This window comes from Mycobacterium sp. DBP42 (assembly GCF_005924235.1).
Classification (GTDB): domain Bacteria; phylum Actinomycetota; class Actinomycetes; order Mycobacteriales; family Mycobacteriaceae; genus Mycobacterium; species Mycobacterium syngnathidarum.
Genome location: NZ_VCMY01000002.1, coordinates 287,604 through 393,611 on the forward strand (window position 1 = coordinate 287,604; position 106,008 = coordinate 393,611).

Annotated in this window: 114 protein-coding genes and 4 pseudogenes (1 of these 118 cut by a window edge); 61 read left to right on the forward strand and 57 right to left on the reverse strand. The window is 65.0% G+C overall.

The features are described 5' to 3' along the window. The 3 genes from E0T84_RS03655 to E0T84_RS03665 all read left to right on the forward strand — a co-directional run. Positions 1-55, forward strand: the 3' portion of a protein-coding gene (locus E0T84_RS03655) for a multicopper oxidase family protein (protein ID WP_138743780.1). The gene continues 1,436 nt to the left of window position 1, outside the view; only the last 55 of its 1,491 coding nucleotides appear in the window; its start codon lies off the left edge, out of view; the stop codon is at positions 53-55. A 123-nt stretch (positions 56-178) separates the two neighbouring features. Beyond that, a complete protein-coding gene (locus tag E0T84_RS03660) occupies positions 179-568 on the forward strand; it encodes a BlaI/MecI/CopY family transcriptional regulator (RefSeq protein ID WP_070189445.1) in 390 nt (129 codons plus the stop codon). After that, positions 565-1,503 carry a M56 family metallopeptidase gene (locus tag E0T84_RS03665; RefSeq protein WP_138743781.1) on the forward strand — a complete coding sequence of 313 codons (939 nt, stop codon included), beginning with the start codon at positions 565-567 and terminating at the stop codon, positions 1,501-1,503. The genes E0T84_RS03660 and E0T84_RS03665 overlap by 4 nt, the downstream gene beginning before the upstream one ends. Positions 1,504-1,531: 28 nt before the next feature. Here E0T84_RS03665 and ripB read toward each other — a convergent pair whose 3' ends face one another. The 3 genes from ripB to E0T84_RS03680 form a co-directional block, all read right to left on the reverse strand. Continuing rightward, positions 1,532-2,266, reverse strand: a complete 735-nt coding sequence (gene ripB, locus E0T84_RS03670) for an NlpC/P60 family peptidoglycan endopeptidase RipB (protein ID WP_070189447.1) — start codon at positions 2,264-2,266, stop codon at positions 1,532-1,534. 173 nt (positions 2,267-2,439) lie between these two features. After that, positions 2,440-3,471 carry an NADP-dependent oxidoreductase gene (locus E0T84_RS03675; protein WP_138743782.1) on the reverse strand — a complete coding sequence of 344 codons (1,032 nt, stop codon included), beginning with the start codon at positions 3,469-3,471 and terminating at the stop codon, positions 2,440-2,442. 170 nt (positions 3,472-3,641) lie between these two features. Beyond that, positions 3,642-4,217: a TetR/AcrR family transcriptional regulator gene (locus E0T84_RS03680; protein ID WP_138743783.1), complete on the reverse strand. Its 576-nt coding sequence runs from the start codon at positions 4,215-4,217 to the stop codon at positions 3,642-3,644. Between the two features lie 45 nt (positions 4,218-4,262). Between E0T84_RS03680 and E0T84_RS03685 the strand changes: the two genes are divergently transcribed. Both E0T84_RS03685 and E0T84_RS03690 read left to right on the forward strand, forming a co-directional pair. Further along, the gene (locus E0T84_RS03685) at positions 4,263-5,117 is read left to right on the forward strand and encodes a phytanoyl-CoA dioxygenase family protein (protein ID WP_138743784.1); all 855 of its coding nucleotides are present in this window, start codon (positions 4,263-4,265) and stop codon (positions 5,115-5,117) included. 199 nt (positions 5,118-5,316) lie between these two features. Further along, positions 5,317-6,333, forward strand: coding sequence for a diiron oxygenase (locus E0T84_RS03690; protein WP_138743785.1), 1,017 nt, complete (start codon positions 5,317-5,319; stop codon positions 6,331-6,333). A gap of 659 nt (positions 6,334-6,992) precedes the next feature. Here E0T84_RS03690 and E0T84_RS03700 read toward each other — a convergent pair. The 4 genes from E0T84_RS03700 to E0T84_RS03715 form a co-directional block, all read right to left on the reverse strand. Continuing rightward, positions 6,993-8,840 carry a serine/threonine-protein kinase gene (locus E0T84_RS03700; RefSeq protein WP_138743786.1) on the reverse strand — a complete coding sequence of 616 codons (1,848 nt, stop codon included), beginning with the start codon at positions 8,838-8,840 and terminating at the stop codon, positions 6,993-6,995. A gap of 123 nt (positions 8,841-8,963) precedes the next feature. Further along, complete coding sequence (locus tag E0T84_RS03705; protein ID WP_138743787.1) at positions 8,964-9,248, reverse strand: DUF1905 domain-containing protein; 285 nt, start codon at positions 9,246-9,248, stop codon at positions 8,964-8,966. A gap of 59 nt (positions 9,249-9,307) precedes the next feature. Further along, positions 9,308-9,664: a VOC family protein gene (locus tag E0T84_RS03710; protein ID WP_249383562.1), complete on the reverse strand. Its 357-nt coding sequence runs from the start codon at positions 9,662-9,664 to the stop codon at positions 9,308-9,310. Positions 9,665-9,765: 101 nt separating this feature from the next. Further along, positions 9,766-10,257, reverse strand: a complete 492-nt coding sequence (locus E0T84_RS03715) for an SRPBCC family protein (RefSeq protein WP_138743789.1) — start codon at positions 10,255-10,257, stop codon at positions 9,766-9,768. 71 nt (positions 10,258-10,328) lie between these two features. Between E0T84_RS03715 and E0T84_RS03720 the strand changes: the two genes are divergently transcribed. The 4 genes from E0T84_RS03720 (at position 10,329) to E0T84_RS03735 (ending at position 15,778) form a co-directional block, all read left to right on the forward strand. Further along, a complete protein-coding gene (locus tag E0T84_RS03720) occupies positions 10,329-10,703 on the forward strand; it encodes a MerR family transcriptional regulator (protein ID WP_138743790.1) in 375 nt (124 codons plus the stop codon). Positions 10,704-11,182: 479 nt separating this feature from the next. Further along, the gene (locus E0T84_RS03725) at positions 11,183-11,548 is read left to right on the forward strand and encodes a hypothetical protein (RefSeq protein ID WP_138743791.1); all 366 of its coding nucleotides are present in this window, start codon (positions 11,183-11,185) and stop codon (positions 11,546-11,548) included. 241 nt (positions 11,549-11,789) lie between these two features. After that, positions 11,790-12,683, forward strand: a complete 894-nt coding sequence (locus E0T84_RS03730; RefSeq protein ID WP_249383569.1) for an SAM-dependent methyltransferase — start codon at positions 11,790-11,792, stop codon at positions 12,681-12,683. 191 nt (positions 12,684-12,874) lie between these two features. Then, positions 12,875-15,778: a UPF0182 family protein gene (locus E0T84_RS03735; RefSeq protein ID WP_138743792.1), complete on the forward strand. Its 2,904-nt coding sequence runs from the start codon at positions 12,875-12,877 to the stop codon at positions 15,776-15,778. 142 nt (positions 15,779-15,920) lie between these two features. On the opposite strand, the gene E0T84_RS03740 is transcribed toward E0T84_RS03735, so the two are convergent. Both E0T84_RS03740 and E0T84_RS03745 read right to left on the reverse strand, forming a co-directional pair. Continuing rightward, positions 15,921-16,781 (reverse strand): SAM-dependent methyltransferase, encoded by an 861-nt coding sequence (locus E0T84_RS03740; RefSeq protein ID WP_138743793.1) that lies wholly within the window; start codon positions 16,779-16,781, stop codon positions 15,921-15,923. Positions 16,782-16,884: 103 nt separating this feature from the next. Further along, on the reverse strand, positions 16,885-18,420 hold the full coding sequence (locus E0T84_RS03745) for a PPE family protein (RefSeq protein WP_138743794.1): 1,536 nt from the start codon (positions 18,418-18,420) through the stop codon (positions 16,885-16,887). A 229-nt stretch (positions 18,421-18,649) separates the two neighbouring features. Here E0T84_RS03745 and E0T84_RS03750 point away from each other — a divergent pair, with 229 nt between their 5' ends. The 5 genes and pseudogenes from E0T84_RS03750 to E0T84_RS03775 all read left to right on the forward strand — a co-directional run. After that, positions 18,650-19,318, forward strand: a complete 669-nt coding sequence (locus E0T84_RS03750) for a TetR/AcrR family transcriptional regulator (RefSeq protein WP_070189460.1) — start codon at positions 18,650-18,652, stop codon at positions 19,316-19,318. Then, positions 19,315-20,184: a class I SAM-dependent methyltransferase gene (locus E0T84_RS03755; RefSeq protein WP_138743795.1), complete on the forward strand. Its 870-nt coding sequence runs from the start codon at positions 19,315-19,317 to the stop codon at positions 20,182-20,184. Before E0T84_RS03750 ends, E0T84_RS03755 begins: the two co-directional genes overlap by 4 nt. Positions 20,185-21,375: 1,191 nt before the next feature. Next, entirely contained in the window at positions 21,376-22,479 is a 1,104-nt protein-coding gene (locus E0T84_RS03765; RefSeq protein ID WP_033725362.1) for a site-specific integrase, read from the forward strand. After that, positions 22,476-22,823, forward strand: coding sequence for a helix-turn-helix transcriptional regulator (locus E0T84_RS03770; RefSeq protein WP_033725363.1), 348 nt, complete (start codon positions 22,476-22,478; stop codon positions 22,821-22,823). The genes E0T84_RS03765 and E0T84_RS03770 overlap by 4 nt, the downstream gene beginning before the upstream one ends. A 76-nt stretch (positions 22,824-22,899) precedes the next feature. After that, positions 22,900-24,300: pseudogene (locus E0T84_RS03775) on the forward strand (hypothetical protein); the annotation flags it as partial. Positions 24,301-24,759: 459 nt separating this feature from the next. Here the strand turns inward: E0T84_RS03775 and E0T84_RS03785 are convergent. After that, entirely contained in the window at positions 24,760-25,119 is a 360-nt protein-coding gene (locus tag E0T84_RS03785) for an Rv2640c family ArsR-like transcriptional regulator (RefSeq protein WP_033725383.1), read from the reverse strand. 103 nt (positions 25,120-25,222) lie between these two features. Between E0T84_RS03785 and E0T84_RS03790 the strand changes: the two genes are divergently transcribed. The 6 genes and pseudogenes from E0T84_RS03790 to E0T84_RS03815 all read left to right on the forward strand — a co-directional run bounded on the left by E0T84_RS03790 (position 25,223) and on the right by E0T84_RS03815 (position 28,930). Further along, a complete protein-coding gene (locus E0T84_RS03790; RefSeq protein ID WP_033725364.1) occupies positions 25,223-25,711 on the forward strand; it encodes an ArsI/CadI family heavy metal resistance metalloenzyme in 489 nt (162 codons plus the stop codon). Between the two features lie 107 nt (positions 25,712-25,818). Continuing rightward, positions 25,819-26,184: a metalloregulator ArsR/SmtB family transcription factor gene (locus E0T84_RS03795; RefSeq protein ID WP_033725365.1), complete on the forward strand. Its 366-nt coding sequence runs from the start codon at positions 25,819-25,821 to the stop codon at positions 26,182-26,184. After that, positions 26,181-27,286: pseudogene (gene arsB, locus E0T84_RS03800) on the forward strand (ACR3 family arsenite efflux transporter); the annotation flags it as partial. The gene E0T84_RS03795 and the pseudogene arsB, both read left to right, overlap by 4 nt. 3 nt (positions 27,287-27,289) lie before the next feature. After that, positions 27,290-27,958 (forward strand): arsenate reductase ArsC, encoded by a 669-nt coding sequence (locus tag E0T84_RS03805; protein ID WP_033725367.1) that lies wholly within the window; start codon positions 27,290-27,292, stop codon positions 27,956-27,958. A 58-nt stretch (positions 27,959-28,016) separates the two neighbouring features. Continuing rightward, the gene (locus E0T84_RS03810; protein ID WP_088304394.1) at positions 28,017-28,490 is read left to right on the forward strand and encodes a GNAT family N-acetyltransferase; all 474 of its coding nucleotides are present in this window, start codon (positions 28,017-28,019) and stop codon (positions 28,488-28,490) included. An 86-nt stretch (positions 28,491-28,576) separates the two neighbouring features. After that, entirely contained in the window at positions 28,577-28,930 is a 354-nt protein-coding gene (locus E0T84_RS03815; protein WP_044524883.1) for a low molecular weight phosphatase family protein, read from the forward strand. A 61-nt stretch (positions 28,931-28,991) separates the two neighbouring features. Here E0T84_RS03815 and E0T84_RS03820 read toward each other — a convergent pair whose 3' ends face one another. From E0T84_RS03820 to E0T84_RS32060, 5 genes are all read right to left on the reverse strand, one after another. After that, entirely contained in the window at positions 28,992-30,032 is a 1,041-nt protein-coding gene (locus E0T84_RS03820) for a cation diffusion facilitator family transporter (protein WP_033725373.1), read from the reverse strand. Next, a complete protein-coding gene (locus E0T84_RS03825) occupies positions 30,029-30,448 on the reverse strand; it encodes a metalloregulator ArsR/SmtB family transcription factor (protein WP_033725375.1) in 420 nt (139 codons plus the stop codon). The genes E0T84_RS03820 and E0T84_RS03825 overlap by 4 nt, the downstream gene beginning before the upstream one ends. Before the next feature lie 674 nt (positions 30,449-31,122). Next, positions 31,123-31,458: a type II toxin-antitoxin system PemK/MazF family toxin gene (locus E0T84_RS03830; protein WP_070185406.1), complete on the reverse strand. Its 336-nt coding sequence runs from the start codon at positions 31,456-31,458 to the stop codon at positions 31,123-31,125. Continuing rightward, complete coding sequence (locus E0T84_RS03835; RefSeq protein WP_070945379.1) at positions 31,455-31,688, reverse strand: hypothetical protein; 234 nt, start codon at positions 31,686-31,688, stop codon at positions 31,455-31,457. Before E0T84_RS03835 ends, E0T84_RS03830 begins: the two co-directional genes overlap by 4 nt. Positions 31,689-31,996: 308 nt before the next feature. After that, on the reverse strand, positions 31,997-32,155 hold the full coding sequence (locus E0T84_RS32060; protein WP_249383563.1) for a hypothetical protein: 159 nt from the start codon (positions 32,153-32,155) through the stop codon (positions 31,997-31,999). Between the two features lie 243 nt (positions 32,156-32,398). Between E0T84_RS32060 and E0T84_RS03845 the strand changes: the two genes are divergently transcribed. Beyond that, positions 32,399-33,568, forward strand: a complete 1,170-nt coding sequence (locus E0T84_RS03845) for an IS3 family transposase (protein WP_138743796.1) — start codon at positions 32,399-32,401, stop codon at positions 33,566-33,568. Between the two features lie 419 nt (positions 33,569-33,987). Here E0T84_RS03845 and E0T84_RS03850 read toward each other — a convergent pair whose 3' ends face one another. The 4 genes from E0T84_RS03850 to E0T84_RS03865 all read right to left on the reverse strand — a co-directional run bounded on the left by E0T84_RS03850 (position 33,988) and on the right by E0T84_RS03865 (position 35,437). Continuing rightward, entirely contained in the window at positions 33,988-34,413 is a 426-nt protein-coding gene (locus tag E0T84_RS03850) for a PIN domain-containing protein (RefSeq protein WP_075909702.1), read from the reverse strand. Next, the gene (locus E0T84_RS03855; protein ID WP_070185409.1) at positions 34,404-34,610 is read right to left on the reverse strand and encodes a DUF2191 domain-containing protein; all 207 of its coding nucleotides are present in this window, start codon (positions 34,608-34,610) and stop codon (positions 34,404-34,406) included. The genes E0T84_RS03850 and E0T84_RS03855 overlap by 10 nt, the downstream gene beginning before the upstream one ends. 171 nt (positions 34,611-34,781) lie before the next feature. Then, entirely contained in the window at positions 34,782-35,180 is a 399-nt protein-coding gene (locus tag E0T84_RS03860; RefSeq protein ID WP_070185410.1) for a type II toxin-antitoxin system VapC family toxin, read from the reverse strand. Between the two features lie 20 nt (positions 35,181-35,200). Then, entirely contained in the window at positions 35,201-35,437 is a 237-nt protein-coding gene (locus tag E0T84_RS03865) for a type II toxin-antitoxin system Phd/YefM family antitoxin (protein WP_171054893.1), read from the reverse strand. 171 nt (positions 35,438-35,608) lie between these two features. Between E0T84_RS03865 and E0T84_RS03870 the strand changes: the two genes are divergently transcribed. Then, positions 35,609-36,160: a YaeQ family protein gene (locus E0T84_RS03870; RefSeq protein ID WP_138743797.1), complete on the forward strand. Its 552-nt coding sequence runs from the start codon at positions 35,609-35,611 to the stop codon at positions 36,158-36,160. Between the two features lie 255 nt (positions 36,161-36,415). Here E0T84_RS03870 and E0T84_RS03875 read toward each other — a convergent pair whose 3' ends face one another. The 3 genes from E0T84_RS03875 to E0T84_RS03885 all read right to left on the reverse strand — a co-directional run bounded on the left by E0T84_RS03875 (position 36,416) and on the right by E0T84_RS03885 (position 38,983). Next, entirely contained in the window at positions 36,416-36,712 is a 297-nt protein-coding gene (locus E0T84_RS03875) for a hypothetical protein (RefSeq protein WP_212757694.1), read from the reverse strand. 125 nt (positions 36,713-36,837) lie between these two features. Then, the gene (locus E0T84_RS03880) at positions 36,838-38,100 is read right to left on the reverse strand and encodes a TMEM143 family protein (RefSeq protein ID WP_138743798.1); all 1,263 of its coding nucleotides are present in this window, start codon (positions 38,098-38,100) and stop codon (positions 36,838-36,840) included. 220 nt (positions 38,101-38,320) lie between these two features. Further along, a complete protein-coding gene (locus E0T84_RS03885; protein WP_138743799.1) occupies positions 38,321-38,983 on the reverse strand; it encodes a YHS domain protein in 663 nt (220 codons plus the stop codon). Positions 38,984-39,036: 53 nt separating this feature from the next. Here E0T84_RS03885 and E0T84_RS03890 point away from each other — a divergent pair, with 53 nt between their 5' ends. The 4 genes and pseudogenes from E0T84_RS03890 to E0T84_RS03905 all read left to right on the forward strand — a co-directional run bounded on the left by E0T84_RS03890 (position 39,037) and on the right by E0T84_RS03905 (position 43,176). After that, positions 39,037-39,651, forward strand: a complete 615-nt coding sequence (locus E0T84_RS03890) for a TetR/AcrR family transcriptional regulator (RefSeq protein ID WP_138743800.1) — start codon at positions 39,037-39,039, stop codon at positions 39,649-39,651. A gap of 248 nt (positions 39,652-39,899) precedes the next feature. Then, positions 39,900-40,709, forward strand: a complete 810-nt coding sequence (locus E0T84_RS03895; RefSeq protein ID WP_070185415.1) for an LLM class F420-dependent oxidoreductase — start codon at positions 39,900-39,902, stop codon at positions 40,707-40,709. Positions 40,710-40,838: 129 nt separating this feature from the next. Further along, a pseudogene (locus E0T84_RS03900) lies at positions 40,839-41,405 on the forward strand (amidohydrolase family protein); the annotation flags it as partial. Between the two features lie 76 nt (positions 41,406-41,481). Further along, a complete protein-coding gene (locus tag E0T84_RS03905) occupies positions 41,482-43,176 on the forward strand; it encodes a GMC family oxidoreductase (RefSeq protein ID WP_138743801.1) in 1,695 nt (564 codons plus the stop codon). A gap of 89 nt (positions 43,177-43,265) precedes the next feature. On the opposite strand, the gene E0T84_RS03910 is transcribed toward E0T84_RS03905, so the two are convergent. The 3 genes from E0T84_RS03910 to E0T84_RS03920 form a co-directional block, all read right to left on the reverse strand. Next, a complete protein-coding gene (locus E0T84_RS03910) occupies positions 43,266-44,417 on the reverse strand; it encodes an MCE family protein (protein ID WP_138743863.1) in 1,152 nt (383 codons plus the stop codon). Positions 44,418-44,759: 342 nt separating this feature from the next. After that, on the reverse strand, positions 44,760-45,362 hold the full coding sequence (locus tag E0T84_RS03915) for an LGFP repeat-containing protein (RefSeq protein WP_138743802.1): 603 nt from the start codon (positions 45,360-45,362) through the stop codon (positions 44,760-44,762). A gap of 107 nt (positions 45,363-45,469) precedes the next feature. Further along, positions 45,470-45,898: a cellulose-binding domain-containing protein gene (locus E0T84_RS03920; RefSeq protein WP_249383565.1), complete on the reverse strand. Its 429-nt coding sequence runs from the start codon at positions 45,896-45,898 to the stop codon at positions 45,470-45,472. 143 nt (positions 45,899-46,041) lie between these two features. Here E0T84_RS03920 and E0T84_RS31775 point away from each other — a divergent pair, with 143 nt between their 5' ends. From E0T84_RS31775 to tnpB, 4 genes and pseudogenes are all read left to right on the forward strand, one after another. Continuing rightward, positions 46,042-46,197: a hypothetical protein gene (locus E0T84_RS31775; RefSeq protein WP_171054895.1), complete on the forward strand. Its 156-nt coding sequence runs from the start codon at positions 46,042-46,044 to the stop codon at positions 46,195-46,197. Then, entirely contained in the window at positions 46,197-46,571 is a 375-nt protein-coding gene (locus tag E0T84_RS03925; protein ID WP_138743804.1) for a hypothetical protein, read from the forward strand. Before E0T84_RS31775 ends, E0T84_RS03925 begins: the two co-directional genes overlap by 1 nt. A 164-nt stretch (positions 46,572-46,735) precedes the next feature. Continuing rightward, a pseudogene (locus E0T84_RS03930) lies at positions 46,736-47,329 on the forward strand (IS607 family transposase). After that, positions 47,322-48,785, forward strand: coding sequence for an IS607 family element RNA-guided endonuclease TnpB (gene tnpB, locus E0T84_RS03935; RefSeq protein ID WP_138743805.1), 1,464 nt, complete (start codon positions 47,322-47,324; stop codon positions 48,783-48,785). The pseudogene E0T84_RS03930 and the gene tnpB overlap by 8 nt, the downstream one beginning before the upstream one ends. Positions 48,786-48,879: 94 nt before the next feature. Here the strand turns inward: tnpB and E0T84_RS03940 are convergent, their stop codons facing one another. Further along, positions 48,880-49,560, reverse strand: a complete 681-nt coding sequence (locus E0T84_RS03940; RefSeq protein WP_138743806.1) for a hypothetical protein — start codon at positions 49,558-49,560, stop codon at positions 48,880-48,882. A gap of 473 nt (positions 49,561-50,033) precedes the next feature. Next, positions 50,034-50,567: a VOC family protein gene (locus E0T84_RS03945; RefSeq protein ID WP_371725691.1), complete on the reverse strand. Its 534-nt coding sequence runs from the start codon at positions 50,565-50,567 to the stop codon at positions 50,034-50,036. On the opposite strand from E0T84_RS03945, the gene E0T84_RS03950 reads away from it, so the two are divergent. The 5 genes from E0T84_RS03950 (at position 50,566) to E0T84_RS03970 (ending at position 53,784) form a co-directional block, all read left to right on the forward strand. Next, a complete protein-coding gene (locus E0T84_RS03950) occupies positions 50,566-51,477 on the forward strand; it encodes an MBL fold metallo-hydrolase (protein WP_070185612.1) in 912 nt (303 codons plus the stop codon). The genes E0T84_RS03945 and E0T84_RS03950 overlap by 2 nt on opposite strands. Positions 51,478-51,721: 244 nt before the next feature. Continuing rightward, positions 51,722-52,063 (forward strand): hypothetical protein, encoded by a 342-nt coding sequence (locus E0T84_RS03955; protein WP_138743807.1) that lies wholly within the window; start codon positions 51,722-51,724, stop codon positions 52,061-52,063. A gap of 69 nt (positions 52,064-52,132) precedes the next feature. Then, a complete protein-coding gene (locus E0T84_RS03960; protein ID WP_070185610.1) occupies positions 52,133-52,462 on the forward strand; it encodes a helix-turn-helix transcriptional regulator in 330 nt (109 codons plus the stop codon). Continuing rightward, a complete protein-coding gene (locus E0T84_RS03965; RefSeq protein WP_070185622.1) occupies positions 52,462-53,151 on the forward strand; it encodes a cation transporter in 690 nt (229 codons plus the stop codon). The genes E0T84_RS03960 and E0T84_RS03965 overlap by 1 nt, the downstream gene beginning before the upstream one ends. Positions 53,152-53,169: 18 nt before the next feature. Then, positions 53,170-53,784 (forward strand): isoprenylcysteine carboxylmethyltransferase family protein, encoded by a 615-nt coding sequence (locus E0T84_RS03970; RefSeq protein WP_138743808.1) that lies wholly within the window; start codon positions 53,170-53,172, stop codon positions 53,782-53,784. A 6-nt stretch (positions 53,785-53,790) separates the two neighbouring features. On the opposite strand, the gene E0T84_RS03975 is transcribed toward E0T84_RS03970, so the two are convergent. The 4 genes from E0T84_RS03975 to E0T84_RS03990 form a co-directional block, all read right to left on the reverse strand. Next, positions 53,791-54,186: a tautomerase family protein gene (locus tag E0T84_RS03975; protein ID WP_138743809.1), complete on the reverse strand. Its 396-nt coding sequence runs from the start codon at positions 54,184-54,186 to the stop codon at positions 53,791-53,793. A gap of 99 nt (positions 54,187-54,285) precedes the next feature. Continuing rightward, positions 54,286-55,500: a S1C family serine protease gene (locus E0T84_RS03980; RefSeq protein WP_249383570.1), complete on the reverse strand. Its 1,215-nt coding sequence runs from the start codon at positions 55,498-55,500 to the stop codon at positions 54,286-54,288. 454 nt (positions 55,501-55,954) lie between these two features. Then, complete coding sequence (locus E0T84_RS03985; protein ID WP_070185609.1) at positions 55,955-56,365, reverse strand: transglycosylase family protein; 411 nt, start codon at positions 56,363-56,365, stop codon at positions 55,955-55,957. Positions 56,366-56,765: 400 nt separating this feature from the next. After that, positions 56,766-58,121, reverse strand: coding sequence for an alpha/beta hydrolase-fold protein (locus tag E0T84_RS03990; protein ID WP_138743811.1), 1,356 nt, complete (start codon positions 58,119-58,121; stop codon positions 56,766-56,768). Positions 58,122-58,247: 126 nt separating this feature from the next. Here E0T84_RS03990 and E0T84_RS03995 point away from each other — a divergent pair, with 126 nt between their 5' ends. From E0T84_RS03995 to E0T84_RS04005, 3 genes are all read left to right on the forward strand, one after another. Further along, complete coding sequence (locus tag E0T84_RS03995) at positions 58,248-59,264, forward strand: TIGR03617 family F420-dependent LLM class oxidoreductase (RefSeq protein WP_138743812.1); 1,017 nt, start codon at positions 58,248-58,250, stop codon at positions 59,262-59,264. A gap of 67 nt (positions 59,265-59,331) precedes the next feature. Next, a complete protein-coding gene (locus E0T84_RS04000; protein ID WP_070185606.1) occupies positions 59,332-59,721 on the forward strand; it encodes a hypothetical protein in 390 nt (129 codons plus the stop codon). A gap of 37 nt (positions 59,722-59,758) precedes the next feature. Further along, positions 59,759-60,337 (forward strand): zeta toxin family protein, encoded by a 579-nt coding sequence (locus E0T84_RS04005; protein ID WP_138743813.1) that lies wholly within the window; start codon positions 59,759-59,761, stop codon positions 60,335-60,337. A 19-nt stretch (positions 60,338-60,356) separates the two neighbouring features. Here the strand turns inward: E0T84_RS04005 and katG are convergent, their stop codons facing one another. Further along, positions 60,357-62,612: a catalase/peroxidase HPI gene (gene katG, locus E0T84_RS04010; RefSeq protein ID WP_138743814.1), complete on the reverse strand. Its 2,256-nt coding sequence runs from the start codon at positions 62,610-62,612 to the stop codon at positions 60,357-60,359. Between the two features lie 36 nt (positions 62,613-62,648). Beyond that, positions 62,649-63,080: a Fur family transcriptional regulator gene (locus E0T84_RS04015; protein WP_138743815.1), complete on the reverse strand. Its 432-nt coding sequence runs from the start codon at positions 63,078-63,080 to the stop codon at positions 62,649-62,651. Positions 63,081-63,209: 129 nt separating this feature from the next. On the opposite strand from E0T84_RS04015, the gene E0T84_RS04020 reads away from it, so the two are divergent. The 4 genes from E0T84_RS04020 (at position 63,210) to E0T84_RS04035 (ending at position 66,380) form a co-directional block, all read left to right on the forward strand. Beyond that, on the forward strand, positions 63,210-63,848 hold the full coding sequence (locus E0T84_RS04020; protein ID WP_171054897.1) for an FKBP-type peptidyl-prolyl cis-trans isomerase: 639 nt from the start codon (positions 63,210-63,212) through the stop codon (positions 63,846-63,848). Between the two features lie 49 nt (positions 63,849-63,897). Beyond that, a complete protein-coding gene (locus tag E0T84_RS04025; protein WP_138743816.1) occupies positions 63,898-64,503 on the forward strand; it encodes a trans-aconitate 2-methyltransferase in 606 nt (201 codons plus the stop codon). 70 nt (positions 64,504-64,573) lie between these two features. After that, positions 64,574-64,990 carry a hypothetical protein gene (locus tag E0T84_RS04030; protein ID WP_138743817.1) on the forward strand — a complete coding sequence of 139 codons (417 nt, stop codon included), beginning with the start codon at positions 64,574-64,576 and terminating at the stop codon, positions 64,988-64,990. Positions 64,991-65,018: 28 nt separating this feature from the next. Then, complete coding sequence (locus E0T84_RS04035) at positions 65,019-66,380, forward strand: TIGR01777 family oxidoreductase (RefSeq protein ID WP_138743818.1); 1,362 nt, start codon at positions 65,019-65,021, stop codon at positions 66,378-66,380. On the opposite strand, the gene E0T84_RS04040 is transcribed toward E0T84_RS04035, so the two are convergent. The 4 genes from E0T84_RS04040 to E0T84_RS04055 form a co-directional block, all read right to left on the reverse strand. Then, positions 66,370-66,927: a hypothetical protein gene (locus E0T84_RS04040; RefSeq protein ID WP_171054898.1), complete on the reverse strand. Its 558-nt coding sequence runs from the start codon at positions 66,925-66,927 to the stop codon at positions 66,370-66,372. The genes E0T84_RS04035 and E0T84_RS04040 overlap by 11 nt on opposite strands. A 98-nt stretch (positions 66,928-67,025) precedes the next feature. Continuing rightward, entirely contained in the window at positions 67,026-68,378 is a 1,353-nt protein-coding gene (locus tag E0T84_RS04045) for an NAD(P)/FAD-dependent oxidoreductase (RefSeq protein WP_138743866.1), read from the reverse strand. Between the two features lie 25 nt (positions 68,379-68,403). Beyond that, a complete protein-coding gene (locus E0T84_RS04050) occupies positions 68,404-69,558 on the reverse strand; it encodes an RNA polymerase sigma factor (protein WP_138743819.1) in 1,155 nt (384 codons plus the stop codon). Between the two features lie 14 nt (positions 69,559-69,572). Beyond that, a complete protein-coding gene (locus E0T84_RS04055; RefSeq protein WP_075909703.1) occupies positions 69,573-69,980 on the reverse strand; it encodes a YciI family protein in 408 nt (135 codons plus the stop codon). 233 nt (positions 69,981-70,213) lie between these two features. Between E0T84_RS04055 and E0T84_RS04060 the strand changes: the two genes are divergently transcribed. After that, positions 70,214-70,450: a hypothetical protein gene (locus E0T84_RS04060; protein ID WP_070188068.1), complete on the forward strand. Its 237-nt coding sequence runs from the start codon at positions 70,214-70,216 to the stop codon at positions 70,448-70,450. Between the two features lie 25 nt (positions 70,451-70,475). Here the strand turns inward: E0T84_RS04060 and E0T84_RS04065 are convergent, their stop codons facing one another. From E0T84_RS04065 to E0T84_RS04095, 7 genes are all read right to left on the reverse strand, one after another. Next, positions 70,476-72,056 carry a threonine/serine exporter ThrE family protein gene (locus E0T84_RS04065; RefSeq protein WP_070945359.1) on the reverse strand — a complete coding sequence of 527 codons (1,581 nt, stop codon included), beginning with the start codon at positions 72,054-72,056 and terminating at the stop codon, positions 70,476-70,478. 186 nt (positions 72,057-72,242) lie between these two features. Next, positions 72,243-73,166 carry a PHB depolymerase family esterase gene (locus E0T84_RS04070; protein WP_371725690.1) on the reverse strand — a complete coding sequence of 308 codons (924 nt, stop codon included), beginning with the start codon at positions 73,164-73,166 and terminating at the stop codon, positions 72,243-72,245. 176 nt (positions 73,167-73,342) lie between these two features. Continuing rightward, positions 73,343-74,356: an alcohol dehydrogenase catalytic domain-containing protein gene (locus E0T84_RS04075; protein WP_138743820.1), complete on the reverse strand. Its 1,014-nt coding sequence runs from the start codon at positions 74,354-74,356 to the stop codon at positions 73,343-73,345. Between the two features lie 113 nt (positions 74,357-74,469). Then, positions 74,470-74,925 (reverse strand): cyanase, encoded by a 456-nt coding sequence (gene cynS, locus E0T84_RS04080; RefSeq protein ID WP_070188065.1) that lies wholly within the window; start codon positions 74,923-74,925, stop codon positions 74,470-74,472. A 26-nt stretch (positions 74,926-74,951) separates the two neighbouring features. Beyond that, a complete protein-coding gene (locus tag E0T84_RS04085; RefSeq protein ID WP_138743821.1) occupies positions 74,952-76,817 on the reverse strand; it encodes a fatty acyl-AMP ligase in 1,866 nt (621 codons plus the stop codon). Positions 76,818-76,826: 9 nt separating this feature from the next. Further along, positions 76,827-77,270 (reverse strand): SRPBCC domain-containing protein, encoded by a 444-nt coding sequence (locus E0T84_RS04090; protein ID WP_075909707.1) that lies wholly within the window; start codon positions 77,268-77,270, stop codon positions 76,827-76,829. Further along, the gene (locus tag E0T84_RS04095) at positions 77,267-77,599 is read right to left on the reverse strand and encodes a helix-turn-helix transcriptional regulator (protein ID WP_070945355.1); all 333 of its coding nucleotides are present in this window, start codon (positions 77,597-77,599) and stop codon (positions 77,267-77,269) included. Before E0T84_RS04095 ends, E0T84_RS04090 begins: the two co-directional genes overlap by 4 nt. Positions 77,600-77,701: 102 nt before the next feature. Between E0T84_RS04095 and E0T84_RS04100 the strand changes: the two genes are divergently transcribed. After that, positions 77,702-78,472 (forward strand): DUF899 domain-containing protein, encoded by a 771-nt coding sequence (locus E0T84_RS04100; RefSeq protein ID WP_138743868.1) that lies wholly within the window; start codon positions 77,702-77,704, stop codon positions 78,470-78,472. A 44-nt stretch (positions 78,473-78,516) separates the two neighbouring features. Continuing rightward, a complete protein-coding gene (locus tag E0T84_RS04105) occupies positions 78,517-80,091 on the forward strand; it encodes a class I adenylate-forming enzyme family protein (RefSeq protein ID WP_138743822.1) in 1,575 nt (524 codons plus the stop codon). Here E0T84_RS04105 and E0T84_RS04110 read toward each other — a convergent pair whose 3' ends face one another. Both E0T84_RS04110 and E0T84_RS04115 read right to left on the reverse strand, forming a co-directional pair. After that, a complete protein-coding gene (locus E0T84_RS04110; RefSeq protein ID WP_138743823.1) occupies positions 80,092-81,306 on the reverse strand; it encodes a cytochrome P450 in 1,215 nt (404 codons plus the stop codon). A gap of 34 nt (positions 81,307-81,340) precedes the next feature. After that, entirely contained in the window at positions 81,341-81,715 is a 375-nt protein-coding gene (locus E0T84_RS04115; protein WP_171054900.1) for an NYN domain-containing protein, read from the reverse strand. Between the two features lie 97 nt (positions 81,716-81,812). On the opposite strand from E0T84_RS04115, the gene E0T84_RS04120 reads away from it, so the two are divergent. Genes E0T84_RS04120 through E0T84_RS04135 form a run of 4 tightly spaced genes read left to right on the forward strand, consistent with a single transcriptional unit; the run spans position 81,813 to position 85,625 of the window. Next, positions 81,813-83,090: a GTP cyclohydrolase II gene (locus E0T84_RS04120; RefSeq protein ID WP_138743825.1), complete on the forward strand. Its 1,278-nt coding sequence runs from the start codon at positions 81,813-81,815 to the stop codon at positions 83,088-83,090. Further along, positions 83,087-84,304 carry a URC4/urg3 family protein gene (locus E0T84_RS04125; RefSeq protein ID WP_138743826.1) on the forward strand — a complete coding sequence of 406 codons (1,218 nt, stop codon included), beginning with the start codon at positions 83,087-83,089 and terminating at the stop codon, positions 84,302-84,304. Before E0T84_RS04120 ends, E0T84_RS04125 begins: the two co-directional genes overlap by 4 nt. 8 nt (positions 84,305-84,312) lie before the next feature. Further along, complete coding sequence (gene upp, locus E0T84_RS04130) at positions 84,313-84,942, forward strand: uracil phosphoribosyltransferase (protein ID WP_138743827.1); 630 nt, start codon at positions 84,313-84,315, stop codon at positions 84,940-84,942. After that, on the forward strand, positions 84,939-85,625 hold the full coding sequence (locus tag E0T84_RS04135) for a CPBP family intramembrane glutamic endopeptidase (RefSeq protein ID WP_138743828.1): 687 nt from the start codon (positions 84,939-84,941) through the stop codon (positions 85,623-85,625). Before upp ends, E0T84_RS04135 begins: the two co-directional genes overlap by 4 nt. Before the next feature lie 4 nt (positions 85,626-85,629). On the opposite strand, the gene E0T84_RS04140 is transcribed toward E0T84_RS04135, so the two are convergent. The 3 genes from E0T84_RS04140 to ripD form a co-directional block, all read right to left on the reverse strand. Further along, on the reverse strand, positions 85,630-86,412 hold the full coding sequence (locus tag E0T84_RS04140) for a hypothetical protein (protein ID WP_070188055.1): 783 nt from the start codon (positions 86,410-86,412) through the stop codon (positions 85,630-85,632). A 55-nt stretch (positions 86,413-86,467) separates the two neighbouring features. Beyond that, on the reverse strand, positions 86,468-87,526 hold the full coding sequence (locus E0T84_RS04145; RefSeq protein WP_070188054.1) for a M48 family metallopeptidase: 1,059 nt from the start codon (positions 87,524-87,526) through the stop codon (positions 86,468-86,470). 79 nt (positions 87,527-87,605) lie between these two features. Then, positions 87,606-88,229 carry an NlpC/P60 family peptidoglycan-binding protein RipD gene (gene ripD, locus E0T84_RS04150; protein ID WP_138743829.1) on the reverse strand — a complete coding sequence of 208 codons (624 nt, stop codon included), beginning with the start codon at positions 88,227-88,229 and terminating at the stop codon, positions 87,606-87,608. Between the two features lie 240 nt (positions 88,230-88,469). Between ripD and tenA the strand changes: the two genes are divergently transcribed. Next, complete coding sequence (gene tenA, locus E0T84_RS04155; RefSeq protein ID WP_070945396.1) at positions 88,470-89,153, forward strand: thiaminase II; 684 nt, start codon at positions 88,470-88,472, stop codon at positions 89,151-89,153. A 55-nt stretch (positions 89,154-89,208) separates the two neighbouring features. On the opposite strand, the gene tpx is transcribed toward tenA, so the two are convergent. Beyond that, on the reverse strand, positions 89,209-89,703 hold the full coding sequence (tpx, locus tag E0T84_RS04160) for a thiol peroxidase (protein ID WP_070945351.1): 495 nt from the start codon (positions 89,701-89,703) through the stop codon (positions 89,209-89,211). A gap of 61 nt (positions 89,704-89,764) precedes the next feature. On the opposite strand from tpx, the gene E0T84_RS04165 reads away from it, so the two are divergent. Next, on the forward strand, positions 89,765-90,658 hold the full coding sequence (locus tag E0T84_RS04165) for an aminoglycoside phosphotransferase family protein (RefSeq protein WP_138743869.1): 894 nt from the start codon (positions 89,765-89,767) through the stop codon (positions 90,656-90,658). A 5-nt stretch (positions 90,659-90,663) separates the two neighbouring features. Here the strand turns inward: E0T84_RS04165 and E0T84_RS04170 are convergent, their stop codons facing one another. Beyond that, positions 90,664-90,987: a hypothetical protein gene (locus E0T84_RS04170; RefSeq protein ID WP_070188051.1), complete on the reverse strand. Its 324-nt coding sequence runs from the start codon at positions 90,985-90,987 to the stop codon at positions 90,664-90,666. Between the two features lie 162 nt (positions 90,988-91,149). Further along, entirely contained in the window at positions 91,150-92,115 is a 966-nt protein-coding gene (locus E0T84_RS04175) for an o-succinylbenzoate synthase (protein WP_138743830.1), read from the reverse strand. Positions 92,116-92,243: 128 nt separating this feature from the next. Here E0T84_RS04175 and E0T84_RS04180 point away from each other — a divergent pair, with 128 nt between their 5' ends. Beyond that, positions 92,244-92,492 carry a hypothetical protein gene (locus E0T84_RS04180; protein WP_138743831.1) on the forward strand — a complete coding sequence of 83 codons (249 nt, stop codon included), beginning with the start codon at positions 92,244-92,246 and terminating at the stop codon, positions 92,490-92,492. 18 nt (positions 92,493-92,510) lie between these two features. Then, a complete protein-coding gene (locus tag E0T84_RS04185; protein ID WP_138743832.1) occupies positions 92,511-93,173 on the forward strand; it encodes an MOSC domain-containing protein in 663 nt (220 codons plus the stop codon). 26 nt (positions 93,174-93,199) lie between these two features. Here the strand turns inward: E0T84_RS04185 and E0T84_RS04190 are convergent, their stop codons facing one another. Continuing rightward, positions 93,200-93,853, reverse strand: a complete 654-nt coding sequence (locus E0T84_RS04190) for an HD domain-containing protein (protein ID WP_138743833.1) — start codon at positions 93,851-93,853, stop codon at positions 93,200-93,202. Positions 93,854-93,979: 126 nt separating this feature from the next. On the opposite strand from E0T84_RS04190, the gene E0T84_RS04195 reads away from it, so the two are divergent. Further along, positions 93,980-94,939: a GlxA family transcriptional regulator gene (locus E0T84_RS04195; protein ID WP_138743834.1), complete on the forward strand. Its 960-nt coding sequence runs from the start codon at positions 93,980-93,982 to the stop codon at positions 94,937-94,939. Between the two features lie 10 nt (positions 94,940-94,949). Here E0T84_RS04195 and E0T84_RS04200 read toward each other — a convergent pair whose 3' ends face one another. After that, on the reverse strand, positions 94,950-95,639 hold the full coding sequence (locus E0T84_RS04200; RefSeq protein WP_070188076.1) for a GDSL lipase: 690 nt from the start codon (positions 95,637-95,639) through the stop codon (positions 94,950-94,952). Positions 95,640-95,794: 155 nt separating this feature from the next. Then, the gene (locus tag E0T84_RS04205; protein WP_138743870.1) at positions 95,795-97,003 is read right to left on the reverse strand and encodes an acyltransferase; all 1,209 of its coding nucleotides are present in this window, start codon (positions 97,001-97,003) and stop codon (positions 95,795-95,797) included. A gap of 345 nt (positions 97,004-97,348) precedes the next feature. On the opposite strand from E0T84_RS04205, the gene E0T84_RS04210 reads away from it, so the two are divergent. Beyond that, positions 97,349-97,663, forward strand: a complete 315-nt coding sequence (locus E0T84_RS04210; protein ID WP_138743835.1) for a hypothetical protein — start codon at positions 97,349-97,351, stop codon at positions 97,661-97,663. 18 nt (positions 97,664-97,681) lie between these two features. Here the strand turns inward: E0T84_RS04210 and E0T84_RS31780 are convergent, their stop codons facing one another. Further along, positions 97,682-98,245 carry a hypothetical protein gene (locus tag E0T84_RS31780; protein WP_171054901.1) on the reverse strand — a complete coding sequence of 188 codons (564 nt, stop codon included), beginning with the start codon at positions 98,243-98,245 and terminating at the stop codon, positions 97,682-97,684. Between the two features lie 100 nt (positions 98,246-98,345). Between E0T84_RS31780 and E0T84_RS04220 the strand changes: the two genes are divergently transcribed. From E0T84_RS04220 to E0T84_RS04240, 5 genes are all read left to right on the forward strand, one after another. Further along, positions 98,346-99,506, forward strand: coding sequence for an alkaline phosphatase family protein (locus E0T84_RS04220; protein WP_138743836.1), 1,161 nt, complete (start codon positions 98,346-98,348; stop codon positions 99,504-99,506). 47 nt (positions 99,507-99,553) lie between these two features. Further along, entirely contained in the window at positions 99,554-99,880 is a 327-nt protein-coding gene (locus E0T84_RS04225) for a DUF732 domain-containing protein (RefSeq protein WP_070185519.1), read from the forward strand. A gap of 44 nt (positions 99,881-99,924) precedes the next feature. Continuing rightward, positions 99,925-100,413, forward strand: coding sequence for a DUF5078 domain-containing protein (locus E0T84_RS04230; protein WP_171054902.1), 489 nt, complete (start codon positions 99,925-99,927; stop codon positions 100,411-100,413). Positions 100,414-100,833: 420 nt separating this feature from the next. Further along, entirely contained in the window at positions 100,834-101,307 is a 474-nt protein-coding gene (locus E0T84_RS04235; RefSeq protein WP_138743837.1) for an MmpS family protein, read from the forward strand. Continuing rightward, positions 101,304-104,201 (forward strand): RND family transporter, encoded by a 2,898-nt coding sequence (locus tag E0T84_RS04240; RefSeq protein WP_138743838.1) that lies wholly within the window; start codon positions 101,304-101,306, stop codon positions 104,199-104,201. Before E0T84_RS04235 ends, E0T84_RS04240 begins: the two co-directional genes overlap by 4 nt. Here the strand turns inward: E0T84_RS04240 and E0T84_RS04245 are convergent. Continuing rightward, entirely contained in the window at positions 104,198-104,971 is a 774-nt protein-coding gene (locus E0T84_RS04245) for a metalloregulator ArsR/SmtB family transcription factor (protein ID WP_138743839.1), read from the reverse strand. The genes E0T84_RS04240 and E0T84_RS04245 overlap by 4 nt on opposite strands. Before the next feature lie 551 nt (positions 104,972-105,522). Between E0T84_RS04245 and E0T84_RS04250 the strand changes: the two genes are divergently transcribed. After that, positions 105,523-106,008 (forward strand): NlpC/P60 family protein (locus E0T84_RS04250; RefSeq protein ID WP_138743840.1); only part of this gene is annotated, 486 nt, incomplete at its 3' end.

Consider the following 106,008-nt stretch of genomic DNA (forward strand, 5'->3'; position numbering starts at 1 on the left):
CAACACTTATCACCAAGAGGGCGGAATGATGACGAGACTCGACTACAGCAGCTGACCATGCTCCCGAATTGGGGGAGTACTACGTACTGGACTATGTAGTAGGTACCGATGCCGCGTCGAGGCACCCCAGGCGCTTGGTCGAGAGGTACGCTCGCCTCACCGATCGTGGAGGGGTGTAGTGCGCGTACGAGGATTCGGCGAACTCGAAGCTGAGATCATGGATCGCATCTGGAACCGTGGCGATGCAGCGGTCACCGTGCGCGACGTGTTCGACGAGCTCGCCGAGGAGCGCCGGATCGCCTACACCACAGTCATGTCGACGATGGACAACTTGCACACCAAGGGCTGGCTGCAACGCGACCGCGACGGGCGTGCCTATCGGTACTGGCCGACGCTGAACCGCGAGCAGCACACCGCGCAGTTGATGCGCGAGGCACTCGACGGCGGCGGTCGTTCGGATCTGGTGCTCAGCTACTTCATCGAGCAGATCGATCCAGAGGATTCCGATCGGTTGCGTGCCGCGCTACGCACCTTGGCCCGACGCTCGACAAGGGCGAAGAAGCGGTGAATCTCGCCGCGGGCCTGCTGATCTACAGCGTGGTGATGTTAGTGGTGGCGCCGCGGCTCCTCAACAGGCTCACCCGCGGGGGCTCGGCCCCGAGGTTCGGCGTGGCGGCTTGGTTGACCGCGATCATCAGTGTCTTGGCCACCTGGATCGTGATTCCGGTGTCGGCGATCGGTGACGTGGTGTTCCACTCTGGTCAGCGCAGGTCGCTGTTCGCGTCGTGCGTGGAGTTGCTCTGCGACATAGCGGCCGGGCGCGCCGGCTTCGCGGCGCAGGCTTCGGTCGTGATCGGTGCGGTCGTGTTGATCGCGGCGGCTGTCGGTCTCGGGTTGAAGGCGTTACGAGCCGTTCGACGCATGCGCGCCCATGCCCATAGCCACGCTCAGGCCGTCCGGCTCGTGGGGCGTCCGGGCGGCCGGCAAGATGTGTTCATCGTCGATTCCGATGAGCGCACCGCATACTGTGTGGCCGGAGCGCCGCCTGCGATCGTAGTGACCACCGGCGCCATCGCCGCACTCGGCAACCACGAGCTGCAAGCGGTCCTCGCCCACGAGCGGGCGCACCTGGACGGGCATCATCCGAAAATCGTTACGGTCTTGCGGGGCTTGGCCATGGTGTTCCCGCGGGTCAAGCTCATGACCCGCGGGGCGGCAGATGTCGCGCGGCTGCTGGAGATGTGCGCCGACGACACGGCGGCGCGCCAATTCGGAGAGCACACGCTGCTGACCGGACTGATGGCTCTCGCCGGCGCCACGCCTGCGCAGGCACTCGGCGCCGCCGACGTGGCGTTGCTGAACCGTGCTGAACGTCTTGCCGCGCCAGCCGCACCGTGGACCCGGTTCGGTGCGCGTGCAAGCCTTTTCGGGTCCATGTCCGCGATCGCCCTCGCCCCGATCGCACTGTTGGCGTCAGGGGCATCGGGCCTGCTGTGCCCTTGACGCCACGCTCCCGCTCGAACACACCGCATCAGTACTCGATGATGCGGGTGACGTAGGGCGTCATCCCTGATTTGCGGACCGGCGAAATCTTGACCGGAACACCCGTCTGCTGGGCCTCGATCATTTGACCGTTACCAAGGTAGAGCGCCTCGTGCTGTCCACCTCCGGGTCCCCAGAACAGGAGGTCGCCGCGCTTGGCTCGCGACGGCGGCAGCCGGCGTCCCGCGGTGTACTGGTCTCCCGAATAGCGGGGGAGCAGCACGCCTACGCCGGCGAATGCGTAACGAGTCAGGCCGGAACAATCGAAGCCGACGGTGCCGGCACCTGAATCCACGCCGCGGCTGGGCCCGGTCAGGCTTCCGCCTCCCCAGGAGTAGGGAACTCCGATCTGGGTGCCGGCCCGCCGGATCACGTATTCCACCGCCTGTCTGCCATAAACGCGGTTGCCGCGAAGTATGGGCGCTGCCGCACCACTGGCAGCTGGTGCAAGCCCCAGGCTGCCGAGGAACTTTCGCCCCAAGTCGAAGGTGGTTTGTGCGGCAAACGCGCTTGCCTGCAACGATGCGTTGGCGAGGGCGACTGGATCGCCGGGTGCACCTGCGCTGAGCAGATTGGGCAGGGTGGGATCCCACTGGCCGGCGCTGGGCTCGGCGTGCGCGACCGGTGCGCCGAGCGCAACGAGCGCTGCCGCCGCCAAAATGCCTGTGCGCAAGAGATTTCGACGGTCGCAGCCGATCTGGACACGGTGCGGAATGGATGACATCTCACATGTTCCTTCCCGCCCTACGCCCGTCATCACCGGCCAGGCACCGTAGCCGACGGTTTTACGTACTAACTACGTACTAACTACGTACGTACATACTCTACATCACAGAAGTCACGTGAGTCCCACTAGTCGCAGATTTCACCGCTGCAATTCCTTGCGTATAGCGGGCCTCAGGCTGCGCCGCCCGGCTGGTTGATCTTCACCAGCATCTTGCCGATGTTGGCTCCGGTGAACAGTCCGTTGAGGGCGTCGATGCTGGATTCCAGCCCCTCGTACACGGTTTCGCGGTGCACCAGCAATCCCTCCTTCTCCCAACCTTGTAGCGCGGCGAACGCCTCGTCGAACCGTGCCCACTCTTCGAGTGCGATGAATCCCTGCATCGTCGAGGAAGTGGCGAGCAGGTTCACATAATTGGACAGCCCGGGGTGATCGCCGTTCAGGTAGCTCGAGATGATGCCGCACAGCACCACGCGCGCCTTGTGGGCCAAGTTGGCCAACACGGCATTGAGAATGTCCCCGCCGACGTTGTCGAAATAGACGTTGATGCCACTCGGGCACGCTTGCTTCAGGGCGGCAGTCAGATTGCCGGCCTTGTAGTCGACGCAGGCATCAAAGCCGAAATCCTCGACCACGACACGGCATTTTTCGGCGCCGCCTGCAATGCCGACCACCCGGGCACCCGCGATCTTGGCGATCTGGCCGGCCACGGACCCGGTAGCGCCCGCGGCCGCCGACACCACGACAGTGTCGCCGGGTTGCGGATTTCCGACCCCCTTCATTCCGAAGTACGCCGTCGCGCCGGTCGGTCCGTAGATCGACATCACGGCCAGTGGATCTGTGTATCCGACCACCGGTGTACTGAACAGGTCGTCGCGGATGATCGCGTAGTCCTGCAGCCCGGTCAGGGTGGTTACCAGATCGCCGACGTTGTAAGCATCACAACGTGATTCGATGACCTCGCCGATACCTGCAACTCGTACCACCTCGCCCAGCTCAAGGGCCGGCAGATAGCCTGGCTCGCCGTCCAGCCACGTGCGAGCGGCAGCGTCGATGCCGACGTAAGTGGTGCGCAGCAGCGCCTCGCCTTTGGCCGGTAGCGGCGCCGGCGTGGTCACCATCTCGGTGTCGTCGGGGGAGAGCAGCCCATCGGGTCGACGGCGCAAGAGGATCTGGCGGTTCTGGCGAGGCGCGGCGTCAGTCAAGTCATTTCTCCCGTGGTCATCTCAAGTTTCACGTTGATTCTCAGAACCCCCACGATGAGCGTCAACCCCCGCATCGAGAATGTCCCGCCTGGTAGGAGGGTCCCCCTTGCTGAACGCGCACTCGACTATCCGACGCGGCGGGCGATCGCCCCTCACCCGGCCCAGGCGGCCTATGTGATGCCGAGGGCGGCAGCGGTGAAGCGCCACAGTGTCTGGGTGGCTTGGTCGGAACTCGGTGTCGGGGTGACCCGGAGCTGTTGTGCAATACCGTGTCGCAAGCCGCCGATGACGTAGGCGCCCGCGCTATCGGGATCCAGATCGGCGGGAAGTTCACCCATCTGCTGCCCATCGCGGATGTTGGTGGCGGCGTTGTCGATGAGGTTGTTGACGTAGGCGGCCTCGAGTTCGGTCAGTTGCGGGTCGCTGGCGGTGCGGTTGAGCAGGATCGGCGCCAGCGGATCAGCGAGGTGGTAGGCGACGAAGCGGTGGGTACGGTCGCGTTCGCGAGCGGCCCAGTCGCCCTGGGGCAGGTGACCATCGGCAATCGCGTGGCGCAGGCCGTCGTAGAAGCCGTCGTAGATCGCCGCCAGCAGACCACTTTTCGATCCGAAGTGGTGGTACAAGGCCCCGGTGCTGAGGCCGGTGCGACGAGTCAGCCCGCTGAGCTCGAAGGCGCCGTTTCCGCTGACGAGCTCGGCGCGCGCGGCATCGATCAGCTGTTGACGTCCAACCGGGGCGCGTGCCATAGTCCGAACCATAACAGAAGTCAGTTATGTTTCGATGAGGCGATCATGAGCACTGAAGTGACGTCGTTGACGGAGCTCACGGGTGACCTGGCCGGCACCTATCGGCGGACCCCCAGCAGTGGGGAAGGGGTTGATCCCGCGGTGGCCGAGGCGGACCTGGCGGCGGTGCTGCGCGACGGGTACGTGATCCTGCCTGATCTGCTGACCGCGGCCGAACTCGACGCGATCCGGGACTCTGTCGAGCCGCTGTTGGACCGCCTGGGCCGCAATGGGTTCGAGGGCCATGCCACCCAGCGGGTGTACAGCGTGCTGAACAAGACCCGCAGCTGTGATCGCATCGCCGATCATCCTCGCGTGCTGGCTCTGTTGGATCGGCTGTTCATGCCGAATTATCTGTTGTCGATGTTGCAGGTGATCAAGATTCTGCCGGGGGAGCAGGCGCAGATGCTGCACACAGACGACAGCTTCTATCCGCTACCCAGACCGCGAAAAGCGCTGGGTGCGGCCACGATCTGGGCGATCGACGATTTCACCGCCGACAACGGTGCCACCGACATCGTCGCGGGCAGTCACGCGTGGGGCGATCGACAGCCCGAGCCCACTGAGCGCGAACCAGTGATCATGAGCGCCGGCTCGTGCGTCTTCTTTCTCGGGACGCTGTGGCATGGCGGCGGCGCCAACCGATCTGCGAACTCACGTCTGGCCCTCACCGCGCAGTACTGCGAACCGTGGTTGCGCCCGCAGGAGGCATTCACCTTGTCGATGACCCGCGACACGGTCCGGGTGGTGTCGGAGGACATTCGGCGCATGCTGGGCTACAGCATTCATCCGCCGTTCATCGGTCAGGTTGACGGCATGCACCCGAAGAGGTTGCTCGAGCCGGGTGCGCAGCCGGTCTGATCTCGCCCGGAGCTCACTCGGCGGGGACGTGCTTCACGACGTTTTGATCGCGACCACACGGTTGCCGAACTGGTAGACAACGTGTCCGGCCCCAACCCTTGACAGGCATATGGGACAGAGCGTCTCATACCATTATTAAATGGGACTCTCGGTCCCGATAAATGGAGCCGGCGCTCAACTGTCGAGGAGAAGCGACGTCATGGCATCAACGAGGACGGTCCGTCGGTGGCGGGATGGAATGCAGGTCAGCGGCGACGCGGACTACTGCACGAGGCTGCAAACCCTCTCCGAGGGCTCAGTGCGCCGCAACTTCAGTCCGTACCTGGACATCCCGTGGGACTCGCCAGAATTCAAGGTGACCGAGAACGACCCGCGCTGGGTGCTGGCGGCGGACAGTGACCCCATTGGGATGAGCCCGTGGTATCAGGCCCAGCCGCTGGAGAAGCAGATCGCGATTGGCATGTGGCGTCAGGCGAATGTCGCCAAGGCCGGCCTGCAATTCGAGAACATGCTGATCCGAGGAATCCTGAACTACACATTCTGGGTGCCCAACGGGAGCCCGGAATACCGATACTGCATGCACGAGGCAGTGGAAGAGTGCAACCACACCCTCATGTTCCAGGAGCTGGTGAATCACGCGGGCGTGGATGTCCCGGGACTCGTGCGGTGGCTTCGATGGATGCACTGGTTGCCGCCGCTGTGCGCCAGCCCGATGCCTGTGTTCTTCTTCATGATGGTGCTGTGCGGCGAGGAGCCGATCGACCATATGCAGAAATCCATTCTGCGCGAGGGCAAACCGATCCACCCCGTGATGGAACGCGTGATGGCGATCCACGTCGCCGAGGAAGCCCGACACATCTCGTTCGCGCATGAGTTCCTGCGTCGGCGGATCCCGGAGATGAAGCGGCTCAATCGATTCGGTCTGTCGATCATCTACCCACTGAGTTTCCGGCTGGCAGCTTCTCTCATCGCCAAGCCTCCGCGCTCGTTCTGGCGCGAATTCGAGATCCCGCGATCAGTGAAGAAGGAGATCTACTGGCGGGCACCCGCATCCAGAGCGATGCTCAGTGAGATCTACGGCGACGTGCGGATGCTCGCCGCGGACTCCGGGCTGATGAACCCGATCGCCAGAATTCTGTGGCGGATTCTGCGCATCGACGGGCGGGCGTCGCGCTACCGCAGCGAACCGGCGCGCCAATCACTCAGCGTGGGGTGAGCACCCGCGACTGATCCCTAATCCCGTTGTAACGCAAGGCAATTCTGTGCACGTCGAATTGCCTTGCGTTACTTTTATCCTGCTCGACGGGTGGACGAGCCCGCCGGACTGCGCCTGGCACTTTCGGGCGCCATGCATCTGCATATGCCCGCGCCCGCACGGGAACACCCTTTGGCGATTGCGCCTGAAATCGATCTGAATTGGCTATGCATTCTCTATGGGGACCAAATATGCGTCGCGTATGAGTTCCTCGTCTTTTATTGAACCACAACTAAACTCGATACAAATCCCATGCGCAGAAATCGGGGATCATCAACTGAAAGTGGGAAAGGGGCGCACATTGTCGAGCGGCAGGATCGTAGGAAGCATCGTCGCGGCCGCGGCTGCGACCGTATTGGGACTGTGCTCATCTGCGCCGGCCACGGCAGCACCGACCGGCCAGACTTCAGCGCAAGCGACGATCAGCGACCTCGAGGCCCAGGGTTTCCGGGTGATCCTCAACAAAGTCGGGAACGCGCCCATGGATCAATGCACAGTGACTGCCGTGCGTCAGGGCACTGATGTCAAACATTCCTGGGTACAGCGCGGCCCGACGGGCAGAGTGAACAACCTCGTGCGGTACACAACCGCGTACGTCGATCTGATGTGCAACCGATGAATCAATCGCCCGCGGCCCGCAGGGTGATCTCCGAGATGTTCGTGCGGCTCTGCCCATCGAGGGTGCCCAGCTTCGAAATCCACACCAACACATTGGATGTTTCCGTCTGATTGTCGACGGTGATGGTGTTTTCTCCCGGCTGTAGCGCCACGTTCGGCGTCAGCTCGGTGGTGTCTGACAGGCTGCTCGGGTGGGCACTGTCGGCCGCACGAACCTGGACTTCTGTTCCGGTGCTGGGCACGTCGATCGTCACCTCGCTCAAAGCGGTCGGCGAGGACAGGTGAAGTATCAGGCCGACCCCTTCTTTGAAGGCCGGGAACGGCGCGGCATCCTGGTAGATGTCGGTGGGCCACGACGTGTCCGGGCTGCCGTCGACGGCCAGACCCGCCTGATCCGGATGGTCTGGCGAGCCGCCGGGGGAGAACACCGTCGCACTCGCGGGGGTCACGATCGGCCCCGGGGTGCGCTGCGCCGGCGTGCTCAAACCGCGGATGAGAATCACCGACATCGCAACGATCAGCGCGATCGCGGCCAGAAGCAAGCCGATACGCACCGGGCGGGATGTCAGAGCACGCCGCCGTTTACCTGACCTCACTTCGAACGAGTTGCGCCGGCGACGTCCTCGGGTCCCGGCCGAATGATTGACCACCGACTCGGCGAACAGCGTTCGGTCATCCCAGACTCCGCTGACCTCCACGACATCCCCGTCGGACAGTTCGCCCGTGATGGAGTTGCCACGTAGCTCGACCGGCACGACGGTGTGTGCTTCACCGGTCGACTCGTATCGCTCCACGCGAAAGGTCCAAACCTCCTCTTCGCCGTCAAGTCCGGACGGTCGCTTCTGCACGTCGCGGACGGTGCCCAGGATCGTGAGCATGGCCAACCGCATGGTCTCCGGTGAGCTGCTCCGCTCGCGGACGTCGGGGATCTCCAGTGGGGCGGTGTGCCCTCCCATATCAGGGGGCGTCGGCTCGGAATCCGGCACCGGCACCGGTTGTGGCGCGGTGGACACATCCGTGCTCCCGCCCAGCGCCCGCGCGAAGTCCAGGCACCGCGCATAGCGCTCACCGGGTTTCTTCGCCAGCGCCTTCGCCATCACGGCGTCGAGATGGGCGAGGTCGCCACGACGCTCGGACAGCCGGGGCGGTGATGTGTAGAGATGGTTGCCGGCCACGATGATGCGATTGGCGTCGTCGAAGAGGGGCGCGCCGGTCAACAGATGGAAGGCCGTTGCCGCGAGGGCGTACTGGTCGGCCCGGCCATCGAGTGTCTTCCCGGCGAGTTGCTCGGGCGCTACATACGCGACGGTGCCGATGGCCACGTCGGTCTCCGTGAGGCCACTCGCGTCGTCGGCTTGCCGGGCGATCCCGAAATCGGTGAGCAGTATGCGTCGCCGGGCACTTCCCGACGGGGTGGTGACCAGGATGTTCGCCGGTTTGACGTCGCGGTGCAGCAGGTTCCGTTCGTGCGCGACGTCGAGGGCCTCGGCGACTGCCGTCACAATCTCCACCACATCCGCCAAGGGCATGCCAGACGGATGCTGCTCGATCAAGTGCTTGGCGTCGGTGCCGTCGACATAGTCCATCGAGATCCACAGCCGGCCGTCGGACTCGCCACGGTCGTGCACCCCGACGATGTGCGGATGCCACAGCGATGCGGCCAACTCTGCCTCTCGGGTGAACCGGGCGCGGAACTCGTCATCGCGCGTGGTGCTCACCGAAAGGATCTTGAGCGCATCCAGACGGGGAAGGCGAGGATGCTGGGCCAGGTAGACCTCACCCATGCCACCGGCACCGAGGAGCCGCTGAATGGTGTACCCGGCAAAGACGTCACCGGCATTGAACGGCATGTTCGAAGCCTACAAAGCACGGCAACTCGAGCGCGAACAGGTGTTCGGCAGGACTGCGACGCCCTGAGCAGCACCAGGCGAGCTGCCGCGTCCGGAAGCGCCGCACGTCTGCGCGTATCGGGTTCAGTTCAGCCGCTCGGTGAGGTGGACCTCGACGTCGTCACCGTCCGTCTTGCCGATGGCCGTCCGGATGGCAGCGGCCACGGGGAGTTTGTGGGTTCCGTCGCCCAGGGCCATGAACGCTCCGATGAACGGGTGACCGTCAACCGTGCCGGCGACCTTCACCAACCCCCTCGTACCGAAAATCTGTGCTGAGCCAGGAAGCTGAACGCAGGTCCAGGTGTCTCCGGGGCGCGCCTTTCCCAGGCGAGCGGTGAATGTGATGTCCAAGGATCGAGAGTCCGCCATCGTGGTCCTCCGTGCTGTTCAGCGGAGCGTTGGGTCGGTTAAAGGGAATGGGTTGGGAATCAGTCCTCGAGGTAGACCAAGCCGTTGCCATCGGGGTCGGTGAAGGAAAACATCGCTGGTATTCCCTCCATCCGGACCAGCTCGTCGTTGTGCAGCGTCACACCGGCCTCACCGACCCGATCGTGGGCTTGTTGCGCATCAGAGGTGCCCAACCGGATCGCGATCGGGATCTGGCTGTCGTGCGGCAGGAGCACCAGGGAGACATCCGAGCCCGGCGGCACGACCTCGATCATGCGCGCACCCGGCCAGACCTCCACGTCGGTGCGGAGTTCGCATCCCAGCACCTCGGTGTAGAACTTCAACGCGGCGTCCTGGTCCGACACCGGAACCGACACACTCAAAACTCTCGTCGTCATCGTCATGTTTAGTAAGACTCTGCCGCGCAGCGAGACTCATCGCGGCGCTGCCACGGCTGTTGTCGTCCTTGCCGGTCTCAGAGTCAGTACACATGTGCTCGTCAGTCTGGCGCGGGCTGTTGGGACACCGTGACGTCACGGTTGGGGCATTCGAGTTGTCGCTTCAGATTTCGGAGCCCAGCCTGGGCACGTCGACGCATCACCCGTGCGGCAACAGGCAACACGGTGCAGGCGGCAAGACGGTTCTCATTGCGGCTCATCATGCGCCAGTGCACTTCGCAGCCGTTCTGTCCGGTTTGAACAAACTCCATCTCCATGCGCGGCAAGATCGGGCGCATGTCGCCGTGGGTGACGATCCGGTTCGGCGCCGTCGCTTCTATTACCTGAATCGTCACCGACCGCGTTCCGCGTAGGGGCACCGAGACTGTTTCGGTGTACTTCTTGCCACGGGTCGACACGGGCAGCTCGTCCTTTGCGGTGATCGTCGAAACGCCGGGGAACCAATGGAGAAAGTTCTCCAGATCGGCCGCATAGTCAAAGGCTTTCGCACGTGAGCACGCAACAGTGACAGCCACTTCGGCCAGTAGATACATGCATCCTCCTGATCAACGAAACGACCGAAGGCTAAGCTGTAGACCTAGGTCTACAGTCAAGTGAAATTGGCATGAAGATAAGCGAACTTGAGGCAAGTACCGGAGTTGGCCGCCACGCGCTGCGCTACTACGAGCGCCAGGGATTGCTCGGTGAGGTGCAACGGACCAGCGGCAATTACCGGGATTATCCAGAATCCCTGGTCAAACAGGTCAAGTTGCTCAGGAGCATGCAGGCGCTTGGATTCTCCTTGACCGAGATACGGCAGGTGCTCGACGGACTCCGCTCGAGCGATATCGACTGCCTCGACGGTGCCCGGTTGCTGGCAGAAAAGCGGCAGCGCATCGAGGAACATATCCGCGATCTTCGAGAGGTCAGCCGGACTCTGCGTCGAGAGCAAGAGCGTCTGGAACGAAGGGCGCAACGACACGGAAAACAGCTGGACTAGGTCGCTCGGAACCAGCTGACGGGGCTGGGCCCGGCTCGGGTGCAGCGGCCGCGGTCGGAGCCGGGGGTCGGCTAACTGCGGTGCGATAGCTGATTACGGCGCGTGGCCCGCGCGGTCGCGCTAGCATTCGGGTCACGGTGTGCCGGGAAGTCTGGTCGGCAGCACGAGGAGCGAATGGCTGCACGTGCTTTGGTGCTATGTCGAGCAGGTGAGGTTACGAACATGCCAGGCCATCGTGGTTGTCGAATGTGTGCCGAGCCCCCTAGCCACTGCGGCACGCCCGTTCCCAGCGTGCGACACCGCAAACAGGACCGAGGGGCGGCCACAACCCCTACCTCGCCCCGGCGCCCGGGGCTTTCCGTTCAACGCGTATCGATAGCGCCGCCGACGCCGCAACTACTCAATCGCTGTTCGGTGTGGTGGATCCCTGGGCGTACCGGCTTATGCGCGGTAGCCCGGGTCGATCTGGGACAGGCGCTGTGAAGGCGGCCAACGGCAGCGGCAGTCCGTACCGACTGTCGGCGGTCGAGTCGCTGCTGCGCGTGACCGGTACCGAGCGCTACACACCGCGTGTCCGGGATTTCGCTGTCGCGCTGGACAATCACGGCGCTTTCAGTCACTTGAGTCAGTCCGACGCGGGAATGGTCGCGGTGGCCCTGGCCGTCGCCATCAACGACGGTAAAGACCCCGCAGCATCGTTGCGGTACCGGATAAGAGCACTGTTGTCCGGCGAGGACGGGGTGCAATGGGACGATGCGCACGCGGTGTATCAGGCGTACGTGATAGCCGCGCAGTTGATCGTCCCGCCGACGAACCGGGACTGTCCGACGGTGCCAGATTCATAGCCGCCGCTCGTATGCAGGAAAGGCACCGCAGTCACATACCTTGTCCTGCAACTTGATCCGTTCGACTAGGAGCAGAGGCGGCAGTTGCGCACCGCGTATTACGAGCTCGGGCGTTTACTCTGGCCCGGGTACGCGGCGGGGTGGTGTGGCGGTGTGGGCCCTGCTAACGTCACAGGCGGTGTGCCGGGAAGCCTGGTCGGCAGAGATGATGATTCTGCGACGGCGAGGTGCACACGTGGGGATGGATGTCGAGGCGACCGCACTTGGCCCGACGATGCTCGTGGCGATCGATCAGTACAGTTCGGTGCCGTTGGTGCACGATCCTTACGCCGGCCGGATGCTGCCACTTGCGTGGCGGATTCCGTTGTGGCTGTGCCGGTTCAGCGCTGTGCGATGGGCGTTGGTCGCGGCCAGTGACCGGTCTGGCCCCGGCGCGTGGATCAGTCTGCTGTGTCGCAAGCGCTACATCGATGATGCCGTGCGACGGGCGGCCCAACACGGTCTGGACGCCATCGTGATCGTGGGGGCAGGATTGGATACCCGCGCCTACCGAGTGGCCGAGCTGGCCGGGGTGCCGGTGTGGGAGATCGACCTGCCGGCCAACATCGCAGCCAAAACTCGGGCCCTGCACCGCTGTTTCGGCCACATCCCGGCAAACGTCACGTTGGTGCCGATGGATCTGGCTGCCGATGATCTGCCGGAGCAATTGGCCAACAGCGGCTTCGATCCGACCATGCGGACGTTTTTCATCTGGGAGTCGGTGACGATGTATCTGGCCGAACCGGCGGTGCGCAAAACCTTGCAATCCCTTGCCCGGTGCGCCACCGAAAGTCGACTGGTGTTCACCTACTTCCTCCGCGACTTTGTCGACGGGCAGGCCATGTATGGCGCGCAGGCCGCCTATCAACGGTTCGTCACCAAGAAGGGGTTATGGGTCTACGGCATCGATCCTGCTGATGTCGCCGGCCTACTCGGTGAATACGGCTGGCAGCAGACAGAACACGTGGGACCCGATGAATATCGCGAGCGTGATCTGGCCCCGGCGGGCCGGTTGCAGCCGGTATCGGAGATTGAACGCGCGGTATGCGCCGAGCACACCAGTACATCGACGCCTTCTGACAGCGGCGCGATGTGACCTGGTGTGCTCGCCCAGTCCTCCCGGTAGGGTAACCGGGGTTCGCTACGGCCCCATGGCCTCATGGTGGCTGATTCGGCCTCACAGCGACGGTTGAGGCAGTAAACTTCGAACCATCGATCATGAGGCGGGACCACCGCTGATCGTTCACGGTGCTTGACCGTCACCCGCGGTGATCGTCGGAGCACATGATGTCCAAACCCGCTCAGGACCACCGGCCCATATTCTCGCGTCGGGCCCGCATTGCGATCATCGCCGCATCAGGCCTGGTGGTGGCGCTGTTGGTGGCCGGACCGTTGCTCGATGCCTATGTCGAATGGCTGTGGTTCGGCGAGTTGGGTTTTCGCGGGGTATGGGTGACCGTGTTGGCCACCCGGCTTGCACTGTTCGTGGCGGTGGCGGTATTGGTGGCCGGAGGCATCGGGGCGGCGATACGGCTGGCCTTTGCGGCGCGACCGCAATTGATCCCTGGATCTGCTGCCGACGATCCGCTTACCCCGGTGCGCATCCAGATCGGTCGCCGGCCGCGCCTGTTCGGCTGGGGCATCGCGGTTGCGATCGGACTGTTGTGCGGGATGGTCGCCGAGTCGAACTGGCGAACCCTGCAGCTGTTCCTGCACGGAGGCACCTTTGGGCTCACTGATCCCGAGTTCGGTCACGACATCGGCTTTTTCGTTTTCGACCTCCCGTTTTACCGGTGGGTGCTGAGCTGGCTGTTCACAGTGACGTTCTTCGCGCTGATCGCCAACGCGGCAACACACGCGATCTTCGGCGGAATCCAGGTGCGATCCACCCGGCTCGTGATCACCCGGCCGGCGACCGTTCAGCTGGCCGCGATCGTCGGGGTGTTCATCGTGCTCAAGGCCCTCGCGTACTGGTTGGATCGGTACTGGCTGCTCTCGGGCAGCCGCAAGGAGCCGACGTTCACCGGCGCCGGCTACACCGACATCCATGCCGCCATGCCGGCCAAACTCGTCTTGATGGCCATCGCAATACTATGTGCAGCAGCATTTTTCGCCGTCGTAGTACTGCGCGATCGGCGCATCCCGGCGATGGCGGCCGCCTTGTTGGTGCTGTCGTCGGTATTGGTGGGCGGGGCGTGGCCGATGCTGATGGAGCAATTCTCGGTGCGGCCCAACGCTGCCGAAGTGGAAGCGCCCTACATTGAACGCAATATCGCCGCCACGCGCCACGCGTATCGTCTTGACGGCGATTGGGTGCAGTACCAGGACTATCCGGGCATCGGCACCAGACATCCGCGTGAGGTCGCCGCCGATGCAACCACGATCGCCAACGTGCGCCTGCTCGATCCCAGCGTGCTTTCGCGCACCTTCACCCAGCAGCAACAACTCAAAAATTTCTACAGCTTTCCAGACCAGCTGGACCTCGACCGCTATCGCATCGACGGGAAACTACGTGACTACGTGGTCGGCCTGCGGGAGCTGTCACCGCAGAGCCTGACAGGCAACCAACAAGATTGGATCAACCGCCACACCGTCTATACCCATGGCAACGGGTTCGTCGCCGCACCGGCGAACCGCGTCAACGCCGCGGTGCGGGAAGCCGCCAATACCACCGACAGCAACAGCGGTTATCCGCTCTATGCCATCAGCGACATCGCCTCACAAGCGACCGGCCGCCAGCTCATCCCCGTCGAACAGCCACGCGTTTACTTCGGCGAGGTCATCGCCCAAGCTGAACCCGACTACGCCATCGTGGGTGGTCACACCGACGATCCGCCGCGCGAGTACGACACCGACGCCTCTCGCTACACCTACACGGGCGTCGGTGGGGTACCGATCGGGAACTGGTTTCACCGGGCCGCTTTTGCGGCACACTTCGCCCAGCATCGGATCCTGTTCTCCCGCGCGATCGGCCCCGAATCCAAAGCCATCTTTCACCGCGACCCCAAATTACGGGTGCAGCGCGTGGCGCCCTGGCTGACCGTCGACTCCAACCCTTATCCGGCAGTGGTCGCCGGACGCATCGTGTGGATCGTCGATGCCTACACCACCCTCGACAGCTATCCCTACGCCCAGCGGGGAGCCTTGTCAGCTCCCGAGCTCGATCAGCTGGGCCGACCGCGGCGGGCCGACACGGTGGCCTATGCCCGCAACTCGGTGAAGGCCACCGTCGATGCCTATGACGGCACCGTGACGCTGTATCAGGTCGATGCCGATGATCCGGTTCTGGCGGCGTGGATGCGGGTGTTCCCCGGGGTGGTCACCGCCGAAGATCAGGTCTCCGACGAGTTGCGCAGCCACTTCCGCTACCCCGAGGACCTGTTCGAGCTCCAGCGCGAAATGCTGGCCAAATACCATGTCGATGATCCCCGAGAATTCTTCACCACCAACGCTTTTTGGTCGGTACCGTCCGACCCGACCAACGACGCCAACCCGGCCCAGCCACCGTTCTATGTCCTCCTCGGTGACCCCAACACTTCCCAGCCGTCCTTCCGGTTGGCCAGTGCAATGGTGGGCTACAACCGCGAATTTCTGGCGGCCCACATTTCAGTGGACTCCGACCCGAGCAACTACGGCACGATCACAGTGCTGCAGTTACCGACCGACACCTTGACCCAAGGGCCCCAACAGATTCAAAACTCGATGATCTCCGATACCCGGGTGGCCTCTGAACGCACGTTGCTCGAGCGATCCAACCGCATCCAGTACGGCAACCTGCTGGCGTTGCCAATCGCCGATGGCGGCATTCTCTACGTCGAACCCCTCTACACCGAACGCATCCCAACCACCTCCAACAGTTCGACCTTCCCGCAACTGTCGCGAGTCCTGGTTAGCTTGCGTGAACCCCGCATCGATGGCGGCGTGCGGGTGGGCTATGCGCCCACCCTGGCTGAAGCGCTCGATCAGGTCTTCGGACCTGGCACCGGGACGTTGGCCACCAGCCCCGGTGGCGACGCCGCGACCCCGCCGCCACCGACTGCCAGCCCGCCCAAGGCTGCCCCCGACATGGCACCGGCGCCCGGCCCGCCGCCGGCGACGAACGCAGACGACATCGAGGCCATCATCGAGGATCTGCGCGGCGTTCTCGAACGATTGGAGGATGCCGCGGACAACGCCGGCGGCGGCGGCTGAAAATCGGTGATAGTGGGTCACGTATGCCTCTGACGAACCGAATTGGCCTACGACGACACCATTTTGGTCACCGGCCGGGTCAACGACAGCGATCGTCTGGTGAGCCTGACCTGATCACCACCGCACATCCATGTGGACGCGATCAACGACGCGCGTGGACGGCGCGTTCTATAGGGGAGGCGGCCAGGGTGCGTCCGGCAGGGACAAGATATCGCTGGCGGTACTCGACTTCACCCACGTGGTCGCGTTCAGTCCAGCCGTACTCGGCCAGAAACGGCGCCACCTCCTGGGGCGCCCACCCGAACTTCCAGAGGTCTTTGGTCACGAATTCACGGTATGCGTTTGGTGCGCCGTAGGTTTCGCGTCCGTCGAGGAAGTCTTTGCGAACATAGGTGAACGCCAGAGCACTGCCGGAGGCGGCTCCCGACAGATAGTCCATCGTCGTGCGCACCGCGGCTTCGGTCAGATACTGAGTGACGGCTTCCCAGATGTAGAAGACCGGTCGCGACTGGTCAAAACCCGCGTCCGACAACCGTGTCGACAATTCGTCGGCCTCGAAATCCATCGGCAACAGGGTCACGTGCGGCGGTACATCGCCGAAAGTGCGGCGCACCGCCGCGGTCTTGGCGGCGATGTTGGCCGGCAGATCGACCTCACACACCGCCATCTCGGTCAACTCGGGGATCCGGTAGGCACGGGTGTCATAGCCGGCGCCGAGGATGACCACGGATTCGATTCCGCTGCGCAGCCCCTCATGGAGGCAGTCGTCGATATAGCGTTTGCGGCACAGGAAGCTGGCCCAGCCGCCCGGGAATTTCTTATCGGTCGCGGCCATCAACGAGTGCCGTGCAACGGACCATCGCGCCGCGGCCGCTGCCAACCGTGCGCCGGCCGGGAGCAGGTAGCGTGCCCATGGATCGCGAATCAGTGGTGCGGGTTCGTATTGCTCGGCGGCGACGATGACCATCGGACCGATGGCTGTCTGAGTGGCGTCGCGGTTCATGTAGGTACTCCGGGGTCGCAGGGGCAACAACTCTGCCGACCAGGCTTCCCGGCACACCGACTGCCAACCTAGCAGTTCACTACCGCAAGATATACGTACAACTCTAACGATCGTTGGGTGGTTCCCAGGTGCCCGGCAGCATCGGTTCGGCTGGACCCGAGTCGAAGTCGTCGGCCAGGCTGGTCAGTCCCGCGGGTGCTGTGTCGGGTCCGTCGGCGGTACCGGTGAATCCCATGATGCCCGCGCCATATTCGGAGGCAACGACTCGCGGATCGGACTCGGGATGTGGATCCGGAGCCGGATCGTCGTAGTCCATGAAGGCATCGGCATAAGCATGTTGTTCCAGCTTCGCATCGCGCTTGCGCCGACGTCTGCGCCGATCGGCCAGCGACGCGGCGACCCCCGAGGCTGCGGCTGGTATCCCTACGGCCGGCGCCGAGGCGCTCGATTTGTCGCGGACCGTCGGCGTGAAGCCCTCACCCGGATGGCCTCCGGCAATTGCATACGGTGCCAACAACGCAGTTGGTGCCGCGGGTGGGCTGGGAGCCGTGGTAGGCGCACCGGCTCCCGGGGCCGCACCGGCACCGACAGCACTCACGCCACCGCCGGGTAGCCCCGCCAGCGCGAACGGGTTGGACTGCTCGGGACGCACGTTCGTGGTTTGTTGCGGGGCAGGGGAGGCAACAGCGGTGTCCTGACCGGGAGGAACCGCGTCCTGGGCGGCCAGCGACTCGCCGTAGTAGTAGACGCTGCCGATCACGATCCAGAGCAGCGGCTGAATCAGTAGCTGAGGATATGTCGTCAACGCCCCTGCCCATGAGAACGCCTGGTAGGCAACGGCAAACAGGAACGGGCCCCACGTCACCAGGGCTGCCGCCGGGTCGGTCATGAAGTCGGTGATCAATTGCTCGGCGTTGCCCAGGGGGTCGGTCAGGAAGTTGATGATCGGCTCGTAGATCTCGTTGACGGCGTCGGTGTACCACGTGAGGAGATCGGTGATGCTGTTGGAGTTCTCCAGAGCAGATCCGACATCGGCGGCCTGGGCTTGGGCCGCAACCTGCTGCGACGCGGCGGAGGCCTCGCCCGATTCTCCAACACCCGGTTTGAGCAGCAATGGTGCCGGCGTGGTGGTCGGGATCGCTCCCACGGCCGCACCGGACACTGCCTGATAGGTGCTCATGGCGGTGGCGGCCTGGATCCACATCCGTACGTAGTCTGCTTCGTTGAGCGCGATCGGAATGGTATTGACGCCGAAGAAGTTCGTCGCCAGGAGCACGCCGTGCAGCGTGTGGTTGAGGGCCAACTCGGGCAACGTCGGCATCATTGCTAACGCTTCCGTAAACGCTGCCGCCGCAGTCTGGTGCTCGACGGCCGCAGCCGCACTGTTGGCACCGGCCTGGATCAGCCAGGCGAGATACGGTCCGTGTGCGGCCACGTACCGATCGGCACTCGGACCTTCCCAAGATCCCGCTTGTACCTCACCCAGCACTGTGGCGAGTTCGGCTGCAGCAGAGGAATATTCGGTACTCAGCGATTGCCACGCGCCCGCAGCGGTCAACATCGACCCCGGACCGGGGCCATTGGATATCAGCGCTGAATGCACTTCAGGTGGCAATGCCATCCAAATCGGAGCCGTCATAGCGCCCTCCCTTGCGCTAGCTGAAACAGATGCACTCTGACCGCCCCGTGGCACGGAGGCTACAACGTTCGCTGGGAGCACGGGCAGTTACCGTGTCGCCGCACCGCAGTGGCGTCCCCGGCAACCACTGGCATTCACAGCAGCGCCGCACCGCGCCGGTGTCGTCATAGAACGCGTCAGCAGTTCGTTCCGCAGGCCATCAGAACAATAGTCATGTATTGTCACCAATATGGAGATATTGTCGGGCGGGTTCACCTCGGCAGACCTGAGCGCACGTGCACGGATTCGGCACGCAGCGTTGCTTGAGTTCGGTGCGCGAGGTTTCGCGGGAGCGACCCTCAAAGGAATCGCCGCGCGAGCGCAGGTGTCCGTTGGTCTGGTGCAACACCACTTCGGCACCAAGGAACATCTGCGGCAGGCGTGCAATGACGTCGTCATCGAGGTGTTGCGGCAACGGACGACACAGGGTGCGGCCAACGGAGATATCGCCAAACCCGGCTTCATCGCCGAGCTCTACGAAGCAAGCCCGCCGCTACTGCGCTATCTCGCCAGGGCGGCGATCGAGGGCGGGCCGACAGCCGCCGAGCTGCTCGACGAATTAGCCGGGGGAGCGGAGGAATTCCTAACCAGCAGATGGCCTGAGCGATTTGGGTCCGGATCCGAGCGGGCCCGCGACGCCGCCGCGGTGATGTGCGCCATGCACCTCGGCGTGGTGGTACTTCACGACCAGCTGGCTCGACAGATGGACGCCGACCTCGACGGTGCCGACGCCACTCGGATCGGGCTGGCCATGATCGACGTGTACTCGGCCGTAGGTGAATTCATCACCTCAGAGACCGGCAAGCAAATGACCGACTCGGTCACCCATTACCGCGATGAAAAGAAAGGCGCTCAATGACAGTCACCATCGACGACCTCACGCCGGTCGAGAAGACACTTCTGATCACACTCACCCCACGCGCTCTGGACGCCCGCGCGCCGCATCCATTGCTCGCTGATGACCTCGCCGCCAAGGTGCTCGACAGGATCGGACCCGCCGGCGCCATCAAGATCTCGAGCACCGTCAAGATCGCCGCGCCGGTTCGCAGCAAGATGCTGGACCAACTCGTCGTGCAGTTCATCGCCGCGCACCCAAACGCGGTGGTGGTGGAACTGGGCTGCGGCCTGGAAACCCGCATGCACCGCATCGCCCCGCCGCCGACTGTCGACTGGTATGACGTCGACCTCCCTGACGTTATCGCGTTGCGCCGCCGGCTGATTCCTGAATTGGACCGCGCCCATCTTGTCGCGGCCTCGCTGACCGAACCGCACTGGGCAGAAGGCATTCCGCGTGAGCGTCCCGTCATCGCCGTGGCCGACGGCGTACTCGGCTTTCTCACCAAAGCAGACAACACCCAGATCCTGGCCACCCTCACAAATCATTTCACCGGTGGCGGAGAACTCGTCTTCGTCGCCTACTCACGGATCGCCGCCAAGATGATGGGCGGGCTACCCGTACAGATCGGTGAGCTGCGCGAAGTCGGGATACCCAAGGGATATCAGGGTTTCGGCTTTGACGACCCACGTGAGCTCGAGCAACTCAACCCGCGCGTCACGTTCGTCGAGGAGCAACTCGGCGCCCAAGCCATGGAATCGTTCAACGATCCCCGGGCACGCGCCTGGCTCAACGATATTTCCCGGACCACACGCATGATCGGCAAGTGGTTCGCCCGCTGGCGGGCACAGGCGCGTCGTGGGGTATGGGTGTTGCGCTACCGGTTCTAGAGGATTCTGCGCCCGGGATTCGGGCCGACGGCTGGATTCGAAGCCATGCCTACGTGGGGTGACCCGGGCGGGATCTTTACGAGAACCATTGCCGCCCAAGTACTTTCATCACAGTGACGAATGGCGCTCGGTGCCGAAAATTTCCTCAAGGGAAGGGGATCGGGGGGATCGCCGATGGCAATTGGATCTCGGGGATCTCGGCGGGCATTTCAACCCGCGGTACGTCGGCCGGCAGTTTGGCTCTGGGCACCTCGCCAGGCAACTCCACATCGGGGACGGCACTCGGCAACGGCACAGGAGGGATATCGCTCGGTAACGGAAATGGTGGAACGTTAGGTGGAACAGGTAGCGTCGTCACCGCATCGTCAGATGCAACCGACCAATCGGGGTCCTGGCCACAGCCGCCGATCGTCGACAGGATCGCCGCGATCGCGAACGCCAGCGCTAGCCGTCGTCTCCGGTTCACCTGTCTGCGCATACCGCCGGCTCCTCGCGAACTATGCCTCTGACGTTATCACCGGGCGACATCTGACCGGGTCCCGTCAGTCGCTCACAGCCATGTGGCAGCTGAAATCGATTGGGTTACAGCTCTTTCCACGTCTAGCCCGTCCGCCCAAAACCGTCACTGTGACGAATAGGTATGCCGAGCCCTGAAGGCGGGGCTCAGGTCGGCACGGCTCGGCCGTTGCCGGTCAAGCGTCATGGAGTACCAGCGCAGCACAACGTGCACGAGACGTCGAACGGCTGCGACGGGGATCCATGACGGCACGCCCACGAACGAGACGCATCATGGCTGGGCGCGGGAGGATCCTTGCGGGGATGATTCCGCCGGGTGAGGCGACGAGGAAAACGGTGCGTCGCGCACGCGCAAGCCGCTTACAGCGCCTATCGCTAAACGCCGATAAGCTACATTATGTCAGGTAAAAGTCTCCGTTTTCATCAGATGAATCATTTCCGGCCCGATCGCCCCGATTGGCATGGGCGCCGTCATTCCGGGGATTCCAGGCGAAAGTCGTTGGCCCACTGAAGTTGTGGGTCAACACGACGGGCCTGCTACGCCGGTAGTTGCGCGGGGTCGCCTCGACGCGCTGATAAAAGCCTCCTGGAAGCGATGGCTCTACCTGCACCGATGTGGTAATGATTCATTAGATGATTCAATGATGCATCAGATGAGACAGCCTGGAGGCCGGTTTGCCTGTCGATAAGAGCGGTCGCGTGTACCTCGTCGGCTCGGTCCCCCTGCTGCATCCCGAGGTCCAAACCGTCGACGAGATGCTGGATGGGTGGCGCAACCAGCAACTATGTCGAAACCTCGATCACGACACGATCGCCGGTCGGATCGCACTCGTCCGCCGCTTCATCGCCGACACCAACGAGTTCCCTTGGTCGTGGACGCCGGCCATCGTCGAGGAGTTTTTCGGTGACCTCCGCAGCATCAAGGCTGTCAAGCAGTCCACCGTGCGGGGCTACCAGAACGGGCTGCGGTTGTTCTGCTCCTATATTGCCGATCCTGACTATGGCTGGGACCGGGTGTGCGAACAGCGCTTTGGTACGCACCCCGCGCAGGTGTTCTTTGCCTGGAACACCGCAACGCACGTCCAGGACAATGAGCAGTCCCCCGAGAAGCGGCCGTTCACCAAGCAGGAGCTGCAGATTTTCTTCGACCACGCCGATGATCAGGTCACGCTGATCGCCAACTCGAACAGGAAGGGGTGGCTGCCGGCCTACCGGGATTCGGTGATGTTCAAGGTCGCCTACTCCTATGGGCTGCGCTTCAACGAGCTGCGCCACCTGCAGACTGTCGACTTCTCCCGCAATCCCCATGCCGCGGAGTTCGGCCGTTACGGCGCGGTCCTGGTCCGCTACGGCAAGGCCAAGAAGGGTTCGCCGCCCAAGCGTCGCACCGTGCTGACAGTCTTCGATTGGACGCCGGAGATCATCGCCGACTGGCTGGCTCACGGCCAGCCCTACATCGACGACAGCATCGATCTGTTCCCTAGTGAGCGGGGCTCACTGGTCGCCGAGAACACCCTGCTGCGCCGGTTTCGGCGCTACTGCAAAGATCTCGGCCTGGCCGAGGGCCTGGATCTGCATTCGTTTCGCCGCTCCTACATCACCCACCTCATCGAGGACGGCTGGGACGCCAAGTTCGTCCAGGACCAGGCCGGCCACGAATTCGCCAGCACCACATCGCTGTACACCAGTGTTGGCAGCGACTTTCGGACCCGCACCCTGCGCCGCGTGCTCGACCAGACCATCAAGGATGCGCTCTCGCTGGGAGAGGAAACCTCATGAAACGCGAAGTCGACTACAGCTGGCGACTGGCCGAGCTCATGGCCGCTCATGGCATGCACAACAGCACCGACCTGATCCCCCGGCTCGCCGAGCGTGGGATACAGCTGTCCCGGCCCCAGGTGTACCGCGTCGTTCATCAACGGCCCGAACGTGTCTCACTGCAGCTGATGGCGGCGTTGTGCGACATCCTGGGCTGCGGCGTCGAAGACCTGGTCACAGTAACCGCCACCGACGTCCGCCGCCGCAAGACCGCCTCGGGCACGACCCCGCCCGCGCCGAACGTCGTCGAACTCAACAAATCGGTCCGACCACGGCGCGCCCGAGTCATCACCGATGACCATTGACCCAAAGCCCCGCTCGACACGACGTGGAAGGCCACCGGTCACTGATGGTGACCAAGAGTGCAGCAGGTGCCACCGCATGGCCAACAAACTGCGGGTGTATTGGCCCGGTGATCAGCTCTGCCACAGCTGCTTCTACGCCGCGATGCGCACGCATGGCATCTGCCCGCTCTGCGGCCACGATGGCGTCCTACCAGGACGCGCGAACCACACCGACCCACGGCCGGTCTGCCTGACCTGCTCCGGCATCCCCGGCAACTTCACCTGCCGGACCTGCAAACAGGAAGGCGAGATCTACCGCAACGGCGTTTGCGCCCGATGCGCACTGCGCGATGACCTCTGCCGGATCCTGTTGCACCACCCGGCAGACTCTGCCGCGATGGAGACCCTCATCGAAGTACTGTGCGGCGTGGACCGGCCCGAGAGCATCCTGACCTGGAAACGCAGCCAGAAGGTCCTGGAAATGCTCGGCGGGATCACCTCCGGCGCAATACCACTCACCCACGACGGCCTCACTGCAGCGGGCCGCGGCAAACACATCGGCCACCTACGATCGATCCTGGAGCACCATGGACTGCTCCCACCACGAGACGAACACCTGGCACGCTTCGAAGAATGGTTGAGCGCCAAACTGGGCGCCGTCGCTTCACCGGCAGTCCGCGCACCGATTGAGCAGTTCGCCACCTGGCACCACCTACGTCGGTTACGCAGTGAGTCCCAGCCCGGCCAATCATCCGACGGACCGAAGCGATCCGCGAAACAAGAGATCACCGAGACCATCAAATTCCTCACCTGGCTCGAGAACACCCATGGCCGCACCGCCGTGGACTGCACACAGCACGACGTCGACGAATATCTCGCATCGGGACCCACCACCCGCCACTTGATCAGAACATTCTTCGTCTGGGCCAAGAGCAGCAGGATCAATACCGGAGTGCAGATCGGATTCCGGCAGGCCAGAACAACCCCGACAATCACCCAAGAACAGCGACTGGCCTGGCTCAAGGAACTGCTCACCGGCAACGCCGAAAGCCTTCCCTATCGCGTGGCCGGCGTCCTCGTGCTGCTCTACGCACAACCACTCACCAAAATCGCTGCCCTGCAGAGCACCGTTATCTCCCAAGCCGACGGGCAAACGCTCATCGCGCTGGGCAAACAGCCCATCCCGGTGCCCGAACCGTTCGCCTCACAGCTCAACTACCACCTTCGCCATCGACCCAATCTGCGCACCACCGGCGGAGCCGTCGGCACCCCCTGGATGTTCCCCAGCAGCAGACCGGGCTGGCACCTGGACCCACAAACGATCATGCACCGGCTTCGATGGGTGGGCATCAACACGCTGGGCTCACGCAACACCGCGTTGAAGGAACTCGTCGCCCAGGTCCCCGCTCCCCTGGTCGCCGAGATGCTCGGATACAGCGACCAAGTCACCCAAAAACATGCTGCGGACGCCGGCAACACCTGGGCCGCCTACGCATCCACCGCACCCGAACGGAGCAGCGTGATTCCTCCGCGACAGCAGCCGCAGCCTGTTCCTCACTTTGCGCACGCTGACAACGGTGACCAACTGACCTTAGACCTCACCGATGACGACATCGACGATGGTGCTCCCCCAGCCAGTCCCGTTCAGGCTCTCCTCGATGCCCTTGATGGCGCAGCGGACACCGTCACGCAAGCACGGGCCGCTGTCACCGCAGCCGAAGAGGAACTCGCACAGGCTGTGCTACACGCCTATCGCTCCGGGTTCACTTGGACGAGAATTGCTGCGAGACTGGGTATCTCGCCGCAGGCTGCACACCAACGGTGGGCGGCACGGGCCCGCAACCCGGCCGAGCACGACAGGCCGGGCAACGCTCACGACACGCAGGATCCGTAACGAACTTGGCCCTCACGCAGGACCGCGGTGATCGCACTACATGTGGCCGCTCGGCGGGATCATCTACTGGCAGCAATTCGGGTCGAGCACCACACACAGTGCTTGCAGGGCTTCGGGTTTCACCCGGTGAAAGACGTTCATGCCACGCCGATCGGAGATCACCAGGCCAGCCTTGCGGAGCTGCCCGAGGTGATGGCTGACCGTGGATTCGGCCAGGTCGAGTACCGCGGCCAGCTCCCCGCTAGTCTCCTCCCCAGGGCGCGAACTGAACAGCAGCGACATGATCTTCACGCGCATCGGATCAGCCAGGGCCTTCAGGCGCATCGCCACCTCCAGGGCGTCGGCGTCGCTGAGCGGTCCGGCGGCCACCGGGGCGCAGCACACCGGGGCGGACATGTCGATCACGGGCAGCGCTTTGGGCATGACATCCATCCTGCCACAATTCTTGACATATATCGAAAAGGTGGCATGCTGAGCACTGACGCGTCAGTTCGATATATGTCTCATCAGTGGTTGGAGGCCCATCATGTCCCGTGTTCAGTTAGCGCTCAACGTCGATGATCTCGACGAGGCGATCACGTTCTACACCAAACTCTTTGGCGTTTCCCCCGCCAAGGTCAAGCCCGGTTACGCCAACTTCGCGGTCACCGAGCCGCCGCTGAAGCTGGTGCTGCTCGAAAACCCAGGCAAGGGCGGCACCATCAACCACCTCGGGGTCGAGGTCGAATCCAGCGAGACGGTGCACGCCGAGATCGCCCGCCTGACCGGCGAAGGGCTGTTCACCGATGAGGAGATCGGCACGACCTGTTGTTTTGCCACCCAGGACAAGGTCTGGGTGACCGGCCCGGCCGGAGAGAAATGGGAGGTCTACACGGTGCTGGCCGACTCCGAGACATTCGGCACCAATCCCCAGCTTCTCGCCGAGGGTGAGGCTGCCGAGGGTGGAGTCTGCTGCGGCGGAACTGCCGCCGCCGACGCGGAGCCCCAAGCGGCGAAGACGTCGGCCTGCTGCTGAGCGGGATCCGCGCCACGACACCAGGGGCCCACCATCACACGATGGTGGGCCCCTGGTCATTGGTGGCCTGGCTTGACGGCTAGTTCGATAAGTATCAATATTGATGTATGTCGAAATCATCTGATCCGGTCGACGACGCGTGCTGCCCACCCGGAGCACTACTGGGGGAACCCCTCTCGGCCGCAGAGGCCGCAGATATGGCAGTCAAACTCAAGGCCCTGGCCGATCCGGTTCGGCTGCAGTTGTTCTCGGCGATCGCCAGCCACGCCGGCGGCGAGGCCTGCGTCTGCGACATCTCGGCCGGGGTGGAGGTCTCCCAACCCACCGTGAGTCATCACCTCAAGGTGCTGCGCGACGCCGGCCTGCTCACCTCGCAGCGTCGGGCCTCGTGGGTGTATTACGCGGTGGTGCCCGACGCACTGGCCAGCCTGGCCGTGCTACTCGGCGCGACGTTGGCGGGGGTGCCGGCATGACCGACACCAGCACTGCGCCGCCGGTCGTCGGCAAGCTCTCCACCCTGGATCGGTTCCTGCCGGTCTGGATCGGCGCCGCCATGGTCGCCGGCCTGCTGCTGGGCCGCTGGATCCCCGGCTTGAACACCGCGCTGGAAAGCGTTCAGCTGGACGGTATTTCACTGCCCATCGCCCTGGGCCTGCTGATCATGATGTATCCCGTGCTGGCCAAAGTCCGCTACGACCGCCTCGACACCGTCACCGGAGACCGCAAACTTCTGCTCTCCTCGCTGGTGTTGAACTGGGTGCTCGGCCCGGCGTTGATGTTCGCGCTGGCCTGGATGCTGCTGCCCGACCTGCCCGAATACCGCACCGGACTGATCATCGTCGGGCTGGCCCGCTGCATCGCCATGGTCATCATCTGGAACGACCTGGCCTGCGGAGACCGCGAAGCCGCCGCAGTCCTGGTGGCACTCAACTCGATCTTCCAGGTCATCATGTTCGCGGTGTTGGGCTGGTTCTATCTGTCAGTGCTGCCTGGCTGGCTCGGCCTGGAACAGACCACCATTTCGACTTCACCGTGGCAGATCGCCAAATCCGTGCTCATCTTCCTCGGCATCCCACTGCTGGCCGGCTACCTCTCTCGCCGGATCGGAGAAAAGACGAAAGGCCGCGACTGGTACGAGGCCAAGTTCCTACCCCGGATCGGGCCCTGGGCGCTCTACGGGCTGCTGTTCACCATCGTGATTCTCTTTGCCCTGCAAGGCGATCAGATCACCAACCGACCCCTGGATGTGGTCCGCATCGCCCTGCCCCTGCTCGCCTACTTCGCGATCATGTGGGGCGGTGGCTACCTGCTCGGCACCATCTTGGATCTCGGCTACGAGCGCACCACCACCCTGGCGTTCACCGCCGCCGGCAACAACTTCGAACTTGCGATCGCCGTGGCGATCGCCACCTACGGCGCCACCTCCGGCCAAGCCCTGGCCGGCGTCGTGGGCCCGCTGATCGAAGTCCCGGTCCTGGTCGCCCTGGTCTATGTCTCGCTGGCGCTACGCAAACGATTCCACCACCACACCCCCCAACACCTGCCCACCGGCTCGACGACGAGAACGGAACCCACACCATGACTGACAGCCCCGTCACTCACCAACTGCGCGACGACCTCTCGATCGACCAACAGCTCGCCTTGAAGACCGCGGCGACCCGGCTGCACGGCGAGTTCGATGGCACATTCGGCACCGAGACCATCGAACGGTTCCTCTGCTCGTCCTACGACCAATTCGCCGGTCGCGCCACCATTCCCAACTTCCTGCCGCTGCTGGCCGAACGGTTCGCCCGCCAACGCCTGCACGCCCTGGCACGGGTCGAAGGCAAGATCAGCGACGGCAAGCCCACCGTGCTGTTCCTCTGCACACACAACGCCGGCCGCTCGCAGATGGCGCTCGGTTACTTCACCCATTACGCCGGCGACAACGCGATCGCCTGGTCGGGGGGTTCTGAACCCGGAAACGAGATCAACCCGGCCGCGATCGCTGCCATGGCCGAGGTCGGTATCGACATCACCAGTGAATACCCCAAACCCTGGACCGACGAAATCGTGGCTGCCGCCGACGTTGTCATCACCATGGGCTGCGGGGACGCCTGCCCGATCTTCCCCGGAAAACGCTACGAGAATTGGGAACTGCCCGACCCGGCCGGCCAAGGCCTCGACGCTGTGCGCCCAATCCGCGACCAAATCGACCAACGCATCCACCAACTGTTGGCCCAGCTGAACGTCGCAGTCACCCCGTGACCATCGCACCGCACGAGCATCCGTCGCGATGATCCGCAGTCAACATCAGGTGGCGCCAATGACCGCCGACCATGCCGATGCCGTCCTGGCGATCTACCAAGCCGGGATCAACACCGCAAACGCCACCTTCGACCTCAATGCTCCGGACTGGGCAACCTTCGACACCGAACACCTCCCGGATCACCGCTTCGTCGCCACCGACTCCGACGGACACGTCATGGGATGGGCTGCCGCTGCACCTGTCTCATCACGGTGCGTGCATGCCGGGGTGATAGAGCTCAGTGTGTATGTCGCCGAGCACGCTCGCGGCCAAGGTATCGGGACACTGCTGCTGCAGTCTCTGATCTCCTCCAGCGAGAACGCCGGAATCTGGACCCTGCAAAGCCAGGTGTTTCCCGAGAACACCGCCACTCTCGCCCTTCACCACCGGGCCGGATTCCGCGTCGTCGGCGTGCGCGAGCGCCACGGCCGACACCACGGCCACTGGCGTGACGTCATCCTCCTCGAGCGGCGCAGCCCGCACATCATCTGACCGCCCACAACGAAGGAGAACACCCGGTGACCAACTCACCCCCAACCGTCCTGTTCGTCTGCGTCAGCAACGCCGGAAAATCAGTGATGGCAGCAGGACTCATGCACCACATCGCAGGAACAGCCATTCACGTCGCCTCGGCGGGCACCCACGCCAAGACCGCCGTCAACGACCTCTCAGCGCAGGCATTGGCCGAAGTTGGCGTCGACATCAGCGGCCACCAGCCCGTCCAACTCACCGATCAGATGCTCGACGATGCGGACCTGGTGGTCATCGTCGGCACCCAAGCCGAACTCGGCAACCACCCTGGCACCACCATCCAGCGATGGGACACCGACGAACCCTCACTCCGCGGCATCGACGGAATCGAACGCATGCGAATTATCCGCGACGACATCAACACCCGCGTCCAGAACCTCGCCGCCAGTCTCAGCGACTAGCCATCCAGACAGAGCCGCAGTGACAACTCGCCTCCCGGTGTTTCGCGGGAAGGTGCTCGACTCAGGTGGTGGGGCTTGCGGGGTAGGCGTGGACCAGTGCGCTCGATAGTTTCGGAATGGCGTGGGTGAGGGCGTGTTCGGCGTCGTGGGCGATCTGATGGGCGTTGGTGAGGCTGGTGGACGGGTCGATGTCCAGTTCGGCGTCGGCGTGGATGCGGTGTCCGATCCAGCGCATTTTGACGCTGCGCACAGCGGTGACACCGGGTTCGGCGGCCAGCGTGGTCTCTGCGGCGGCGACGAGTGCGGGGTCGATGGCATCCAGTAGGCGTCGGAACACGTCGCGTGCGGCAGTGCGCAGTACCGCCAAGATCGCCACGGTGATGAGCACGCCGATGATGGGGTCGGCCAGCGGGAAGCCTAGGGCGACGCCGCCGGCGCCGAGCAGCACGGCCAGGGAGGTGAAGCCATCGGTACGGGCGTGCAGCCCGTCGGCGATCAGGGCGGCCGACCCGATTTGGCGTCCGACGCGGATGCGGTAGACCGCGACGAGTTCGTTGCCGATGAAGCCGACCAGCCCGGCCACGGCGACCCATCCGAGGTGTTGGATCGGAACCGGGTTGATCAGCCGGCGAACGGATTCGATGCCGGCGATGATGGCCGAGAGAGTGATCATCGCGACCACGAAGAGTCCGGCCAGGTCTTCGGCGCGGCCGTAGCCGTAGGTGTAGCGGCGGGTGGCGGCCTTGGTGCCCAGCGCGAAAGCGATCCACAGCGGGATGGCGGTCAGGGCGTCGGAGAAGTTGTGGATGGTGTCGGCCAGCAAGGCTACCGACCCGGAGATCACGACGATTACCAGCTGCGCGATGGAGGTCGCTGCGAGCGCGAGGAGGCTAATCTTGACTGCGCGGATGCCCGCGGCACTGGATTCCAGGGCCCCGTCGATGCTGTCGGAGGCGTCATGGCTGTGCGGGGCGAAGATCTCCTTGATCGCTGCGCGCAGGCCTTTGGGGTGATCGTGGCCGTGATCTAAGCCGTGGTCGTGACCGGCGTGTTCACCGTGGTCATGTCCGACAGCCGCGGCGGGTCGGGCCTTGTGCATCATGTGCGGCGTCCCTTCGATCGGATCGGCGTGGGGTCGACGGTGGCGGGATGCAGGGTGGCCAGGTCGGCGGCGTCGCGGTGATGGCCCGGCACATCTGGTCCGGCGTGTTCGGCGTTGAACACCGCGTCGGTGACAAGTTGACCGATGTGGTCGTTGTCGAGGCTGTAGAAGATCGTGGTGCCCTCGCGGCGGGTCCGCACCAGCCGCGCCATCCGCAGCTTCGCCAAATGCTGAGATACCGACGGCGCTGGTTTGCCGATATGGGTCGCCAGGTCGTTGACCGACATCTCGCGGCTCACCAGCGCCCACAGCACCTGAACTCGAGTGGCATCGGCCAACATCCGGAACACCTCGACCACCAGATCGACCTGGTCGTCGGGCAGCCGACGACTACAAGCCCCTTTATCTGCATTCATGCGCAGATAATAGTAGGAGTATGGAGCGAGTGTAAAACGTTGATCAGGTGGTGGCCCGGGCCACGCGGGCGTGGGCCAGGCGCGATCACTGCGCCCCGTCATTCAAGCGTCGCTGATTCAGGCTGATCACCCGGCGGTCACTCATCGCGACGGCTCCATCCAGATTGTCTGCAAAGCAGCGTGTTTCGGCGATGCGGCGGGCCTCCACGGCGACCCCTCGACCACCCACGCCATGAAATCATTTGCCCGCTTCAACCGATCGGCGTCGCGAGTGTTCCAGGGGTTTGAGGCCGAATCCGATTCATCGAGATAGCCGGTTTGCGCGCGATAACGCCGCAGTGGCGTTGGAGGACGAGCCGAGTTTGGCTAGTTCGACGGTTGGCCATGTCAGCGTTAATGGGCCCCGGCCGACACGACGGGGGCAGCTTGATGCCCCGCTTACCCCATCGACCCCTAGACCAACACTCAGCAAACTAGTTTCCGGGTAGGCGCCCAAAGGAGCGGCAGCCATCCAATACGACAAGCTGCTTAGGAAGCCTTATCGCCGACGGCCGCTTTCAGCACGACGAATACGGCGGAATCGAATATGGAGGGTTACCAGTCACGCCCTGCATATTGCATCAGGTGAACCAGTTCCAAACCGGCTGTCCTCCACTGCGCCAGGAAGCTTGGCATTACAGATCCAGGACGAAGCGCATTGCTTGGTCAATGGCTTGCATCTGTTCTGGACTAATCATTCCCTGGCGAGATGACAGTCGTTCGACAGAGACCACTCGCAGTTGGTCGCAGCGAGCGTAGGAAATATGGTCCAGCCCGCTGTTCTCTGGCTCAAGTTCGACGTGGCTTCGCAGGCCGTAACCAACGGTCGTGATCGGTACGACAACCACCAGACCGCCCGGTCCATTGTTGAGAATGTCGACCGACACCACCACCGCCGGGCGGCGAAAGGCTGGCTCGTGTCCGATTGGCTGGCCGAGATCGACCTGGTAGATCTCCCCTCGCCAGATCAAGCCAGTGCATCCCAGTCGTCGCGCTCGGCCAGGTATTGGTCCCACAGATCGGGGTCGTTGCGCAGGCGTTGGTAATCCCCGTTGAGCCCCCGCAAGAATTCCTGCCTTTCCAAGGCGTCGATCGCTGCGTGCACGACGTCGACGACGGCGGTTTGACGAGCCTTGGCTAGAGATTGCAGCCGCTCAGAATCGGGACGGCGGACTCGGACGGTTGTGGTTTCTGCTGCCATGGAACTAGTGTAGACGAATTGTAGACACAGGTCAGGGCAGCTCGTCCCACGTATTCGGCAACGGACGCTGGGCAACCTTCGAGTGCCGCCGGACCCCACTCTCCGCCTTGGCGCGACGACTCCCAGGATCTACGTCTAGGCGTCGGTGGCGATCCACCACTTGCACCGGCAAGCAATACGGCGGAATCGAATATGGCGGGTTACCAGTAGCTAGTACGCGCTATTGCGCTGCTTCCCAACGGCTTTCATCCGCGGTATCCAGCTTGAGACCACAATCGACGGTATGCCCCCGGAGATGGCGCCGCTAATCAGTGGTCGGGGTGTGTGACCGCACGTAGGTCCAGCTCGGGTATCCCAGAGAAGTCACCGGGGTTGCACGTGTACAACGGCACACCGTGCGCGACGGCGCTGGCAGCGATGAGCGCATCGTAGGCCCGCGCGACAGGCTTGCCGGCCGCAGTACGCAACGCGGCAGCGCCCCCCAAATGCCCGCGCGCTCTCAGCGTCGAACGGAAGGATCTCGAAATCCGGCGCGGCGCAACTTGCGCACGATTCCCTCCGCGGAATGCCGCTTACGACCAGCCATGCGTGTCATCGTCCCTTCTCTGCCCGACCTCGGGCCACAGGACTCTAAAACAGGCTTGATCTGTACCCGTGTTGTTGGTCCACGGTCATGCGAGTCGAGGGCAGAGTGATCATCAGGAGGTCACATGCCCCGTCAGTACTCATCATCGGTCCGCCGGCAAATCGTCGCGCGGCTGCGATCGGGTGAACCGGTGGCTGCCGTTGCGATCGAGACCGGGATCTGTGAAGCAACTCTGTTCCGATGGAAACGTCAGGCACTCATCGACGCCGGGGTCATCGCGGGCATCCCGAGTGTGGAGGCCGACGAACTAGCAGCCGCCCGCAAGCGCATCGCGGCGCTCGAGGCCGAGCTGGCCCTGACCCGCGACGCGTGCGAACTGTTCGACGAGCAGGCGGTGGTGCCCCCAGAACGCCGACGCGCGATCACTGAAGGGCTGATCGCGCGCGGGCACTCAGGCCGATCAGCCTGCCGGATAACGGGATTGACGCGTTCTCTATTGCAGTATCACCGGCACCGCCCTGTCCCGGACCGGGAGGTGCGTCGCCTCATTGTGGCCGACACGATCACCGAGATCCACCAACGGTCCCGCGGCACCTACGGGCGCCGACGGGTGCGCGCGGCGCTGCTGGCCGACTACGAGATGAACGTCAACCACAAGCTCGTCAACTCGATAATGGCCGAGCACGGCCTATTCGGGTTGCCGCGTCCCGGGCGGCGGAAACCCAACCTAATTGGTGTCGACACCCCGGTTGACCTGGTCAACCGACGATTCAGTGCTACCAAGCCAAACGAACTGTGGTGTACGTATATCACCGAACACCCCGCGCGTGATGGAAAGGTGTACTGCTGTGCGATTCTGGATTGCTTCTCGCGAATGATCGTGGCCCGCACGTTTTCTACCGCCCCCGACACCGCCCTGGTCAACAATGCGGTCAACATGGCCGCCGATAGCAGAAACCGTAGTAGCCCAACGATTCTGCATGCCGACCATGGTAGTCAGTTCACGTCCTGGAGCTTTGGTGAGAACATGCGGCGGTGGGGTCTGCTTGGCTCGTTCGGTACCGTGGGCGACTGCTTCGATTATGCCGCCATGGAGTCGTTCTGGGCACGGATGCAGGTCGAGCTGCTCAATACCCGCAAGTGGGCCACCACCATCGAATTGGCTGCCGCCATGGCCGATTACATCGACAACTTCTACAACGTCGAACGCCGGCACAGCTACCTCGGTAACATCAGCCCCACGGAGTACGAAACGCTCTGGACATCCACCTATTCGATCCCTCAACTCGCATGATCGTGGCTCGAAACGGCGGGCACGGATCAGCTGGTCTCAATCATGGGGATCACGCCACTCGCAGTCCCGGCGTCGGGGCTGGGCGCGGCTGCAGTTTCCATACCGAGAGACTACCTACGCTGTCGTCCGACAGGCCTCTCTCCAGTCAACGCCGGACCATCGATGTCCGCCCCCGGCCACCTCGGATTATCGGATTGGCAGTGCTCGCACGGATCGCGAATATAGACGTCTCTCGCAACCCGCCACACGCGCGATGCATGGGCGCTTGGGCTCGGCGCTGTCGTTGTCAACCGCGAGCAGCGTTCAACTCAAGCACCGTCGCCATGTACCGGTGAGACGCCGACCTACACGGGACAATATGCAGGAATCGAATATGCAGGGTTCCAACGGGTTTCGATCCCACCACACCCTGCCCTGACCTAACTGATAGTGCCCTGCTGCAACGCCCACCGATGTTGGAAGGGCAACACCTCGGCAGCGATCTCGAAATCAGCGTCGTAGTGCAGCAGTGTCACATCATGGGCGTTGGCAAGGGTGGCGATCAGTAGGTCGGCCATGCCGACGGCACGATGACGACCAGTGTCGGCCAGCGATCGCTGCGCATCCAATGCCGCGTGCCAGTGTTCATCGTTGGTCGGCAGGTACTCGTATGCGAGGCGGCGATCTGACCATATCTGCGCGTAGTCCGCGGCGGCCCGGGCGCTGTAGAGCGCCTCGGCATCAAGCTGAGCGGTGGTTGCGACCAATCCGGCCTCGATAAGCGGAGCAAGTCGGTCGGCGACCTCGGGGTTTGTCATCCGTGCCGCGGCACTGGTGTCGATGAGATACCGCGCTACTACCGCCACACATCACCTCGCTTGCCAGGGTCACTCATCTCCCTCATACCGCCAGACTTCAACCATGCGATCTGGCGAGCGCGTGCAGACGCCGCTGCAGCCTGCTGCAACGCGATGCGGACGGTATCTGATACGCCGGACGTCTTAAGTTCCTTCTGCGCGGCGGCCAAGAGGTCGTCATCGAGGTCAATCAAACGCTTGGTCATCTCGCCACCCTCACGTATATACGAAGTCTTGATTGAGTATATACGCGCGCGTCCTCAGTCGGCTACACCAGCCGTGAACGGAGAATATGCAGCATTCGAATATGGCAAGTTACCAGCAAACCACTGCATATTGTGTTGGAGCCCTGTGCTTTTCGGCATCGAACTTCTTCTCTATCGATGATGCGGGTGCGTGACTGATCGTAGCTCCAATCGCGGGATTCCTGCGAAGTCGGCGGGGTTGCACGTGTATAGCGGCACTGCATGTGCGATTGCGCTGGCCGCGATGAGCGCGTCGTACGCGCGCGCAGCCGACTTGCGCCCCGACGCGCGCAGCGCCGCGGCTACGGCTCCAAACGTCCGGGCGCAATCTCCATCGAACGGCAGGACGTCGAAGTCCGCCTCGGCCTGCTGTAGGTGCTGTTGCCGGGCGCTGCGCTCTGCATCGTCGTTGGCGACGTGTGGTCCTACGGACAGCTCGGCCAGCGTAATCGCGCTGATCAGCGATTCATCGGGAAGCTCGGCCGGGTCGGATATCTTGCCCAAGAGGATCACCGTGGAGGTATCCAGCATCCCCCGACTCCGAGTTTGCGTCACAGCGACGGGTCGATGAGGTCGTCGATGTCGCGCCGGAGGGCATCCGGGTTCACCGGTGGAAGATTTTTGCGGCGACGAATCAGTTCGGCGGGCCCTGCGCTGGATCGAGGCAGTGGTCGTAGTTCAGCAACGGGTGTGCCGTCCCGAGTGATGACGATGCGCTCGCCATGCTCGACACGGCGCAGAACGTCTCCTCCACTGTTGCGCAGTTCGCGCACCGTGACTGTATCCACGTTCGAAGTGTATCACCGGTGAGACGCCACCGCGGCGCACCTGAGCCGCACCGTTTTGCGGGAAAGAATATGCTGGCCAAAGTGCCTCGACGCCAAGGGCGTACAGCAGTCGCACACCATTTGAGGGCCTCCCAACTACTCCGGAGACACCGCCTGGGTAGACACTATGTCGTGGCCCTTTCTGCAACAGTGTTCAAAGTCGAACTTGGCGTCTCCGATGTCGATCACGGTTACTACGCCGATCACGCGCTGACCGTGGCGCGTCATCCCAGTGAGACCGATGAGCGGATGGTGGTGCGGTTGTTGGCGTTTGGGCTGCGCGCACACCGACTCAGCGACGTCGACGGCGAGTTGGCGTTCGGGGCGGGCCTGTCCACCCCTGGCGTACCGGACTTGAGGCTCGCCGACTACACCGGCCGGATCCTGGAATGGATCAACGTCGGCCAGCCCGACGAACGCGTCTTGGGCAAGGCGGCCGGCCAGTCCGACCAGGTGCTGCTGTTCCCGTTTGCCGCCGGCGTGGCCACCTGGTGGCGCACCGTCGGCCCCAAAGTCGCAGGGCTGGCGAACCTGTCGATAGTGCAGATACCGCACGCGCCGGTGCAGCAACTGGCGCAGACTGTCGAACGACGAGTCTCGGCGCAGGTGGTGGTGATCGAAGGTCAGGTGACGATGACCGTAGGCGGAGTCGACGTCACCTTCACGCCCGAGCCGTTGCAGTGAACGTGCGGGCCCGAGGTTCCGGCGACGGCGAACCAGTTCAGTCGGACTGACACTACGACGCGGCCGGTGTTCGTTGACCGTGTCGATCTCCAGCTCATGGCGCGGTCGGTGACGTCGCGAAGGCCGGACCGGGCCGCGTGGTACCAATCGATTTACGACGCCTGTGTTTTCGGTGCATTTGACGAAGTGGGTGCGACGTCCTCGGCGGCCGGTACCAACACGCATCGACCACCGCTCGTCCCCGGAAGGAACGAGTCAGGCTTGCGGTTGTTGCATCACCGCGATGGCCAACCGGCCCTGATCGTCCTGCTGGACGTCGAGCACCTTGTCATCGAGCAACGTGGCGGCCTCCGGTTCGAGGAAGAGCCTTGCACCCCCTTCGGTTCCGAGCACCTGGTCCCCTTCCTCCGGCCCAGGAGCGACCGAGACCGTGAGCTGCGCCCCTGAGTCATCCTGGGTCTGCACTGCGAAGCGCAGCCCGGTAGTACTCTGTCCGTCCGGCCCGTCCTGGGAAGTCATCGCCGCGATCGCCTCAGCCGCCGCGTCCGTCATGGCAAGCACTTCAGTTCCCTTCAATTGGCGTTGGCTACAGCCTCCACCGTAGGGGTGGCCAGCCGCGACCGCTAGGCAGGTTCATCTGCCAAGCGCGAGCCGGCTCCTCACGCGCCGGAAGACACCTAGCTCACTCCCCTTGCCGATGCACCATCGGACTCGAACACGGCGTCCCACGCGTCGCTCAATCGACGCTTGCCTTCATCAATGTCGACCGCTGCGAGCTTTCCGCCTCCGGCGTCTTCGACCAGGGAGAATTCCCGCAGTTTTCGCACACCGTCGTCTATTTCGAAATCGAACTCGGAATCGAACTCGTCGGCGAACCAGAACTCGATTCGTTCGTCTATTTCATGCAACGAAAGCGGTTGGTCGGCACTTCGCAGGAAGTGGTACGCGAGGACCGCTTCCTTTAATTCGGCTTCCTCGGCCGCATCGAGCAGATGGAAGAAAACGCCGGCGTCGTTGTCGAGGTTACGGTAGTAGAGATTTTCCGAAAGAGCTTTGATGAATTGGATCTTGCGGTTCTTGAACTTGTTGAACTGCCGGACGATGTATCCACCGAAAGCCGTCAAACCGGCGCCGATCGTCACCAGGGCCCCTTGATCGACTTCTACCGCGTCATCGCGAAGTCCCAGATAGAACGCGATCAATAGCAGTAGAACGCCTAGCGAGGCAACAAGCTTGGTCGCTATGACGATGACCCCGGAGACCGCGGCAGGTATACCGATGAGAAGCTTGTCGATCAGTCGCATGGCGACGCGGACATTCGGGAACAACATTTCGAGATCGCAGCGGGGCACGTTCTCGAACAGTTTGATGATCGTTGATCCTGGCGTGAAGGGAAGACCGTCAGTGTCACGCCGGTCAAAGTGGTCTTCATCCTTGAACCTGACGTAGACGAGGACTTTCGCGTAGCTGCGAAACGCAATGGTCTTGCGCCGCAACCCAAAGAGTTGCTTTTCCTCACGTTCGCGGTGCAGTTCTCCACGGCGAAAGAACATCGCGCTGTCGATGTCGTCCGTATCGATGTCCAGGCGGACCTTGATCATGCCTTCCTCGTCGAAGGCGCGCTTCAGCTCCTCATCACTCACTCGCGTGAAGTTGGCGCATTGAGCCAGCTCGGTGAGCTCGTGCTCGAGCTGCTCCTGCGCCGCTTGCCGCGCTGCCTTGTCGAAGTGCATGACGCGGCGCACATCTGGAGAGGGACTCAGCGTGTGGTACGTGTCCTTGATTGATTCGAGGCGCCGCCGAAACCGGTCGTGGAGCAGGCTCGACAAAACGTCGGTGAACTCACGGAAGGCTTGACGCTCGCGCTCGGGTATCCGCTGCGCGAGCAACTCCACGATCGCTGTCTTGCGAAATGGTATGAAATGTTCGTCTTCGCCCACCTTCCGATGAGACGCGGCAGAACCCGAATCTGCTTGCGGATGCTGGTTTCCGGTTACACGCACAGCTTGCGTCCTTCGCACGACTTCTTCCCCACCATATCCCTTAACGGATTTCGAGGTAGATGCCGGTTCGCGGCTTCCCTTGACCAGGGCGCAGTGTTGACCGCGGCAGCGTCGTCTACTGGGGCCGCAGTGGCGCCGGCATGCGACGTACGGGACCTCATGTCCGGGCGGCTTGCCTGCCTTGGCGGTCGAGAAAGGCTCGGCGGCAACCGGGACAGCAGAATGTGTACTCGGTGCCGTCGATGTCTGCGGTCACCGACGCCGGATTGTCGAGACGCACCATGGCTCCGCACATGGGGTCGACCGCCATCCCATCGGGCACTTCGGCGGTGCCGCGGACCGCATCGTTGATCATGTCGTTCAACGCCGAGTCGCCGACGACGCGTCCGAACGCGCCGTAACCTCCCTCCGGCACTCCGAGAACGTGCACTTCGGCGTGCGCCTGCTGGTACAACCGGTCCGGCGCCGGCGCAATGTCGGCGAACACCCGTGTGATGTGAGTAATCAGATGCTCGCTCAGCGCCTTTCGCCATGGGCCCGGGACATAGACCCGCGCCACATAGCGCGGGGGATCTGTTGGCTTGAGCGGACTCCCCCCGGCCACCCATGTGTCGACCTCGTGTACGACAACGTGGGTGATGCTTTCGAGGAACTCCAACACGCCCGGGTCGGCGCGTTCGGCGACCGGATCGCCGAATGATTCCGGGTCGTCGTAGAGCCCATGTGCCGTCAGGCCACACGCGAGTCGGTCAAGATCCTCACGGGTGTGCGAACCCTTTGGGACGAACACTTCGGTGAACATCATGTCGAGCCCTCCCATGAAATATGTGCAGTACACCTCCAGCGTAGGTGTACTTTGTATACTTTCAAGTGATGCCCCGCCCCCGGACACTGACCACGGACGCGATCTTCCGAGCTGCGCTCACTGTGCTCGATCGCGACGGCTTCTCCGGGATGTCAATGCGGGCCGTAGCCGCGGAGCTCCGTGTCAGCCCAATGGCGCTGTATCGGTATGTCGACAATCGTGAGCAGCTCGAGGAGTTGATTGTCGAACAGCTGCTGGACCCGATCGACTGCACGGTGCCGACCGGGAGGCCATGGATGCACCGGGTCGAGGTGTTGATGGACCGTCTCCGCACCGCCATCGGCGCGCACCCCGCCGCCATTCCCCTCCTCCTCTCCCACCGCCACAAATCACTCGCATCCCTGCGGTGGATCGAGTCGATGCTCACCGTGCTCAACGAAGCGGGACTCGCCGGGAAAGACAGAGCGATCGCACAACGAAGTCTCGTCAGCTACCTGCTCGGCAGCCTCAGCAGCCAGCACTCGAGCGCGCTGTCCGGACCAGGCACCGCGAGAATGGCCACGCTGTCCGACACCGAGTTTCCCCACGTCGTCGAAACCGCGCGCACGGCACAGTGCATCACGCCAGACGATGAATTCCACTTGGGGCTCGCCGCCCTGTTGCGTGGCCTCAAACCTGATTAGGGTTCGCGGTAGGAACCTTCGAAAGCTCTTGGCACGCAAGCAATTCCAGGCCCGATCTACCGACACTCGCTGGGCTCGAACCTGATCGTGGCAGCAGCCGCCATGGACGTGGGTGCCACCGGCCAGGTCGACGGCGGTAGCTGATCCGACCGGGCAGATGCCGACATCGCCCTAGCGACCCCTGGAATAAAATTCGTGCCCAGTCAACTTGGCTCGAGAGTCGTCATTCCCCCGACTCAGGAGCACCCATGACCCGTCCTGTTCGTGTCGCCGTGCAGATCCAGCCCGGCGGTACGCCCGACTACCGCACGTGGCGCGACGCCGTCCTGGCCGCCGACGACCTCGGTGTCGACGTGATCTTCGGTTACGACCACTTCCACCGCCCGGCGATGGAGGCGCTCGTCGACGGTAAGCCCGTCCTGTTCGACGAGCAGCCCGACGTGGCCAATTTCGAGGGCTGGACCGCGCTCGCGTCGTGGGGTGAGATCACCTCACACGCCGAGATCGGACTCCTCGTCACCGGCGTCGGGTACCGCAACCCGGACCTGCTCGCCGACATGGCGCGCACCGTCGACCACATCAGCGGCGGCCGGCTCATCCTCGGCCTCGGCGCCGGATGGTACGAAAAGGATTACACCACCTACGGTTACGACTTCGGCACCTTCGGCTCCCGCTTCGATCTGTTCGGCGAGAGCCTGATCCGCATCGAGAACCGGCTGGCTGCACTGATCCCCCCGCCCGTGCGCAAGCTGCCGATCCTCATCGGCGGCACAGGGCCCAAGCGTTCGCTGCCCGCCGTTGCCCGGCACGCCGACATCTGGCACGCGTTCCAAGAACTCGATGCGTTTCGCCGGTCCAGCGACCGCGTCGACGAGCTGGCTGCGACGTTCGGCCGCCACGGCGCGGACATCGAACGCTCGACGCTGTGGCAGAACGCCGACAGCGCCGATGCCTTCCGCGAAGCCGGCGTCACGTTGTTCCAGACCGAGCTCACCTCCGACAACGGATACGACCTCAGCTCTCTCAAGGAGGTGCTCACATGGCGAGACAACGGATGACGGCGGTCAAACACGTGTGCTTTACGGCTCCATCGGGCTGGGCGACCAAACGACTGCCGACGCGTTTGAATCGCTTGCCCGCTCCCGTCCGGACAGTCGATGAGATCGGACCGGGTCAGCACTGGCACCGCGACGGTCGAGACGTGTCCGCATTACTTGACGGTGCTCGCCGAGGAGATCCCGAACGGCGCGACCGCGTTCAAATGCTGTCCGCCGATCCGTGAGGCGTCGAATCGGGAACTGCTCTGGCAGGGCCTGCTCGACGGCACGATCGACTGCATCGTCTCGGACCACTCACCGTCGACGATCGACCTGAAGGACGTCGAGAACGGCGACTTCGGCGTTGCATGGGGCGGTGTCGCCTCGCTGCAGCTCGGCCTGTCATTGATCTGGACCGAGGCCAAGCGTCGCGGCGTGGAACTTTCGCAGGTGCTCGACTGGATGGCAGCCAAACCCGCCGAGCTCGCCGGGTTGAACACCAAGGGCAAGATCGCCCTCGGCTACGACGCCGATTTCGCGATTTTCGAGCCCGAATCTGCACAGGTCGTCGATGTGCACAAGCTGCATCACAAGAACCCGATCAGTCCGTACGACGGGCGTGCCCTCGCCGGTGTCGTGACCAGCACCTGGCTGCGTGGCAAGAAAGTCGACTTCCAGACTGCGCAAGGCCGGATGTTGCGCCGCGGCGGCGTGTAGCGCGGGCGCCGCGTGCCGGGTACGCATCGCGCACACTGGGACACGCATCCGACGCCATGGAGGAACGATTCCGGATATGAGTCCCAGCCTCGGCACCGCCGAATTCGACTTCATCATTGTGGGAGCAGGCAGTGCGGGCTGCCTGCTCGCCAATCGGTTGAGTGCCAACCCCGATCACCGTGTGCTCCTGATCGAAGCCGGCGGTAAAGACGACTGGTTCTGGATCAAGGTGCCGGTGGGCTATCTGTACACCATTGCCAACCCGCGCACCGACTGGTGTTTCACCACCGAAGCCGACCCAGGTCTGGCGGGCCGCAGCATTCTCTATGCGCGTGGCCGGGTGATCGGCGGCTGCTCGTCGATCAACGCGATGATCCACATGCGTGGACAGGCCAGCGATTACGACCTTTGGGCGCAGGCCACCGGCGACGAACGATGGCGTTGGGGCGGCTCGGACAGTCCCGGCGAGACGTTGGCGATCTACAAGGAGTTGGAAGACTACTTCGGCGGAGCCGATGATTGGCACGGCGTCGGTGGGGAGATCCGCGTGGAGCGGCCGCGAGTGCGCTGGAAGATCTTGGACGCCTGGCAGGCCGCCGCTGCCCAGGTGGGCATCGCCCCGATCGACGAATTCAACCGGGGAGACAACTCCGGCAGCGCCTACTTTCACGTCAACCAGCGACGGGGCCGGCGCTGGTCGATGGCCGATGCCTTCCTGCATCCCATCGCCCACCGCCCCAACCTCACCGTGTACACCCGGACCCAGGCAGTGCGGCTGCTGATGGACGACCAGGTCCGCGACGATCAGCGGCGCGGCGCGTGGACCACGGCCCAGCACCGCGTCACCGGCCTTCGGCTGATTAAGGACGGCCAGAGTATCGACGTCCGAGCCCGCCGGGAGGTGATCCTGAGCGCCGGAGCGATCGGATCGCCGCATCTCCTGCAGGTTTCGGGTCTCGGTCCGGCCGGCCTGCTCGCTCAACACCACGTACCCGTGGCCGTCGATCTGCCGGGAGTGGGCGAGAACCTCCAGGACCATCTGCAGCTGCGGACCGTCTACCGTGTCCAGGGCACCCGGACCGTCAACACGCTGTACCGGAACTGGATCACCCGTGGCGGCATGGGATTTCAGTACCTGACGCTGCGATCAGGACCGATGACCATGCCGCCCTCCACACTGGGGGCTTTCGCGAAAAGCGATCCGGCACTGGCCAGTCCCGATTTGGAATGGCATGTGCAGCCGTTGTCGTTGCCCAAGTTCGGCGAACCGCTACACCGTTTCGGAGCGATCACTCCGTCGGTCTGCAACCTTCGACCCAGCTCGCGCGGCCACGTGCGCATGGCAAGTGCCGATCCGCTGAACAACCCGAAGATCGCCTGCAACTATCTGTCGACTGACGCCGATCGTCGGCTGGCCGTGCGCGGCCTCCGGATGACCCGGCAGATCATGGCAGCGCCGGCGCTGGCCCCGTATAGGCCGCAAGAGTTGCTGCCCGGGCCGCAACTGGTGAACGACGAAGACCTGCAGCAGGCTGCCAGTGAACTCGGAACAACGATCTTCCACCCGGTAGGCACCTGCGCGATGGGATCCTTTGATGCACAGGGCATCCCGACGTCAGCAGCTACGGTACTCGACACCGATTGTCGCGTATACCGCGTCGCCGGCCTACGAGTGGTCGATGCCTCGGCGATGCCCACCATCACTTCCGGGAACACCAACGCACCGGTCATGCTGATCGCCGAACGCGCTGCCCGGGCGATCGTGGGCTGAATCGTCGAATACTGAATGGCCCAGGGCACCCGCCACTCGCGAACGCCCGCCATGGCCGGACCGAGCCAGAACTCAACTGGTTTCACGTCCTACGGGTTGATGGTGGGCTCACCGATCTGGCGACCCCACACATACTCGGACACCAGCGGCTGACCGAGTTCAAAATGGTTGTACGGGGCGATCGAGGCCCCGGTATCCATCACCAGATATGGGGCCGGCCACAGATCCCTGGTGACTGGCTGCCAGCAGCCGGGCCGGCCCTCGGGGCCGCCCTTGGCGTTCACCCGCGGCAGGTTGTCGGGATACACGTACGGATTGCCGGCGCCAATGAGAAAGTCCTGCAGCTCGATCGCGTAGCCGTTGCGGGTCTGCTGGGCGAACTTCGGGGCAGCCTCCGCATAGTTGCGGACAGAACACGCCAACGCCGGGCTGTTGCGGTCCAGCATCTCGCTGACCGGCAGGAGGTCTTGAGCGCCGCGCACCAGGTACGGCCCACCGCGCTCGAAGATGTCACCGCCGGTGTTACCGAATCCGACGGCCGCCACCAAGGCCTGATCGAGGTTGCCGCGCTGCTCGTTGAGCGTGCGCGCGGTGGTCACCGCGTTGGTCAGCCCGTCGAACAGATCTGGGGCAGCATCGGCATAAACCTCACCCAAATCGGCCAGACCCGCAGTGTCACGCCGGATCTGGGGCATCCGCTGGTTCAGATCCCCCAGGATCTCGTTGCCGTGCACGATCGACTGACCGAACTTGTCACCCAACCCGTCGAGGGCTTGCGCGGTGGCCGTCAACGTCTGGTTCAACTTGATCGGATCGATCTGCTCAGAGATCGCGGTGATCGTCTCGAACAAGGTGTTGAACTCCGTGGTCACCCCTTGGGCACGAATCGGCGTGCCCGGCGTCAACCGCTGCGACGACGGGTTGGGCGGCGACAGGAACGAGATGTACTTGTTGCCGAACACCGTGGTGGCCCGCAGCTCGGCGGTCACGTTCTCCGGGATCAGCTTCAGGTACTGAGGCTTGACGTCCAGGGTCAGCTTGGCCTCGAGGTCGTCATCGACATTGACCACGTCGATGGACGCCAACCGGCCGATCGGCACACCGTTGAAAGTGACCTTCGAACCCGGATCCATCGACAGACCAGCCCGCCCGGACAACACCGTCAGCTGCGTCTTGTCCTCGAAGGACCCACGGAACTGCATCCAGGTCAACGTCAATACCGCAACCAGGACGATGATCATCCCCGCGCACGCCGTCTTGTACGGCGGATCGTACCGCCAGTGCTTGAACCGCTGTCCGGACCGGGCCCGCGATGTCGCGGTGGATGAGGCCACGCACAAACCTCCGACTTGTTGACGCAGCCGGCCAGTTTGATGACCAAAGACGCAGCCAGCGGGTGAGCGAGCAGAACTCTCGCAAACAACCCGAGACGACCGCAACTGCAAGCCGCCTGATGCGGCAAACATCAAATTGCGATCGTCAGGAGACCGTCATCACAGTCAGCGACCCGAGGTAACGGGCGTAACGCGGCGAGCGACATCTCCCCGCCGCTGCTTCGCGCGGCTAAGGCCGAACACCCGCCGTCACAGTCCTGACGGCACGACCTTGCCGTCGATCGTCACCTCGACCTCATGGGTCTTCGTGTTGTAGGCGATTTGGCCGTGCTCGAACGTTTCCACGAGCAGGTCGCCGTCGGTGTTCTCATCACTGGTGGGCGCACCCAGCGGGCCTACCGAGCCGTTCTCGCCGGTGACCTCAGGCTGGCCGTCTGGGTTACGCGGGACGTTCCAGGCCTCCCTGATCTTGCCCCAGGTGATGTAGGCGGGTGTGCCCGCAGCGTCGTTCTTGGCGGTGATCACGCCGCCCTGGAACTGTTGAAATACCAAGCCACTGTCTCGGGTTCCGGCGTTGCGGTCACCGGTCAGCGGTTTGCCGAGCGCCTGCTTCTGGCTCTGGGTTGCCGAGGAGTACTTGGCCGCGATCGGACCGGTCAGCGTCACCTCGACGTCGCGCTCCCCCATCAGCTTCACCTCGCTGGGCGGAGCTTCAGTTGTAGAGGTGGCGATCAACCCGACTTGGGGCTGAGGCGACATGTCGACGTTCTGGCCATTGCTGCATCCCACAGTGAGCAGCGCGACGGCCGACAGGCCGGCGAGTGCTGTGCGGTGGTATGCGTTCGTCCTCATGAGCTCCCTCTCGCGGCGTCGCGTGGGGGGAGATTCGGCTGAACCCCGCCCGGCCGGACTATAACCGAACCACTTGAGTGGCGCAGGGGGTCGCGGCTTTTACGCCACTACGTACACGGATATTGCCCGTTGAGTAGGCAATTCGTTGGAGGCGAGTAGACGCCGGACAGCACGCCGCGCATCCCGCCGGTGGCTGAACCACCCGGCGCGATGATGCGATTCCAGTTCGCGGGCCCGAGAACATAGTGCGTGCCGTATCGGGTGAGTGTGCTACTCCATGTGTGCGATACGGATTCGCCTGGCGGCAGGTCGAATTCGAGCCGCCAGTCCGTCATCGGTACCGCGCTCGCGTTGACGATGGTGAAGCGGGCAATGAAACCGGTTTGCCATGTCGATGTCACCGACAGCCTGGCGGCGGCCGCAGCTGCATGAGCGACCGGGATGGTGGACCACCCGGACACGGCAAGCATCATCGCCGTCAGCGCTACGTGAAGCGCTGTGCTCCAGCGCTTCACGCGATTGTCGGGTCTGGCCACAGTTGCAAACAATAAAGCCGAGCCTTCGATGTCTGCCCGCGCATCGACGGTCGGCTGCGGTACCTTTGCCCAACTGAAACCATCGCGAGATTTTTACCTGGAATCGTGTCGCCCACCATCGATACCGCACAACACTGTTGGACATGACGATCGCGCAGGACGTCCAAGCTGAACGTGCGGCATTCGCGGACACGCTGATGGCGGTGGGTCCGTCGGCTAGCACCGGATGTGTTGTGGTGAGTGGACTGCGCTCGATCTTGCGGCCCACCTGGTGGGCGAAGAACGCAACGGTGGTGTGATGACTTTTGTCGCACGCTCCCTGGTTGCGCGCGGCGTCTCGGTGCCGGCCGAACCGAGACTGGTCGACACCGCAATGCGCCTCCAGCGACGCCACGGGTTTGCCGCATTGGTGAACACGTTGCGGCATCCCGTCCCGCAGCTACTGCTGCGGCCACGGGTGGCGCCACTCTCGTTGTTCGAGTACTGGACGCATCATGACAATTTGGTCCGAGTCGGCGAGCGGGGCCACGACGTGCCGGCGACTCTGGCTGAGGTCATACCGCTCGTACTGCGTTATCAGGTCAAGCAACTGCCCGCCGGTGTCCGGGTGACCATCGGTACCAACGACACCGCTAGCGATCGTCTGTCGGGCCAACGACGGGGCCGGAGGTAACACTGGCCGGATCTCTTCCGGACCTGCTCCGCTGGTTGTCAGGGCGTGTGACGGCAGACGAAATCACCACGACCGGTCCTGACCTCCCCGTGCAGGTACTCCGGGGGTTGCGAACTGTTCGGTGTGGTGTGAGTAAATGTGATCGACTGTCAGTTTCATTGAGTGTGAAGTTGTCTGAGTGGGCGCGCGAATGGTGTGCGTCCGCAGACGGCGTGCCGGTGGTTTCGTGAGGACCGGATGCCGGTGCCGGTTCGCCGCTTGGAGTCGGGGACGATCTGGGTCGATGCGCCAGAGTGTGGGCAATCCGGTCGCACGGTCGTCTATGCGCGGGTGTCCTCACATGTTCAACGGCAGGATCTGGACCGGCAGGTTGCACGGTTGGCGGACTGGGCTACCGCGCGAATGGGCACGTGGTCGGCGAGGTGGTGTGTGAGGTGGGGTCGGGCTTGAACGGCAAGCGGCCGAGGTTGCGAAGGATTTTGTCGGACCCGTCTGCTTCGGTGGTGGTCGTGGAGCATCGGGACCCGTTGGCTCGCTTGGGGGTGGAGCACCTCGAAGCGGCGTTGTCCGCCCAGGGGCGCAGGATCATCGTTGCCGATCAGGGCGAGACTGTCGATGATCTGGTGGGTGACATGATCGAGGTGCTGACCTTGATGTGTGTGCGCCTGTATGGCCGCCGCGGCGCCCGCAACCGGGCGATGCGGGCAGTGACCGCCCTCAAGCAGGCTGAGGCTGTCGAGGTGGGTGGCGGTGGCTAGGTTCGAGATTCCCCAGGGATGGACGGCGCAGGCATACCGGTTCGCCCTGGACCCCACGCAGGCGCAGGTGCGGGCGTTGGCCTCTCACGCGGGTGCGGCGCGGTTCGCGCATAATCACATACTCGCCTTGGTGAAAGCGGTGATGGATCAGCGGGCCGCTGAACGCAGCTACGGGGTGTCTGATGCTGAGTTGACGCCGGGGTTGGGATGGTCGTTGCCGGCGCTGCGCAAGGCCTGGAACCTGCGCAAGGCCTCATGCGCGCCGTGGTGGGCCGAGAACTCGAAGGAGGCCTACAACACCGGTCTGGATGGGTTGGCCCGCGGACTCGATGCCTGGTCGAAGTCCCGTAAAGGTGAGCGCACGGGTCCGGTGGTCGGGTTCCCGCGGTTCACGTCGGCCCGCAGCCCGAAGTCGGTGCGGTTCACCACCGGGGCCATTCGGGTCGAGCCCGACCGCCGCCATGTCACCCTGCCGCGACTGGGTGCGATCCGCACGCATGAATCGACCCGTAAGCTGGCCCGCCGGCTCGAGGCGGGGTCGGCGCGGATCTTGTCGGCCACCGTGCGCCAAGACTCTGCCGGGCGCTGGCACTGCGCCCTGCAGACCATTGTCGAAGCCAAGACGCGGCCGGCGCACGCACGGCGGTCGGCCCATGCGGTGGTGGGTGTCGATGTCGGGGTGAAAGCCGACAGTCTGCTGGTCATCGCCACGCCCGACGGGGTTGAAGTCGATCGTATCGGCGCGCCGAAGTCGCTGAGTGCGGCGCAATCCCGGCGGCGGGCCTTGCAGCGCCGAGCGGCCCGCCAGCACGGCCCGTATGACCCTGCTTCCAAGACCAAGCAGGTCCCTTCGAAGCGGTGGCGCAAAACCCAGGCCCGCATCGGCCGCACCCACGCCCATGCCGCGGCGGTGCGCCGCGACGTCCTGCACAAGGCCACCACCGCCCTGGCCCAACAACACCAGGTGATCGTGGTCGAAACCTTGAACGCGGCCGGCATGCGCACCAAGGGAGGCGCCCGCAAGCGGGGTTTGAATCGCGCGCTGGCTGATGCCGCTCTGGCCGAGATCAGGCGCATGCTCGGCTACAAAACTCGTTGGTACGGTAGCACTCTGGTGGCTGCTGACCGGTATTTTCCGTCGTCGAAGACCTGCACCGCCTGTGGGAGGCGAAAGTCAAACCTCACCCTGGCCGACCGAATCTTCGAATGCGACGCATGCGGTATCCGGATCGATCGTGATCTGGGTGCTGCGATCAACCTCGCCCGACTCGGCGTACCCACACCAGTTGTGGGTGAACAGGGTCCCGCCGGGAGTGGCCCGGCGGCAGGACGTGGAGCCACGCGTGAGACCGACCCCGCGAAAGCGGGCGAGGCAGCAGGCGATGAAACGTCAACCCCGCACCACCAGACGGTGCATCAGACGGGGACCGCCTCACCGCAAGGCGAGGCTGCCTAGTGAACAAGCGAACTCACATTCGCGCACCAAAAGGCAACGGTTCACCGGTCACGTGTGACCACTCGGGCCACGAAAGAGCTTGTCCCCCTGGGCATCAGGTCACTGGATGCAGCGGCGCGCCAGCGGCCCGGTACAAGTCTGATGCCGTACCCATCGCGGCTTTGACCGTGTTGTAGTAGTGCGTTCCGACCCCGCCGTGATACTTCAGCAGTTGCGGGTTCTGCGCGAGCGTGGCCGCCAGGACCGCGTCACCGCTGGTGATTCGGTACTTCTTGAACGCCTCGGTGAATCGGGCGATGAACCGGGCGATCGACTTGTTGGGATCCTGGCGTTCGGCCACGGTGCCGAAGCTGGCTTTCTCCTGGAACAGGCCGATGACCTCGTCAGCAGAGCCTCCCGGTCCCCCGTAGGCCTGCACACCGCCGGAAACGGCGGGGCGGAAGCCGGACTCGATTTTCGCAGTGGCGATGACGGTCTTGATCTGGTCGTCGCTCAACCTGGCAGCCCTGCCCTGGCTCACGATGGCCTTGACGATGTCCTGTGCGCTGGAGTCTTTGGTGACGACCACCGGTGCCGGGACGGTGGCGGCTGCGGCCGTGTGGGTGACGGTGCCGTCCGCCGGCGGTTGCTCAACCGCGATCTCGGGATGCTGATGCATCGGCGAGGTCAGCAAAGTGGCACCAGCGAGGCCAGAAGCGACGAGGACGGTGGAAACGATCTTCTTTGCGTGCTTGGGTCTTCCGAACGTCTCGATTGCCCGGTTGGCTCGCGGCATGGTCTGGCTCTCCTTGTGGGGGGGTCTGAACTTGTGGATTCGTGTGGCGGACACGAACACCCCCCGGCCAACCCGCTTCTCGGCGCGAAAAGCAGGATTGGACTGCAAGAGTTTGCTGCGCGCGTCACAGCTGCGACGACGCAGGAGCCGGCGCTACGCCGGCACGTCACAGTTGCGGCAACTGCCTCCCCGCTTTGCCACACTGTGACTTGTGTCACTCTGCCTGGTACTACGGCATAGTAGTAATTAGCCGTGCACTCTATGGCAGCATCGTCGATCTGGCAAAACGCCGGTGCGGCCGGGCTGGCTCGAGACCGGCCCTGGTCTGTGTTTCGATGCGTTGCACCTTTGCCAGACGGCCTGTTGCGCGGGTCTCCGTATCGACGGCTCAGGTGCCGCGGCGCCCGAGCGCATCCCTGAGATCCCAGCGCGCTGACGGCATCAAACGCCCAGTCGCGGTTGACAATTCGGCCTCAGATGGCGAGGTCCAATTCGGTCATTCGCACATGCACGGGGACCGATAGGCAGGTAGCAGCCGCACGCGGATCGCGCCCAACGCGACCAGCCTGGCGCACTCGGCCTCGAGTGCCTCCACGCGCTCCTGACCGATCAGTCCGGCACCCACCCACCCGCACATCGAGATGCAGCCTGTTCTTCACGACCTTGCCCTCGGGCACTCGTTGGAAGAACAGCCGCGGCCCGCTACCGGAAGGAGCCTCGCAAGCGAACATCGAACCCTGACGCTCCTGAGGCAGCGTCCGATCGAAATCCGCCCACGAGTCAAACCCCGGCGGTGGCGGCGGTATCACATACCCCAGCACCGCGCACCAGAAGCGAGCCAGCCGTTCGGGGTCTGCGCAGTCCAACGTGACTTGAAATTGTCTGACCGCGGCCATGATCCGACCATAGCCGCGGAGCGGATGAATCTGCGCCTCCGACGGCGTTCCCCGGGAAAGACAGGTCATTTCACCATGTCTTCCCGTACAGCCCTCAGGAGGAGAACGCATGAGCTTGGACAACCTTTCACGCCTTGGAAGTCCGGTCGACGAGTTGGTGCCGTCACGTTATGCGGTGCAGGTGGGCGACATCGAGGTGCTGGTGATCAGCGATGGCGTCCTGCCGATCACGGCCTCGACCCTGGCGACCAACGCTGAGCCGGCCGAGTTGGGGGGCTGGTTGGACCACAACTTCCTGCCGCCTGACGTGATCGACTGGCCGCTGAACGTGGTGGTGGTGCGCAGCGGCGAGAAGACGATCCTCGTCGACGCGGGGCTGGGCCTGGAGTTCCCGGACTTCCCGCGCGCCGGCAACACCGTCCAGCGCCTGGAGGCCGCCGGCGTCAATCTCGACGCTGTGACCGATGTGGTGCTCACCCACATGCACATGGACCACGTGGGCGGACTGATCAGCGAAGGGCTGAAGGAACGGCTGCGTCCGGACCTGCAGATCCACGCCGCGACCGCCGAGGCCGAGTTCTGGGAGTCGCCGGACTTCTCCCGCACCGTCATGCCCCAGCCGATACCCGATGTGTTGCGCAGGGTGGCCACGCAGTTCCTGGACGATTACCGGGGTCAATTGCGGACATTCGAGTCGGAGTACGAGGTGGCGCCTGGTGTGCTCATCTCGCGCACCGGTGGCCACACCCCCGGTCACAGCGTGGTCCGGCTCGAGTCCCGGGGCGACAAGCTGACGTTCGCCGGTGATGCCGTGTTCGCGCCGGGGTTCGATAACCCCGAGTGGCAGAACGGATTCGAACACGATCCCGAGGAGGCGGCCCGCGTTCGCATTCAGTTGCTGCGCGAGCTCGCCGCGACCGGAGAATCGTTGGTGGCTACCCACCTGCCGTTCCCTTCGGTCTGCCACGTGGCGACCGCCGGCGACGCATTCCGGTGTGTGCCGGCCCCCTGGGACTACTGATCGCGTGGGCGATGGGCCGGCGTTCTGTCGTTCTGCACTGAGAGCGCCGGCCTATTCGCGGCGGACGCCCTGTGCGCGTTCATTTTTGACGCGAACGACAAACCTGAACTGGATGTCGGATTTCTTCCAGCGAAGTCTCGGTTTCCCTCCGCACTGTGCGCGGAGCTGCGAGCATGGGCGATGGCGGTTCGGCAACGGCAAACGTCTAGCCGACTCGTTCGGTACCCAGGTGAAGGAGCGGCAGATGAACTGGATGATGACTTCCGAGGTACGGAGCGCACTGACGAGAACGGCCGTTGCGGCGATCGGCGGCTTGGCCGTGCTGGTCGCGGTCACCCCCGCGCATGCGGCCGCCGCTGTTGCAGCCTCGCCCCGCGTGCCGGTGGCCCTCGAACCCATCAGCCCGGATGATCCGGCGTGCGCGACCGAGGGGTGGAATCCGGCCTGTTGGGGCGGCATGTACGACCAGTCGCCCGACGATGGGATCCCTGGCGACAACGCGGCGGAGGGCGGCATACCGGCCCCTGCGATGGTGCCAAATGTCGACGGATCTCTCAGCCCTCCCGGCACCCCAGGGGCCATCTAGCCGCGAACCTACGAGTGCGCCAACGGTACATCCTTTTCTGAATACATATATGGATGTACTGTTGCCGATGTGGAGACACTCACCCAGGTGGCAGTGCTGGCCCGGTTCGGTCACGCGCTGTCGGATCAAACCCGTTCCAAGATCCTGCTGGCACTCAAGGATTCGCCGGGATATCCGGCAGACCTGGCCGAAGCGGCGGGGGTATCCCGCCAGAGCATGTCCAACCACCTCGCCTGCCTGCGCGGTTGCGGCCTGGTCGTCGCCGTTCCAGAAGGTCGGCGCACGCGCTATGAACTCGCCGACGGCAGGCTTGCCCACGCACTGAACGATCTACTGCAGGTGGTGCTCGCCGCCGAGTCCGAACATTGCCCGAACGCAGCTTCCGACGGGTGTTGCTGATGGCCTCGGACCTCGAGTACCCCGCTCCTGCCCTGACCCCGGCGCGACGCGCTCTGCTGCACGGGCGAATCCGGTGGTTTGTCGCGGCAACCATCGCCTACAACGTGATCGAGGCGATCGTCGCGATCGGCGAAGGCGCCAGGGTGTCCTCGACCGCGTTGATCGGCTTCGGCCTCGACTCCGTGATCGAAGTGTCTTCGGCCGCTGCGGTCGCCTGGCAATTCTCCGGTCCGGACCCAGAAGCCAGAGAAAAGACCGCGCTCCGGATCATCGCGGTGTCATTCTTCGCGCTGGCCGGCTACGTGACGGTCGAATCGATCCGATCACTCACCGGAGCGGCCGAGGCTCGACACTCGACAATCGGCATCGCGCTGACCGCGGCCAGCCTCATCGTCATGCCCGTGCTGTCGTGGGCCCAACGCCGAGCCGGCCGCGAACTCGGATCCCGCTCTGCTGTCGCCGACTCCAAGCAAACCCTGCTCTGCACCTACCTGTCCGCTGTGGTGCTCGCCGGCCTGGTGCTCAACAGTCTCTTCGGCTGGAGTTGGGCCGACCCGATCGCTGCACTCATCCTGGCCGGCGTTGCCGGCTACGAAGGACGCAAAGCGTGGCGTGGCCAAACCTGCTGCACCACAGCCCTTCCTGCTGCCGACGGCGGAGACGGCTGCTGCCCGAACCGCACCGAGTGATCACGCAAGGAGATGAACATGGCTGTGGCCGCACTGATTCTCTATCTGATCTTCGCCGTCTTGGGATTCGGCTGGCGTAGCTGGGTTCAGTACCGCCGTAGCGGTTCGACCGGGTTCCGCGGCATTCACGGACGGCCCGGCTCGCTGGAGTGGCTGGCCGGCGTCGGATTCATCGTGGCGGTCATCGTCGGAGTCTTCGCTCCAGCGGCGCAGTTTCTCGGAATCCTCATCCCGATCGCAGGCCTGCAGGCCGCGTGGATTCAGGCGCTCGGGACAGTGCTCGCCGTCGTAGGAGTAGCGGGCACCGTCTATGCCCAACTGGATATGGGCGAGTCTTGGCGAATCGGCGTTGACCCCAGTGAGACAACGACGTTGGTGCGCAACGGGGTATTCGGAACCGTGCGCAACCCGATCTTTACCGCCATGCTGGTCTTCGCCGGCGGCATTACCCTGATGACGCCCAACCCGATTGCGTTAGTCGGGTTCGTCGTATTGCTGGCGACGATCGAACTCCAGGTCAGGATCGTCGAGGAGCCTTACCTGCTCCGCACCCATGGTGAGTCGTACCGCGACTACTGTGCTGCCGTCGGGCGATTCGTCCCCGGCCTCGGGCGGTACGAGAGGTCCCGTTGACACCGATCAGACGTTGACCGCGAAGCCAAGGTCGACGTCGCACGCGGCCTGTCCGCCTCGTACGCCCCAGTTCTCGAGTGCGCTCTCACGCAAAACAATCGTGACGTGGTTTGCAGGGATGCCCAGCGCCTGCAGACGAGTGGTGATCTCCCGGTAGAGATTCCGCTTGGCCTCGACCGATCGACCGGCGAAGCAGTCGATCGCAACGAACGTGTACAGCTCGGGGTGAGCCAATCCGGGTGAATACGAGAAGCGATGCGGTTCATGGGATACCAATCGGACATGCTTGTCGCCGGGAGGTATCTGGAACGCGGACACCAGCGCATCGTGCACCGCATCGATGATCGCCACCTCATCGGATTCGTTGTACGGGCGCCTGACCTCGATGAGCGTGCTGGGCATCCGGGAATCGTCACACACGTGGCGGGCGGCCGTCATTCCAATTTTCAAGACGTGGGCCCCAGCCTCGAATGTGCGAGGCTGGGGCCCGGTAACTGGCTGCTACGCCTGCACCTGTCCGAGGGTGACGTCCACGGTGCGCGACGCGCCCGACGAGTCCTCAAAAGTCAGCGTCACGGTGTCCCCCGGCGCCTTGGAACGCACCGCGGCGACCAGGGCATCGGGACTGTCGATCACCTTGTCGTCGAGCTTGGTGATCACCGCACCCTCGTTCAGGCCGGCGACTGCCGCCGGACCACCCCTGACCACGCCGGCGACCGTTGCGCCATTGGTGTCGTTGCCGGAGAGCTGAACACCCAGCGAGGCGTGTTGGACGGTGCCGGTCGAAACCAGTTCGTCGGCAATACGTTTGGCCTGATCCACCGGAATGGCGAAGCCCAGACCGATCGATCCGGCCGGCCCGCTACCCGGCGAACTTTGGCCACCACCCAGCGAGGCGATTGCGGAGTTGACCCCGATCAGGTCTCCGTTCATGTCGACGAGCGCACCGCCGGAGTTGCCCGGGTTGATCGCCGCATCGGTCTGGATGGCGCTCATCACCGATTGCTGGCCGCTCTGGCCGCCGCCGGTGGTGACCGGGCGATCCAGGGCGCTGATGATGCCCGTCGTCACCGTCCCCTGCAGACCCAGCGGCGAGCCGATCGCGACGACGTTCTGGCCGACCTTCAAGTCCTTCGAAGAACCGATCGTGATCGGGGTGAGCCCAGAGACGTTCTGTGCCTTCACCACCGCAATGTCGTCGGCGGGGTCGGTGCCGATCACGGAGAACGGCACCGTACGTCCGTCGGACATCGTCACGGTCGCCTCAATCGCGCCGCCGGCCCGTCCGGATCTGTCGGCCGACGGTCCGTCGGGTGAGTACGGGTCGCCGCCGGGGAACAGGCCGCGCGGCAAGCCGGGGAACGGGCCATCGGGTGACATCTGGGTGGCAAGCGGCCCCTGATCGCCGGTGCCGCGCGCCGCGGAGGCCACAACGTGGTTGTTGGTGAGGATGAGGCCGTCCTCGGTCAGGACGATGCCGGAGCCTTCCTCACGCCCTTGCCCGGTTTCGATCTGCAGTTTGACCACGCTGGGCAGCACTTTGGCCGAGACCTGTTCGACCGATCCGGCCGGCGCCGAACCCTTCGGCTGCACCGGAACAGCCCCTGGGGCGGGCAACGGCTTGCCGATGCGGTCGGGCGCCGACGCCTGGGCCACCGGACTCGGCGGTCCGGCATGGTCCACCACAGCGATCGCTGCGACCGCACCCGTCGCCATGGCGACCGCGGCGGTGCCGGCGACGAGCACGCCGACGCGCGACTTCTTCTTCGGTTGCGACGCTTCCTGAGTGACGGGCGTATCGAACTTCTGGGTCATCTCGGGATGCAGCCCTTAGGGCGGATACGGCTGCTGATAACCCTTCCGGCTCCACGGGCTCGGATCCGGCTGACCTGTGGCCTGTTTCGCTTCCCACCCCTGGTTGCTATTCGATGATGACAATCCCGGCCACTGATTCATTGCGCTTGCTTCTTTCGTTGCGACACCGACATTTATGCGCCGTGCCGGCGCCTATGTAGATGCTGCAGTCCGGTACTGAGGGTTAGCTGAGAGTGAGCTCGGTGCGGCCCAAGACTTTGCCGGGCTGCGCGTGGCCGCGGTCACAGCGCGCAGCCGCGAACCCGAAAGCGCCACTGCGGCAGGAACGTCGCCAGCCGAGCGGCGAATGTGCGCATCAGCCCAATGGATTGAGCACCAAGGTGCACAGCCTTGGCAGGTTCCTCAGGGGGATCCAGACCATCACCTGGCGGCAGGTTCCGGTGGCCTGGCCGATCGGCCCACCACAGACCGGCCACGCTCCCAGGCCTTGAGTCTGCAATACGTTGCGGGCCACGCGAATCTGCTCTTCGCGACTCGCCGCAGCAGGCGATCCGGTTCCTCCGTGGGAGGCCCACGTGGCAGGAGTGAACTGCAGCCCTCCGTAGAAGCCGTTGCCGGTGTCAGCTGCCCAGTTCCCGCCCGATTCACATTGCGCCATCGCATCCCAGTTCGGCTCTGCGCCGGCGTTCGGAACAGTCAGGAGGGTCTGGGCCAAGGTGAATGCACCGATGAACCCGAACACGGTGACGACCCTGCGCACGCGCATGTCGATCCCTTCATGGCGGCGGGCACTGCCCGTGCCCGCCGGTAATGGCGGGGCGAAAGACTATTTGCAGCCCATCGTGATGCAGAGTTTACCAATGAGGTGAAAGTAAAATAGCCGTGCTAGAGAGTCTAATTATCCTCTTTGAGTTTATTTAATAGTTATGCGCTTTCTGTGGCCAGTGAGGTAGGCGAGATCCCGCGGCCGAATCGCCCATCGGCACAGGTCAGTACCCCACTTGTCGCATCTCGGTCCGGCCGGCGGCACACGGCACCGCTCTCATAAATTCAGGGCCTACCGCTGTGGCGATTTACAACTGCCGTGAATTCAGATTCTGAAGAGACGGTAGTGAAAGAAATGAATTCTGATGCAAATGTGACAGCTGTGAGAGATGTGGTTTTTGTTACAGAACGTTGCCCACCACTGCCGCCGGGCGCAAGCGAGCGATGATGCCGTCGAGGTCGCGCTGGAACATCTCGGGACGGAACACGTGTCCCCCGGGCACCTCGTGTGCCTCAAACGGGATCCCGGCCCGGCCGAGCAGGTCACGGAACTCGCGTTGGCCGGCGAGCACCTGCGTCTCGTTCACGCTGTCGAACCAGTTGAGCGGATCGGGACTGGTACCGGCGACAAGGAAGATCCGTTTGTTGCGGTAGCTGTCGATCCTCTCGACCGGATTGTCGGCACTGACCCTGGCCTGGTCCCAGAAGGGCGCGCCGTAGACCGTCCCGCCGCCCAGATCCAGAACGGCCGAGGTGATGTTCGCCCAGTGCACCACGAGGCCGAAATCGCGGCGCAGACTCGCCGGCCCGGAGTGGGCGCTGACCGATGCGAAATGGCCGTAGTACTTGGCGGTGTATTTCAGCGCACCAAAACCGCCCATCGAGAAACCGCCGACCGCACGGCCGTCGTACTCGGCGTACGTCCGGAAGTTCGCTTCGATCCACGGCAGCAGCTGGGCGATGTGGAACGTCTCCCAATTGCGCGGCCCGACAAAGGACGTGACCGGGTTGGAGTACCAACCAGCGTGCCCGCCGTCGGGCATCACCACGATGATCGGCTTGCCGGCCGTCCAGCTGCGGATTCCCAGAAAGTCGAACTGACGGAAGTCGTCGGCACCGCCGTGGAACATGTACAGCACCGGGTAGGTGCGGCCGCTGGTGTGATAGTCGTCGGGAAGCAGAACGTTGACGCCGGGGTTCCAGCCGACGGCGGCGGTCTGGAATCGGTAGTACCACAGGCGAGGATCACTCTCGTTGCGGTCGACGATCCGCAGACCGAAGCCGTCACTGCGACCGCTGAATATGACCAGCGTCTGCCCTGGTTTGAGGTGACCCGGATCGGGGATGTCGTTGACCGCGGCGATCGGCGGATAGAACAAGGCATCACCGTAGAAGCGTGATGCCAACGCCGACAACGTATCTCCCGGCGCAACCGTGTAACGCTTGAGTTCGGGGACGATGAGCCGTTGCCCGGGATTGAGGCCGGCGCCCTCGCCGATTCCGTTGGCGGCCGCGATCAAGCGGGCCAGATCGGGCTGTCCGTAGAAGCGGGACGCCACCGCCGACAACGTTTCCCCGGGGGCCGCAGTGAGACGCGCATAGTCTGGGAAGACCAGCTGCTGTCCGACGTTGACGACGTCCGAATCGGGAATTGCGCTGGCCGCAGCGATCAGCCGATACAGTTCGGCATCCCCGTAGAACCGCAACGCCAATGCCGACAGCGACTCCCCCGCCACGACCGTGTGAATCCTGACCATAGGTCCCCTCCTTCAGTTGCAACGAGCCCTGGTTGACAAGTCCGATTGCCCTGATCTTCTTCGAGTCTAGGCGTGAAACGGTTGACTTCTAAGGCATTTCGGACGTTCGACACGTACGCTGCCCACGTGTACGTCGATGCGATGACCGTTCCGCAACCGCTGGCAAAAGTCGGTGAGCTTGCCCGCAGCGCCCAGTCCGCCGGATTCTCCGGGCTCCTGCTCACCGAGACGGGCCGCACCGCGTATCTGAACGCGGCGGTGGCTTCTCAGGCCGCTCCCGGCCTGGAGCTCTCGACCGGTGTCGCCGTCGCGTTTCCACGCAGCCCGTTCATCACCGCGGCGTCAGCCTGGGAACTCCAGGAAGCAACCGGAGGCAGGTTCCGGCTCGGTATCGGCACCCAGGTCCGTACCCACATGGTCCGGCGCTACGGGATGCCCTTCGAACACCCCGGACCGCGCCTGCGCGACTACGTGCTGGCCGTGAAGGCGTGTTTCACGGCTTTCCGAACCGGAACCCTCGATCATCACGGCGACTTCTACAACCTCGACTTCATCACGCCCCAGTGGAGTCCCGGCCCGATCGATGCGCCCGATCCCAAAGTGGACATCGCGGCCGTGAATCCGTGGATGCTGCGCATGGCGGGCGAGGTGGCCGACGGGGTGCACATCCACCCGATCGGCGAGCCGGGCTACATCGCTCGCCACGTAATGCCCAATATTGCCGCTGGAGCGGCCAGGGCGGGCCGCGCCCCTGCCGACATCGCCAAGATCGTGCCGGTCATGACGATCGTCGGCGACACGGACGAAGAACGCGCCCACGAGCGCGAGTTGGTGCGGGCCAGCATGAGTTTCTACGGGAGTACGCCGAACTACGCGTTCATCTGGGACGAGGCCGGCTTCGACGGCACCACGGCCCGGCTGCGGGAGAAACAGAAAGCCGGTGACATCGCAGGCATGGCCGCACAGATCACCGACGACCACATCGCCGCGTTCGCCACCGAATCGACGTGGGACGGATTGGCTGAGGCGCTGATCGACAAATACGCCGGGATCGCCACCCGGCTGGTGCTCTACAACGCGCTGGGCGGCGCCGAACGCTTCGAACGCTACGGCGAGATCGCGAAACGGCTGTCGACGAGGTGAAGCGCACATTACCCGCGCTGTAGCATTCTGCTACGCTGGTTTCAGACTGCTACAACGGAGGTCTGTCATGACCGAAACCGCAGATCGGGTTACCCGGTTCGCCGCTGATCTCATGGATAGCGCGGCCGCCGAAGGCGCGCGTCAGAGCCGGTCAGCCAAACAGCAGCTCGACCATTGGGCTCGCGTGGGCCGGGCGGTGTCGAGCCAACACAGTGCGGCACGCCGCAAGGTGGAGTCCGCGTTGGCAGGCGATCTGCCCCTGCGCGATTTGACGACCGAGGAAGGCACGGTTTTCGACGCCGAGATCGCCGCCTCCATCGAGGAAAGCCTGGCGCGCGCTGACTATGGCAAAACGCTGGCCGGACGCGGGATCACCACGGTGGCGCTCGACGCAAACGGCGAGATCGTGCAGTACCGCCCCGACGGCAGCACTGCGGTGCTGGCACACAAAGCGTGATCGTGGCCGGCACTGACGTGGGCCGTATCACCGCGCGGTGAAACGCCTCGATCTCGTCGTCGGCTGCAACGGTGCCGGCAAGTCCACCTTCGTCGAGCTCACCCTCTCGCCTCTGCTGCCCGGCAGCCCGTTCGTCAACGCAGACGAAATCGCCAAGCGGCGTTGGCCCGAAGACCCGGCCCCGCACTCATATGAAGCGGCATTGGTCGCGGCCGAAACCCGAGCCAAACTCATCGAACTCGGTGAGTCGTTCATCGCCGAGACCGTGTTCTCCCACCCCTCCAAACTCGACCTCATCGACATGGCACACCGTGCCGGCTACACGGTGGTCCTGCACTGCATCCTCATCCCCGAAGAACTTGCCGTGCAGCGCGTGCGCCACCGGGTTTCAGCGGGCGGCCACGACGTACCCGAGGCCAAGATCCGGGAACGGTACCAACGACTTTGGGATCTGGTCGCCGTCGCCGCGATGCGTGCGGATGCCGCGACGTTCTACGACAACAGCACCATCCGAGGCCCCCGCATCGCCGCCCAGATAGCGGGCGGGTACGTCGTCGGGTCGCCCAACTGGCCGAAATGGGCAGCGGCGGTGCTCATTTCACATTGGACCGAGTAACCGCCGGTGGTCACTCGCCTCAATCCAGGTCGAACCGGTCGTTGTTCATCACCTTGACCCACGCCGCCGCGAAATCTTCCACGAACTTGGCCTTGTTGTCTTCCTGTGCGTAGACCTCGGCGATGGCACGCAGAACCGAATTCGAGCCGAACACAAGGTCGTTGGCGGTGGCCGTCCACCGCGTTGCCCCCGTCGCGCGATCCCGCCCCTCGTAGACGTTCTCAGCCGTCTCGGACGCCTTCCACTCGGTACTCATGTCCAACAGGTTGACGAAGAAGTCGTTGGACAATGTGCCGGGTCGCGCAGTGAACACACCGTGCTTGCCACCACCGTGGTTGGCGCCCAGTGCGCGCAGGCCGCCGATCAGGACGGTCAGCTCCGGTGCGGTCAGGTTCAGGAAGTACGTCTTGTCCACCAACAGCTGCTCGAGGGGCGCCTTCTCACCTGTACGCACATAGTTGCGGAATCCGTCGGCCCGTGGTTCCAGCACCGCGAACGAATCCACATCCGTGTTCTCCTGCGACGCATCGGTGCGGCCCGGCACGAAGTGCACCTTGATCTCGTATCCTCCGTCTTTGGCCGCCTTTTCGATCGCTGCCGAGCCGCCCAGAACGATGAGATCGGCCAACGAGACCTGCTTGCCGCCGGAGGCCGACGCGTTGAATTCCTGCTGGATCCGCTCCAGCACCGGCAACACCTTGTCGAGCTCGGACGGTTCGTTGACCTCCCAATCGCGTTGCGGCTGCAGGCGCAAGCGCCCACCGTTGGCACCGCCGCGTTTGTCGGTGCCACGGAAGCTTGCCGCCGCGGACCACGCCGTCTTGACCAACTGCTGCACCGACAAGCCGGAGTCGAGCAGTCGGCCTTTGAGCGTCGCGATGTCCTGCTCATCGATCAGCGGATGGTCGACATCGGGCACGGGGTCCTGCCACAGCTGAGGCTCGGGAATCCACGGGCCGAGATAGCGGCTGATCGGTCCCATGTCGCGATGCAACAGCTTGAACCAGGCTTTCGCGAATGCCTCGTTGAGTTCCTCGGGGTGCTCGAGCCAGCGCTGGGTGATCGGGCCGTAGATCGGATCCACCCGCATCGAGATGTCGGTGACGAGCATGGTGGGCTTGCGGGGCGGCCCGCCGAACGGGTCCGGGATGATGGCATCGGCGTCTTTGGCCTCGAATTGCCAAGCCGCGCCCGGGCTCTGGGTCAACTCCCACTCATGGCCGTAGAGGATCTCCAGATAGCTGTTGCTCCATTTCGTCGGCGTCGTGGTCCACACGACCTCCAGTCCGCTGGTGATGGTGTCTCCGGCCTTGCCCGAACCGAACGCACACTTCCAGCCCAGGCCCTGCTGCTCGATGGGTGCGGCCTCGGGTTCAGGTCCGACCAGATCGCCGGAACCGGCGCCGTGGGTCTTTCCGAGGGTGTGACCACCGACGATGAGCGCGGCGGTCTCTTCGTCATTCATCGCCATCCGGCCGAACGTCTCGCGGATATCGTGCGCCGCGGCCAGCGGATCCGGCTTGCCTTCGGGGCCTTCCGGATTCACATAGATCAAGCCCATCGTGGTGGCACCGAACGGGTTGGACAGCTTGCGGTCGCTTTCGTTGGTGCCGCCATAGCGCTGGTCGGTGCCCAGCCAGGTGTCCTCCTGACCCCACAGGATCTCCTCGGGCTCCCAGATGTCCTGGCGGCCGAACGCGAACCCAAAGGTTTTGAAACCCGCGGACTCCAGCGCGACGTTGCCGGCGAACACGATCAGGTCAGCCCAGGAGATCTTGTTGCCGTACTTCTGTTTGACCGGCCAGAGCAGCCGGCGCGCTTTGTCCAGGCTGACATTGTCCGGCCAGCTGTTGATCGGGGCGAACCGTTGCGCACCCTGGCCCCCGCCGCCGCGGCCGTCGAAGATCCGGTAGGTGCCGGCAGCGTGCCAGCTCATCCGGATGAACAGGCCGGCGTAGCTGCCGTAATCGGCAGGCCACCAGTCCTGCGAATCCGTCATCAACTCGAGCATGTCGGCGCGCAGCGCCTCGACATCGAGCTTCTGGAATTCCTTGGCATAGTCGAAACCCGCGCCCAGCGGGTTCCCCTCGGCGGGTTGCTTGTGCAGTCTGCTGACATCGACTTGGTCGGGCCACCAGTCGCGGTTGGTCAGCGGTGCGTGGGCCTTGGGTTTGGGCGACTCGATGACCGGGTTCTCGGACTCGCTGTGGCTGTGGGTTTCGGTGTCGGCCTCAGGAGGGCGGGCATCGGAGGTATCGGAGCTGTTCGGGGGCATTGCGTTGCCTTTCATCTGTCGGTGACGGGGCTGCCATCAGGAACTTCGAGATCGTGCACAGTCGCGGCACTGGCCCCAGTAGATGACCTCGGCTTCATCGATCGCGAAACCGTTGTCGTCGGATGCGGTCAGGCAAGGAGCGGCGCCGACCGCGCAATCGACATCGGCGATCACGCCGCATGACCGGCACACGACGTGGTGGTGGTTGTCGTCGACCCGCGTCTCGTAGCGGGCCACCGAGCCGGTCGGTTGGATCCGGCGTACCAGCCCGGCCGCGGTCAACGCGTTCAAGGCGTCGTACACGGTTTGGTGGGATACATCGGGCAGGTGAACGCGCACGGCCCGGATGACCAGATCGGTCTCGGCGTGCGGATGCTCCTTCACCGCATTGAGCACCGCCAGCCGGGGGCGGGTGATCCGGAGCCCGGCCGAACGCAACATGCCTGTGAAGTCGAGGCCTTCAGCCATCACCTCGAGTGTGGCGACAAACCTGGAAGGTATCAAGGTTTCGATATCGAAGCCCCGGCCGGCGAGATCACGATCGGCGCACGACACCGTCCTCGGGTGGTATCCGTCCGCGGCTGTAGCGTGACGTGCATGAATTCCTTTCGCGTGCCTTCCTCCGTTGCGCTCGTGGCCTGTGCCGCGTCGTTGACCATGGCCCTCGCCGCGTGCGGGTCCGACACGGAAACCTCCTCGGCCACGTCCTCGTCGAGCACACCGTCGGTCGCCGATGTCCTCACCCCCTCCATCGCCGAGACCGCAACCGAGGCCGCCACCTGCCCGACCGCGGCGCCGCAGGACGCGGGGGTCCCTGAATGGACGACGTCCGGGGCGACCGGCAGCATCGAGGTCACCGGCTCCACTGACACCGCGGCGCCTGCGGTCAAGGTGAACGGGCCGTTCAGCGTGGCCGAGACCCAGGTGCATACCCTCAAGGCCGGTGACGGACCCGTCGTCGCGCCGACGGCCAACGTCACGGTCTGCTACATGGGTGTCAACGGACGCGACGGATCGGTCTTCGACAGCAGCTACCAGCGTGGCGAGACGGTCGACTTCCCGCTCGACGGCGTCGTCCCCGGCTTCCAGAAGGCAATCTCGGGACAGAAGGTCGGCTCCACGGTGGGGGTCGCGGTGGCCTCGGCCGACGGTTATCCCCAGGGCCAGCCCGCCGCCGGAATCCAGCCCGGTGACACGTTGATCTTCGCGATCAAGATTCTCGACGCCCAGCAATAGACACACACCGTCCGCCCGGCGCCCGGTGTCCGCTTGCAACAATGCTCACATGGTCGAGCGCAGTATCTGGATGCAAAAGGTCGCAGCCGATCCCGGGCACTCGCACTGGTACATCGAACGCTTTCGTGCCATGGCGCGCGCCGGTGAGGATCTGGCCGGTGAAGCTCGACTGGTGGACGCGATGGCACCGCGCGGTGCCCGCATCCTGGACGCCGGCTGCGGGCCCGGGCGGGTGGGCGGATACCTGGCCGGCGTCGGCCACCATGTGGTCGGCGTCGACGTGGACCCCGCGCTGATCGAGGCAGCCGAGAACGACCACCCCGGTCCTCGCTGGCTCGTCGGCGACCTCGCTGAACTCGACCTACCGGCGCGGGGTATAGCCGACCCCTTCGACATCATCGTGTCGGCCGGCAACGTGATGACCTTCCTCGCCCCGAGCACCCGGGTCCAGGTGCTGACCCATCTGCGTGCTCACCTGGCCGACGGCGGCCGCGCGGTGATCGGATTCGGGGCCGGCCGCGAATACGGGTTCGGCCAGTTCCTCGATGACGCGGCAACGGCCGGATTCGCCCGGGATCTGTTGCTGTCCACATGGGATCTGCGGCCCTTCACCGAAGATTCGGACTTCCTCGTCGCGATTCTGCGGCCCGCCTAGCACGCGACTATTGCCACGGGCCTCCCCTAGATCTACTATCGCCTGTAGTACAACGATCCCGGGGGCTCGTATGACAGCACCGACAATCGTTCAGGCACAACGCTTTCTGCGCCTGACCGCATGGGCTTTTCTGGCCGGCTGGGGCTTGCATGTGATCGATCACCTACTACGCGGGATGTCGGCATCGCCGATGTTCGTCATGGTCGGCGGCATGATCCAGGGCGTGATCGTCATCATCGCGATCACCTTGACCCTGCGCGGACATCCCCGGGCGCCCGATCTCGCGATCTTCACCGGTGTCGGCAGTGCCGTCGTGTTCACCTACGCGCATCTGCTGCCGAATCTCTGGCCGGAATTCCAGGACAGCTATCTGAGCGGCCCCCGCATCAATGTCACCTGGTTCTCCTGGGTGACAGCCCTTTCCGAGATCGGCACCGGCCTGTTGTTCGCCTATGCGGGCATGCGGGCGAAGCGGGCAGCGACCTAGGTCCGGATTCTGCGGGTAACGTCGGCTGATGGGATTGGTGTACTCCAGCATCATCGACGCCCCGCAAGAAGACGTCTTCGCCTGGCACAGCCGCCCGGGTGCATTCGCCCGGCTCTCGCCGCCCTGGCAAGCCATGAAGCTCAGAGCCGAGGCCGCCTCGTTGCGTGACGGCCGTGCCGAACTCGCAATCCCCGGCGGGCTGCGGTGGGTGGCTCAGCACCAAGCCGACGCCTACGACCCGCCACGGCGCTTCGTCGACCAGATCGCCCGCGGCGGGCCGGCGTCGCTGCCCGCGGCACTGGCCGTGCGTTGGAAGCACATTCACGATTTCGAAGCGATCGACGCCACGCACACCCGGATGACCGACCGCGTCGAGACGCCGGTGCCCGGCCGTTTCCTACGCCCGATGTTCGCCTACCGTCACCGCCAGCTCGCCGCCGACCTGGCGGCCCACCAGCAGGCCCGCGCCCAGGGGCTGAGGCCGCTGACGATCGCGATCACCGGGGCCTCCGGGCTGGTCGGTTCGGCATTGACCGCGTTCCTCAGCACCGGGGGCCATCGGGTCATCCGGCTGGTACGGCACCCGGCAACCGAACCTGATGAACGGCAATGGAATCCGGCTGACCCCGACCCGGAACTGTTCGCCGGGGTGGATGCCTTCATCCACTTGGCCGGTGCGTCGATCGCGGGCCGGTTCACCGAAGGGCACCGCCGCGCAATTCGCGACAGCCGCATCGATCCGACCCGGCGCCTGGCCGAATTGGTCGCCGCCACCGATCCCGGACCGCGCGTGGTAGTCAGCGCGTCGGCCGTCGGCTTCTACGGATACGACCGCGGCGATGAGCTTCTCACCGAGACCAGCGACCGCGGCGACGGCTTCCTGGCCGACGTGGTGGCGGACTGGGAGAACGCGCTGGCCCCGGCTGAACGATCAGGCACACGAGTGGTGCGCATTCGCACCGGAATCGTCCAGTCCCCGAGCGGCGGAACGTTACGGCTGCTGCGGCCACTGTTCGCCGCCGGACTCGGCGGCCGCATCGGCGACGGGCAGCAGTGGTTGGCCTGGATCGGTATCGACGACCTCGTAGACATCTACCACCGGGCGTTGTGGGACACGCAGCTGTCCGGCCCGGTCAACGCAGTGGCTCCGGAACCGGTGCGCAACGCTGACTACACCGACACGCTAGGCCAGGTTCTGCACCGCCCGACGATTCTGCCGGTGCCCACTGTGGGGCCACGGCTGCTGCTGGGCGACCAGGGTGCCCGCGAACTGGCATGCGCCAGCCAGCGGGCGATGCCCGGGGTCTTGACCGCCGCCGATCACAGATTCCGCCATCCGCAGCTGGATCAGGCGCTGCGCCACGTCTTGGGACGCCCGGCTACGGCGTAGGAACTGCCGGCGGCGCGGCCGGCTGCTGCCCCGGCGAGTTGTACTCGTATCCCGGCGGAGGTGGGCCGTCGAGCGAGTAGAACCCGGGTGGCAGCGGAGGGCCGGCCGGCCCGCTCCCGGGTGCCGGCTCGGTGACCGGAGTCTCCGAGCCCGGAGCGTTGATCGATTTGTATCCGGGCGGCAATGGCGGTGCCGGACCCGCGCCGGGAGGCGGTGCGACACCATCAGGCGCTCCCCCGCCGCCCTGGAAACCGTACGGGTCATGAGCTTGGTGCCACAGATCGCGCAGGGTGCCCACCGGTCCCGATCCGTACTGCCCGGAGCCGTACACAGGGTTGGCGATCTCGGGAACCTGCGGAGGGCTGGCCGGTGGCGGCGGAGGGGGCGCCGGCAGTGCGGGATCCGCCGGTGCAGGCGCTGGATCAGGCACGACGGGGTCCGCCATGGCCTGGCCGGCCCCGACCAGCACGGCGCCCGCGGCGGTCAGGCCGGCGATCGCGAGCTTCGCTGCGTGAACGGCGAGCGTGGCGCGCTGCGCTTCGGTCATCTATCCGGCGGTCCTCTCTCGGTCGGTCCGTGCATCGTCGCACACCGCCCTGAGTACGCGCTGGGTTGGGACGGCGCCGGCAGGTGCGATCGTTGCGGTCAGCGACCGCCCGCCTCTGGCGGCGCGTCCGACGATGGCGGCGTGAGCGCATCCCAGGTGGTCCACGTATAGCGCTGCTCGGGAAGGCCCGTCGCGCCGAGCATGAAGGCCCGGTGCGCACGCCGGGCCCGCGCGATGGTGCCCAGCCAGGTGGTCACGGTGCTGATCCGGTTGCGGATCCCGGTCAGAAACGCGATGTGGAGGACGCCCCATGCCAGCCAGCCGAAAACTCCGGCGATTTTGACCGGGCCGACTTGCAGTAGGGCCTGCCCCCGAGCGATGTACGCCGCGGAACCAAGGTCGCGGTAGCGGAACGGTTTTCGAGGTTTACCGGCCAGTTCCCGACGTATGCACGAGGCGACGTGCAGCCCGCCCTGCATCGCGTTCTCGGCGACGCCGGGCAGATTCTCGCGGCCGGCGAGGTCTCCGATCACGAACACCTCGGGATAGCGGGCGACCGAAAGATCCGGCCCCACAGCGATTCTCCCACGGCGATCCGATTCCGCGCCCAAGACCTGCGCGAGGTGCCGGGCGAACGGCACGGCCTCGACACCTGCCGTCCACAACACGGTGCGGGCCACGTACTGCTCGTCAGGACCTCCGGCCTTGGGGCTCACGGTCACCCCATCGCGGTTGACGTCGGTCACGTGCACGCCCATGTGGAGCTCCACACCCAGCCGCTGTAACGACCGAGTCGCCTTGTCCCCCAGCTCGGAACAGAAAGCCTTCAGCACCCGCTCACCGCCGTCGAACAACAGCACCCGGGCTTCCTCGGGCTCGATGCTGTGGAACTCATGAGCCAAGGTGCGGGTCGCCATCTCCCGGATCTGCCCGGCCAACTCCACCCCGGTGGGGCCGCCACCGGCGACAGCGAACGTCAGCCATCCGTCACGCTCGGGGCCGGGCGGCAACGTCTCGGCGATCTCGAAGGCAGTGAACACCCGCTGCCGAATATGGGCCGCGTCGTCCAGGGTCTTCATCCCCGGGGCCCACTGCGCGAAATGCTCTTTGCCGAAATAAGACTGTCGCATTCCCGCGGCCACGACGAGCACGTCGTAGTCGATGGTGAACGTCGTCTCATCCGGCCGACGGGCAGTCACCTGGCGCAGCTGCGGGTCGATGTCGACCGCTTCGCCGAGCAGCGTGGTGACATTGCGGTGACGCTCGAACTCCTCGCGCAGCGGACGGCTGATCTGCCCGAAGCTCAACGTTCCGGTGGCGCACTGATAGAGCAGGGGCTGGAACAGATGTCCCGCCGCGCGGTCCAGCAGCGTCACGTCGACGTCGGTCCCGCCCAGTCGGCGCGCGCAGAACAGACCGCCGAATCCCCCACCGATGATCAACACCCTCATCCGACTGTCGCCCACAACTAGGAGGTTAACCGTCCCGGCCCGGAATGCGACCGTGCAGCGCAGATGCGCGCAGGGTGAGGTGATTCCGCTCGGCCAGCGTCTGCGCTTCGGCCGCCGCCTGCACGTAGAGGTGCGCGGCCGTGGAAATGTCTCCTGCGCGCTCGTGCAGATAGGCGGCCGCGGCGGTGTGGCGCGGCAACGCCGGGTCGAGTTCGGCGAGCGCCGCCAAACCTGCCTGCGGGCCATCGGCTTCACCGATGGCCACAGCGCGGTTGAGCCGGACCACCGGGCTGTCGGTGAGCGCGACGAGTTCGTCATACCACTCGACGATCTGCACCCAGTCGGTCTCCTCGGCCGACTGCGCGTCGGCGTGAAGCGCCGCCACCGCGGCCTGCGCCTGGTACTCGCCCAGCCGGTCGCGTGCCAGTGCCGCCTGCAGTACGGCCACACCTTCGGCGATGAGATCGCGCCGCCACCGGGTGCGGTCCTGCTCCGCCAGGGGAACCAGTGTGCCGTCGGCGCGAGTGCGCGCCGGGCGTCTGGCGTGATGCAACAGGAACAATGCGAGCAGCCCGGCGACTTCCGGATCGTCGGTGATCCGGACCAGCTGGCGCGCCAACCGGATGGCCTCGGCGGCCAGGTCGATATCGCCGCTGTAGCCCTCGTTGAACACGAGGTACAGCACCCGCAACACGGTGCTCAATTTCCCGGGCTGGTCCAGCCGTACTTCGGCCACCGTCCGCTTGGCCCGGCTGATCCGTTGAGCCATCGTTGATTCCGGCACGAGATAGGCCTGTGCGATCTGACGGGTGGTCAGGCCGCCGACCGCGCGCAACGTCAGTGCGACGGCCGAAGACGAGGACAAACTCGGATGCGCGCACAGAAAGTAGAGCGCCAACGTGTCGTCGGTCGCCTGGGCGGGCCCCGCGGCCGGCGCCGCCGCGACCCGCGCCTCGCGGCCGCGCCGTGCCACGTCTGATCGGGTGATGTCGAGAAAACGCCGCCACGCCGTGGTGACCAGCCAGCCCTTGGGATCGTCGGGTTGCCGGTCCGGCCAGGTTTCCCAGGCACGAACGACGGCTTCCTGCACGGCGTCCTCGGCCGTGGCGAAGTCGGCCCCGCGGTGGACGAGGGCCGCCAGGACACCGGGGATGAGATCCCGGAACTGCTGCTCGTCCACCGCGCCGGTGGCCCCTACTCGGTGACCGTCGGCTGCGCTCCCAGGAAGGGGCGCACCTCGAGCCACTCGTGGATCGGCTTACCGCCCGCGCCGGGCGCCGCCGACAGTTCTCCGGCCAGCTCAAGGGCGCGATCGTAAGAGTCGACGTCGACGATCATCCAACCCGCGATCAGGTCCTTGGTCTCGGCGAACGGGCCATCGGTGACGGGCGGTCTGCCGTCGCCGTCGTGGCGGACCCAGGCCCCCTCCGGGGCGAGGGCCTGGCTGTCGACGTATTCACCGCTGTCTTTCAGCCGGCCCGCGAAGTCGTTCATGTACTGGATGTGCGCCTGAATCTCGTCTGGTGTCCACCGATCCATGGGGACGTCGTTGACGGCCGCGGGCGCACCTCGGTAGTGCTTGAGAAACAGGTACTTGGCCATGTGATTCTCCCTTCAGATTCGCGACCCTAGTAGGTCGCTCACCCCTGGGACGGAGCCGACGTCGCGTTCTCGACACAAATACCGAAATATTTCTGGTCTCGTTGTCAGACCAGGTCGTAGGGGTTCAAGATGGCGTATGACCCCGACGCGGACCTCAAGTGCGCGATCAATCACTTTGTTTGGCTAAGCTTCGGGTATCCAAGTTCTTCAGTCAAGCACCGAGGTGGAGATTCATGTTCGGAAGCAAGGCAACCCTGGCAACCATTGCGGCCACCGGCCTGATCGGGGCCGCCCTCGGCCTCGGTGCCGCCACCGCGAGCGCCGAGCCGGACCCGAGCCTCCCGCCGCCCCCGAATGCACCGAAGAAGCCGGCCGAGACATGGCAGGGGCACCCGATGGTCTGGTGGAACCTGCCCGCGGGCGGCCATTGGGGCGTGTGGATCAACGGCGACTTCCTGCCGTTCACCTGAGCAGCGGCCGGCAGCGGCCCCGGCATCACCCTGACGTCTGTCCTCGCGGACCCGACTCTTCTGTGGTGTCATCGGCGTCCTGCTCGTCCGCCGACGGCGGTTCCAGCGGGACACTTTCGGCGCGTGGAGAGTTGACCGCAGAGGTGTTGTCGGCCGGCTGCAGCTGGACCACCTGGCCCACGGCCCGGCGCAGCCCGGGCGGGCCTTCCTTACGGAAGAACTCACCGATACGTCCGGCGCGGTAACGCAGCGGCGAGCCGAGTAGCTCACCCATCACCACGCCGCTGCCCAGCGCCAACGCCGTCGCCGCCGCGGTCAGCAGGTGCGCCAGTCCCTGACCGAAGTTCTCGTCGACGGCGAAGGCGAAGACCGCCCAGAACACCGCGAGGCCCGGCAGCATCGGCATGATGCCGGCGGTCGCCGTCACCAGCGCCGGAGCCTGCCGGCGAATGGAGATCAACGTGGCGAGGAAACCGACTCCGATCGCCGCCACCCCGGTGGCCGCCCACTGACCGAAACCGGCTGTCCCGAGACCGATCAAGGTCAGCTCCGCCAGGCCCGCGGCCAGCCCGGCCGTGGGCAGTGAGCGCAGTGGCGCATAGCTGGCCATGGTCAGACTGATACCGGCCAGCGAGGCACCGAGAACCGCCAGCAGGATCGGCAGCGGACCTCTCGGCGTGATGAAGGTGCCGGCCGTGTTGACGTGCAACTCGATCTGGAACCCGAGCAACGTGGCGGCCTGCAGCGCACCGGTGATGCCGACGACGATCCCGGCGCTGAGAAAGACCGCGTCACCAAGCCGCGAGACCGCGGTGACCATGTACCCGGTCAACGCGTCCTGGACGGCACCGACCAGGGTCATGCCGGACAGCAACAACACGATCCCGGTGGCGACCAGCGCACTGAGCCCCTGACCGGCGTATCGGTAGGCACCCAGGGCGATCATGGTGGCGATCGCCGCCCCGACCGCGTGCTGGAAGAAGAACGGTGTGCCGATACGGTTCAGCAACCGTCCGACGCGGTCGATCAATGCGGCAGTGAGGCTGGCAAGCAGACAGGTCAACCAGTTGCCGCCGAGCATCATCGCGATGCCGAGCGCGAAACCCGCCCAGCCGGCAGTTGCCAGCCACCGCGGGAACGGGTGGGGGCTCTCCGTCAGCTCGTCCATGGCCTCGTGCGCCTCGTCGACGGTGATACCGCCGGAGGTGATGCGCCGCACCAGGCGGTCGAGCTGAGCGAGCCGGGTGTAGTCCGTCGACCTGGTGCGCACCGCGCGCATGATCGTGACGGGCGGGCTGTCCGCGGTGGGCAACGCCGACACGATGATCGTCGCGACGGTGATGTCGACGACGCAGTCGGTCAGCCGGTACGCCTGCGCCACGTCCTGGGTGGTGGCCACGACATCGGCGGTACCCGAGCCCGACGAGAGCATGACCTCCGCCAGGCGGATGGTCAGATCGAGAACCTTCCGGGTGTGCACGTCACCCATTCCCGCCGACGCGCGACTGCGCCGGCCGGCGACGGGTGCCGGGTCGCGCCGTCCCCGCAGGGCGATGCGCAGCCCTCCGCGCAGGCGATCTCTACCGTTCAGACCTTCCTCAGCCATCGTTGAAAAGCGTACTGATGAACGGTCGGTTCCCGGTGGAACTACGCCGCGACCTGCAGTGTCGTCGCAGATCTGTGCCGCAGTAGCCTGACGTCGCCGGCTTCGGAAATCGCAGCACCCTGATGGTGAATGCATGTGGCGCAGAACACTATTCGGACAGCAGACGACACGGTTCAGCTGCGGCGGTCACCTCCCGTGCGCGGCGAAGAACTGCGCGGAGGCGTCCGACGCGTCGAACGCCCGGCTGGCGGCACCGACGGCTTGCACCGGAAGGATCTCGGGCACGCCCGGCCAGGTATGTCCGCCGCCGTCGACTCGCATGAACACCACCGAAGTTCCGCCGGCGCACCCGTCGGAGACGATGCGGTGGGTCTCGGTGCCGTCACCGGTGGCGGGTAGCGGCTCGTCAGTCGGGGTGGGGCAGCCGTCGATCTGGCGCCACCGATCCACCATCGCGGGGCCCGACAGCACCGTGCTGCCTCCACCGCGCCCGCTCATCGGCCCGCCGTTGAACGGCACGATGGGGTCTGCGGTGCCGTAGCTGGCGAGGACCGAGACGGGCCTGGACGGATTGCAGCCCACATTCGTACCGAGCGTGCCGGCAACCGGGGCAACCGCCGCGAACAGGTCCGCCCGATCACAGGCCAGGCGATTGGCCATGAACCCTCCCGCCGACAGACCGGTGACGTACACCCGTCCCCGCGGAATACCGTTCTCGGCGACGAGACGCTCAACCAGGGCCGAGATGAAACCCACGTCGTCGACCCCTTGCCGGTCCGGCACCGAGGCACCCCGGCCGTCGGCCCAGCTGTAGTCGATGCCGTCGGGATAAACGACTGCGAACCCGTATGTGTCGCCCACGGCGTCGTAGTGGGTCAGTGCCGCCTGATCTGCTCCGGTCGATCCGGCGGCGTGCAGATTCACGACCAAACCCGATGGCGGGCCTCCGGCCGGCAAATGGACACGATAGGTGCGCATCATGCCGCCGAAGTCGAGCTGCGCCGACGGTAGCGGCGAGGCCGCGGCGGGCCAGGCGCCCGCCGTGCCCCACGACAGCGCGACGAGCGCTGCGAAAAACGCAGTTCTGAGCCGGCCCGGCGCGAAAAGCACCGGGGCAGAGTAGATATCACATACGAACTTCCGGGCAACGCCACGTGACCTGCCGGCGACACTCCGCCCGGCGACCGTCGCCCTCCGCTTCCACGCCATCCGGCCCCCACCGACTCGTCGTCCAGCAAACGAAGTACCGACGCTACCTGCTTGTAGCGACCAGCGGGTGCGATAGATCAGATCGTCAGGACCATGCGATAGCGTGCCTGCCCATTCTCCATCGCCCCATACGCGCTCGCCGCATCATCGAGTGGACACTCCTCGACCAGGGCACGCACCCCCGACAGCACCGCGAAATGCATCGTCTCCTCGACATCACGAGCGGTCCCGGAAGGATGCCCGGAAATCGTCAGAGCGGGCTGGATCAGCTGCACCGGGCTGATCGGCAACGGGTCTGCCGACACCCCGATCACCACCAGTTCACCACGCGGGGCCAGCCCGCCAACCGTGTCTGCCATCGCCTGCGAGTTGCCCACCGTCGCCAAAACGACTGCCGCACCCCCCAAGTCGAGCAGGGCTGCGCTGACGTCCACAGCGGTCGAGTCGATGTAATGCCGGGCGCCCAGCGCGCGGGCGTCCGCCTCTTTGCCGGGGCCGCGAGCGATCGCAACCGTCTCGAACCCCATCGCGTTGGCGAACTGCAGCCCCAGATGGCCCAGACCTCCGACGCCGAGCACCGCCACGACATCGCCGGCAAGTGCGCGGGTGTGGCGAAGCGCGTTGTAGGTCGTCACGCCGGCACACCCCATCGGAGCGGCCTCGGCGAACGACAACTCATCGGGGATCCGGGCCAGCGCATTGGCAGGTACCGTCACCGATTCCGCGTAGCCTCCTGGGTAATGCAGGCTCGGAATCTGACCCGCCACGCAGTGGATGAACAGGCCCTTGCGGCACGGGATGCAGACTCCGCAATGACCGCCGAACCAACCGATCGCGACGCGGTCGCCCACCGTGAAATCGGTGACACCGGAGCCGACTTCGGCAATGGTGCCGGCGATCTCGTGGCCCGGGGTCACCGGCCAGGTGATGCCCGGAAATCCGCCGTTGACGATGGCCCGGTCGGTGCCGCAGACCCCGCACGCCGCGACCGCCACCCGCACCTGCCCCCGTTCCGGTGAGAGGGTTTGGGCGTCAACAAGTTCCAGGGCCCCACCCGAGGAATTGACCTGAACAGCTCGATGAGTAGACATTGAGATCCTTACCGTCGCCGTCGGTGTACCAGGCCATCATCGACCGTCGGCGGCCCGCTTGACCACAGAATGCGGTCAGCCCAGGACGAACGGGAGCTGTGTCGCAGCCGGTGCTAATTTTCCGCGGCGGTCCAGTCGTATGGCAAGAACTTGCCGTCGAAGGTCACCACCACCCGGTCACCGGCAGGGTGTGACTTGCGTTGTACGTCAACACTGAAGTTGATGGCGCTCATGATGCCGTCACCGAATTGCTCGTGAATGAGTTCCTTGAGCGCGCCGCCGTACACCTGAAGTGCCTCATAGAAGCGGTAGATCGTGGGGTCGGTGGGCACCGCGGTGGGCAATCCACCGCGCATCGGCACCGCGGCCAGCACCGGAATCACCGAATCGTCCAATCCGAGCAACTCCACGATGGTCTTGCCTGCTTCGACCGGAACGGGGTGCTGACCGAGCAGCGCGGACACCGTCCACACCACCGGCTTGTCGATGGCGTCGGCCAACTGCTGCCAGGTCAGGCCCTTGGTCAGGCGGGCTTCCACGATCGCGGCGGTGATCTCGTCTCTGCTCATACCAGCAGCATGCCTGCGCCGGGCGGTCACCGCACGCCCAGTGTGCCCTCCAGGTACTCGCCGCGACACGCCACCCGGGCCAGCTTGCCGCTGGTGGTCCGCGGGATCGCACCTGCGGGCAGGAACCGTAGGTCGGCCACGGTCAATCCGTGCCGGTCGGCCACGGCCGCGCGGATGGCCTCGGTGGCCTCCCGAGGGTCGACGCGGCTGGTGCCCGCCGCGCGTTCGGCGATCACGACCAGCCTGGCTCCGTCACCGTCGCCACTTGGATCGGGGGTGACGGTGAATGCGGTGACGTAACCGCGCCGAACCAGTGGCGAGGCGTCGGCCACCGTGGCCTCGATGTCCTGGGGATAATGGCTGCGACCGTCGATCTGAACCAGGTCGGCCATACGCCCGGTCACGTAGAACTGCCCCTCGAAGTACACCCCGAGATCGCCGGTGCGCAGCCAGGTGGCGTGCTCAGGAAGCCCCTGGGCATGGCTGCCGGAGGCGAGGCGCGAGTGCAGCGAGACCCCGAAAACCTTGCGGGTTTCCTCCGGCCTGCCCCAGTAGCCACGACCGATGTTGTTGCCATGCAACCAGATCTCCCCGACGTGACCGTCCGGCACTTCCGCGGAGAGCCCGTCGGCGGTCGCGGGATCGACGACGACCGCCCACAAACTGCGAGCAGGGTTGCCGCACGATACGTGTGCGACGGCGCCGTCGGCGTGGGCGCTGACGGCAACGGCGCGCCCGCCCGCGAGTTGTTCGCGATCGAAGTAGACCACCGACGCCTGCTCGGCCGGAGCGATCGTCGAGATCAGCAGCGTTGCCTCGGCGATGCCGTATGACGGTTTGAATGCTGTCGGCGGTAACCCATAGGGTGCGAATACCTCGTTGAATGTCGTTATCACCTCAGGGATTACCGGCTCAGAACCGATGATGAGCACCACATTGCTCAGGTCGATGTCCTCCCCCGCTGCGGGAACTCCGCGCTGGGCGGTCCATTCGTAGGCGAAGTTGGGTGCGGCGGTGATCACGCGGCCGTGTTTCGATGCCTCCGACATGGCCCGGATCCACCGTTGTGGGCGACGGATGAACGCGGTCGGCGACATCAACGTCGAGTGCCCGCCATAGACCGCGGGGAATCCGATCATCGACAGACCCATATCGTGATAGAGCGGTAGCCAGCTGAGGCCGTGGGTGTTTCGGTTCAGCAGGTCGATGGACAGGATCATCTGCAGCAGATTGGTGCCGACCGCACGGTGCGTGATCTCCACCCCGACCGGCGGACGGGTCGAACCCGAGGTGTACTGCAGGTGGGAGATGTCGTCGGGATCGACCGGGATCGGGGTGAAATCTGTCCCCACGGAATCGGGTATCTCATCGATGAGCTCCACCCGGGGCCGCACGGACACCGGCATCTTCGCGAGGAACTCCTCTACCGCGGCAGCGCCGGCCCTGGTGGTGAGCACCGTCGTCGGGCGGGAGTCGAGCAGCGCGGTCTCGAGCCGCTCGGCGTGGCCCTGCAATTCCGGCGCGAACAGTGGGACCGCGATGTTGCCCGCCTTGATGGCGGCGAAGAAGCCGACCACATAGTCGAGACCCTGCGGTGCGAGGACGGCGACGCGGTCACCGCGTGCAGCCACCTGCTGCAGCCGTGCCGAGACGGCGCGCAGTCGCACACCCAACTGGGTCCAGGTCAGCTCGACGACCTCTTCCTCGGCGTGGCTGTGATCCAGGTAGCGGTACGCGATCTGGTCGCCGACGTGAGCGATGTTGCGGTCGATCAGCGATATCAGGGTGGTGTCCGGGGGCAGCACGATGCCGCCGTCGGCGTCCAGGCAGTCCTCGATGCGGAGCAGGCCTGCCGGAGCCTCGTACCGAACCTGGGTGCCGCCGCTGTCCATGACCGCAGTCTAGGTCGCGGCACGCTGCAGGCGGGCTCCCAACTGCTCGAACGTGAGGAGCCATCCACTGTGGAAGCTGTCGAATTCCTCTGGCGGCAAAAGGGAATGCTCGATCGACATCAACGTCTGCCCGTCCCCGGCCGGCTCGAATTCGACGTTGACGATGCTGACCACCGTCGGATCGCTCCAGTCCGAGTTGCTCCAGGTGAAGCGCAACACCCGAGGCCGCTCGATGACCAAGAACTGTCCGGTGATCAGCACGCGCGTACCGGAATCGTCGACATCGAACCGCACCAAGCCGCCGACTCGGGGGTCGACATCCACCTCGACGCAGCGCACCGGGCGCGGGCACATCCACTCCCGCAGTGACTCCGGGTCCAGCCATTCGTCGAACACCACGTCGGGAGCCGCGGGCATCAGACGCCGCACGCGGACCGTCGCCGCATCGGTCATCGAGAATCCGCCTTCCGCCGCAACCGTGCGGCCAGCGCATCCGCGCGCGTCGACCAGAAGTCCGTCTGCTCGTTCATCCACTGTTGAGCCATGGTCAACCCGTCCTGTTTGAGCGAGACCCAATGCTCGCGTCCACGGACTTCGCGCTGTACCAGCCCGGCGGCTTCGAGCACACCGATGTGCCGTGAGACGCCGGCGAAGGTCATGGGCAACGGCGCGGCCAGGTCGCTGATGCGGGCATCGCCGTCACGCAGTGCCTCCAGTAGCCGGCGCCGGGTGGCGTCGGCCAGGGCCGAATAGGCGCGGTCCAGAACTTGATCTTCAACCACCTTGTTGACTATAGCCGCGGGCGGTGGTTTGCTCGAGGAAGATTATTCAACTGCTTTGTTGAATGTTTGAACATGTCGCAGCAGCTGACGATGGGAGCAACCGTGCAGAATCCACCGATCGTGCCGGCGCCGGAGTGGCAGGCCGCACTCGATGAAATGCTGGTCAAGGAAAAGGAATTCACCCGAGCACGGGACCGGTTGGCCGCACTGCGCCGACGCATGCCGTGGATGCCGGTGGACAAGGACTATGCGTTCGAAGGCCCCGAAGGCAGCGCAACCCTGATCGACCTGTTCGCCGGGTGCCGTCAGCTGATCGTGTACCGCGCCTTTCTCGATCCGGGCGTGGACGACTGGCCGGAACACGGTTGTGTCGGCTGTTCGTTGATGGCTGACCACATCGGCAACCTGGCCCATCTCAATGCACGCGACACCACCCTGGTCTACGTCTCGCGTGGATCGCAGGACGACATCGCACGGATCAAAGAACGCATGGGGTGGAGCCATCCCTGGTACACCATGATTCCCCGGCCGGGCGCGCAGTTCGATGTCGACTTCGGCGTCGATCAATGGCACGGCACCAACGCATTCATCCGCGACGGCGACCGGGTCTTCCGCACCTACTTCATCAACAACCGGGGTGATGAGGCATTCGTCAACACCTGGAACTTCCTGGACATGACCGCGCTCGGCCGCCAGGAACGCTGGGAGGACTCCCCGGCGGGCTATCCGCAGACCAAGCCCTACGAATGGTGGTCCTGGCACGACACCTACGCCGATCACGAGCCGTCTCGGTGGTTCGGTGACCCGGTCCCCGGCGATACCAACGATCCACGCCCGCCACGTGAGGACTGTGCTGCCTGCGGCGATCACTGACCCACCCCGGGCAGACCCGTAACGGCATTGGAGAAGATGGACGGGTGACGCCATCCCCGCTGACCATCCCCGCTCTACTGCGGCGCAGTGTCGCCGAGTTCGGTGAGTCCGAGTACCTGGTGACTCCGACCGACCGGCTCACCCACCTCGAGGCCGAGCAACGGTCCGCGAACCTGGCGCGGTGGCTGCTGTACCAAGGGGTCGGCAAGGGCAGTCGCGTCGGCCTGTTCTTCCCCAATGGCACCGAGTGGGTCACCTGGTGGCTCGCGGTATCCCGGATCGGGGCGGTGGCAGTGCCGCTGAGCACGCTGTACACCCCCGCCGAAATCGCGAAGGTGTTGCGCCTGGCCGACATCGGGCTGCTCATCGCGCCCAGCACGGTGATCCACATCGACGTCGCTGAGCGTCTGGAAGCAGCGCTGCCCGAACTGGCGGGCCAACCGACGAGCCGACTGGCCCTGCGCGCCGCACCTTATCTGCGTCGCATCGCGCTGGTCGGCGCGGTCGATCGGTCGTGGGCATTGCCCTGCTGCCATCACCACACCGAAATGGTGCCGGTCGACGTGCTGACCGCTGCCGAAGCCGAGGTGTCAGCCGCCGACCTCGCCATCATGGTGCACACCTCCGGGTCCACCGCCGACCCCAAAGGCGTCCTGCACACCCACGGCACACTGGTACGTCAAACCTCAACCTGGCCTGCGGCCATCCGGGCGATCACCGGGACACAAAACGAATCCCGAATCCTGTGCGCCATGCCATTCTTCTGGATCGGCGGACTCCTCGCGGTCACCGGCGCCCTGCACGAGCAGGTCACCCTGGTGGTCATGCCGAAACTGGATCCGGAGATCGCACTGGATCTGGCTGAGCAAGAACGGATCACCGGAATCGTGGGCTGGCCTGCGTTCACGCAGAAGTTGCGCGAACATCCGTCGTTCGCCGACCGCGACCTCAGTAGCGCACCGATGCTGCGCGACGGACCGCTCGACATCGCCATGACCGACGTCCCGGACGGATTTCCGGTGCACCGCACCATGTCCGAGACCGCGGGCGGGTTCGTTTTCACCGACATGGCCATCGTCGACGAACACGGCGCCCCCGTCGCCTCCGGAGACACCGGGGAACTTCTGGTCCGCGGTATCGGGGTCATGGCCGGGTACAACAAGCGCGAACGCTCGGAAACCTTCGACGACGACGGCTGGTATCACACCGGCGACAAGGTCTACCGGCGAGACGGCGATCCCCGGCTGTTCTACGTCGGGCGCACCACCGACCTGATCAAGGCCGCAGGCGCCAACGTCTCGCCGTTGGAAGTCGAGGCAGTGATCGCTGCGTACCCGAACGTGGCGCAATGCGTGGTCGTCGGCGTCGACGATCCACAGCGCGGCGAGGAAGTGTGCGCGGTCGTGGTGCCCAGAGGGGATGTCGACCCGACCACCCTGGCTGCGTACTGCCGCGAACAGTTGTCCGCCTACAAAGTACCAACTCGCTGGGCGCTGACCACCAGCGATCGGATACCCACGCTGTCCAGCGGGAAATTCGACCGGAAAGCCCTGCGGCAGTGGATTATCGACGGGGAGATCACGGCGGCACGTCTGCAGCCGGCGCACCCGGCGGGCTGATCACGCCGCGGTGAATCGCACCGGCATCGAATGAATGCCGTTCATCAGATTCGATCGCACCCTCTCGACCGGACCGGCGACCTCGAGATCCTTCATCCGGCACAGGATTTCGGGAAAAATGGCCGCGGCCTCCACCCGCGCCAGATTGGCGCCGAGGCAGAAGTGCGTCCCCCCGCCCCCAAAAGCCAAATGTGGATTGGGCTTTCGACCGACATCGAACCGGTCCGGATCGGCGAAGTACGCTTGATCGCGGTTGGCCGAGGGGAAGAACATCGCCACCCGCTCCCCTTCTGCGATGCGAACACCGTGCAGCTCGGTATCTTTCGTTGCCGTGCGGGTAAAGGCGGTCACAGGGCTGACATAGCGCAGCATCTCCTCGACCGCGGTTGCCAGCAATTCCGGATCGTCCTGCAGCCGCGCGAGTTGCTCCGGGTGCTCCAACAGCGCCAGCGTGCCCGCCGAGACCAGGTTGCGGGTGGTGTCTCCGCCGGCGTTGATCATCAGCAGGAAGAACGCGTTGAATTCCAGGTCGGTGAGGTGGCGGCCGTCCACCTCGGCGTTGAGCAACGCCGTCGCGATGTCATCGCCCGGTTCGGCGCGCTTACGTTGCGCCAGAGCCGATGCATACTCGAACATCTCCAGCTGCGCGAGCATGACGGTTTCGGTGGCCTCGCCCACGTGCTCCGAATTCATGGTCTCCGTCAAGTGATACAGCCGGCGACCGTCCTCGTGGGAGATACCGAGAAGTTCGGCGATCACAGACGACGGCAATGCGCCGGCGATGTCGGACACGAATTCGCACTCCCCGCGGTCCAGCACCCCACCGACGATCTCTGCGGCCAGGCACCCCAGGCGCTCGCGCAACTGTGCGACGTGCCGCGGCGTGAAGCCCTTGCTGACAAGCGTCCGGAGTGCGCTGTGCCGCGGCGGATCCATCGTCAGCATCATGAGTTCGAGTTGATACGAATTCTCGGGCGCCGGAACGTCGAAGAGCACCCCGGTCCGTTGCGAGGACCACGTCGCGCTGTCCCGCGACACCGCCAGGATCTCGTCGTAGCCGGTAAGCGCCCAGAAGCCCTCGTCGTCGCCGTACGGATGCCATGCGACGGGCGCCCGCCGCCGAAGTTCGGCGAATGCCTCGAACGGCACACCCGCCTCGTACACGGCCGGGTCGGTCAAGTCGACACCGCTGATTCCGACCGCATCGTCGAGCATGCCGTGACGGTAGTGCACTGCGACGTCCGAATCGTCAGAATCGCTCGATCAGGTCACGGAATCCGGTGGCCGACTGCACTACCGCACCCGCATCGCGGATCCGGGTTGCCAGCCCGCTGTCCGACGTCACCACGTTGATCTCGTCCGGTCGAGCAGCAGCCTCGACCAACCGCACGATCTCATCGTCAGCGGAGTTCGTGGCGGCTCGTGGAGCGTGGCCGACCTCGACGACAGCGGATTCGATCGGCGGCGTCGGCGGCGCCTCGAACACCACCGTCACCCGATGTCCGCCTGCCACGGCCCAGCGCTCGAGCCGCTCGACCAAACCCGCCATGGCGCCTCGGCGGTCCTTCCACCAGCCATCGGGCCTCGAGCCGATGACGTTCATGCCGTCCACGATCCAGCGCACCCCACCGACGGTACGGGCACACCGCATGCGGAACCGGCCGAACAAGAGTTGACTGGACTGTCTCAACCGGGCGCAAGCGCGGAGGAAGGAGACCGAGATGGTCGCCGAACCAGGCGGTGGCGTGTCCGCGGAGCCGCCGAAAGCCCGCCACATCCGGTTGACCTCGCACAGCGCTGCCGCGGGCACTCCGACCATCCAGTGGGCGGCGCCGAGTGCTGCCGAGCGTGGTCCGGTGATCGGGACCACCAGCACCCGCGCACACCGCAATGTGATCGGCACGCACAGCGGTTCCTACAGCGTCTACCGGGCATTGGCGGTCGCCGCAGGCGCGCTCTCGCCCGCGCACCGGGCCGATCTGACCAACACGGACCCCACCGATGTGATCGGACCCTACCCGCAGTGGAGCCGACCGGAGACAATCGTCAGCCTCGATCCCTGGGGCGCCATGGTCTCCGAGGCATTCGCCGCCGAACTTGCTGCCGGTTACGACATCCGGCCGACCATCGCCGTCACCAAGGCGCACGTGATCGTGCCCGAGATCGCCGCAGCCATGGCCGCCGGCAGGCTGCACCCGGATGGGCGGGTGCTGCTGGAAAACGGTGCGGCACTTGTGACGAAGGCAGCCATCGAGCCGGTGTGGTTTCTGCCCGGGGTGGCCGCCAGGTTCGGCTGCACCGAAACCGCACTGCGCAGGGTGCTGTTCGAGGAGACCGGTGGTATGTATCCCGAACTCGTCACCCGCGGTGATCTCGAGGTGTTCCTGCCACCGATCGGCGGGCAGACCCTCTACATCTTCGGCGCCCCGCGCGATCTGGCGGACCCGAACGTGGAACTGACGGCACGGGTACACGACGAGTGCAACGGCTCGGACGTCTTCGGCTCCGACATCTGCACGTGCCGGCCCTATCTCACCCATGCGATCGAAGAATGTATCGGCGGCGCCCAGCGCGGCGGCGTCGGTCTGGTCGCCTATTCGCGCAAGGAGGGCCGCGCCTTGGGCGAGGTCACCAAGTTCCTGGTCTACAACGCCCGCAAGCGCCAGGACGGCGGAGACACTGCCGACCAGTACTTCGCCCGCACCGAATGCGTTGCCGGAGTGCAGGACATGCGGTTCCAGGAGCTCATGCCCGACGTCCTGCACTGGCTGGGAGTGCGCAAGATCCACCGCCTGGTGTCGATGAGCAACCTGAAGTACGACGCGATCACCGGGGCGGGAATCGAAGTCGGCGAGCGGGTCAACATCCCCGACGAGCTGATCCCTGCCGACGCCCGGGTCGAGATCGACGCCAAGATGGCCGCCGGGTACTTCACCCCCGGACCGGTGCCCGGTCTCGCCGAACTCAAGATCACCAAGGGTCGCGGGCTGGCCCGATGACCACAGCCCTTGACGGCTCGGCGGCCGTCACCACTCTGCGTACCACCGCTGCGATACGCGAGCGCGCCCAACATCTTCTGCAGCGCGCCCGGTCCGGGGGCTCTCCGTGGTTCCTGGTCGATGACGATGCGCTGGGCCGCGCGTCCGCCGAGGTCGCCGAACTCACCCGCACTCGCTACCCCACGCTGGCAGTCCCCTACCACAGCCGGTGGCGCCATTTCGAGGCAGGCGGGGTGGACCGTCGCGCGGAGTTGACCACGCGCACAACCGATATGGGTAGCGCCGCCTGGGCCCGCTCGATGATCGACCTGGCCGTGGTGAGCGTGCTGCTGGACGCCGGAGCCGGAGCCGACTGGCAGTACACCGAATCCGCGACCGGCCTTCGTCTCACCCGCTCGGAAGGCCTCGGGGTGGCCAGCTGGCATGCCTTCTGCGGTGGGTTGTTCTCCAGCGACGCCGACGATCCGTTGCGCGTCGACGCCGCCGCGTTACACCGGCTCGACGTCGACAGTCTGGCCGCCGCCTTCCAGGTGAGTGCCGGCAATCCGTTGGTCGGGCTTGGTGGCCGGGTTCAGTTGCTGCGAAGGCTGGGCCGGGTATTGGCCACGCGCCCCGAGATATTCGGCTCGCACGGCCGTCCCGGTGGACTGTTCGACACAGTGGCCGGTCCGACCGTCGCGGCCCATGACCTGCTCGTGACATTGTTGAACACGCTGTCTGCAGTGTGGCTCACCGGCAACGCCATCGGTGGACAACCGCTCGGCGACTGCTGGCGGCACCGGGCGGTCGGCGGCCACGGTCTGTCCCACGGATGGATGCCGTTCCACAAGCTGTCCCAGTGGCTGACGTATTCACTTCTGGAACCGTTCGAGTGGGCGGGTGTGGCGGTGACCGACCTTGACGCGCTGACCGGGTTGCCCGAGTACCGCAACGGCGGTCTGCTGCTGGATACCGGCGTGTTGCGGCTACGTGATCCCGCACTGGCGGACCGGAACTGGCGGGTGGACGACGAGTTCGTGGTCGAGTGGCGGGCGCTGACCGTCGCACTGCTCGACGAATTGGCACCGCTGGTCCGCAAGGATCTGGCGGCCCCGCGACTGCCGCTGGCCTGTGCACTGGAGGGCGGAACCTGGGCGACGGGCCGGGCATTGGCCGCACGTCTGCGCGACGGCCGCCCTCCGTTGTCGATCGTCAGCGACGGCACCGTCTTCTAGGAGGACATATGGCCAACCTGCATGTCATCGATCACCCCCTGGTCCAGCACAAGCTGACTCTTATGCGTCAGAAAGATGTGTCCACCAAGGGTTTTCGCCAACTTCTCAACGAGATCTCGATGCTGATGAGCTATGAGGTGCTCCGTGACATCCCGGTACGCGACATCGATATAGAGACACCCCTGGAATCCACCACGGGTGCGGTGATCGATGGCAAGAAACTGGTGTTCGTTTCCATTCTGCGGGCCGGCAGCGGCATCCTTGACGGCATGCTCGGCGTGATGCCGAATGCCAGGGTCGGCCACATCGGCCTGTACCGCGATCCGAAGACTCGAGTGGCGGTGGAATATTACTTCAAGCTCCCGGGCGACTTGCGCGAACGCGATGTGGTGGTCGCCGATCCCATGCTGGCCACCGGCAATTCGGCTGTCGCCGCCATCGACCGGATCAAAGAATACGAGCCGCGATCGATCAAGTTCGTCTGCCTGTTGACATGTCCGGAGGGAGTGGCGACGCTGCACGAGGCACACCCCGAGGTGCCGATCTACACCGCAGCGCTCGACCGGGAACTCGACGAGCGGGGCTATATCCGTCCCGGGGTGGGCGACGCCGGCGACCGCATCTTCGGAACCAAATGACAACGCACCGTTGGGGTCTGGGCGCATTCTTCATCGTCGAGGCCGTCTATCTCCTCGCCTCGGCAGCTTTCGGCATATTGGCACCCGCCGGTGCCCCGCCCGCCTGGCTGATCACCTTGGCGATCGGGGTGCCCACCCTGGCCGCCGCGACGCTGGCCATCGCGATCGCAGCATGGCGTGGCAACGGCCCCCGTCTCGACTTTCGGTGGCAATGGTCCTGGCGCGCCGTCGGTCTGGGGTTGGCCTTCGGCGTCGGCGGGCTGTTCGTCACGCTACCGGCCGCGTTGCTCTACCAGTCGATCCTCGGGCCGGACGCGACATCGGCCGTGGGAGCCGTCTACCAAGGAGTGCGGACATCTTGGCCCTTGGCGGTAACTGTGCTGGTTCTGGTCGCCGTCATCGCCCCGATCTGCGAAGAGGTGGTGTATCGCGGACTGCTGTGGGGAGCGCTCGAACAACGTTGGGGGCGGATCACCGCCGCGGTGGTGTCCACACTGGTGTTTGCGCTGGCTCACCTGGAACCGCAGCGGGCCCCGTTGCTGTTGGTGGTGGCAATTCCCATTGCGTTGGCCCGGCTGTTCTCCGACAGTCTGTGGGGCGGGATCATCGCGCATCAAGTGACCAACCTGCTGCCGGGCATCGTGATGATGTTCAGCCTGCTGGGAATGATGCCGACCGGTTGAGGTGCTAGCGCTTGCGATCTCGCACCTTGTAGGTCGAGGGCCACGACATGCGGGATTCGTCGCCCACCAACGGGGTTCCCGATCCGCCGACCCGGACGTCGTACGCTTCCTGCCCGGCGCCGACCTCGCGGTTGGCATGCTCCTGGGCCAGGTAGTAGAGCTGGTCGATCTCGGCCTCGGAGAACGCCACGAACGTGGTCTTGCGGACGATGTCGTTCATGCCCGCGGTCATCCGGTCGGGCAGGACGCGGGAGGCCAGTGCCGCCAGACCCAGCAGGGTGAACGGGATGACCCAGTAGCAGGTGAACGACAGCGGCGTCTTGGTGTCCAGGATCGTGGCGTCCCCCTGCACGATGGGAGGGATCGCAGCGGAGATCGTCATCCCGGCGAATGCGCCGACCCAGATCCAGGTCAGGATCTTGACAATCCTTTGGAACAGATCGCTTTCCACGACACCGGGTGGTTGGCCTGCCGCGGCGAACTCCATCACAAACGGCTTGCCGATCAGCTGACCGATCAAGGCGACCAGGAAGATACCTGCGGTACTCAACGGCTGTATCCAGCGCTCCATGACGTCCTGGCTCAGCACCAGCGTCAAGATCGTGAGCACCACGAAGGTCGCGAGTGCACCGACCTCCAGGGTGCGCCCCGGCGACCCGGAGATCCTGCTGATGACGAAGGTGGCGATGGCCGTCGCCAATGCCACCAGCACCGCAACCAAAAACGGCACGTTGCCGACCAGTACCCAATAGATGATCCACGGCGCGAAGCCAAACAGGATGCCCACGAGCGCCCAGTCTAGGGGCTTACCGTTGATGCGACGGCAACTACCCGGCTCGGCGTCAGTCCTCGCTCTGCCTGGTGTTGCGGCGCCACTCAGAGATCTTGCGGCCCATCGAGTCGGCCACACTGGTCGCGGCTTGTCCCACCCCGTCGACGACACCACCCAAGCCATCCCGGATGCCCCGGACCAACGGGTCGTCCGACTGATCGAAACCGTCCTTGTAGTGGCGTGCCGCCGCACTGACATCGTCGGCCCAGCTCGCAGTGGCATCGTCGGACCGCCGGGGGTAGTTGCCGGCCATGATCGCGCCATATCCGCCGGTATCGACCCACTTGGTCAGGTCAGCCGCCCGAAGCACCGAGAAGGGATGCGTCTGCAACTCCAGGTTGAGCAGTTTGAGCACGCCGTCGCGCATGTCTCCGGTCGCGTCATAGTCGCGGGCCTGGGCCAGGAACGCCTGCGAGTCGAGTTTGTCGAGGTGCCGGCCCGCCGCCAATTTCAACTCGACCCGAATCGCCATGTCGAAGTCCTGCCCGCACAGCAGTCCCGCCCGATCCCCCGAAAGTTCGGATTTGCGTTGCCATTCCTGCAAGGCCGCGACGATTGCCCGCAACGCCCAGCCACCGATCGGGACGAAGCCGAACGATGAGGCCAACCGCAGCAGATGATGGAGCATCGTGCGGTAGACCGCGTGGCCGCTGAGCGCATGGCCCAGTTCGTGACCGATGACGAAGCGCATCTCGTCATGTGTCATCAGCTCGTACATGCCCGAGGTGATGACGATGAACGGGTCCTCCATGCCGATGCAGTACGCGTTGGCTTCCGGCGACTGGACGATGAACAACTCCGGTCGCACCGGAGCGTCGAGCACCTGTACGCATTCGTCGAGCAACGCATCGAGATCGGCGAACTGCCGCGGCCCCACCCGGGCGGAACTGGCCAGATAGAGCAACCGGTGCTTGCGCTCGCGCAGCATGCCGGACAGCACCTTGAGAACCTGATCGAATCCCTTGAGCCGGCGCAACGCGGTCAGCGCAGTCCGGTCCGCCGGATGTTCCCAAGCGCGCGAACTGATGCCGGGAAATACGGTCCGCGTGGTCGCTGGTGTCTGATCCATCGGTGCGCTGCGCCCTTCGTCGTCTACAGCACAAAGCCTACGGAGGGTTGAGCCACTGCGGACGCACGAATATCAGGCGTCAGGCGATGATGCGGACCAGATAGGGCGTCATGCCCTCGCCGCGCACCGGGGTGACCGCGACAGCGGGCTCGGTGCCCTGAATCATCTGGTTGTTGCCGAGGTAGAGCGCCACGCTCTGAGTGCCCTCCGGGCCGTAGAAGATCAGATCGCCGGGCAGGGCCTGGGACGGCAGTACCTTCTGCCCCACCTTGTACTGTTCGCCCGAGGAACGCGGCATCTTCACCCCGGCCCCGGCGAAGGCGTAGACGATCAAGCCGGAGGCGTCGAACCCGACCACATTCGACGAGGGGTCGGGCATCGCCGCGACACCCGGGGTGGTGAGTACGGGTGCCTGCACTGCCGGGGTGGACAGGCCCGGTGTCAAACCGCCGCCCGCCGCGAGCGGCGGGGTCACCGGCGTCCCCCCCGGAGCGGGCACGGTGCGGGCGATACCGCGGGTCGGCCCATTGACATCGCCGCCGCCATAACTGAAGGGCACGCCGCGCTGTGACATCGCGCGCGCGATCACGAGATCGACAAAGCGCTGGTTGCCAGACGGCCGTTCGATCGGTGCGGCGCCGGCCAGTCCGGGAGCCGCTACCAGACATGCCAGACTGAACAGAAGGGCAAAGGTACGTCTCATCGAACATCAACTCTCTCGACCACCAAAAGTTGGCCTCGACTGCTGGTCGTCGTCAGTCGAGTCAACCATTTGTACCGCTCAGCCGAGAGTCTGCCCAATTTGCATGGGGCACAAGCCCGATCAGATGCAGGAACGTGACCGAACGGTTACGGAACCGGCCGTGGCGGCGAAAACCATTGCGGTGCAGAAGTTGCCGACGGACACCACAACGGCTGTCCGCCACCTGAGACCATGGTGTGCATGCACCCCGATGCGAACCCGCAATCCTGGTCAGCCAGTCTCTGGGAGGCGATCGAGCCGACGTTCAGCGCAATCCTGGCGCATCCGTTCCTGACCGGTCTCACCGACGGCAGCCTCGACGACAGCGCATTTGCCCATTACGTGGCGCAGGACGCGCATTACCTGCGTGACTATGCCCGCGCGTTGGCCGTCGTCGGCGCCAAGGCCCCCACGCTGGCCGATACCGCGATGTTCTCCCGGCATGCCGCGGAGATCTTCGACGTCGAACTTGGCTTGCACAACGAATTGCTGCCCGAACTCGGGCTGGACGTCGAGGCTCTGAACGCGACGCCGGTCGCGCCGACCACGCGCGCCTACACGAGCTATCTGCTGGCGGCCGTCTACGGCGGAACCTTCGCCGAGGGGCTGGCCGCGGTGCTTCCCTGTTACTGGATCTACGCCCGGGTCGGGGCCGCGTTGCTGGAACAGGGTTCGCCGGATCCGCGCTATCAGCGTTGGATCGACAGTTACGGTGGCGAGGAATTCGCCGCCACGGTGGCCGAGGTGCTCGATCTGACCGATCGGCTGGGACCGACGCTGGGCGGGACGGACGAAGCCGCCGCACGAGCCCATTTCGTGGTCACGGCGAAATATGAGTGGATGTTCTTCGATGCGGCCCATCGCCGCGAGCAGTGGCCGATCTAGCGGCCCTCCCTCACCGGCGCCAGGCGCCGGTGGGGGGCGGAGTCGGCTACCTGAACTATTTGAGCGCGGCCAGCGCGGCGTCGTAGTCCGGCTCCTGGGCGATCTCGGGCACCAGTTCGGTGTAGGCCACGTTGCCGTCGGCGCCGATCACCACGACGGCGCGACCCAGCAGCCCGGCCATCGGGCCATCGGCCAGCGCGATTCCGTAATCCTCACCGAAGCTGTCGCGGAAGGCCGACGCGGTGGTGACGTTCTCGATGCCCTCGCCGCCGCAGAAACGCTTCTGCGCGAACGGCAGGTCCTTGGACACGCACAGCACGGCCGCGCCGGCTCCGGCGGCACGCTCGTTGAAAGTACGCACGCTGGTGGCGCACACCGGGGTGTCGACCGACGGGAAGATGTTCAGCAGCACTGCCTTGCCCGCGAACTGATCGTTGGTGACGGCGCCGAGGTCGGTGCCGACGAGCGAAAAGCTGGGGGCCGGGCTACCGACTGCGGGCAGTTCGCCGACGGTGTTGATGGGGTTTCCGCGCAAGGTTATCTGTGCCATGGAGCACAGTCTGTCAAAACCGGATGTCCCGCGGGCCGCCCGGGGTGCGACGATGGTGGCGATGATCGATCTGCCCGACGCGGTGCGCGCGATGGGCACGCGGGGTCCGCAGTGGCAATCCTGGGTAGATGGTCTGCCGAGACAGGTTCGCAACCACCTCACCGAATGGGAGTTGCGCGCCGACGGGACCGCCCTGCACGGGTATTGCTCGCTTGTCCTGCCGGTTCAGACGGCCGACGGTGGACCCGCGGTTCTCAAGGCCGCCTACCCGGACGACGAATCCAAACACGAACACTTGGCGCTGCGCCGGTGGAAAGGCGAAGGGGCAGTGCGGTTGCTGCGCGCCGACCCACACCGCAGGATCATGTTGCTGGAACGACTGGAGCAACGAAACCTCAACGAGCTCTGGGATATCGAGGCCTGTGAGATCGTCGCCGGGCTCTACGGCCGCATACATGTGCCGGCCCTGCCCCAGCTGCGGTCACTGGCCGAATGCACCGCGCGCTGGACCGCCGATTTGACCCAGCTCCCCCGCAATGCCCCGGTGCCGCGCCGGCTGGTGGAGCAGGCGATCGCCCTCGGCGGGGATCTGGTCACCGATCCGGCGGCTACCGGCACCCTGATCCACGGCGACCTGCACTATGAGAACGTTCTCGCCGCTGACCGCGAGCCGTGGTTGGTGATCGATCCCAAGCCGCTGAACGGCGACCCGCACTACGAGGTCGCGCCGATGCTGTGGAATCGCTGGGACGAACTGGCCGGATACGTTCGCGAGGGCGTCCGGCGGCGGTTGTCGGCCCTGGTCGACGCCGCCGGCCTGGATGCCGACCGGGCCCGAGCCTGGGTGATCGTGCGGATGCTGCACAACGCGATGTGGGAGCTGACCGAGGCAGCTGAACCCGACGTGGACTGGTTGACCACCTGTGTGGCGATCGCAAAGGCCGTGCAGGATTGAGATGCTCAGATGACTTTGTAGGTGAGGTCGTACAACGCACCTGCCCCGTTGAACTGCTGGGTGAGCTCGCCGCGTCCCTGCTCGTCCGAACGGATGAGTATCGAGCCCACGTCCTGCATCTCGTCGGTCTGGTCATCCACCTCACGCAGCACGATCTCCAGCTGGCCGTCGAACGGCAGCAGCCGGTCCAGATCCACCACGTCCCCCTGGCACATCGATACAGCCTTGAACTGGAACCCATCAGCCCTGCTGATACTGAGCTCGTCGGTTCCACCGGAGTCCTGGGTCTTGACGGCCCGGAGTTCCGACAACTTGGCGAACAACGACATGGCATCCTCCGTTGGATCTTCCCCGCCAGCGGTAGCTGACGAAGTTTGATTCTCGAGTTGCCGGCCCGTAGGCCACATGCGTAGTGCGCTACTTGAATCTGATCTGCGCAAGGGTGCCGGGCGCGGCTCCCGGCGAGCCGCCAGGAACCGCATCAGGCCTGTTCAAGATGCAGATATTGCACTCTGCAGACGCCCTCGCCACCAGGCCAGACGGTCCGGGTCGGTAACCGCGTACCGCTGGAGGCGATCCCGCTCCGGTGCCGGTGGCATCGGAGCCACGGGCAGGTAGCCATCGACCGGCAGCAGGGACCGCGAGTCCGCGACCAGATCGCCGGCAAGCAACCCCCTGGTGCCCAGCTCACACGCGAACGCCAACTCGGGTAATGCCCCGGCCAGCGCGAGCCCTGCGGCCAGGCCGATGGTGGTCTCCAGCGTCGAACTCACCACACAGGGCAACCCGCAGGACTCGGCCACCCGCAACGCGCGGCGAGCCCCGCCCAGCGGTCCACTGGCGAGCACGGCGATGTCAGCCACGTCGCCGAGGCGACGACCCATCGGATCATCGGCGTGGCGAATCGACTCGTCGGCCGCGATGGGCACCTCGACCCGACGCCTCACCTGCGACAGCGCATCGGGCGTCCGGCACGGTTGGGCGACAAACTCGAGTCCGCCGGCCGCCCGCTCGAGCGCTGCGATGGCGTTGACAGCGGTGTCCGGATCCCACCGGCCTTTGGCGTCGCATCGGATCACTCCGCCGGCGCCCAGACCGTCGCGCACGGCCTGCACCCGCTCGACATCCTGTGCCGGCGCCCCGGCAGCCACCTCGACCGCAGCGGTGCGGCAACCGGATGCAGCGGCGATCGCACGGGCGCGGGCGGCGTCGACGGCGGGCACGGTGACCGCGATCGGGACTCGTCCGCGGACCGGGTCGGGCCAGCCGACGGTGCCCGGTTCGGTGGCCGCGGTCAGCCATCGGGCCAGTGCACGGTCGTTCGGCAGTGGGCTGAACTCCCCCCACCCCTGAGGCCCCTCAAGGAGCATGCCCTCGCGGACGGTGAGCCCGCCGACCGGCGCGATGATCGGGATGGCGAAGACGGGCGCGCGCTCGAAGTCGATCAGGGTCTGCACAAGCAGGTGACGCTAGCGGACCGGCCCGGCCTCGCGCCGACAACGGCGCAACTGCCGGTGCCGTCGCAGCGCGCCGCCTAGACTGCGCGCATAGGTCCGGGCAGGTTCAGCTCATGAGGAGACAGCCGATGACGAGCGCAGTGTGGCGCGCGATTTTCACCGTGGTGTCGGCCGCGGTGCTGTCAGCCGGGTCGATGGCGGTCGCCACGATCGTGACTCCGGCCCCCAGCTCGGCGTGCCCGCCCGGAGAAACGGGCGTGACCAATGGTTGCTCACCGTTCTGCCTGCCTGGCCGGCAGCTCGACCTCGCAACCGGGTTGTGCCTGCCGGTGCCGCCGCCGGCTGTCCCGAATGGTGTTGCGACACCGGCTTTCTAAGCCACTACGCTGTGCATCATGGCGCAGGTATTGACGGTCAACGTGGCCCATCCACGGCCCAACACCGCCGAGGGGCGTGCCGTCACCGGCATCGACAAGCGACCCGTCGATACGGCGGTCGCGGTGCGCGCTCCCGGTCCGATGCACGGCGGGCTCGGTAGCGGCCTGGTCGGCGACACGATCGGTGACCAGCAGTTCCACGGCGGCGATGACCAGGCGGTGTACGCCTACGCACGTGAAGACCTCGACACCTGGCAGATCGATCTGGACCGAGAGATAGCCAACGGTGTGTTCGGCGAGAATCTCACCACCGCCGGCGTCGACGTCACCAACGCCGTCATCGGTGAACGGTGGCGCGTCGGGTCCGACGGGCTTGAGCTCGAGGTGTCCCGTCCGCGCATCCCGTGCCGGACGTTCGCAAACTGGTTGCAGATCAACGGATGGGTCAAAACCTTTACCAGAACTGCGATCCCGGGTGCCTATCTACGGCTGGTGACGCCGGGATCGGTCTCTGCAGGCGATGAGATCGTGGTGACCGAACGGCCCGACCATGACATCACCGTCGGTTTCGTGTTCCGGGCCCTGACCCTGGAGCCACAGCACCTGGCCGCCATCCTGCGGGCGCCCGCCCTCCCGGAACCGTTGCGAGACCTGGCCGAACGGCGCACCGCCACCACCTGATTCACGGTGTTCGCTTGCGCTGCAGTCTATTCCGGCCACCTGTTGGCCAAGATCACCTCGACGAAATCCTGGCGCACGAACGAATCGTCGAAGTGGTCCAGCAGATCGGCGTTGACGGTGCCGAAGGTCGACTCCGGCCGATGCCGCACCCCGTCGGTGAATGCCCGCAGGATCCGGTTCTTGAAATCCGGGCGCGGATGGGCGGTCGTCACGGCGCGCAGATCGTCGGCAGACAGGTCCTCGCGGCCGATGCCGAGTACGTCGGTCTCGACACCCGCTGTGACAAGCGCGATCTCGGGATCGAGGAACTCCGGCACGCCCGGCGTGGTGTGCAGCGCAATGCCGAGCCAGACCTTGCGCGCCGCGGCCTCGCCCACCCCGCGCTGCAGCAGGAAATCCCGCGCGGCGTTGGCACCGTCGACTTCGAAACGCAGCGACGAGGTCGTACGGTACGGCTCGTTCAAACCGAGGTCATGGAACATCGCACCCACGTACAGCAATTCCAGATCGGGCTGCAGGCCCCTGCGTAGCCCGTGCAGCGCACCGAAGTAGAACACCCGGCGCGAATGGTGGAACAGCAGGTCACCCTCCACGTCGCGGATGTACTCGGTGGTCTCCCGCACCAGTGCGGTATCGGGCAGTTCGACCCCGGCGAGGTTGTCGGTCAACGGAATCGTCATGACGGTCTCCTTCGAATTCTGATCAACGGGTATGCAGTGGCGGACTGTCCCAGTCTGCGACCGGGCCCGCGGCATCCCATATGTCCGATGAGCCATGTTTCCCACAGAAAGCGACACAATGGACGGATGGCTCAGCGTGACGTCGTCATCGTCGTCTTCGACGGGATGAAACTGCTCGATGCCGCGGGGCCGGCCGAGGTTTTCGCCGAGGCCAACCGGTTCGGTGCCGACTATCGGCTGCGCATCGCCTCGGTCGACGGCGCCGATGTCACCACCTCGATCGGCACGCCGTTCACGGTGACCGATCGAGTCTCCGAAATCGACCGGGCGGACACCGTATTGGTCTCCGGCGGAGACGATCTCGTGGGCCGGCCGATCGATCCCGCCTTGGTGGCCGCGCTGCACGACGTGCCCACGCGGACCCGGCGACTGGCGTCGATCTGCACGGGTTCCTTCATCCTGGCCGCGGCGGGTCTACTCGATGAGCGCCGGGCCACCACGCACTGGCGGCACGTGGGGCTGCTGGCCCGTGCGTATCCCACGATTTCGGTCGAGCCCGACGCCATCTTCGTCCGGGACGGAAACGTCTACACCTCCGCGGGAGTGACGGCGGGCATCGACCTGGCGTTGGCGCTGGTGGAGTCGGATTACGGCACGGATCTGGTGCGCGAGGTCGCGCGGTCACTGGTCGTGTATCTCAAGCGGGCCGGCGGCCAGTCGCAGTTCTCCACGCTGGTCGAGTCGGAGGCACCCGCGGACTCGGCGTTGCGGCCGGCCATCGATTCGATCACGGCCGACCCGACCGCGGACCACAGCGTGAAAAGCCTTGCGGCCCTGGCCTCGTTGAGTACCCGACAGCTGACCCGGCTGTTTCAGGCCGAGCTGGGCACCACACCGGCGCGCTACGTGGAAACGGTGCGGATCGATGTCGCGCGGGCAGCCCTCGACGCAGGCCACCCGGTGGCCGAATCAGCCCGGCTGGCCGGGTTCGGAAGCGCCGAGACCCTACGACGTGTGTTCGTCAACCATCTCGGGCTGTCACCGAAGGCCTACCGGGATCGTTTCCGCACCACGTCCGGCGGTTGACCCGCCACGGTCAGACCCAGCGTGGAAGCTCCTTGCCGATGAGCGGTGCGATCTTGTCGGCCATGTAGGCATGGCCCGCATCGGTGGGGTGTATGCCGTCGGCGCCGATCAGCTCCGGGCGATCGAAGAACCAGCGCTCGGCGATGGGATCGACGAACGTCGCACCCACCTGGTGGGCCTGATCGCGCAGAATGTCGCGCACGCCCAGCAGATTCGGCGGCACCTCGGCATTCACCCACGGCGGTCCGATCACCAGGATCCGCGCGGTCGGCGCGGAAAGACGGGCCCTGGTCAGGGCATCATGGCTCAAGCGCGTGACCGCACCCAGATCGGCGTCCTTGTCGTTGCGCGACCCGAAGAAGACGATCAACGCGTCGTCGGGCTGCACGGCCCTCGCCGTCAGGTCCGCGAAAACGTTTCCATGGTTGCCGCGGGCCTCGTAGCCGGCGCCACCTTCGGCCACCACATCGGCATCCACCTGGACGCCGCGGTCGGCCAGCTCCTTCCAGGCCAGCGGGGCCCAGTTCCGCGGCCCCATCCCACCCTCGGCGAGCATGCCCGTGGTGTAGGAGTCACCGATCACTGCGATGTGGCTGATCTGCGGATCGAGTCCCGAGGTGACATAGCGCCGGGGCGGAGCCTGGGTGAACAGCCCCACCACGAGGGCAAGCGAGACGATGAAAGTGGCCAGACGACTCACTGCAACCTCCACTGCCGGCGAGACCCAGTTCGCCCCGGACCGCGATACCGAAACAGCCTATTGTGTGAACCGCGGCCGTTGATAGGCGGCCGGTGACACAGTGATAACAAGGGCATAACAACCTGTCGCACAGCGGGTTTGGAAGGTTACAACGGTCAGCCGGCGCGGGCGGCGACCTCGTCGGACCGGTCCTCGGTATCGATCCGGTGCAGCTTGGTGTTGGCCTGCTCCACCGGCCGGATATCGACCATTCTGCGCATCCAGCGTCTGGCCGGCTCCTCCACGAGGTGATAGAGCGCGATCGCACCCACCAGTGAGATCGCGAACAGGCCGAGCAGCGTGGCCTTGCCCGAAAGGGTGGGCGTCAGGGTCAACTCGAACTGCCGGGTGGTCCAGATCCAGGCGGTATGCACCAACTCGTGCACCATGTACAGGCCGAACGAGATTTGTCCGCCGTAGACCAGCAGCCGGGTGGACAACAACGCCGGCAGGCTGCCGACCCCGACCGCCATGGCGACCACCAGCGGAACGAACAGAATGTCGACCATGCCGCCGGCGTCACCGACGGTGTTCATCGGATGGTCGTCGAAGAAATACAGCCCGCCGACGATCACGGCGCCCAACACGATCGACAGATAGCCCGCGCGCTTCTGAGTGCGCTCCGTCAGGTGCAGCTTGCGCACCGCCGCGCACGCCAGTGCTCCCGCGGTGAACTGCATGACGATCCGCGGCAACCAACTCCACGGGGTGTAGAAGTGGCCGGTGGCCATCAGGAGCACCACCGGAGGCAACGCCGCGGCCATGGCCAGCAGGACCAGGCTTCGCGCCCGGGTGGCCCGTGCGATCCGGAAGATCACCAGGATCAGCGCTCCGAACAGCAGGTAGGCCAGCCATTCGGCACTGATCGACCACGCCGGCCCATCCCAGCTCGAACCGTCGAAGTAGGGCTCAAACCACAACTGGACCAGGAAGAGTTGGCGCACATAGCTGACGGCGTTGTAGCCGCTGGTGTCCTCGGGCGGGACGTGTCCGACGTTGAGCGTGAAGATCAGCCACAACGCGGCCAGGTGCAACGTGACGAGGTATACCGGCCACACTCGCGACAGCCGCAGCCACAGGAAGTGCAACGTGGCCCGGGTAGACCAGGTCGGCCCCATCCGGTCGATGTAATTCCAGGTCAGGACGAATCCGCTGAGGATGAAGAACAGATCGACGCCCTGCGCGCCCCGGTCCAGCACGGGAGCCAACGCCTCGGTGACGTCAGGTGCCACCTGATAGAGCAGAGGCCGGAAGTGGAAAAGGACCACCCACACCGCCGCGACGATGCGCAGCCCCGTCAGGGCCTTGATCTCTGCGCCGCGCACAACACCCTTTTCCGTCTCCACCCAGCTGATTCGTCACATCGCTGTTTTGTCATGTCATAGCCGCGGCTGACCGGGCGAATCGGACCGCGATCGGCGCAACCGGCAGCCCTCGCAGACTAGCAGCGTGCCGATCAACCGGATGTTGGCCGCGCCGTGTGTAGCTCCTGTGAGATGCCTGGGCATCGCAAACGGCGGCCCGGGTGATCTTGTGCAGCAAGGGATTGCCCCTCCGGCGCGGGCCCACCGGAGTGCCATCGAGCAGCCCACGACGGGGGTGTCCGCTCAATGGCAGTCGGCCCAGCAGCCGGATAGGCTCGAGGGTGTGATCTCTCGGGGAGGTTTGAGATGACCGGCATCATCGGCCGCTGCGCGGCGGGCGTGGGCGCTGTCTTGGCGCCATTCGGTTTGATGGCGGTGGTCACGGTGGCCACACCTGCGGTCAGCTGGGCCGACTGCGGGGCCGGAGAATGGTGGGACCCGGTGGCGAGTGTGTGTCGCCCGCCGGTCGTTCCGTTGGGTTGTGAGAACGGCTCGTGGTGGGACCCGGTGGCCAATACCTGCCGCCCGCCGGTGGTGCCGCCACCGCCGATGTGCGACAACGGCTGGTGGTGGGATCCGGTCGAGAACGCTTGCCGGCCGCCGCTGATCCCGCCGGGCTGATCGCTGCGTGCCGAAGCGTCAGGGCATCGGCACCGAGGAGCCGTCGTAGTTGCGGGCGTTGTTGTTGAGCGTATTCATCCACGCGCGGAGCTTGGCTTGGCCGACCAACGCCGGGATCGGGCCACTGGCCGGGTTGTCCGGTACGGCATCGGTCAGCTGCCACGGCTGGCAACCACTCGTCTTGAACGCCTTGTCAGTGGCGTCGATCGTGATGACCTGTGGTTTCTTGGTGAATGCGTTGTCGATGATGTCGCCGCCGTGCAGATCGGCCATCCGCTTCCAGTAGCACGTTCCACCCTCGACCGGGCCGGCTGATGCGTAGTTGCCCGGTTGGATGTCGGTACCGACCACAAAGAGGCCGTCGTGGTCGATGGCCTGGGCGGCCGCAGGCGCCGCGGGCGGCTGGGCATCGGGTGCCGCCGCGACCGGCCCCGGCGGCGGACCGGGGGGCGGGCCGGGCAGCGGACCCGGCGCGGGGACAGGTGCCGGAGTCTCCGGATCCGCGGCGGCGATGCCACTGAACGCCCCACCTGCGGACACCGCCAAGGCGGCAGCGAAGATCACGGCTTTCATCGGCTTCATGAAAACCCAGCGTACCGGGTACGGCGGTGTGGTCGGACGGGCTCGGCAGGAGCGGTGCGTTGCCAGAACCAGCTGACGTGATCTGTGGCACGCTCGCGGTGTGGAGCCTCCGCATCCCGATTCCGGCGTACCTCACCTGGCCGACGTCGTCCCCTCGGTCCTGGCCGCGATGGGGGTCCCTGGATTCGAGGCGCGCATTCCGTTGCCCGGCCCGATCCGCGGGGCATGTGTCCTGTTGATCGATGGGCTCGGCGCCGAGCTGCTCGCCGAGCATGCCCGGATCGCGCCGGTCATGTCGGGCCTGGCGGATCAGTCGCCGTCGCGGACCCTATGCGTCGGATATCCGTCGACGACGGCAGCGGGGTTGGCGGCGATCGGCACCGGGTGCCGTTCCGGCGAGCACGGTTTCGTCGGCTACTCGTTTCGGGTCCCCGAGGCCGGCCCGGAATTCGACGTCATCAATGCGTTGCGCTGGCGGCCCCATCCGTGGGGCCCAGACCTGCGCGAACGCGTGGTGCCCGAGCAGGTACAGCCGTCGCCCACCACGTTCGAGCGCGCCGTTGCGGCCGGATTCGACGTCTCGGTCGTCTCGAGCGCCGAGCACGCCCGGTCTGGCCTGAGCCGGGCGCTGCTGCGGGGTGCCCGTTATGTCGGTGCACACGCCCTCGGCGACCTGGCCGCCGAAGTCATCTCCGCCGTCGCGGGGTACGGATTCTGCTACGGGTATCACGCCGACCTCGACCTGGTGGGCCACCTGCACGGCCCCGGCTCTCCGGCGTGGTGCATGCAATTGCGGCAGGTGGACCGCCTGGTGGAATCGGTGTTGACGGCGCTGCCCGCAGAGTGCCTGCTGGCGGTGGTGGCCGACCACGGAATGGTCACGGTGGACCAGGCCGCGGTCACCGACATCGACGCGTGCGAGCCACTGCGCGCCGGCGTGGTCGCCGTGGGCGGCGAGGCTCGCGCCCGCCATGTCTATACCGCCGCCGGGGCGGCCGACGACGTCCTCACAACCTGGCGCGGCACGCTGGCTGAGTCCGCATGGGTGATGTCACGGGAAGAAGCCATAGCAGCCGGCTGGTTCGGTGACCGGGTGCGAGACGACGTCCGGGGCCGCATCGGTGATGTCGTCGCCGCCGCCCGCGGATCGGCCGCACTACTGCGACGAACCGCCGAACCCATGGAGTCCGCATTGATCGGCCAGCACGGCTCACTGACGAGTGCCGAGCAGTATGTCCCACTGCTCGCCGCGATCAGTTGAGCAAACCGCACACCCCGAACAGGCTTAGATGGGCTAAGATTCACCGCATGAAGCTTGCAGGGCTGGCAGCAATCGGTGCCGCGGCGGCTATCGCCTTCGCCGCTCCCGCACACGCCGATCCGGACACGGATTTCGCCAACGAGTTGCACACTTTCGGTATCTATGGGCAGAAGGACTACAACGCCTGGATCGGCAAGATCATGTGCAAGCGGTTGCACAACGGCGTCGACCACAACGCCCAGGACTCAGTCGGTTTCGTCAAGAAGCAGCTGGACAAGGACAGCACCGACGCTCAGTCGTGGCAGTTCCTGGGTACCGCCATCAACTACTACTGCCCCGATCAGCGCTTTGTCTACGAACAGGCCGCTACGTAGTCGTAGTCTGATTTCCGACGCCGATCTGAAGATTTTGGAGCGAGATGTTGAACCGCAAGAGTCTCAATAACCTGATCCGCACCAGCGTCGCTGCGTGTGCCGTGGCCGGCAGCCTGGCCGGCGCCGGGATCGCCACCGGCCTGACGGTCGGCACCGCCTCCGCCGATGCCACCGACGACTACCCGATCCCCAACCGCATCCTCAAGACACCGTGCACCGCCGAGCAGATCATGGCCGCCGCCCGCGACGTCGAGCCCGTGTACTACGAGCGCTACATGATCGACTACAACAACAAGCCCGTCGCCGATCAGCAGGGCGCCCAGGACCGGATCCACTGGTTCTTCTCCATGGACTACGCCGGACGCCGCCAGTACTCCGAGAACATGGCCACCAACGCCTTCTTCGAGAACATGTCCTGGCGCTGGCCGAACTGGGCCAAGCTGTTCTTCAACAACAAAGGCGTCGCGGCCAACACCACCGACGTCTGCCAGAACTACCCGCCCAACGACATGTCCGTCTGGAACTGGCACTAGTCCGAAGATTAGTGACGGTTGAGGCTCACCGCCGACACGGCGGTGAGCCTCGCTGATTCCGTTAGCTCCATCACAGTCGACAGTCCCGCCTGCCTCTGTCTGCCTTCGACGCGCGTTAGATCGCGGCGCAGAAGACCGCTTGACCTCCGGTTACGTACCGCGAGGCGGTGAATCGCCATCGACCCCCGGGCAGGCGCGCGGATGCGGCGCCACACCTGCGTCACCGTTTTGCCACTCATTTAAATAGGCTAATATCTCGCTAACTTTAGTTAGCCATTCGGCTAGACAACGAGGCGTGATCGAGGTGAACATGGTGCAGACGTACTGCCCCACCGACTGCCGTGCCGTCGGCATGTCGACACCGCCCTGCCTCCCCATTGCCCATATCGCCCACAATCGACGGACCGGTGCCATTTCACGATGACCAACGCGACGAAAAGCTCTCGCCGGAAACAGTTTTCAATCACAGGCCTGGCCAAGAAGTTCTGGATTCCGTTGATCATCGCCGCAGTGGTGCTGGTCGGCGGCTTCACGGTGATGCGGGTTCGCACGTTCTTCGCCGCAGGCGACGGCACCGGCATCTCCAGCACCAAAGTCGATGACACCAAGCCCTTCGACCCCAAGGTCGTGGTCTACGAGATCTACGGTGAGCCCGGAGCCACCGCCGACGTGAACTACCTCGACCTCGACGCTCAGCCCCAGCGCATCGACGGGGTGACCCTGCCGTGGACGTTGCGGTTGGAATCCACCGCCCCGTCGGTCTTCCCCAACATCGTCGCGCAGGGCAACGGCAACACGATCACCTGCCGCATCACCGTCGATGACGAACTCAAGGACGAGAGAACCTCCAACGGCGTGAACGCCCAGACCTTCTGCTTGGTGAAATCTGCATGAGCACCCACGACGCCCCGACCGAGTCGATCCCGGTCACCGGGCCGAGGCATGCCCAGCACGGCGGGATCGCCAAGTGGATCCGGCGCCTGGCAGTGCCGATCATCATCGGCTGGATCGCCCTCATCGCCGTCTTGAACACGGTTGTGCCCCAGCTCGAAGAGGTGGGCAAGATGCGGTCGGTGTCGATGACGCCGGACGAGGCGCCGTCGATGATCGCGATGAAGCGCGTCGGCGAAGTGTTCCAGGAGTTCAAGTCCAACAGCTCGGTCATGATCGTGCTCGAGGGCGACCAGCCGCTGGACATCAAAGCGCACGACTTCTACGACGAGATCATCGACAAGCTCGAGGCCGACGACAAGCACGTCGAGCACGTCCAGGATTTCTGGGGCGATCCGCTGACTGCCTCCGGCGCCCAAAGCGCGGACGGCAAGGCCTCGTATGTTCAGGTCTACACCGCCGGTAACCAAGGCGAGGCGCTGGCCAACGAATCGGTCGAGGCCGTCCAGGCGATCGTCGAGAGTGTCACCCCGCCGCCCGGGGTCAAGGCCTACGTCACCGGGCCGGCCGCACTGGCGGCCGACCAGCGCATCGCCGGTGACCGCAGCGTACGGATCATCGAGGCGCTGACCTTCACCGTCATCATCATCATGCTGCTGCTGGTCTACCGGTCAGTGGTGACAGTGCTCCTCACTCTGGTCATGGTGGTGTTGTCCCTGTCCGCGGCCCGCGGCGTCGTCGCCGCGCTGGGCTACTACAACATCATCGGGCTCTCGACATTCGCCACCAACCTGCTGGTGACATTGGCGATCGCGGCCTCCACCGACTATGCGATCTTCCTGATCGGCCGATATCAAGAGGCCAGAAGTGTCGGTGAAGACCGAGAGTCGGCCTACTACACGATGTTTCACGGCACCGCCCACGTGGTGCTGGGCTCGGGCCTGACGATCGCCGGCGCCACGCTGTGCCTGCACTTCACGCGGCTGCCGTATTTCCGGTCGCTGGGCATCCCGCTGGCCATCGGCATGGTCACCGGTGTTGTCGCCGCACTGACGCTGGGGCCTGCGATCATCTCGGTGGCCAGCCGGTTCGGCAAGACGCTGGAACCCCGGCGCGCCATGCGCACCCGCGGGTGGCGCAAGATCGGTGCCGCGGTGGTGCGCTGGCCCGGACCGATCCTGGTCGCCACCATCGCACTGTCGCTGGTCGGCCTGTTGACCCTGCCCGGGTACCAGACCAATTACAACGACCGCAAGTACCTGCCGCCGGACCTGCCGGCCAACACCGGCTACGCCGCATCCGATCGGCACTTCTCCCAGGCGCGGATGAACCCCGAGCTGCTGTTGATCGAGAGCGATCACGACCTGCGCAACTCGGCGGACTTCCTGGTCGTCGACCGCATCGCCAAGCGAATCTTCCAGGTGCCCGGCATCTCCCGGGTGCAGGCCATCACGCGCCCGCAGGGAACACCGATCGAGCACACCTCGATCCCGTTCCAGATCAGCATGCAGGGCACCACGCAGATGATGAACATGAAGTACATGCAGGACCGCATGAAGGACATGCTGGTTCAGGCCGACGAGATGCAAAAAACGGTCGACACCATGGAGCGGATGCTCCAGCTGACCAAGGAAATGTCGGACACCACCCACAGTATGGTCGGCAAGATGCACGGCATGGTTGACGATGTCGCCGAAATGCGGGATCACATCGCCGATTTCGACGATTTCTTCCGGCCGATCCGCAACTACCTGTACTGGGAACCACACTGCTTCGACATCCCGATGTGCTGGTCGATCCGGTCGATCTTCGACACCCTTGACGGCATCGACACCATGACCGACGACATCCAGAAGATGATGCCGGACATGGACCGGCTCGATGTCCTCATGCCACGGATGCTCACCATCATGCCGCCCATGATCACCACGATGAAGAACATGAAGAACATGATGCTGACCATGCAGGCCACCATGGGCGGGCTGCAGGATCAGATGGAAGCGTCGATGGAGAACGCGACCGCCATGGGCCAGGCCTTCGACGCATCCAAGAACGACGACTCGTTCTATCTGCCGCCGGAAACCTTCGACAATCCCGACTTCAAGCGCGGCATGAAAATGTTCCTGTCCCCCGACGGGCACGCCGTGCGGTTCATCATCAGCCACGAGGGCGACCCGATGAGCCCCGAAGGCATCTCACACATCGCCGGCATCCAGAACGCCGCCAAGGAGGCGATCAAGGGCACCCCGCTGGAGGGGTCCAAGATCTACCTCGGCGGCACCGCGGCCACCTTCAAGGACATGCAGGAAGGCGCCAACTACGACCTGCTGATCGCCGGAATCGCCGCGCTGTGCCTGATCTTCATCATCATGTTGATCCTCACGCGCAGCGTGGTGGCCGCCGCGGTCATCGTCGGAACGGTGGTGCTGTCCCTGGGCGCATCCTTCGGTCTGTCCGTGCTCATCTGGCAGCACCTGATCGGCCTGGAACTGCACTGGATGGTGATCGCGATGGCCGTCATCGTGCTGCTGGCCGTCGGCGCCGACTACAACCTGCTACTGGTCTCCCGATTCAAAGAAGAGATCCACGCGGGCCTCAACACCGGCATCATCCGCGCGATGGGCGGCACCGGATCGGTGGTCACCTCGGCCGGCCTGGTGTTCGCGTTCACCATGATGTCGATGGCAGTCAGCGAACTGGCCGTGATCGGTCAGGTGGGCACCACGATCGGCCTGGGCCTGCTGTTCGACACCCTGGTCATCCGCTCCTTCATGACCCCCTCCATCGCCGCACTGATGGGCAAGTGGTTCTGGTGGCCGCAGATCGTGCGTCAGCGGCCCAAGCCGGCACCATGGCCCTCCCCCGTCCAGCGCGAGCCGCAGGATTCCCGGGTCTAGTCAGCCTGTTCCAGGCTGGATTTCAGGCTCGACAACTTGAGCGGCCACCGGCGAGCGATCAGATCCCGCACGATGCTGCCCGGCTCGAACCCGTCGTGGGTCACGGTGAGCTCCACCTGATCTCCGACGGGTTCGATGCTCAACGACACCCGTGAGCGCCGTTCTGCCGCGGCTTCGGCAATCGCTTCGCCGCTGAGATCCGGGGCTATCTGCTGGAGTTCAGGCGTGAACCCGTGGAACGTGAAGGCCAACCGCTGATAGGGGTCGGACTCGACGATCACCTGCGCGGGGTCCTCGATCCGAAGTCCGCCCTCGACCCAGGTGTAGGTCGAACCCTTCTGCCAGTCGGACTCGATGGCATGGCCCATGAATCTGCATGAGAACGCCGGATTGGTGACGGCCTGCCACAACCGCTCCGGGGTGGTGCGGATATAGGTCGTGTAGACGAACTCGCCCACCGAGCCGGGGTTCTCCAACACCGTCTTGAGGTCCGACAGGGTCTGCGCCCGCGTGGAGTCATAGCGGTCGATCCAGCGGTCGGCGATGGCATTGATCGGTTCGGCGTTCACGTAGTGCAGCTTTTCCCGGCCTTGCCGGACGGACGTGACCAGATTGGCCGCCTCCAGTATGGCCAGGTGCTTGCTGACCGACTGCCGGGCCATCGACAAGCCGCTGCAGAGCTCGCGCAGGCTCTGTCCGTCCCGGTCATTGAGGCTGTCCAGGAGCAGCCGCCGACTGGGGTCGGCCAGCGCCTTGAATACCTCGTCCACCCTCGCCATCCCCTCAGCCGCGACCGCGCACCAAAACCTCCGTCAATCATGCAGCCAAACGGCTGCCTGTCAACCGGGTCCGATCAGCGAAGACAAGCGATGGAACCGCCGTTGCACACGCCGAACGGGGCCTGTCCAGCCAACCGTCAAGACAGTGCCGACGTTGCCGGCATGAGTCACCCCCGCCCCTCTCTACGGCCGAGGCCGTGGCACGGCGGTCCGCCGATACCCGGGCGGCACCCTTTCCGTGGGATCGATCGAATAGTTCCGAAATACTTGTTACAGCAATATGTTTCGCCGATCGACCGCATGCCGCACGGCGTGAATCCGGCAGGCGAATCACAGCACAAGCCCAGTGCCGCAGCACTATTGGCGATAGTCGAATGCGTACGGCATCGTCCTGGCAAATACGTACCACTGGCAACCGAATTGCCCGCACAGGCAACCACACCCGATCCGTGAAAGCGTGAATCAGTCCATATCCGACACTCCCTGTGAACGGAGTCACATATTTTGCCCGCCCAAAATCCCCTCTGCTAGCGTCCCGCCGCATGTTTGCTATCGCGACGCTTATGGCGCTTGTCCAGCAGGTTTCGGGCACGCCGTACATCTCCGGTGGAGACTCCCCGGCCGGTACGGATTGCTCCGGCCTGGCCTCCTGGGTCAGCAACATGGCCACCGGCCGTCCTGTCTACGGTGACCGCTTCAACACCGGCAACCAGGAGCGGGCCCTGCTGGCCCGTGGCTTCAAGTACGGCAGCCAGCCCGGCGCCCTGGTGATCGGCTGGAACAGCGGCCACACCGCCGTGACCCTCCCGGACGGCACCCCCGTGTCCTCGGGCGAGGGCGGCCACGGCGTGCGGATCGGTGGCGGCGGCGCCTACCAGCGCCAGTTCACCCACCACATGTACCTACCGGTAGAAGCCGCCGCACCGCCGGATGCGCCCGCAGATGCTCCCCCGCCTTTCGGCGCGCCACCGCCGCCCCCAGCCCCGATCAACCCGATGGCCGCCCCGGCTCCCGTTGATCCCTTCGCA

Coding starts and splice junctions, on each gene's coding strand:
- ripB (WP_070189447.1), bottom strand. CDS start 2,266: ATGTCATCCATTCCGCACCGTGTCCAGATCGGCTGCGACCGTCGAAAT.
- E0T84_RS03680 (WP_138743783.1), bottom strand. CDS start 4,217: ATGGCACGCGCCCCGGTTGGACGTCAACAGCTGATCGATGCCGCGCGC.
- E0T84_RS03685 (WP_138743784.1), top strand. CDS start 4,263: ATGAGCACTGAAGTGACGTCGTTGACGGAGCTCACGGGTGACCTGGCC.
- E0T84_RS03690 (WP_138743785.1), top strand. CDS start 5,317: ATGGCATCAACGAGGACGGTCCGTCGGTGGCGGGATGGAATGCAGGTC.
- E0T84_RS03700 (WP_138743786.1), bottom strand. CDS start 8,840: ATGCCGTTCAATGCCGGTGACGTCTTTGCCGGGTACACCATTCAGCGG.
- E0T84_RS03705 (WP_138743787.1), bottom strand. CDS start 9,248: ATGGCGGACTCTCGATCCTTGGACATCACATTCACCGCTCGCCTGGGA.
- E0T84_RS03710 (WP_249383562.1), bottom strand. CDS start 9,664: ATGACGACGAGAGTTTTGAGTGTGTCGGTTCCGGTGTCGGACCAGGAC.
- E0T84_RS03715 (WP_138743789.1), bottom strand. CDS start 10,257: ATGTATCTACTGGCCGAAGTGGCTGTCACTGTTGCGTGCTCACGTGCG.
- E0T84_RS03720 (WP_138743790.1), top strand. CDS start 10,329: ATGAAGATAAGCGAACTTGAGGCAAGTACCGGAGTTGGCCGCCACGCG.
- E0T84_RS03730 (WP_249383569.1), top strand. CDS start 11,790: ATGGATGTCGAGGCGACCGCACTTGGCCCGACGATGCTCGTGGCGATC.
- E0T84_RS03735 (WP_138743792.1), top strand. CDS start 12,875: ATGTCCAAACCCGCTCAGGACCACCGGCCCATATTCTCGCGTCGGGCC.
- E0T84_RS03740 (WP_138743793.1), bottom strand. CDS start 16,781: ATGAACCGCGACGCCACTCAGACAGCCATCGGTCCGATGGTCATCGTC.
- E0T84_RS03745 (WP_138743794.1), bottom strand. CDS start 18,420: ATGACGGCTCCGATTTGGATGGCATTGCCACCTGAAGTGCATTCAGCG.
- E0T84_RS03750 (WP_070189460.1), top strand. CDS start 18,650: ATGGAGATATTGTCGGGCGGGTTCACCTCGGCAGACCTGAGCGCACGT.
- E0T84_RS03755 (WP_138743795.1), top strand. CDS start 19,315: ATGACAGTCACCATCGACGACCTCACGCCGGTCGAGAAGACACTTCTG.
- E0T84_RS03770 (WP_033725363.1), top strand. CDS start 22,476: ATGAAACGCGAAGTCGACTACAGCTGGCGACTGGCCGAGCTCATGGCC.
- E0T84_RS03785 (WP_033725383.1), bottom strand. CDS start 25,119: ATGCCCAAAGCGCTGCCCGTGATCGACATGTCCGCCCCGGTGTGCTGC.
- E0T84_RS03790 (WP_033725364.1), top strand. CDS start 25,223: ATGTCCCGTGTTCAGTTAGCGCTCAACGTCGATGATCTCGACGAGGCG.
- E0T84_RS03795 (WP_033725365.1), top strand. CDS start 25,819: ATGTCGAAATCATCTGATCCGGTCGACGACGCGTGCTGCCCACCCGGA.
- E0T84_RS03805 (WP_033725367.1), top strand. CDS start 27,290: ATGACTGACAGCCCCGTCACTCACCAACTGCGCGACGACCTCTCGATC.
- E0T84_RS03810 (WP_088304394.1), top strand. CDS start 28,017: ATGACCGCCGACCATGCCGATGCCGTCCTGGCGATCTACCAAGCCGGG.
- E0T84_RS03815 (WP_044524883.1), top strand. CDS start 28,577: ATGGCAGCAGGACTCATGCACCACATCGCAGGAACAGCCATTCACGTC.
- E0T84_RS03820 (WP_033725373.1), bottom strand. CDS start 30,032: ATGATGCACAAGGCCCGACCCGCCGCGGCTGTCGGACATGACCACGGT.
- E0T84_RS03825 (WP_033725375.1), bottom strand. CDS start 30,448: ATGAATGCAGATAAAGGGGCTTGTAGTCGTCGGCTGCCCGACGACCAG.
- E0T84_RS03835 (WP_070945379.1), bottom strand. CDS start 31,688: ATGGCAGCAGAAACCACAACCGTCCGAGTCCGCCGTCCCGATTCTGAG.
- E0T84_RS03845 (WP_138743796.1), top strand. CDS start 32,399: ATGCCCCGTCAGTACTCATCATCGGTCCGCCGGCAAATCGTCGCGCGG.
- E0T84_RS03855 (WP_070185409.1), bottom strand. CDS start 34,610: ATGACCAAGCGTTTGATTGACCTCGATGACGACCTCTTGGCCGCCGCG.
- E0T84_RS03860 (WP_070185410.1), bottom strand. CDS start 35,180: ATGCTGGATACCTCCACGGTGATCCTCTTGGGCAAGATATCCGACCCG.
- E0T84_RS03875 (WP_212757694.1), bottom strand. CDS start 36,712: ATGACGGACGCGGCGGCTGAGGCGATCGCGGCGATGACTTCCCAGGAC.
- E0T84_RS03885 (WP_138743799.1), bottom strand. CDS start 38,983: ATGGGAGGGCTCGACATGATGTTCACCGAAGTGTTCGTCCCAAAGGGT.
- E0T84_RS03890 (WP_138743800.1), top strand. CDS start 39,037: ATGCCCCGCCCCCGGACACTGACCACGGACGCGATCTTCCGAGCTGCG.
- E0T84_RS03895 (WP_070185415.1), top strand. CDS start 39,900: ATGACCCGTCCTGTTCGTGTCGCCGTGCAGATCCAGCCCGGCGGTACG.
- E0T84_RS03905 (WP_138743801.1), top strand. CDS start 41,482: ATGAGTCCCAGCCTCGGCACCGCCGAATTCGACTTCATCATTGTGGGA.
- E0T84_RS03910 (WP_138743863.1), bottom strand. CDS start 44,417: ATGATCATCGTCCTGGTTGCGGTATTGACGTTGACCTGGATGCAGTTC.
- E0T84_RS03915 (WP_138743802.1), bottom strand. CDS start 45,362: ATGAGGACGAACGCATACCACCGCACAGCACTCGCCGGCCTGTCGGCC.
- E0T84_RS31775 (WP_171054895.1), top strand. CDS start 46,042: ATGACGATCGCGCAGGACGTCCAAGCTGAACGTGCGGCATTCGCGGAC.
- E0T84_RS03925 (WP_138743804.1), top strand. CDS start 46,197: ATGACTTTTGTCGCACGCTCCCTGGTTGCGCGCGGCGTCTCGGTGCCG.
- E0T84_RS03940 (WP_138743806.1), bottom strand. CDS start 49,560: ATGCCGCGAGCCAACCGGGCAATCGAGACGTTCGGAAGACCCAAGCAC.
- E0T84_RS03950 (WP_070185612.1), top strand. CDS start 50,566: ATGAGCTTGGACAACCTTTCACGCCTTGGAAGTCCGGTCGACGAGTTG.
- E0T84_RS03945 (WP_371725691.1), bottom strand. CDS start 50,567: ATGCGTTCTCCTCCTGAGGGCTGTACGGGAAGACATGGTGAAATGACC.
- E0T84_RS03955 (WP_138743807.1), top strand. CDS start 51,722: ATGAACTGGATGATGACTTCCGAGGTACGGAGCGCACTGACGAGAACG.
- E0T84_RS03965 (WP_070185622.1), top strand. CDS start 52,462: ATGGCCTCGGACCTCGAGTACCCCGCTCCTGCCCTGACCCCGGCGCGA.
- E0T84_RS03970 (WP_138743808.1), top strand. CDS start 53,170: ATGGCTGTGGCCGCACTGATTCTCTATCTGATCTTCGCCGTCTTGGGA.
- E0T84_RS03975 (WP_138743809.1), bottom strand. CDS start 54,186: ATGCCCAGCACGCTCATCGAGGTCAGGCGCCCGTACAACGAATCCGAT.
- E0T84_RS03980 (WP_249383570.1), bottom strand. CDS start 55,500: ATGGCGACGGGTGCGGTCGCAGCGATCGCTGTGGTGGACCATGCCGGA.
- E0T84_RS03985 (WP_070185609.1), bottom strand. CDS start 56,365: ATGCGCGTGCGCAGGGTCGTCACCGTGTTCGGGTTCATCGGTGCATTC.
- E0T84_RS03990 (WP_138743811.1), bottom strand. CDS start 58,121: ATGGTCAGGATTCACACGGTCGTGGCGGGGGAGTCGCTGTCGGCATTG.
- E0T84_RS04000 (WP_070185606.1), top strand. CDS start 59,332: ATGACCGAAACCGCAGATCGGGTTACCCGGTTCGCCGCTGATCTCATG.
- katG (WP_138743814.1), bottom strand. CDS start 62,612: ATGCCCCCGAACAGCTCCGATACCTCCGATGCCCGCCCTCCTGAGGCC.
- E0T84_RS04015 (WP_138743815.1), bottom strand. CDS start 63,080: ATGGCTGAAGGCCTCGACTTCACAGGCATGTTGCGTTCGGCCGGGCTC.
- E0T84_RS04020 (WP_171054897.1), top strand. CDS start 63,210: ATGAATTCCTTTCGCGTGCCTTCCTCCGTTGCGCTCGTGGCCTGTGCC.
- E0T84_RS04025 (WP_138743816.1), top strand. CDS start 63,898: ATGGTCGAGCGCAGTATCTGGATGCAAAAGGTCGCAGCCGATCCCGGG.
- E0T84_RS04030 (WP_138743817.1), top strand. CDS start 64,574: ATGACAGCACCGACAATCGTTCAGGCACAACGCTTTCTGCGCCTGACC.
- E0T84_RS04035 (WP_138743818.1), top strand. CDS start 65,019: ATGGGATTGGTGTACTCCAGCATCATCGACGCCCCGCAAGAAGACGTC.
- E0T84_RS04040 (WP_171054898.1), bottom strand. CDS start 66,927: ATGACCGAAGCGCAGCGCGCCACGCTCGCCGTTCACGCAGCGAAGCTC.
- E0T84_RS04045 (WP_138743866.1), bottom strand. CDS start 68,378: ATGAGGGTGTTGATCATCGGTGGGGGATTCGGCGGTCTGTTCTGCGCG.
- E0T84_RS04055 (WP_075909703.1), bottom strand. CDS start 69,980: ATGGCCAAGTACCTGTTTCTCAAGCACTACCGAGGTGCGCCCGCGGCC.
- E0T84_RS04060 (WP_070188068.1), top strand. CDS start 70,214: ATGTTCGGAAGCAAGGCAACCCTGGCAACCATTGCGGCCACCGGCCTG.
- E0T84_RS04065 (WP_070945359.1), bottom strand. CDS start 72,056: ATGGCTGAGGAAGGTCTGAACGGTAGAGATCGCCTGCGCGGAGGGCTG.
- E0T84_RS04075 (WP_138743820.1), bottom strand. CDS start 74,356: ATGTCTACTCATCGAGCTGTTCAGGTCAATTCCTCGGGTGGGGCCCTG.
- cynS (WP_070188065.1), bottom strand. CDS start 74,925: ATGAGCAGAGACGAGATCACCGCCGCGATCGTGGAAGCCCGCCTGACC.
- E0T84_RS04085 (WP_138743821.1), bottom strand. CDS start 76,817: ATGGACAGCGGCGGCACCCAGGTTCGGTACGAGGCTCCGGCAGGCCTG.
- E0T84_RS04090 (WP_075909707.1), bottom strand. CDS start 77,270: ATGACCGATGCGGCGACGGTCCGCGTGCGGCGTCTGATGCCCGCGGCT.
- E0T84_RS04110 (WP_138743823.1), bottom strand. CDS start 81,306: ATGCTCGACGATGCGGTCGGAATCAGCGGTGTCGACTTGACCGACCCG.
- E0T84_RS04120 (WP_138743825.1), top strand. CDS start 81,813: ATGGTCGCCGAACCAGGCGGTGGCGTGTCCGCGGAGCCGCCGAAAGCC.
- E0T84_RS04125 (WP_138743826.1), top strand. CDS start 83,087: ATGACCACAGCCCTTGACGGCTCGGCGGCCGTCACCACTCTGCGTACC.
- upp (WP_138743827.1), top strand. CDS start 84,313: ATGGCCAACCTGCATGTCATCGATCACCCCCTGGTCCAGCACAAGCTG.
- E0T84_RS04135 (WP_138743828.1), top strand. CDS start 84,939: ATGACAACGCACCGTTGGGGTCTGGGCGCATTCTTCATCGTCGAGGCC.
- E0T84_RS04145 (WP_070188054.1), bottom strand. CDS start 87,526: ATGGATCAGACACCAGCGACCACGCGGACCGTATTTCCCGGCATCAGT.
- ripD (WP_138743829.1), bottom strand. CDS start 88,229: ATGAGACGTACCTTTGCCCTTCTGTTCAGTCTGGCATGTCTGGTAGCG.
- tenA (WP_070945396.1), top strand. CDS start 88,470: ATGCACCCCGATGCGAACCCGCAATCCTGGTCAGCCAGTCTCTGGGAG.
- tpx (WP_070945351.1), bottom strand. CDS start 89,703: ATGGCACAGATAACCTTGCGCGGAAACCCCATCAACACCGTCGGCGAA.
- E0T84_RS04165 (WP_138743869.1), top strand. CDS start 89,765: ATGATCGATCTGCCCGACGCGGTGCGCGCGATGGGCACGCGGGGTCCG.
- E0T84_RS04170 (WP_070188051.1), bottom strand. CDS start 90,987: ATGTCGTTGTTCGCCAAGTTGTCGGAACTCCGGGCCGTCAAGACCCAG.
- E0T84_RS04180 (WP_138743831.1), top strand. CDS start 92,244: ATGACGAGCGCAGTGTGGCGCGCGATTTTCACCGTGGTGTCGGCCGCG.
- E0T84_RS04185 (WP_138743832.1), top strand. CDS start 92,511: ATGGCGCAGGTATTGACGGTCAACGTGGCCCATCCACGGCCCAACACC.
- E0T84_RS04190 (WP_138743833.1), bottom strand. CDS start 93,853: ATGACGATTCCGTTGACCGACAACCTCGCCGGGGTCGAACTGCCCGAT.
- E0T84_RS04195 (WP_138743834.1), top strand. CDS start 93,980: ATGGCTCAGCGTGACGTCGTCATCGTCGTCTTCGACGGGATGAAACTG.
- E0T84_RS04210 (WP_138743835.1), top strand. CDS start 97,349: ATGACCGGCATCATCGGCCGCTGCGCGGCGGGCGTGGGCGCTGTCTTG.
- E0T84_RS31780 (WP_171054901.1), bottom strand. CDS start 98,245: ATGAAGCCGATGAAAGCCGTGATCTTCGCTGCCGCCTTGGCGGTGTCC.
- E0T84_RS04225 (WP_070185519.1), top strand. CDS start 99,554: ATGAAGCTTGCAGGGCTGGCAGCAATCGGTGCCGCGGCGGCTATCGCC.
- E0T84_RS04230 (WP_171054902.1), top strand. CDS start 99,925: ATGTTGAACCGCAAGAGTCTCAATAACCTGATCCGCACCAGCGTCGCT.
- E0T84_RS04235 (WP_138743837.1), top strand. CDS start 100,834: ATGACCAACGCGACGAAAAGCTCTCGCCGGAAACAGTTTTCAATCACA.
- E0T84_RS04240 (WP_138743838.1), top strand. CDS start 101,304: ATGAGCACCCACGACGCCCCGACCGAGTCGATCCCGGTCACCGGGCCG.